This is a genomic window from Microbacterium sp. Leaf179 (assembly GCF_001423785.1).
GTDB lineage: Bacteria > Actinomycetota > Actinomycetes > Actinomycetales > Microbacteriaceae > Microbacterium.
On sequence record NZ_LMPH01000003.1, the window covers coordinates 170,114 to 282,593 of the forward strand.

Sequence of the window (112,480 nt, forward strand, 5' to 3'; positions counted from 1 at the left end):
GATGTCGTACTCCTTGACTCCGAATTCGGCGACGAGTTCCAGCCGACCCTCGGCGAGCCACATGTAGGGCAATGCGTCACCGTAGGCACGATCACGCCACACCGCTCGCGTGAGACGCTCCAGTGCGGGAAGGTGATCGACGTCATCCCACTGCTCGATGCTTTGGAAGCTGATGCTCGCAGCCGACACCTGGTCGACGCCCGAGACATGGATGCGGCGCTCGTCGCCGGTGGCGGTGGTCGTCCACGCGCCCTGCCCGGTGGCGGCCCACCAGCGTCGACCGATCGCCGGCTGGCTGACCACGCCGATCTGCGGTACGCCGTCGACGGTGAGGGCGATCAGCGTCGCCCAGACCGGGATGCCGCGCATGTAGTTGTGGGTGCCGTCGATCGGGTCGATGACCCACCGGCGCGCGGTGTCGCCCGAGGTGCCGAACTCCTCGCCCAGGATGGCGTCGTCGGGCCGCTCGGCATCGAGGATCGCGCGTATCGCGCGCTCGGTGGCGAGGTCGGCTTCGGTGACGTGGGTGCGGTCGGGTTTGGTGTCGATGCGGAGGTCGGCCGCGTCGAAGCGTTCCATGGCGACCGCGTCGGCGGCGTCGGCCAGCCGCAGCGCGAGGGCGAGGTCGTCGGTCAGATCCGTCGAGGTCGCGGAGGGGGCAGCAGTGGAGGACACCGCACCAGGATAACCGGCGCTCCTGGCACGATTTGGTGTCGCCGCGTCATGCCTGGTAACGTAATCCCTCGGTTCGAGACGCCGATTTCGAACTGTGAAGACGCACCTCTAGCTCAATCGGCAGAGCAATTGACTCTTAATCAATGGGTTCTCGGTTCGAGTCCGAGGGGGTGCACCACCTCCGAAATTCCCCTCTCGCCTCACCAGGGCGAGGGGGGATTTTCGCATTTTCGGGGCGATTCTCCGGGTGCCTGTCGGTTGTCCCGCGGCAAGATGGAGGTGCCCGCGCGTGCTCGTCGCGGCGCAGACGGGGGATGCCATGGCCGACGACGAACTGTGGGACGTGACCGACGTGCAGGGCACTCCGACGGGTGGGCTGCACCGCCGGGGGGATGGACCGGTGCCGGAGGGCTCGTTCCACATCGTGGCCTCGGTGTGCGTCGTCGCCCCGAGCGGTCGGGTGCTGATGAGCCGACGCGCCGAGGGGAAGGACTACCCGCTCGCGTGGGAGTTCCCCGCGGGCAGTGCCCTTCGAGGAGAGTCGAGCCGCGGCGGGGCGGTCCGCGAACTCGAGGAGGAGACCGGTATCGCCGTGGCCCCGGATGACCTCGTCCTCGTGGGGCGTGTCGTGGAACCGAGCGCGCTCTTCGACCTCTGGGTCGCGCGGGTAACGAGCGAGGTCACTCCGATCCCAGACCCGGAAGAGGTTCTGGAGGCCGAGTGGGTCACGCTCGACGTCGTGCACGAGCGGTGGAAGGACGGTGTCTTCGCCACGCCGTGGAACATGCGGTTCGATCAGCTCTGGGACGTGCTGGGGGAGCGGGTGCGTGAGGGCGGGGCTGCGGCTGCGGGGGCGTAGGGCTCCGTCGCGCTTCGCTCGGTCAGAATGGCGGCGGGTCTGTCTCGACTTCGTGGCCGCGCGGGGACGTCCACGCCGAGGGGACGGGGGCGTAGAGCTTCGTCGCGCTTCGCTCGGCCATAACCGCGGCGGATCTGTGTCGATCTCGTGGCCGCGCGGGACGTCCGCGCCGAGGGGACGGGGGTGTAGAACTCCGTCGCGCGTCGCTCGGTCAGAACGGCGGCGGGTCTGTCTCGACCTCGTGGCCGCGCGGGGAGGTCCATCGCACATCGCCGGTGTCGGGATCGCGGGAGGGACTCCAGCGCGATTCGTGCCGCAGTCGGTGATGATGTCGACACTCGGGTTCGAGATTGTCAGCGTCCGTCGTGCCGCCCTCAGCCCATGCCGTGAGGTGGTCGATGTCGCAGTCCCGTGCGCTCCGCGCACAGCCGGGGAACACGCACGTCGGTGAGGTGACGCCCAACCACCGGCGCAGCGCGGCCGTGACGCGATACGACGTGCGATCGAGCGCCAACGGAGCCCCGCTGAGCGGGTGCGTGAGCAGACGGGTCCAGCTCGTGGCGCCACCCGCGAGGCGACGGGCGGTGTCGAGGTCGATCGGACCGTACCCGTCGAGAGTCGCCGGTCCGTCGTCGCCGCCGAGGAGCGTCAGCGCGGGAACGGTCACGACGATCGAGGCGCGCGAGAGGGCGGGGCGCGCGTTCTTCACGCGTGGGTGCGCCGTGGCCTGTTCGGGAGTCCGCGGGGTGGTTGTGGAGCTGACCGGCACTGTGGGTGTCGCGGTGGCTGGTGTCGAGCCTGGTCGCGCGCCGTCGACCGTGTCGGCTCCGTCCAGCATGTCGGCCAGCGTGTCGGCGCGCAGCTGCGCCAGTGTCCGCTCTTCGTTGGGGGTCGCGCGCAGGTGTCGGGCGAACCGGTCGACGCGCGCCATCGCCGCGTGGGCACGATCCGCGGGCAGCAGCGCGCTCAGTGTCGCCATGCCATCGAGTTCTGCCGTCACCCAGACGCCGCGGTCGCGAGCGGCTCGTGCGTGTCGCTGCTCGAGGGAGTCGGCGTGGACGCGTTCGCGAAGCGCGCGCGCAGCCACGACGAACTTCGCGGGGGTCAAGGTGCGCGCGCGTTCCGAGGCGCCGTCGTCGAAGGCCGCCCACGTCTCGGGGCTGTCGGGCAGGCTGTCCGCGAGACGAGCGGTCTCGACGGCATGTCGCTCCGAGGTGCGCCCCTCGGCGAAGTCGTTCCAGGTGCGCGGGCAGCGTTCCCGCATGCCCTCTGCCTGCGAGCCGCGGACGCGAACCGTCTGTTCGGAGAGGCGCAGGCGCACGGCGATCTCGGCCACGGCCGCGCGCTGCGCCAGGTCGCGCCGGTCGCGCGCGATGGCCGCGGCCCCACGACGTCGCGGGTCGCTCCCCACGCCGTCGAGCGTGGGGTCGGGGCCGACCCAGGGTTCGGGATCGATGGTCGCGCGGCTCACGAGAAGCGCGATGAGTCGGTACCCCTCGGCGGTGGCCCGGCGCTGCGTCACCGCTGCGACCTCGAGCGCGCGGAGCAGATCGTCGACGTCGGCGTCGCCGTCGACGAGCGGCGGGCTCGCGACCTCGCCATCGTCTGCCCTGGGGGTCGAGACGTCGTGCGCCGACCTGGTCGAGCCGTCGTGCACGGTGGGGGTCGAGCCGTCCTGCGATGCGCTGGTTAAGCCGTCGTGCGCGGTGGGCGCCGGGTCGTCGCCGCCGGGGTCGTCGTCAGAGTCGACGATGGCGGTCGACCTGTCGATCTCCGCCCACGAGAACTCGCCGAGCGGACGCTCGTCGGCATACTCATCGCCGTCGAGAAGCCCCAGCTCTCTTGCCCAGAGCGTGTCCGCTTCGAGCTGCAGATCTCGGGCGCTCGGAGGCGGCACATCGCGCCACCATTCGACGGCCCGGCGGCTGTCGTTCACGGGGGCGGAGAGGCTCATGCCGAGACGGTATCGGCAACCTCCGACATCGGCGGAATGGTCGTCGACGGGCACACTCCGCGATCGATCCGGTGCCGGAGAATGCTCGATTCAGGGCGTCGGCGTACACCTCACGCCTCACCGCGACCACCCGAAACCGCGTCCACCGCCGAAGGCCCGCACCCCCACCCGATCACGCCCCTGGAACGCCCCGGTTACGAAGACCCCTCACACCGACGAAGGGCCCCGCCCCGCGACCCACGCCGCAGACCGAGGCCCCTCACCCCGCCCCGTCAGGCGGCGTCGCCGATCAGCACCGCAGCGCCCTCGTCCGCGGCATCCGCGTGTGCTCCGTCGATGTGGGCCAGCAGGCGGCGTCCGAACAGGATGCACGCGCTCGAGATCACGACCGACACCGCGGCCATGACGTACGGCACTCCGGCGCCGTAAGCGTGCCAGAGCAGCGCGGCCAGCGGGGGAGCCACGGCCCCGCCGAGGAACCGCACGGCCGAGTAGGCCGATGACGCGACCGAGCGCGGAAGGTCGGTGGCCTCCATGACCGCTTCGGTGAGCGCGGTGTTCACCACGCCGAGCACGAGACCTCCGACGACGATGCAGACCACCAGTGCCGTGGCCGACGACACCACGAAGGCGGCGACCAGCAGATCGACGGCCAAGAGCGGCAGGGCGATCAGCAGCACCGTCGTCAGGCGCAGGTGCCGAAGCAGCAGCGGGGCGACCCACACGCTCGTGACGGCGAGCCCCAGGCCCCAGCCGAAGAACGTCAGGCCGATCCCCATCGCCCCGAACCCCAGCGGGAACGGCGAGAAGGCGAGCAGGGTGAAGAAGCCGATGTTGTAGAAGAGCGCGGTCGCCGCGAGGATCGCCAGCGCGGGGCGACCGAGAGCACGGAACGGCGCGCTGAACGCGATCGGCCGCCGCTCGGGCGTCGGTCCGCGCAGCAGCAGGGTGACCGCCACGAACGCGATCGCCATGAGCACGACCACCCCGAAGAACGGTCCGCGCCAGCTCGCCTCGCCCAGGATGCCGCCGAGCAGCGGCCCGATGGCGATGCCGAGGCCGAGTGCCGCCTCGTACAGGATGATGGCCGCCGAGCTGCCGCCGGATGCGGCTCCGACGATGGTGGCCAGCGCCGTGGAGATGAAGAGGGCGTTGCCGAGGCCCCAGCCGGCGCGGAAGCCGATCACGGCATCCACGCTGCCGCTCAGGGCGCACAGCAGCGAGAACACCACGATGAGTCCGAGGCCGACCAGCAGGGTCGCCTTCGCGCCGATGCGGCTCGAGATCCAGCTGGTGACGAGCATCGCGAGTCCCGTGACCACGAGGTAGCTCGTGAAGAGCAGCTCGGTCTCGACGGGGCTCGCCTGCAGGGCGTCGGCGATGGCGGGGAGGATCGGATCGACCAGGCCGATACCCATGAAGGCGACGACGCAGGCGAACGCCACCGCCCACACCTGTGCGGGCTGCTTCCAGACGCTGGGAGTGGTGCCGCTCATCGACCGGCTCCGATCGTCTCGGGCGCGGGGGTGGGCTGCAGGCCCACGCGGGCCGACAGGGCGCCGGCGGCGACGCGCACGGCGTCCCATTCGGCATCCGTCAGATCCGCCACGTGCGGGGCCAGGGCTGCGCGCAGCGACTCGAACCAGCGGGTGAGCGCCTCGATCCCGGCGTCGGTCGCGGCGATCACGCTGACCCGCGAGTCGGCGGGGTCGGCCTGTCGGGCCACGAGCCCCGCGGCGTCCATCTGGTGGACGAGGCGGGTCATGCCGGGCTGGGTCACCCGGCTGAGGGTGGCCAGGTCGCCGAGGCGCTGGGGGCCGTGGTCGCGCAGCAGCGTCAAGGTGCGCCACTGCGCGCCGGGGGCGTCGTTCTGGGTGTCGATGGCCGCGATGCGCGTGAGGGCGTGCACCGCGAGCAGGAGTTTCTGCAGGTCGTCGTCGCGGGTCATACAAAAAGCATACCGCAGGTATATACCGGGGGTATCTAACGCGAGCCGAGGCGCGTCGACAGCTGGTGCGCGTGCGAGAGCAGGATGCGCCCGAGCTCCGCCAGCCGTTCGCCGCCGAAGCGGAACTCCACGCCCGTGAGGCTCAGCGCCCACTGCGGGTCGCCGTCGCGGGTGAACACGGCCGCGCCGATGCCCCAGCTGCCCTCCACGATGAGCCCCGGGTTCACCGCGTAGCCGCGTGCCTTCGTATCGCCGATCCGCGTGCGCAACCGCGCGGGCGAGTGCGAGGCGCCCCACTTCTCGACGAGTTCCGGATGCCGCTCGAGATACGCGTCCACATCCTGGGGTGGAAGGAACGCGAGGATCGCCAGGCCGGCCGACGCGACGCCCAGCGGGAACCGCACGCCCTCCGACAGCACGAACGAACGAATGGGGAAGCTGCCGTCCTCGCGGACGAGGCAGACGGTCTCGTCCCCGCGACGCACCGAGAGGAACGCGCTCTCCTCGGTGCGGACGGCGAGCGAGCGCACGATGTCGCGCGCCGTCGCGGTGATGTCGAAGCGGGATGCCGCGACGCTCCCCATCAGGTACAGCTCCGGCCCCGGAAGCCAGTGCCCGCTGTGCTCGTCACGGTCGACGAGGCCCTCGGCGCGAAGGGCCGTGAGCAGCCGGTGCGTGGTCGGGCGGGTGAGGTCGGCGTCGCGGGCGAGGTCGCCGACTGTCGCGCCGCGTGCGCCCGCCGCCGTCACGAGGCGCAGCAGGTGCGCGGCCCGGGCGATCGCCTGAGCGCCGGGCACCCCGCGCCCGCCCGCGGACGGGGTGGGCGATCCGCCGCGTCGACCCGCGCCGTCGTCGGGGTCGATTCCGGATGCCGTGTCCACGATGTGGACGCTACGCCCCGACCCATCCACATGGCAAGAACCCACTGCCGGTCCCGGCGCTCGCCGGAGCAGCATGGGACGACGCAGACACGAAGGAGTTCGCGTGATCGACAAGACCTGGAGCTCGGCCGCCGAGGCCGTCGCCGACATCCCCGACGGGGCGTCCCTGGCCGTGGGCGGGTTCGGCCTGTCGGGCAACCCCATCGCCCTCATCGAAGCGGTGCTCGCCCAGGGCACCCGCGACCTCTCGGTCGTCTCGAACAACTGCGGCGTCGACGACTGGGGACTCGGCATCCTGTTGGGGGCCGGACGCATCCGCAAGATGACCTCGTCGTACGTCGGCGAGAACAAGGAGTTCGAGCGGCAGTTCCTCTCGGGCGAACTCGAGCTGGAACTCACGCCCCAGGGAACGCTCGCCGAGAAGCTGCGTGCGGGGAGTGCCGGTATCGCCGCCTTCTTCACCCAGACCGGCGTGGGCACGCAGGTGGCCGAGGGGGGTCTGCCCCGCCGCTACGACGGATCCGGGGGCATCGCGGTGGCCTCGCCCCCCAAGGACGTGCGCACGTTCGACGTGAACGGCCAGCCCCGGGAATTCGTGCTCGAAGAAGCGATCACGACCGACTTCGCCCTCGTGCACGCCTGGAAGGGCGACCGCCACGGCAACCTCGTGTTCCGGAAGGCGGCGCGCAGCTTCAACCCCCTCGCGGCGATGGCCGGGCGCACGTGCATCGTGCAGGTCGAGACCCTCGTCGAACCGGGCGAGATCGAGCCCGACGCCGTGCACCTGCCCGGGGTGTTCGTGCACCGCATCGTCGAGGTGGGCGAGGTCGAGAAGCGCATCGAGAAGCGCACGGTGAGCGGGAGCGCCCGATGAGGTCCCGCGTGTGCCTGGCTCGGTCCCGTCGCCGGACGCCGATCGCCTCCGCCCCGTCCGCGTCGACCGAGAAGAGGATCTGACATGCCCCTGACCCGCATCGAGATGGCCGCGCGTGCCGCCCTCGAACTCGCCGACGGCGCCTACGTCAACCTCGGCATCGGCCTGCCCACCCTCGTGCCCAACCACGTGCCCGACGGCGTGACCGTCGTGCTGCAGTCCGAGAACGGCATCCTGGGCGTCGGTCCCTATCCGACCGACGACGCCGTCGACGCCGACCTGATCAACGCCGGCAAAGAGACGGTGACCACCCTCCCGGGAGCCGCGTTCTTCGACTCCGCGCTGAGCTTCGGCATGATCCGCGGGGGGAAGATCGACGCCGCAATCCTCGGGGCGATGCAGGTGTCGGCATCCGGCGACCTCGCGAACTGGATGATCCCGGGCAAGATGGTCAAGGGCCCCGGCGGCGCGATGGACCTCGTGCACGGAGCGGCTCGCGTGATCGTGCTCATGGAACACGTCGCCAAAGACGGAACGCCCAAGATCGTCGACACCTGCTCGCTGCCGCTGACCGGCCGGGGCGTCGTCGACCGCATCATCACCGACCTGGCCGTCATCGACGTGACCGACGAGGGGCTCGTGCTCACCGAGCTCGCCCCCGGTGTCACCATCGAAGAGGTGCAGGATGCCACCGAGCCCGCCCTGATCGTCGCGCCCGGCGTCGCCGCACGGCCCTGACGGCCCCGCTCCACCGTCTCCCCGACCGGAAGGACACCCCATGTCACTCGACACCGCCATGTCACACGACACCGACGTCGTCATCGTCGCCGCCGCCCGCACGCCCCAGGGGCGGCTGAAGGGGCAGCTCGCCCCGCTCACCGCCGTCGAGCTCGGCGCCGCGGCGATCCGCGGGGCGCTCGAACGCGGCGGGATCCCGGCCGCGTCGGTCGACGCGGTGCTCGTGGGCCAGGTGCTGCAGGCCGGGGTCGGGCAGAACGCCGCGCGCCAGGCGGCCCTCGCCGCCGGCATCGGCTGGGACGTGCACGCCGCGACGGTCAACAAGGTGTGTCTGTCGGGCCTCACCGCGATCATCGACGCCGCGCGCATGCTGCGCCTCGGTGACGCCACGGTCGTCGTCGCCGCCGGTATGGAGTCCATGACCCGCGCGCCGCACCTGCTGATGAACTCGCGCGAGGGCTACGCCTACGGCTCGGTCGAGGTGCTCGACCACCTCGCCCACGACGGGCTGACCGACGCGTACGACCACGAGAGCATGGGCGCGTCGACCGAGCGGGCGAACACGCGGTACGAGGTGTCGCGCCAGGATCAGGATGCCGTGGCCGCCCGCTCGCACCAGCGGGCCGCCGCCGCGCAGGCGGCCGGGGTCTTCGACGCCGAGATCGTGCCCGTGACCATCCCGCAGCGCAAGGGAGAGCCGCTCGTCGTGCGCGCCGACGAGGGGATCCGCGCCGACACCACGGTCGACACCCTGGCGAAGCTGCGCCCCGCCTTCGCGGAGGGCGGGTCGATCACGGCCGGCAACGCCTCGCAGATCTCCGACGGCGCCTCGGCCGTGGTCGTCACCACCCGTCGCATCGCGGCCGACCACGGCTGGGACGTTCTCGCCGTGGTGGGCGCCGCCGGCCAGGTCGCCGGCCCCGACAACTCGCTGCACGCCCAGCCCGCACGCGCGATCGCCCGTGCCCTCGACGCGCAGGGGCTGACCGCGGGCGACCTCGACCTCGTCGAGATCAACGAGGCCTTCGGCGCGGTCGTCGCCCGCTCCCAGGCCGAACTCGGCCTGTCCGACGACGTGGTCAACCCGCACGGCGGCGGCATCGCGATCGGTCACCCCATCGGAGTGTCGGGCAACCGCCTCGTGGTGCACGCCGTGCACGAGCTGGTCAAGCGCGGCGGTGGCACGGCGGCCGTGGCGCTCTGCGGCGGCGGCGGCCAGGGCGACGCGCTGATCCTCACCCGCGAGAACGTCGCCGGCTGAAACACGGAACGGATGCCGCGACCTCGAGGCCGCGGCATCCGTTCGCCGTCAGGGGGGTCAGCGCGCGAGGCGCTTCTTCAGCAGCTTCTGCTGCTTCTTCGAAACGGGGGAGTCGCCCGCGATGACCTTGCCGCGGCGTGCGCGACGGGTGTCGACGACCGACCCGATGGCTAGGGCCAGGGTGATGCCCCAGCTGAGCCACGCGAGCGCGACGCGCCACGTGAACGGCTCGTCGTTGCGCAGGGCACGCAAGAGCGTGACGCCGCCGGTGATGGCGCTGAGAAGACCGGTTCCGAAGATGTACTGGCGCATGCGCCCAACCTACCCAGGGTGGGGGAACGCACGCCGCGCCTTGACACGGTGACGCGCCGACGCGTCGATCGACCGAGCTCGGACGCCGCGTCGACCGCGGGAGCGCGCCACGGTCCGTCGACGCTCGTGTCGCATCCCGTCCAGCCCCCTGCGCGTTTCCGCACCGCTGTTAGCCTGAGAGCAATCCCCGAGGAGGACCTGTGACCCAGGCCGAGTTCGTCGTCGTCGCCAATCGTCTGCCCGTCGATCGCACCCCCGACGGCGAGGGATGGCGGCGATCCCCGGGAGGGCTGGTCACCGCCCTCGAGCCCGTCATGCGCAGCGCCGAGGGCGCCTGGGTCGGCTGGGCGGGTCAAGCCGACGTCGAGGTCGAGCCCTTCGAGTTCGACGGCACGCTGCTGGTGCCGGTCACCCTGTCGGCCGCCGACGTGCAGCTGTACTACGAGGGCTTCTCCAACGACACGATCTGGCCGCTCTACCACGACGTGATCTCGCCGCCCACGTACAAGCGCGCCTGGTGGGAGGCCTACGTCCGGGTGAACCAGCGCTTCGCCCGGGCCGCTGCCGACGTCACCGCCGAGAACGGCACCCTGTGGGTGCAGGACTACCAGCTGCAGCTCGTACCCAAGATGGTGCGCGAGCTGCGCCCCGACGTCACGATCGGGTACTTCCACCACATCCCCTTCCCCGCGTACGGCCTGTACTCGCAGCTGCCGTGGCGCAAGCAGGTGCTCGAGGGGCTCCTCGGCGCCGACGTCATCGGCTTCCAGCGCGTGGCCGACGCCGGTAACTTCGCCCGTGCCGTGCGGCGTCAGCTGCGCTACGAGACCAAGGCCAGCGGCATCCTGGTGCCCGACGGCGAGGGCGGCACGCGCGTCGCGCTCGCGAAGGCGTTCCCCATCTCGATCGACGCCGAGTCGTACATCGAGCTCGCGCAGCGCCCCGACATCCAGCAGCGCGCCCGCGAGATCCGCGAGGGTCTCGGCAACCCGCGCAAGATCCTGCTCGGCGTCGACCGCCTCGATTACACCAAGGGCATCCGTCACCGCCTCAAGGCGTGGGGCGAGGTGCTCGAAGACGGTCGCGCCACGGTCGAAGACGCCACCCTCGTGCAGGTCGCGAGTCCCAGCCGGGAGCGCGTCGACGCCTACATGCAGTTGCGCGACGAGATCGAGATGACCGTCGGGCGCATCAACGGCGACTACGACACCACCACGCACACCGCCATCCGCTACCTGCACCAGTCCTACCCGCGCGAAGAGATGGTGGCGCTGTTCCTCGCCGCCGACGTCATGCTCGTCACGGCGCTGCGCGACGGGATGAACCTCGTGGCCAAGGAGTACGTCGCCAGCCGCATCGACAACCGCGGAGTCCTCGTGCTGAGCGAGTTCGCGGGTGCCGCCGACGAGATGGGCAGTGCGCTGAGGATCAACCCGCACGACATCGACGGGCTCAAGGATGCCGTGATCCGCGCGATCGACATGCCCGCGGCCGAGCAGGGACGACGCATGCGCACTCTGCGCAGGCGCGTGCGCGAGCACGACGTCGAGGCCTGGTCGCGCGGCTTCCTCGAAGCACTCTCGGCCTTCCACGACAAGACCAGCGCGACCGCCGCGGTCGAGGTCGAGGCGGGCACCGAGGGCGAGGACGCCCGATGACCGCGCCCGACGCGGCCATCGAGGCCGTCGCCACCACCGAGACCCTGCTCGTCGCCCTCGACTTCGACGGCACACTGTCGCCTCTCGTCGACGAACCGCTCACGGCCCGCATGACCGCGGGGGCGCGCGCGGTGGTCGACGAGCTCGCCGCGCTTCCCCGCACGACAGTGGCCCTCGTCTCGGGCCGGACCCTCGCCGATCTGCGCGTCATCGCGGAGCACGGCGACGACTCGCCGATCTGGTTGGCGGGTTCGCACGGCGCGGAATTCCGGATGCCGGGGGAGCAGGCGACGGTCTCGTCCGACGCGGCGGCCGACACCGCCGACGGGACCCCGGCCGACATCACTGACGAGACCGCGCTGCGCGACCTTCTCACGGCCGAGATCTCGCGCGCCGTCGCCGAGATCCCCGGCGTGCGCATCGAACCGAAGCAGTACGGCCTCGGCGTGCACACCCGCACGGCGGACGCCGGGGGAGCCGAGGCCGCGCGCGCCGCGGCCGATCGACTGGTGCAGGCGCAGGCGCCGACCTGGCGTCGGCGCACGGGCCACGACATCCTCGAGTACTCCTTCCGTCACGAGGGCAAGGACTCCGCGGTGCGGCACCTGCGCGAACGCCTCGGCGCCACCGGCGTGCTGTTCGCCGGAGACGACGTCACCGACGAAGACGCCCTCGCCTCGCTCGAGCCGGGCGACCTGGGGGTGCGCGTGGGCGGGGGAGAAACCGTCGCTGCCTTGACGGTCTCCGACATCGACGGGTTCGTCGAGGTGCTCGAGACGGTGGCGCGGCTGCGCGCCGCGCATACCGGCTGAGAGCGCATCCCGTCGGCGCACATCCGACCGTGACCGGTAATCGAAGGATCGCGCGTCGACGGGCGTGGCAGGGTCGGCACGCGCAATAGACTTCAGCAATGCCCGCACCGCAGAATCCGAACAACGGCGAGTTCGACATCAAGCCCCGCAGTCGCGTCGTCACCGACGGCATCGAAGCCACCACGTCGCGCGGAATGCTCCGCGCGGTCGGCATGGGTGACGAGGACTGGGACAAGCCCCAGATCGGCATCGCGTCGAGCTGGAACGAGATCACGCCCTGCAACCTCAGCCTCGACCGCCTCGCTCAGGGTGCGAAAGAGGGGGTGCACTCCGGCGGCGGATACCCGCTGCAGTTCGGCACCATCTCCGTCTCCGACGGCATCTCGATGGGCCACGAGGGCATGCACTTCTCGCTCGTCTCGCGCGAGGTCATCGCCGACAGCGTCGAGACCGTCATGATGGCCGAGCGCCTCGACGGGTCGGTCCTTCTCGCCGGTTGCGACAAGTCGATCCCGGGAATGCTCATGGCATCCGCCCGTCTCGACCTCTCGAGCGTCTTCCTGTACGCCGGCTCCATCGCCCCCGGCTGGGTCAAGCTCAGCGACGGCACCGAGAAGGACGTCACGATCATCGACTCCTTCGAGGCCGTCGGTGCGTGCCTCGCGGGCAAGATGAGCGAAGCCGACCTCAAGCGCATCGAGTGCGCGATCGCCCCGGGCGAGGGCGCGTGCGGCGGCATGTACACCGCCAACACCATGGCCTCCGTCGCCGAGGCCCTGGGCCTCAGCCTCCCCGGCTCCGCCGCACCGCCGTCGGCCGACCGTCGCCGCGACTACTTCGCCCACCGTTCGGGCGAGGCCGTGGTCAACCTGCTGCGCCAGGGCATCACCACGCGCGACATCCTCACCAAAGAGGCGTTCGAGAACGCCATCGCCCTCGCCATGGCGCTCGGCGGCTCCACCAACGTCGTCCTGCACCTGCTCGCGATCGCCAACGAGGCCGAGGTCGACCTCGACCTGCACGACTTCAACCGCATCGGCGACAAGACGCCGCACGTCGCCGACATGAAGCCGTTCGGCCAGTACGTCATGAACGACGTCGACCGCCACGGCGGCATCCCGGTCATCATGAAGGCCATGCTCGACGAGGGCCTCCTGCACGGCGACGCGCTCACCGTCACGGGCAAGACGCTCGCCGAGAACCTCGCCGACCTCGACCCCGACCCCGTCGACGGCAAGGTCATCCACTCGTTCGACAACCCGATCCACGCCACCGGCGGCATCACGATCCTGCACGGGTCGATGGCGCCCCAGGGTGCGGTCGTGAAGTCGGCCGGCTTCGACGGCAACGTCTTCGAGGGCCCCGCGCGCGTGTTCGAACGCGAGCGCGCCGCCATGGACGCCCTCGAGGCGGGTCAGATCGCCGCCGGCGACGTCGTCGTCATCCGTTACGAGGGCCCCAAGGGCGGCCCCGGTATGCGCGAGATGCTCGCCATCACCGCCGCCATCAAGGGCGCGGGTCTCGGAAAAGATGTACTACTCTTGACGGACGGTCGATTCTCAGGCGGCACAACCGGACTCTGCATCGGCCACATAGCTCCCGAAGCGGTGGACGCAGGTCCTATCGCCTTCGTGCGCGATGGTGATCTGATACGGGTCGATATCGCCGCTCGCACCCTCGACTTGATCGTCGATGAGGCCGAGCTGAGTTCCCGCCGTGAGGGCTGGGAACCGCTCCCCCCGCGCTATACCCGTGGCGTTCTGGCCAAGTACTCCAAGCTCGTGCACTCCGCCGCGGAGGGCGCGGTCACGGGCTGACGGCCGTCCCCTTCTCACCTTCTCTGGTTCTCGAGGTACCACCATGTCCGTCGATTCCACCACGGCCATTCCCCGGCCGCCCGCACGCACCGCACCGGCACCCGTGCTCACGGGTGCGCAGGCGGTCGTCCGATCGCTCGATCTTCTCGGGGTGACCGACGTGTTCGGTCTTCCGGGCGGGGCGATCATGCCCGTCTACGACCCCCTCATGGACGACGAGAACGTCCGCCACATCCTCGTGCGCCACGAGCAGGGCGCCGGCCACGCGGCCGAGGGGTACGCGGCCGCATCGGGGCGCGTCGGCGTGGCGATCGCCACGTCGGGCCCCGGTGCGACCAACCTCGTCACCGCCATCGCCGACGCCTACATGGACTCGGTCCCGCTGGTGTGCATCACCGGTCAGGTGTTCTCGACCCTCATGGGCACCGACGCCTTCCAAGAGGCCGACATCGTCGGCATCACCATGCCGATCACGAAGCACTCCTTCCTGGTCAAGGCCGCCGACGAGATCCCCGCTGCCATCGCCGCGGCCTTCGAGATCGCCTCGACCGGTCGTCCCGGCCCCGTGCTCGTGGACATCACGAAGGACGCGCAGCAGGCCGAGGCGCCCTTCGTCTGGCCGCCCAAGATCGACCTGCCCGGCTACCGCCCGGTGACCAAGGCGCACGGCAAGCAGATCCAGGCCGCGGCGCAGCTGCTGGCCACCGCCAAGAAGCCCGTGCTGTACGTGGGCGGCGGCGCGATCCGTTCGAACGCCTCGGCCGAGCTCAAGGTACTCGCCGAAGCGACCGGCGCCCCCGTGGTGACGACGCTCATGGCGCGCGGCGCGTTCCCCGACTCGCACGACCAGCACCTCGGCATGCCGGGCATGCACGGCACGGTGCCCGCCGTGCTCGCGCTGCAAGAGAGCGACCTCATCGTCTCGCTCGGCGCGCGCTTCGACGACCGCGTCACGGGCAAGGCGGCGCTGTTCGCCCCCCACGCCCAGGTGGTGCACGTCGACATCGACCCCGCCGAGATCTCGAAGATCCGCTTCGCCGACGTGCCGATCGTGGGCGACCTGCGCGAGGTTCTCATCGACCTCGAGGCCGCCTTCCGCGCCGCAGACGCCGAGCAGCCGCACGACTACACCGAGTGGTGGACGTACCTGAACGGACTCCGCGAGGAGTTCCCGCTCGGATACGCCAAGACGACCGACGGTCTGCTGTCGCCGCAGCAAGTGATCCAGCGCATCGGTGAGATGACCGGACCCGAGGGCGTGTACGCCTCGGGCGTCGGACAGCACCAGATGTGGGCCGCGCAGTTCATCAAGTACGAGCGTCCCAACGCGTGGCTCAACTCCGGCGGTGCCGGCACGATGGGCTACGCCGTTCCCGCGGCCATGGGCGCCAAGGTGGCCCAGCCCGAGCGCGCGGTGTGGGCGATCGACGGCGACGGATGCTTCCAGATGACCAACCAGGAGCTCGCGACCTGCGTCATCAACGACATCCCGATCAAGGTCGCGATCATCAACAACTCCTCGCTCGGCATGGTGCGCCAGTGGCAGACGCTGTTCTTCGACGGACGCCACTCCAACACCGACCTCAACACCGGGCACGGCACGCGACGCATCCCCGACTTCGTGAAGCTGGCCGAGGCGTACGGCTGCCTCGGCATCCGGGTCGAGAGCGAAGACGAGATCGACGCCGCCATCCAGCTCGCGCTCGACACGAACGACCGCCCCGTGGTGATCGACTTCGTCGTGAGTGCCGATGCCATGGTGTGGCCGATGGTGCCGCAGGGCGTCAGCAACAGCTACGTCCAGTACGCCCGCGACCACTCGCCCACGTTCAGCGAGCAGGAGGACTGACATGTCGAGGCACGTGCTGAGCCTCCTGGTGGAGGACAAACCGGGTCTGCTGACCCGCGTCGCCGGGCTCTTCGCCCGTCGAGGCTTCAACATCGAATCCCTCGCCGTGGGCGTGACCGAGGTGCCGGGACTGTCCCGCATCACCGTCGTCGTCGACGTCGAGGGGCTGCCGCTCGAGCAGGTGACGAAGCAGCTGAACAAGCTGATCAACGTCATCAAGATCGTCGAGCTCGACCCCGCGGCATCCGTGCAGCGCGAGCACGTGCTCGTGAAGGTGCGCGCCGACAACTCGACGCGCGCCAACGTGCTCGAGGTCGTGAACCTGTTCCGCGCCTCGGTCGTCGACTACGCGTCCGACGCCATCGTGATCGAGATCACCGGCGACAAGGGCAAGGTCGAAGCGTTCCTGAAGGCCATCGAGCCCTTCGGCGTGAAGGAGCTCGCGCAGTCGGGTCTGCTCGCGGTCGGTCGCGGCGGCAAGAGCATCACCGAGCGCGTCCTGCGCGGCTGAGCTTTTTCACTCCCATTCACCAGCGGCCCCGGAGCGGGCCACGATTCAAGGAGAAACATCCTCATGGCAGAGATCTTCTACGACGACGACGCCGACCTCGCGATCATCCAGGGCAAGAAGGTCGCCATCGTCGGCTACGGCTCGCAGGGCCACGCGCACGCGCAGAACCTCCGCGACTCGGGCGTCGAGGTCACCATCGCCCTCAAGGACGGCTCCAAGTCGGCCGCCAAGGCGCAGGAAGACGGCTTCGAGGTCAAGAACGTCGCCGACGCGGCCGAGTGGGCCGACCTCATCATGATCCTGGCGCCCGACCAGCACCAGCGCTCGATCTTCGCGGACTCCATCAAGGACAAGCTGACCGCGGGCAAGACCCTCGCCTTCGCGCACGGCTTCAACATCCGCTTCGGCTACATCGACGCCCCCGAGGGCGTCGACGTCATCCTCGTCGCCCCCAAGGCCCCCGGCCACACCGTGCGTCGCGAGTACGTCGCGGGTCGCGGCATCCCCGACATCATCGCCGTCGAGAGCGACGCCTCGGGCTCGGCCTGGGACACCGCCCTCTCGTACGCGAAGGCCATCGGCGGCACGCGTGCCGGCGTCATCAAGACCACCTTCACCGAAGAGACCGAGACCGACCTGTTCGGCGAGCAGGCCGTGCTCTGCGGTGGCATGAGCCACCTCGTGCAGGCGGGCTTCGAGACCCTCGTCGAGGCCGGCTACCAGCCGCAGATCGCGTACTTCGAGGTGCTGCACGAGCTCAAGCTCATCGTCGACCTCATGTGGGAGGGCGGCATCGCCAAGCAGCGCTGGTCGATCTCCGACACCGCCGAGTACGGCGACTACGTCTCGGGCCCCCGCGTCATCTCGTCCGACGTGAAGAAGAGCATGCAGGGTGTGCTCGCCGACATCCAGTCGGGCGCGTTCGCCGAGCGCTTCATCGCCGACCAGGACAACGGCGCCCCCGAGTTCCTCGAGCTCCGCGAGAAGGAGCAGGGTCACCCGATCGAGGCCACCGGCAAGGAGCTGCGCGGTCTGTTCGCGTGGAAGCAGCAGGACAGCGACTACGTCGAGGGCTCGGCCGCGCGCTGAGTCCGTCCACTCGAACGCCCCGGAACCTTGCGGTTCCGGGGCGTTCGATGTTTCCCGAGGGGGCGACGGTCATCGGATGCCGCGTGCCCGGCCGTCGCTCGAGTTCCCGTCCGGCGGGGCGCGAGCGGCGGGCGGGGGAGCGACGCTACCGTGGACGCGTGAGTACTCCGCGCGATGACGACGCCCTCTCGTGGGGCGGTGACGACGATCCGACGCTCGACGTCGGAGACAAGCGCGCCGCCGAGCATCCGAGCGGTACCGGGCCCGACCCGCTCGTCCCCGAGCCGCGGCCCGAACCCCTCGTGCCCGAGCCGGTCCACCGTCCCGAGGCGGACGCGCCCGCCGCTGACGCCCCCGTGCACGAGACCGCCGCGGACGCGCCGGTCGAACCGGCTCCCGACGACACCGCGGCCGCGCGGAGCGCGGCGCCCCTCGGCAACGCGGGTCTCGTCGGCATCGGCATGGTGGCCGCGACCTTCCTGCTCTTCGCCGTCGGCTGGTTGCTCGCCGGTCGGCAGCTGCAGGGACTCGGGATCCCGATCCCCGAGGTCACCGTCGTCGCGATGACGATCGGTGCCACTCTCGCCCCGATCGTGTGGTTCGTCGCCGTGCTCGTGCTGACGCGCGGGTGGCGCACCTGGCAGCGGTTCCTGCTGCTGATCCTGGGCATCGTCCTGCTCGTTCCCTGGCCCTTCCTGTCGATGGGATCCCTCGCATGAGCGCGCCCGCCCGCACGCGTCACCTGCCCACCGGCCTCGTCGTGACCATCGCCGGTCTCTTCGGCCTCTTCTACGCCTACGTCGTGTGGAGCGCGGTCGCGCTGCTGATCCTCCAGGCCACCGGCCCGCTCGGCCTGAACGGACTCGGGTGGGTCGTCTACATCCTCCCCATCGTGTTCCCCCTGCTCGCGTTCGGCGCCGCGTTCGCGATCGGCCAGCGGCGCAAGGCGGGGGAGTTCGCCATCGTCCTCCTCGCGGGTCTGACGCTGTCGGCCGCGTTCTGGCTGGCCATCGTCGGGTACGGGACGACCTCGTACGGGCTCTACGGCGGGTGAGCTGAGCCGCTGACGTCACCGCGCGATTCGCGGCGTCCGCTGTTGGCGCCCGGTTCCCGGCATCCGGAACTCTCCGTCACACGGTCGGGGGCGTCCTCGGCTCCGCGCTAGGCTGGCAGACGGCCCGCACGCTTCGCGCTTCCGGTTCGCGCCGGACAGGCACAGGGGTGCGCGCCGGTCCCCACGCACCGTTTCGAAGGACGCATCCGTGACGAAGCCCGTCGTGCTCATCGCCGAAGAACTCTCTCCCGCCACGATCGACGCGCTCGGCCCCGACTTCGACGTGCGCAACGTCGATGGGACCGACCGCCCCGCGCTGCTCTCGGCTCTCGCCGATGCGCACGCGGTGCTCGTGCGCTCGGCCACCAAGATCGACGCCGAGGCCCTGGCCGCGGCGCCCTCGCTGAAGGTCGTCGCCCGCGCCGGTGTCGGTCTCGACAACGTCGACATCAAGTCGGCCACCGCGGCCGGCGTCATGGTGGTCAACGCGCCGACGTCGAACATCATCTCGGCCGCCGAACTCACCGTCGGCCACGTCCTGAGCCTCGCGCGCCACATTCCGGCGGCGCACGCCTCGCTCGCGCAGGGCCTGTGGAAGCGCAGCTCGTTCACCGGCACCGAGCTGTTCGAGAAGACCATCGGCATCATCGGTCTGGGTCGCATCGGCGCCCTGATCGCCGCCCGCCTGCAGGGCTTCGACATGCGGGTCATCGCCTACGACCCCTACGTCACCGCCACCCGCGCCCAGCAGCTGGGTGTGCAGCTGGTCTCGCTCGACGAACTGCTCGAGCAGAGCGACTTCGTCACCATCCACATGCCGAAGACGCCCGAGACGACCGGCATGATCGGCGCCGAGCAGCTCCGCCGCATGAAGACGTCGGCCTTCGTCATCAACGTCGCCCGCGGTGGCCTCATCGACGAGAACGCGCTGTACGAGGCCCTCACCACGGGCGAGATCGCCGGTGCCGGACTCGACGTGTTCTCAACCGAACCCCCCGCAGAAGACGGGCCGGCGCGTCGCCTGCTCGACCTGCCGAACGTCGTCGTCACCCCGCACCTCGGTGCGAGCACCGACGAGGCGCAAGAGAAGGCCGGAGTCTCGGTCGCCCGCTCGGTGAAGCTCGCCCTCGAGGGCGACCTGGTGCCGGATGCCGTGAACGTCGCCGGTGGAGCGATCGATCCGTTCGTGCGCCCCGGTATCGCGCTCGTCGAGATGCTCGGTCAGTTCTTCAGCGGCCTGGCCGACAGCGCCCTGACCAGCCTCGACATCGAGGTACGCGGCGAGCTGGCGCAGTACGACGTGAGCGTGTACCGCCTCGCCGCCCTCAAGGGGATCTTCAGCCAGATCGTCAGCGAGACCGTCTCGTACGTCAACGCCCCGCTCTTCGCCGAGCAGCGCGGTGTCGAGGCTCGACTGGTCGTCGAGGCCGAGAGCCCGCTGTACCGCAACATCACCATCCTGCGGGGAACGCTGTCCGACGGCTCGACGCTGACCGTGGCGGGTACTCTCGCCGGCACGCGCATGGTGCCCAAGGTCGTCTCCATCAACGGCTACGACATCGAGGTGCCGATCGAGCAGCACCACCTCGTCATGCGGTACGCCGACCGCCCCGGCATCGTCGCCATCTACGGCCAGAAGCTGGGCGAGGCGGGCATCAACATCGCCGGGCTCCAGGTGGCGCGGCCCGATGCGACCGGCCGCGCCCTCTCGGTGCTCACCGTCGACTCGCCCGTTCCTGACGACATCCTCAGCGCCATGCGCGAGGCCGTGAACGCCGACCTGTTCCGCCAGATCGAGATCGTCGAGGGCTGAGACCCGCACGGCATCGGGGGAGGGGGTCGCGGTTGCGGCCCCCTTCGTCGTGTGTCCGGCCCCCACGGCATCCGTGCTCAGAGGGTGCAGGACGGGGCGCCGGGCGGTCATGTCACGCGGTCTTGGGATGTACCTCACTCGAAGAAGGAAGCCGCGTCGTCGGGATGAACGCCTCGGGGCTGCGGGCGAAGAGAGAGGTGATTTTTTTGCCTCAGGTTCCGATAGCCCTCCTCTCTGCCCAGTGATTTCGGGCTTCTCAGACTGTCCCCCGAACGGCGGACAAGCGATGTGGTGAGAACGTTCCGGCATGAAAAGTCTCAGTTCCCACACCCTCGGCACCGGCATCGCCCCGGAACCGTCCATCTCGCAACGCGTAAGACGGTCGCGGGGTCTCAGATCTGTGGCCGTCGTGGGAGCAATTCTGATGAGCACGCTTGCTCCCACGGCGTCGGCCCATGCGCAGTGGGGAGCTCCTCCCCCTCAGCAGTACTGCTCTTCATCAGTAGGGTGTTACATCAACCCCTCGACGGGTCGCCCGGTTTACACGACTGTTGGTCCGGACCTGTCTGCGAGAGAACGAGCTCTCCTTGGTCAATGTCAATTGCGGCTCGCGGGGAGCGGCTTCGCCGCCGCTGGAGGCATACTGGGGCGCAACTGGCTCGCCATTCTCGGCGCGGCCTCCAACGGCGGAGCCGCGCTGATTGGTCCCTGCAAAGATTTGTGGAATTCGACGTCTCGTTTCAGGAGGGGATGAGAATGAGGAGCTTGATCATGCTCAACGCGATGCTCATCGCGATCGGGGTCGCGTTCATCGCTGTCGGGGTTCTCACCATTCGGGCCGACGCAGTCGTCGGTTATCTTGGAGCAGCCGGTGGTGTCCTGCTTGTCTCAGGTGGCGTCATAGCACTGGTGAAGACTCGAAAGTCATCGCCGAAGCCATGAGCGGCATCCGGACGGCGTGCGATGAGGACGCGTATCCGCCCTAGAGACGTCTTAGGTGGTCGCCGAGACGACGGCCTCGATCAGCTTGTCGAGGTCGGCGCCCTCGAGCGCGGGGCCGGGAACGGCGTTGAGGTCGAGTACGGCGTTGAAGTACAGGCCGTCGCTGACCAGCAGCACCATCTGCAGGGCGGTCTCGTCGCGCGTGTGCGCGCGCAGACTCTCTTCCCAGAGTTCGCGCACGCGGCGGAGAGAGGCGGATGCCGTGTCGTTGCCGTTCTGCGCCAGTCTCGACACCGCGAGGATCGTGACGTCCAGTGCCGAGCCGGTGTTCTGCGAGGAGCGCAGGTGCGCGGACACGACGCCCTCGGTGGAGTTCTCGATCTCGGCGACGTCTTCGCGGGCGAGGTGCTCGAGGCGCTCGACCAGGGCGGCCTCGAGGGCGCTCTTGGAGTTGAAGTGGTAGAGCAGGCCGCCTTTCGACACCCCCGCGGCGCGGGCCGTCGCATCCATGGTCGCCGCGCGTTCACCGTCATCGACCAGGATGCGGGTGAACGCATCGAGGACGGCGTCGCGGGCGAGTGGGGGGCGGCTCATGGCTCCTCGATCGTACTGGCGGATGGGGCTGACACTCTGTTACTATACCGGCTGGACGGTTAAGAAACGGAATCCGGAAATGCTCACCTCGTCGTTGCCCACCCATGAGATCACCGTGACCCGCGCGGGGTGGCGGGGATGGTTCGCGCTGGCGGTGCTCATGCTGCCCGTGCTGCTCGTCTCCGTCGACAACACGGTGCTGAGTTTCGCGCTGCCCGAGATCTCGCTGGCGCTGCAGCCGTCGAGCATCGAGCAGCTGTGGATCATCGACGTCTACCCGCTCGTGCTGGCCGGGCTGCTCGTCACCATGGGCACCCTCGGCGATCGCTTCGGTCGCCGCCGCATGCTCCTCATCGGGGCCATCGGCTTCGCCGCTGTGTCCGCTCTGTCGGCGTTCGCGCCCACCGCGGCCCTGCTGATCACCGGTCGCGCCCTCATGGGCGTCTTCGGTGCCATGCTCATGCCGTCGACGTTGTCGCTGCTGCGCACCATCTTCCGCGACCGCGATCAGCGCCGCATCGCCATCGCCGTCTGGGCCTCCGGCTTCTCGGCCGGTGCCGCTCTGGGCCCCATCGTCGGCGGCTTCCTGCTCGAGCACTTCTCGTGGGGCTCGGTGTTCCTCATGGCCGTACCCGTGCTGGTGCCGCTGCTGATCCTCGCCCCCTTCTTCGTCCCCGAGAGCCGCGACCCCGCCCCGGGTCGTTTCGACCCCCTCAGCGTGCTGCTCTCCCTCGCCACCATGGTGCCGATCGTCTACGGCATCAAGAAGCTGGCCGTCGAGGGACCGATCTCGCTCGCACCCGTGCTCTTCGTCGTCGGCGTCGTTTTCGGCTGGCTCTTCGTCCGTCGACAGCGTCGCCTCCCCTCGCCCATGCTCGACATGACCCTGTTCCGCCAGGGCACCTTCTCGGGCGCCATCCTGGTCAACCTGCTCAGCGTGGTCGGCCTGGTGGGCTTCCTCTACTTCGTGGCTCAGCACCTTCAGCTGGTGGTCGGGCTGTCGCCGATGGTCGCGGGCTTCGCCCTGCTCCCCGGACTCGTGTTGATGATCATCTCGGGTCTGGCCGTCGTGGCCGTGGCGAAGCGTTTCTCGCCCCGCATCGTCGTGCCCGTCGCGCTGTCGTTCTCGGTGGTGGCGTACGTGATGGTCGCGATCTCCACGGCCGACCTCGCCCTGCTGATCATCGCCTTCGCGCTGCTGGGCATCGGCATCGGCGCCGCCGAGACGGTGTCGAACGAGCTCATCCTCTCCAGCGCGCCGTCCGCCAAGGCGGGCGCGGCCAGTGCGGTCTCCGAGACCGCGTACGAGGTGGGTGCCGTGCTCGGCACGGCGGTACTCGGTGGCATCCTCGCCGCCTTCTATCGAGCGCAGCTCGTGCTGCCGGCGGGTCTGCCCGAAGGGGCAGCGCAGGCTGCGCGCGAGACTCTGGCCGGAGCCGTGGCGGTGTCGAACACCCTCTCCGACCCCTCTCTCGCTGAGTCGCTGCGCCTGGCGGCGGCGCACGCCTTCGACTCGGGCGTCGTGATCACCGCGCTCATCGGTGCGGGGCTGATCGTCGTCGCCGCCGTGATCGCTGCCACTACCCTGGGAGGATCCCGCAGCACGTCGAAGAAGTGACGTGCCCCGAGCTCTGAGGAGAGCGATGTCGCGTGTCGTGAAGCTGGCCGTCATTCCCGGTGATGGCATCGGTCCCGAGGTGGTCGCCGAGGCCGTCAAGGTCCTCGACGCCGTCACCGCCGCATCCGACGTCACGTTCGAGAAGACCCCGTTCTCGCTCGGCGCGGGTCGCTACCTCGAGACCGCCGACACGCTCACCGACGACGACCTCGCCGCCATCGCCGCACACGACGCGATCCTGCTCGGCGCGGTCGGGGGAGTGCCCGGCGACCCGCGCCTGAAGAACGCGAACATCGAACGCGGGCTGCTGCTGAAGCTGCGTTTCGCGCTCGACCACTACGTCAACCTGCGTCCGTCGAAGCTGTACCCCGGAGCCTCCGGCCCGCTCGCCGACCCGGGCGAGATCGATTTCGTCGTCGTGCGCGAGGGCACCGAGGGGCCCTACGTGGGCAACGGCGGCTCCATCCGACAGGGCACCCCGCACGAGATCGCGAACGAGACCTCGGTCAACACGGCCTTCGGAATCGAGCGCGTCGTCCGCTACGCCTTCGCCCTCGCCGAACGTCGCCGCCAGACGCTCACCCTCGTGCACAAGACCAACGTGCTCGTGCACGCGGGCGGCATGTGGAAGCGCATCGTCGACGCGGTGGCATCCGAGTTCCCGGGGGTCGCCGTAGACTACCTGCACGTCGACGCGGCAACCATCTTCCTGGTCACGAACCCGGGCCGCTTCGACGTGATCGTCACCGACAACCTCTTCGGAGACATCCTGACCGACCTGGCCGGCGCCGTCACCGGTGGCATCGGCCTCGCCGCATCGGGCAACATCAACCCCGACGGCGCGTTCCCCTCGATGTTCGAGCCCGTCCACGGATCGGCGCCCGACATCGCGGGCACCCAGAAGGCCGATCCCACGGCCGCGATCCTCTCCGTCGCCCTGCTGCTCGACCACCTCGGGCTCACCGACGAATCCGCCCGCATCACCCGCGCGGTCGAGAGCGACATCGCGAGCCGCGCCGGCGCCCGCACCACCGCCCAGATCGGCGACGCCATCGCCGCCGGCGTCCAGGCGTAACCTGGACGGATCGGCCCGCATCGCCTCCGCGCAATCGACAGATTTTGGATCACTGATGACGACCATCGACACCGACCCCGACACCGGACTCGACCCGCTCGAGTTCTCGGTCACCCGTAACCTCGCGGCCAAGAACGCGGCCGATCGCGACGCGATCCTGGCCGCTCCCGGCTTCGGGCAGAGCTTCACCGACCACATGGTCGACATCTGCTGGTCGGTCCGCGGCGGCTGGCACCGCCCGCGCGTCTCGCCGTACGGCCCGATCTCGCTCGACCCGGCCGCGGCCGTCCTGCACTACGGCCAAGAGATCTTCGAGGGCATCAAGGCCTACCGCCACGCCGACGGATCGGTGCACACGTTCCGTCCCGACCAGAACGGTCGCCGTCTGCAGCGCTCCGCGCGGCGCCTGGCGCTGCCCGAGCTGCCCGTGCCGTACTTCCTGCAGTCGCTGCGCGAGCTCATCGCCGTCGACGGCGCCTGGGTGCCCTCCGGCGAAGACCAGAGCCTGTACCTGCGCCCGTTCATGTTCGCGAAAGAGGCGTTCCTGGGCGTGCGTCCCGCGCACAAGGTCGCCTACTACCTCATCGCGAGCCCGGCCGGCGCCTACTTCAAGGGCGGCGTGAAACCGGTCTCGATCTGGCTGAGCGAGGACTACTCGCGCGCCGGCAAGGGCGGCACGGGAGCGGCGAAGACCGGCGGCAACTACGCCGCCAGCCTGCTGCCGCAGTCCGAGGCCTACGAGAACGAGTGCGACCAGGTCGTCTTCCTCGACCAAGACCGCAACGTCGAAGAACTCGGCGGCATGAACGTGGTGTTCGTCTACGAAGACGGCACGATCGTCACCCCGCAGTCCGACTCGATCCTCGAGGGCATCACGCGCGACTCGCTGCTGCAGCTGGCCCGCGACCGCGGTCACCACGTCGTGGGGCGCAACGTCTCGCTCGACGAATGGCGCCAGGGGGTGGCATCCGGAGACATCGTCGAGGTGTTCGCCTGCGGCACCGCCGCCGTCGTCACCCCGATCGGTCTGCTCAAGGGCCGCGACTTCATCGATGAGCAGCCCACGGGCACCCTGGCTCTCGAGCTGCGCCAGGAGCTCACCGACATCCAGTACGGTCGCGCCGAAGACAAGCACGGCTGGCTCTACCGCCTCGATGCCTGAGTCGTGGCGACGGACGGAGGGACTCCCGGGCGACCGGGGGTCCCTTCGTTTTTCATCGAGGGCGGCCGCGCCCGTGCCCGATGAACGCGTTCCCTCCCGAGACACTCCGCGCCGCGGCGTGTGTCGCGAGGATCGGCGTTCATCGCGGGGGAGCGGTCTGCGCGGGCCTGGCCCGTCGTCGCACCGGTGCAGGGCGGGCCAGCGACAGGGCGTGCGTGTCGGGCCGGAGACAGGGCGTGCGCCTGGGGCCGTGCGCCTGGGGCCGGGCCGCTCGTCGGGCCAGCGCCCGGACGGCCGAGACGGGCGTGTCGGAGCCCGCCGATAGGCTGGAGCGGTGAAGATCGCTCGATTCAGCTACCAGGAGTCCATCCGCTACGGCATCGTCGATGACGGTGAACTCGTGGTGCTCGCCGGCGACCCGATGTTCGCCGGGTTCGAGACGACGGGGGAGCGCGTTCCGCTGGGCGAGGTCGCCCTGCTCGCGCCGGTCATCCCGCGCTCGAAGGTCGTCTGCATCGGCAAGAACTACCACGATCACGCGGCCGAGATGGGCGGCGAAGCCCCCGCTGAGCCCCTGATGTTCCTCAAGCCGAACACCTCGGTCATCGGGACGGGCGACGTGATCGTGCGCCCCACGAGCCTGACCTCGCACACCGACTACGAGGGCGAACTCGCCGTCGTCATCGGCCGCATCGCCAAGAACGTCCCCGCCGAGCGCGCGAGCGAGTACATCTTCGGTTACACCGTCGCCAACGACGTCACGGCGCGCGACCTGCAGCGTTCCGACGGGCAGTGGTCGCGGGCGAAGGGCTTCGACACGTTCTGCCCTGTCGGCCCCGTCATCGAGACCGACCTCGATCTCGACGCCGCCGCGATCACGACGCGCGTCAACGGCGAGGTGCGTCAGCAGGGGCCGGTCTCCGACATGATCCACGGCATCGGCGCACTCGTCGCGTACGCCTCGGCGGTGTTCACCCTGCTCCCGGGAGACCTGATCCTCACCGGCACCCCGGCGGGCGTCGGTCCCTTCGACGCCGGCGACACGATCGAGATCGAGGTCAGCGGCATCGGGGTGCTGCGCAACACCGCGCGCGATGCCTGACCTCGCCGCGCCGGCGGGCATCGACCTCGCCGCCGCTCAGCGCCGCACGGTGCGGGTGCTGGCGGCGGGACAGGTGCTCACCGGTGTGGCGTTCGGCGCGACGCTGTCGCTCGGCGCTCTTCTGGCCGCCGACCTCTCGGGGCAAGAGGCGCTGTCAGGTTTCGCCACGGCGGCGGTCACGCTCGGTGCGGCGTTGACGGCGATCCCGCTCGCGCGCCTGGCGGGGCGCCGCGGTCGGCGGGTCGCCCTCACCACGGGGAACGTCGCGGCCCTGATCGGAATCGTCGTCGTCATCGCCGCGGCGGGTCTTCGGCTCTTCCCGCTGCTGCTCGTGGGGATCGCGCTCATCGGTGCCGGCAACGCCGCGACCCTGCAGTCGCGCTTCGCCGCCACCGACCTCTCGAGCACCGCCCGCCGCGGCCGCGACCTGGCGACGGTGGTGTGGGCGACCACCGTCGGCGGGGTCGTGGGGCCCCTGCTCCTCGCGCCGGGGGAGCTGATCGGGGCGAGCGTCGGCATGCCGCGCCTGACCGGCGCCTACCTCTTCTCGTTCGCCGCCCAGGTCTGCGCGTTCGCGCTGTACGTGCTGGTCCTGCGCCCCGACCCGCTGCTGCTCGCTCAACGTCTCGACCGCGAGAAGACGGCATCCGCCTCCGCCCCCGCTCCGCAGGCCGACCGCCCCGGCCTCGCCCGCTTCGCTATGCTGGCCGTCGCCGCCTCGCACGTGACCATGGCATCGGTGATGGCGATGACGCCGGTGCATCTGTCGCACATCGTGGCTCCGGATGCCGTGACCCTCGCCGTCGGTGTCACGATCGCCGCGCACGTGTTCGGCATGTACGGGCTGTCGCCGGTGTTCGGCGCCCTCGCCGATCGATTCGGCCGCATCCGCGTCATCGTGCTCGGGCAGGTGCTGCTGGCGGCTTCGCTCGCCGTCGCCGCCACGATGCCGGATTCGCAGGCGGGGGTGTTGGTCGCGCTCGTGCTGCTGGGGCTGGGCTGGAGCGCGGCAACCGTGTCGGGCGCGGCGCTGCTCACCGAGGCGACCCCGCTCGCGCTCCGTCCGCGTCGACAGGGCCGCAGTGACACCCTCATGACCGCGTGCGCGGCGGTGGGATCGGTGCTCGCCGGCCTGATCCTCGGGGCGGTGGGCTACGACGGCCTGGCGCTCTGGGCTCTGGTCCCGGTGTCGACGGTCTGCCTCGGCGCCGTCCTCCTGCGCCGGACCCGCACCCCCGCGTGAGTCGCCGGAATCCGTCGCTTCGGAGAGCCCCGAAGCGACGATCTCTGGCGACTCCCGCGCGACGCGCGGGAGCGCCGGGGCGCGGTCAGATCGCGTAGACCAGGCCGTCGAACGGGGACAGGTCGGAGGCATTGCGCACGCCGAGGGCGTGCAGGGCGCGGTCGACGTCGAGCTCGTCGTTGAACACGTGGAACGCCACCCGCGCGCGGCCTGCGCGTCCCGACGCCGTGATGCCGTGGGCGGTGAGCTGGGCGAGGGCTTCGCCCGTGGCATCCGGCCACGTCACGATCGCCGAGGGGCGGGCGGGGTGAGCCAGACCGAGACCGTCGCGGAAGCGCGCCGCGAGCCCGGTGGCGTGGGCGTAGATGGCGGTGATGTCGGCGTCGGCGAAGAGAGCGAGAGCGGGAGCTGCACCGACGAACGCCTGCCAGGCGGGTGACACGTCGAAGCGTCGGGCGTCGGATGCCAGCGTGCCGCCGGTGCCGTAGCACGACGACCACGGGTCGTCGCCCGAGTACCAGCCGGCCTGCACCGGACGGATCTCGCGCGCGAACTCGGGATCGATCGTGAGGAACGCCACTCCGCGGGGGCAGCACAGCCACTTGTAGGTGTGGCACACCGTCGCGTCGAACATCGTCGCGTCGATCGGAAGCCACCCCGCGGCCTGAGTGAGGTCGCAGAGGGTGCGGGCGCCCGCGCGTGCCGCGGCGGCGGCGATGCCGGCGGCGTCCGCCACCTCGCCGGTCGCCGACTGCACCAGCGAGAACGCCACGAGCCACGTGTCGGGCGAGACCGCGTCGGCGAGTTCGTGCAGGGGAGCGGTGCGCAGGCGGATGCCGCGGCCCGCGTGGACGAAGGGCGCCACGAGCGACGAGAAGTCGCCCTCGGCGCAGAGCACCTCGGCACCGTCGGGCACCGACGCGGCGATGAGCGAGACCAGCACCGAGGTCTGCGAGCCGATGGCCACGTCGCCGACGGGCGCGCACACCAAGCGGGCGAACGAGGATCGGGCCTGCTCGACGGCCAGCGACGCCGCGACGACGTCGGGACGACCGGATGCCGCGGACTCGAGGTCGGCGCGGACGGCGGCGACCGTCGCTCGCGGCGGAAGGCCGAGGGTGCAGGCGGCGAGGTAGTCGCGGCCACCGGCGAAGTGCGAGGTGAGGCTGCTCATGGGTCCAGGTTCCCGCCGAACGGGTTATTGCACCAGGGCAGGTGTTGCATGAGAAGCATCAAGAATGCTTATGTATGGGGATGAGCGAGACAGACGACGTCCTCGACGCCAACGCCCTCCGCGTCGTCAAGGCGATCGCCGACACGGGGTCGATCACCGCCGCCGCCCGCGCGCTCGGTTACAGCCAGCCCGCCGTGAGCCAGCAGTTGCGTCGGCTCGAGCGGCGCGCCGGGTTGCCGATCGTCGAGCGGGTCGGGCGCGGCATCCGGCTCACCGAGGCCGGCCTGGTGCTCGCGCGGCACGCCGCCACCGTCACCACCGCGCTCGACGCGGCCGCCGGCGACCTCGCCGAGCTGCGGGGCCTCCGCGCGGGGCGCGTGCGCATCGCGGCGTTCCCCTCTGCCTCGTCGACGGTCGTGCCGCGCGTGATCGCCGCGGTCACCGCCCGGCGTCCGGGAGTCTCGATCAGCTTCATCGAGGCCGAGCCGCCCGAAGCCATCTCCGCCGTGCGCGAGAACCGCGCCGACATCGCCCTGACCTACAGCTACCCGGGTGATCGGCGCGAACACCTGGAGTCCGCGGCATCCGGACTCTCGGCGCGGGTGATCGGCGACGACGACACCGTCGTGGTCGTGCCCATCGGGCACCCCGCCGCCGCACACGACCCGATCGATCTGTCGCGGCTCGCGGGGGAGCGCTGGATCGCGGGCTGCCCGCAGTGCCGCGGACACCTGCTCGAGGCCTGCGGGCGGGCCGGATTCACGCCGGACATCGCGTTCGAGACCGACAACTTCATCGCGGTCGAAGCCCTCGTCGCCCAGGGGGTCGGCATGGCGATCCTGCCGCGCATGGCCGTGGTGTCGCTGCCCCTGCTCGCCGGAATCGCCGCTCCCCGTCTGCCGGCCGCCGAGGCGCGCACCCTGCACGTGGTCACCGCGCGGGGAGCGGAGCACGTTCCCGCCGTGGGGGCGGCTCTCGAGGTGATGACCGACGTGCTCGCCGATCACCTCCGTCTCTCGGGAACCGGCACCGCCCGCCGGTAGGATCGAGGCGATGTCTGCCACGCCTGATCCCCGCACCACGACCGCCTCCGGCGCCGACGTTCGCGTCCGCTTCTGCCCGTCTCCGACGGGTCTGCCGCACGTAGGTCTCATCCGCACCGTCCTGTTCAACTGGGCCTACGCCCGGCACAACGGCGGCACACTCGTCTTCCGCATCGAAGACACCGACGCCGCGCGCGACAGCGAGGAGAGCTACCAGCAGCTGCTCGAGGCGCTGCGGTGGATGAACATCGACTGGGACGAGGGCGTCGAGGTGGGCGGCCCCCACGCGCCGTACCGGCAGTCCCAGCGTCACGACATCTACCGTGAGGTGCTCGACAAGCTCATCGCGGCCGGGGCCGTCTACGAGAGCTACTCCACCGCCGACGAGATCGACGCGCGCAACGCGGCCAACGGTCGGGCGAAGCAGCTCGGCTACGACAACTACGACCGCGACCTCACCGACGAGCAGAAGGCCGTCTTCCGCGCCGAGGGGCGCGAGCCCGCGTGGCGCGTGCGCGTGCCCGACGAGGACCTCACCTACGTCGACCTCATCCGCGGCGAGGTGACGTTCCCGGCCGGATCGTTCCCCGACTTCGTGGTCGTCCGCGCCGGCGGCATCCCGCTGTACACGTTCGTGAACCCCGTCGACGACGCCCTCATGGGCATCACCCACGTCATCCGCGGCGAGGACCTCATGCCCTCCACCGCTCGCCAGCTCGCGCTCTACCGCGCGCTGCTCGACGCCGGCGTCACCGACTACGTTCCGCGCTTCGGACACATGCCGCTCGTGCTGGGAGAGACCGGCAACAAGAAGCTCTCCAAGCGCGACCCGCAGGCCGACCTGTTCCTGCAGCGCGAGAAGGGCTTCATCCACGAGGGCCTGCTCAACTACCTGTCGCTGCTCGGATGGTCGCTCGCGAGCGACCGCGACGTGTTCTCGCTCGACGAGATGATCGCCGCGTTCGACATCGCCGACGTCAACCCCAACCCGGCGCGCTTCGACCAGAAGAAGGCCGAGGCGATCAACGGCGACCACATCCGCCTGCTGGATGCCGATGACTTCGCGTCGCGGATCGTCCCCTACCTCGCGGGTGCAGGTCTCGTCGCTGAGCAGCCGAGCGAGGAGCACCGCGCGATCATCGCGTCGGCAGCTCCCCTCGTGCAGGAGCGCGTGCAGCTGCTCGGTGAGGTGCCGGGCATGCTCGGGTTCTTGTTCGTCTCCGACGTGGAGTACGCCGAGGACGCCCTGAAGGGCCTTCCGGCCAACGCGGGCGAGGTGCTGGTCGCCTCGGTCGCCGCCCTCGAGCTCGTGCCCGAGTCCGCCTTCACCACCGAGGCCGTGCAGGCGGCGTTGTCCAGCGCTCTGGTCGACGAGCTGGGGCTCAAGCCCCGCGTCGCCTACGGCCCCCCGCGCGTCGCCCTCACGGGCCGCCGGGTGTCGCCGCCGCTGTTCGAGTCGATGGAACTGCTCGGCAAGGCCGACACCCTCCGCCGCCTCGGCGCCCTGGTGCAGCACCTGGGCTGAGCGGAGCGGCCCGCGCGACGCGCGCGGGCCGGCCCCGTTTTGGCACTCGGGCCGACGTCGCGTAAGCTTGTCCCTCGGCACGAGTTACGGCTCACCGCCTTGGGGTATGGTGTAATTGGCAACACGGCGGTTTCTGGTTCCGTTGTTCTTGGTTCGAGTCCAGGTACCCCAGCAAGACGAAAAGCCCCGGTCATCGCGTATGTTGCGAAGAGTCGGGGCTTTCGCTTTCTTCCCGCCCCGACGTGACGCCGCACTCGCGAAGGGGCACGCCGCATGAACCGAACCACACCGCCACCCCCGCGGCCTCCGTCGGCGCAGCAGCGGCGCCGACGCAGGGAGCAGCTCGCGACGTGGATCACCCTGTCGGTGGTCGTCGTCATCTGCGCGGCCGTCGGCGTCGGCGCGTACGCGATGGCGAACTCCTGGTGGGTCGTCGAGGATCCCGCGCCGTCGGCCGACCAAGAGCTGTCGGACGGACAATCCCGATTCGACCGCGCCGGGACCGACTTCTTCAACCGCCAGCGCGCCGTCGTGATCGATCTGACGACCTCGGCGTCGGCCAGCGACCTGGGGCTCCCCGCCGACGCGGACACCCCGGTAGAGGCCCTCGTGCCGCTCACGGTGACGGTGCGGGCCGACGGGGAGTCCCTGGATTTCTCGGGCGTGACGTGGTTCGCGCTTGCGACGGGCGGCGATCGTCTGTCGGCGGTGAGCGTGCAGCCGGCCTCGAGCACGACGTGGGTCAGCATCCGCGCCGACCTCGAGCAACGGGCGGCGCAGTGGGGATGGTCCGAAGCCGACGTCGCCACCCTCGCGCAACAAGTCGGCGACGCGGCCCGCGCCGAGGGCCAGGCGACCACGGCGAGCCTGCCGCCCGCGCCCCTCGGCAGCATCACGGTCTCGGCCCACGTCGCGGTCGACGCCGACGGGCGACTCTCGTTGCAGTACGTCTTCGCCCGCTGATCGGGCGAGGGTCGCGTGCGGCGCGAGGAACGGCATCCGGTCTCGCGTGGGGGAGATCGGCACTCGTCGGGTCGCGTCATCCAAGAAGCGACGCGCGAGCGGTCGTGACGAGCGAGAATGGTGCCATGGGCCTTTTCGTGCAGCGTCCCGAAGAACCGAGCGAGTGGGCGGGCCTTCCCGGCGAGCCCCAGCGGCCGCGCAGTCGGGCCGAGGTCCTGCCCGACGACGCTCCACTCGACGTCGCGTCGCCCGCTCTGCTCGGGCTCGGTGAGACGTCGATCTCGTCCATCGAGATCCCGGTGACCGCCGTCGACGACAGCACGTCGCCGGAGGAGTAGGGGGCGCGTTCCTCGGGGGTGAGCATGGCTTCGCTACGATCCCCTCAGTGCCCGCGTCGACGGGCCGGAGCCGGAAGCAGGTCACCCGTGAAGCGTTGGTCCCTCGTCGTCGCTGTCGTCGCCCTCCCGCTGCTGGTCGCGGGATGCACTCCCTCCGCGTCGGGCGACACGCCGGTGACGGGCTCGAGCGCGAGTCCCGCGGCGTCCATCGGTTCGCAGGCGCTTCCGCCAACGGTCGTCTCGCCCGGAGAACTCGACACCCGCGATGCGACGGTCGTCGTGGCGACCGCTCTCGTGCTCGCGGTGCCCGACGGCACCGAAGCCGAGTGGAGTGGGACGACGGCCGATCCCACGATCGCCGAGTTCTCGGCCGGCGGAGCGTCGGAGGGCGCCGTCTTCCGCCCGGGGTTCGAGGCGCGCAAGGTGGGCACCACGACCGCGACGCTCACCGGCCCCGACGGCCAGCAGATCGCGTTCACGATCTCGGTCGTCGCTCCCTGACGGGGAAGCACGCGCGAAAACTCCGTCCGGGTACGTGCCTCACCGCGGGGTCCTCAGCGGGTGTTCGTGAGCCGCGCGGCCATTCCCTCGAGCAGAAGGTCGATGCTCATCTGCAGCTGCGTGTCGTCGAAATCGACGAGGTCGGCTCGAGCGAAGCGTCGAAGGGCCGGGAGGTGTGCGCTCTCCGCCTCGTCGAGTGCGAGACGCAGTTCCGGAACCTGCGGGTGCCCCGACGGCTGCTGCGCGATGAGTTGCTCGCGCGCCAGAGCGCCGGCCATGCTGGTGAGCGCCGCCAGACTACGGGCGGCGGTCTCGTCATCGAAACCGGCCTCCGTCATGATGCGCAGGGTGCGATCGACGGGCTCGAGGAGCGCGACGTTGGCAGCCGTGAGGCGCACGTACACGCCGAGACCCTTGGCGGCGAGCACGGCACCGTGCATCGACAGCGCCAGGAGTCGACACGCTTGCCGCCAATCGGCATCCGGGGGAAGAGCAAGGGTGCCGAAGTTCCCGGTGAACGCCTCGAAGGCCACAGCCTGTCGAAGGGCGCCCACGTCGCTGACGTGATGATGCACCGCCGCGCGGTCGACGCCGAGTCGGTCGGCGACGGCCTTGACGGTGATCGTCTCCGCGTCCAGGTCTCGCGCCGCCTCGACGATCCGGGCCGCGGTGAGTCCGGCGCGGGTGCCGCGCCCGCGCCGAGGCCCGTCCGGGGTCGTCTCGTCGTCGGTCACCCGTCCATCCTAGGCGTCGACGATTGTATTCACGTGCGTGAATACATACTCTGAGCATGGTCGTCTCACTGGGGGACGCCGCCTCAACAGAAGGAGAACGCAATGGCCGGGACATCGGGACACGTGACCGCCGACAGCACCATCGGCTCATGGTTGGAGCATCCCGTCGGCGGCCCGCTGATCCGCGGACTCCTTCGGGAGTCCGGAGTGGGCGATGACGCGCTGGGTCCCGTCCGGGGACTCCCGCTGCAGCAGCTCGTGACGATGAGTCAGGGCAAGATGCCGCAATCCGTGGTCGACGATCTGGTCTTGCGCGCGAACGACGGGGTCGTTCCGCCGTCGGGGGACTCGGCGGGATGGGTGGAGAAGATCACGCCGGGTCGATTCGCGGGGAAGACGATCGTCGTCACCGGTGCCGCCGGCGGGATCGGTCGTGCGACGGCCGTGCGCATCGCGCGAGAGGGTGGTCGGGTCGTGGCGGTCGACATCAGCGGCGACCGGCTCGCCGAGACCGCGGCCGCCGCCGAGGGTGCCGAGATGGTCGTCGTCGCGGGAGACATCACGCGGCAGCAGGACATCGACGAGATCGTCGCAGCCGCCGGGGACCGCATCGACGGCCTGGCGAACGTCGCCGGCATCAACGACGACTTCTCGCCTCTGCACGAAACCAGTGACGAGATGTGGGATCGAGTGATCGGCATCAATCTCACCGGGGGCTTCAAGCTGTCACGCGCCGTCATTCCGCTCATGCTCGCAGCGGGGTCCGGAGCGATCGTGAACGTCACTTCCGAGGCGGGGCTCCGAGGCAACGCCTCCGGGAACGCGTACACGGTGTCCAAGCACGGCGTGATCGGTCTGACGCGGAGCGTCGCGTTCATGTACGGGCCGCAGGGGCTGCGCGTCAACGCGGTCGCACCGGGCGGCGTCGCCACCGGCATCCCGATGTCCGCCCACCCCTCTGTGGCGGGATCCGCCCGCCTGGCGCCGTTCCAGCAGGCGATCCCGACGATCGCCACCGCCGAGAAGCTCGCCGCGTCCATCACGTTCCTGCTCAGCGACGACGCGGTGAACATCAACGGGGCGATCCTGCCCTCCGACGGCGGGTGGTCGGTGCAGTAGTCGCCCGTGTCGAGGGGACGGGTGCCCGCGGAGCGCGCAGACCCGCCTCCTCGACATCCGGCTCGGGCGGCCCGCGACGTTCCTCGCGTCGGTACGGACCTGGATGCCGCGGAGTATTGCTGTGTGTTGTTTCGTGTTGTATCGTGTGGGAATCTTCGAAGGAGATCCCGTGTACGCAATGGAGCGCCAGCAGCTCATCGAGCGCGAACTGCGCGAGGTCGGACGCGTCAGCGTCATCGACCTGGCCCGCCGCTTCGACGTGACGACCGAGACCGTGCGTCGCGACCTCGACCGCCTCGAGGGCACCGGATCTCTGCGCCGCGTGCACGGCGGGGCGGTCGGTATCGACCGGGCCAGCACGGCGGAGTCCTCGCTCACCGAGCGGCGTGAGCGCCGCGGTGACGCCAAGCGCGCGATCGCCGCCGAGGCGGCCGGCCTTCTCGGAGCGGACTTCCGCGGGTCGATCTTCCTCGACGGCGGAACGACGCCCGCCGCCGTGGCCGCGATGCTCCCCGCCGCGCTCGACGCCGGCTCCGGGGTCGAGGTCGTCACCCACTCGCTCGAGGCGGCGCACCTGCTCGCGGGCGAGGAGCGTCTCTCGCTCACCACCATCGGCGGACGGGTACGCGGGGTGACCGCCGCGGCCGTCGGTGCGCACACCGTTCGCACCATCGGCCAGCTGCGCCCCGATATCGCCTTCGTCGGCACGAACGGTCTGAGCGCCGGCTTCGGGCTCAGCACGCCCGATCCCGACGAGGCCGCCGTCAAGACCGCCATCATCCAGTCGGCCCGTCGCGTCGTGCTCGTCGCCGACGCGGCCAAGTTCGGAGAGGAACTGCTCGTGCGTTTCGCCCGACTCGACGAGATCGATGTGCTCGTCACCGACGCGGCCCCGCCCGCCTCGCTCGCGGAGGCCCTGGCCGACGCCGACGTCGAGGTGCGTGTCGCATGATCGTCACCCTGACCGCCAACCCCTCGGCCGACCGCGCCGTGGTGCTCTCCGACGCCCTCGCCCCCGGTGAGGTACAGCGCGCGCTGTCGTCCCGCGAAGACGCCGGCGGCAAGGGCGTCAACGTCGCCCGCGTGGTCACGGCGGCCGGAGCCCCCGCGCGCGCCGTCGTCCCCGTCAACGCGCACGACCCGTACCGGATGCTGCTCGAAGACACCGCCATCGCCCTCGACCTGGTCGAGGTCGCGGGGCGTGCCCGAGCCAACCTCACCATCACCGACCCGGCGGGCGAGACCACCAAGCTCAACCTGCCGGGTGCCGAGCTGTCCGGCGCCGAAGCCGAGGCCCTGGTCGCCGGCGTCGTCGCCGCGGCCGAGGGCGCCACGTGGCTCGTGCTCGCCGGATCGCTGCCGCCGGGCGTTCCGGCCTCGTTCTACGCCGATCTCATCACCGCGGTCCGCGTGCGCTGGGGCGCCGCCGCTCCGCGCGTGGCGGTCGACGCCTCGGGGCCGGCCCTGGCCGCGGTGGTCGCCACCGCCCGTCCCGACCTCATCAAGCCCAACCACGAAGAGCTCGCCGAGCTCGTCGGCGAAGACGCCGCCGGCGACGCCGATGTGCTCACCGAAGCGACCCGACGCGCACGCACGCTCGTGCCCGAGCGGGTGGCATCCGCCCTCGTGACCCTCGGGGCCGACGGCGCCCTGCTGTTCACGGCCGACGGCGCGTGGCGCGGTCGCGCCCCCCGAATCCAGGTCGCCAGCACGGTCGGCGCGGGCGACAGCTCGCTCGCCGGCTACCTGCTGGCCGACCTCGAGGGAGCCTCGGCTCCCGACCGTCTCGCGCGGAGCATCTCGTACGGCGCCGCCGCCGCGACCCTGCCGGGGACTCAGGCCCCGACACCGGCCGATCTGCCCGCGGGAACGATCGCCGTCTCCGACTTCTCCACCCACACCGCAACATCCTGACCACGGAGGTCACCAGACAATGTCCGACATCATCACCGCGGAGCTCGTCACCCTCGACGCGCCCCTGGGCACCGACAAGCAGTCGGTGATCCGTGCCCTGGCCGAGCGCGTCGTCGCGCAGGGTCGCGCGACCAGCGCCCAGGAACTCTTCGACGACGCCTGGGCCCGTGAGCAGAAGGACGAGACCGGCCTGCCCGGCGGCATCGGAATTCCGCACGCCCGCAGCGCCTCGGTCACCGAGCCGACCCTCGCGTTCGCGCGTCTGACGCCCGGGGTCGACTTCGGCGCCCCCGACGGCCCCGCCGACATCGTGTTCCTCATCGCCGCGCCCGCCGGTGCCGACGAGGCGCACCTGGCGGTGCTGTCGCAGCTCGCGCGGAGCCTCATGAACAACGACTTCATGTCGGGCCTGCGCGCCGCGCAGACGCCCGCCGACGCCGTGCGCATCATCACGGATGCCGTGACCCCGGCCCCCGCCGCGTCGGCCCCCGCCGCAGCACCTGCCGCCGCGGCAGCCCCCGCCGCCACGCGTGCCGAGACCCGTGCCGCGGGCCGCACGAAGAAGATCGTGGCGGTCACCGCGTGCGCCACCGGCATCGCCCACACCTTCATGGCCGCCGACGCGCTCACCGCCGCCGGCGCCGAGACCGAGGGCGTCGAGCTGATCGTGGAGCCGCAGGGCTCGAGCGGCTACAAGGCCCTGCCGCAGAGCGTCATCGACGACGCCGACGCCGTGATCTTCGCGGTCGACGTCGACGTGCGCGAACCCCAGCGCTTCGCGGGCAAGCCCGTCGTGCGCGCCGGCGTCAAGCGCGGTATCGAGCAGCCGAAGCAGCTCATCGCCGAGGCCCTCGCCGCCAGCGACAACCCGAACGCCGCGCGCGTGCAGGGCGGTGCCGCCGGTGCGGGTGCCGCCGAGGCCCCCATCGCCCAGCAGTCGGTCGGCCGCCGCATCCAGCGGTGGCTGCTGACCGGTGTCAGCTACATGATCCCGTTCGTCGCCGGTGGCGGTCTGCTGATCGCCCTCGGGTTCCTTCTCGGCGGGTACCAGGTCACGCAGAACGCGGCCAACGTCATCATCCAGAACTCGCTGTGGGATCTGCCGACCGAAGGCATCACGTCGTCGTTCGGCCCGCTGGGCCAGTACCTCGGCTCGGTCGCGTTCATGATCGGGTCGACCTCGATGGGCTTCATCGTGGCCGTGCTCGCGGGCTTCATCGCCTACGCGATCGCCGATCGCCCCGGCATCGCCCCGGGCTTCGTCGCCGGTGCCGTCGCCGTGCTCATGAACGCCGGCTTCATCGGCGGCATCATCGGTGGTCTGCTCGCCGGTTTCATCGCCTGGTGGCTCGGTCGCTTCGACGCCCCGCGGTGGCTGCGCGGCCTCATGCCGGTGGTAATCGTGCCCTTCCTCGGCTCGATCTTCGCCTCGGGGCTGATGATCCTCTTCCTCGGACGCCCGATCGCCTCGCTCATGGCCGCCCTCACCGAGGGCCTCACCGGCCTCGCGGGCAGCGGTGCCGGCGCGATCGTGCTGGGCGTGATCCTCGGCCTCATGATGTGCTTCGACCTCGGTGGCCCGGTCAACAAGGTCGCCTACGTCTTCGCCACCACGGGCCTCGCCGCCGCCACCCAGTCCAACACCACGCCGTACCTGATCATGGCCGCGGTCATGGCCGCGGGCATGGTGCCGCCGCTCGCGATGGCGCTGGCATCGACCGTGCTCGCCCGCGGCCGGTTCACGCCGGTCGAGCGTGAGAACGGCGCCGCAGCGTGGCTGCTGGGTGCTTCGTTCATCTCCGAGGGCGCGATTCCGTTCGCCGCCGCCGACCCGCTGCGCGTCATCCCCGCCTCGATGGTGGGCGGTGCGATCACCGGTGGACTCAGCATGATCATCGGCGTGCAGTCGTTCGCCCCGCACGGCGGCGTGTTCGTGTTCTTCGCGATCAACCCCTTCTGGGGTTTCGCGCTCGCAATCGCGTTGGGTACGGTCGTGACGGCGCTGATCGTCGTCGCGCTCAAGCGCATCGGCGCTCAGAAGGACCCGTCCGTCGCCGAGACCGCTCCCGCGGCCACGGTCGCCGCGTAATACCCCCGTCGAATCGAGAGGATTCACCATGGCAGAACGTCAGGCCACCATCGCCAGCGCCTCGGGCCTCCACGCCCGTCCCGCGAAGCTCTTCGTGCAGGCCGTGCAGGAGAAGAAGATCCCCGTCACGATCGCAGCCGAGGGCGGTGCCGACCTCAACGCCGGCAGCATCCTCTCGCTCATGGGCCTGGGTGCCGGTCACGGCACCGTCGTGACCCTGAAGGCCGAGGGCGACGGCGCCGAGCAGGCGCTCGACGAGCTCGTCGCTCTTCTCGAGACCGACCTCGACGCGCAGTAAGCACCGCGCTTCACAACACCGGATGCCACGGGCCCCAGGGCTCGTGGCATCCGGTGTTTCGCGTACGGGTGGCGGGCCGAACTCCTGAGTTTCGCCGGTCGGTGCGGGCTGTCGGACGCCGAAGGGCGCGGGCGCGCGGATTGTACAGGAGTGTGGCCCGGTCCGAGCCTCAGACGTCGAGAGTGTCGCCCGGCTGCAGATCGACGAACGATCCGCCGTTCTGCTCAGCGGCCCAGGTGAGGCGCGCGGCGCCCATCTGCTTGCCCGCCGTCGACAGGGTCATGTCATGGGTGGCGAACACACGGTCGGGCTTGACGTCGAGGACGAAGTCGATGGCGTCGCCGATCTTCAGCCACGGGGCACCGACGGGCGCGGCCAGGAGCTGCACCTTCGAGCGCTTCGGGACGGCGTACGAATCGCCGGGGTAGTACAGCGCGTCGTTGACGAGCACGCCGACGTTGTCGACGTTCGGGATCGACTCGTGGATTACCGCGTGCGTCCCGCCGAAGAACTCCAGGTGGAAGGGGCCCACGTCGAGGCGATCGCCGGGGGACACCGCGATGATGTCGAAGCCCGCAGCCGCGTGCACCACGCCCTCGGGACCGTAGATCGGAACGCCGGGGTGGGCCTTCTGCAGGCGCGTGAGGTGATCGGCCGTCCAGTGGTCGGCGTGTTCGTGGGTGATCACGACGCCGACGAGACCGACGAGGTCTTCGAGCGGCGAGGTGAAGCTCCCGGGGTCGACGACGAGGGTGTGTCCCGACTCGACGAGGACCAGGGCGGCGTGTTCGTGCTTCGTGAGGCGCATGCTCCCAGTGAACTCCGCGACCGCGCGGGCGGCAACCGCTGGCGGGGGAGGCGAAGTCGGGCTATCGGCTCTTCCGCCCGCCGCGTTCTCGCGGTACCGTGGCCGGACACGCCCGGGAATTCGGTGGTTCCGGCCCCGATTTTGCGTGCGCGCAATTCGTGGTGCATACTTGAACGGTTGCGAAGCGGCCCCATCGTATAGCGGCCTAGTACGCTGCCCTCTCACGGCGGTAACGCGGGTTCGAATCCCGCTGGGGTCACCACAGAGAAAAAGGCTCCGACCATGTGGTCGGGGCCTTTTTCGTGTCTCGGTTTCTTGCGCCTCGGTGGCGCGCCCGCGCGGCTCCGGGCCTGAACCCGTCTCAGTCCTCGCTCGCGGCGCGGCGCCGACGCACCAGGCGACGCGTCCCCCAGACCACGGCGAAGACGACTCCCGCGACGGCGATCCACGGCAGCAGGAACCCCAGGCCGATGACGACGCCGTTCAGCGTCGCGACGAGGCCGTTCCAGCCGGCGATGAGCCCGTCGCCGAAGCCGGCGGGGTCGGCGGTGACGGATGCCGCGGGCTCGGTCAGTTGCACGCTCAGCGTCGACATCGCCACCTGCGACTCGACCGACTGCAGCACCTGCCGGTCGCTGTCGAGTTGCGCCTGACGCTCCGCGAGTGCGGACTCCGCGGTGATGAGGTCGGACACCGATGCCGCTTGGGCGAGAAGTTCGGTGAGGCGCGCCACCGAGGCCTCTCCGGCCGACACTCGGGCACGCAGGTCGACGGCTTGCTCGGTCACGTCGGAGCGGGTGACGCTCGTCGCCGTGACCTCGCCGACCTCGCGGAGGCCGTCCATCACCGAGGTGAGGGTGTCGGCGGGTACGCGCACGGTGATCCAGCCCGACGACGTCGGCGACACCGCGGCGGAGCCGTCGATCGGCAGGCCGATCGCGCCTCCGCCCAGCTGCGACGACTCGACGTATCCGCCGACGCTCGTCGCCGTGGCCGAGATCGTGTCGATCGCCGCGGTGAGATCGTCGACCTCCACGGTGCTCGACCCGGTCGCGACGATGTCCCGGGTGCCCGCGTCTCGAGTGCCCGCGTCGAGTGCGACCGAGGAGTCTCCCGCTGCGCCCGACCCCGCGGCCGCCTCCTGCCCCGGGGCTGCGGGCGCACTGTCGGCGCTTCCGGCGTCGAACCGTTCGCCGGCCCACGGGGCGCCCTCTGCCGCGCCGGAGCCGGCCGCCGCCGACCCGCCGGAGCTCTGGGAGGTGGTCAGGGTGGGGCCGACCACGGCCGCGATCACCACGACGACGGCGGCCGCGCCGACCCCCGTCCAGATACCGCGACGGCGTCGGCGCACGCGGTCGCGCTCATGGCCGATGCGCGCGAAGACGGCGTTCTCGATGGCATCCACGCGATCCGCGGGAAGCGAGGGCAGGGTGGGGCTGGTCATGGGGTCTCGGTCTCCATCGCGGTGGCGCGTACCCGGGAGCGGATACGGGAGAGGCGGTTGCGCACGGTGCCGTGGGATACGCCGAGCTCCGCGGCGGCGGCCTCGTAGCCGTACCCCTCCGCGGCGCACAGGCGGAAGACCTCGCGGTCCAGCTCGCTCAGGCGGTCGACGGCCGTGAGGATGGCCGCCACCGTCTGGGCCTCCACGACCTGCGCCTCGACGTCGACCACCGAGGGAATCTCGTCGTCGAGCGCCGCGTGCGATCCGTGGCGCCGACGCGCGCGCAGGCGGTTCTGCGCCTGCAGCCGACACACCGTCGCGAGCCAGGGGAGGAGCGATGCCCCCTCCAACCGCAACGACGGGATCTTCCGCCACGCGACGACGAACGTCTCTTGCACGACGTCCTCCGCGTCGCTCGCGTCGCCCACCAGGCCGAAGGCGATCCAGTACACCGGACGCGCGTACGCGCGGTACAGCTCGCGGTACGCGACCTCCGACCCGCCGGCGGCGCGCGCCACGAGGGCCCTGTCGTCGATGACGTCGTGGGTCATGGCATCCGTCCCGCTCCCGGTCGATTCCCGTGAGCACTCTCTCACTGAGAGGTGTCCGCCCGCGCGTGATCGTCTCGCATCCGGTGGGGACGAGGGGCGGAGCCGCGGTCGGGCACCGGATAGAATCGAGCGTTTCCCCGACGAAAGGCCCCGCCATGGAGCTGCAGCTCGACCCCGTCTTCCAGACGGTCACCCTGGTGGTCCTGGTGCTGATCCTGGTCGCCGACCTGCTCATCATCCTCAAGCGCCCGCACATCCCCGCGGCGAAGGAATCGACGCTGTGGGTCGTGTTCTACGTCACGCTCGCCCTGATCTTCGCGGGTGTGCTGTGGATCGTCGCCGGGGGAGAGGTCGCCGGGCAGTTCGTCGCGGGGTGGCTGACCGAGTACAGCCTGTCGATCGACAACCTCTTCGTGTTCGTGCTGATCATGGGGCAGTTCGCCGTGCCCCGGCGCTATCAGCAGGAGGTGCTGATGGTGGGCATCATCATCGCGCTCATCCTGCGCGGGGCGTTCATCCTCGTGGGCGCCACGATCATCGAGAACTTCAGCCCGATCTTCTACCTCTTCGGCGCCTTCCTGGTCTACACCGCGATCCGGCAGGCGTTCCCCGGCTCCGATCACGACGGCGACTCGCAGAAAGAGAACCTCATCGTGCGGACGCTGCGCCGCGCCCTGCCGATGAGCGACGCGTACGACGGCAAGAAGATCGTCACGCGCGTCGACGGCAAGAAGCTGTTCACCCCGATGATCATCGTCTTCGTCGCGATCGGCGTCACCGATCTGCTGTTCGCGATCGACTCGATCCCGGCGATCTTCGGCATCACCCAGAGCCCGTTCATCGTCTTCACCGCGAACCTCTTCGCGCTGATGGGTCTGCGCCAGCTCTACTTCCTGCTCGGCGACCTGCTCGATCGCCTCAAGTACCTGCACTACGGGATCGCGTTCATCCTGGCATTCATCGGCGTGAAGCTCGTCTTCCACGCGATGCACGTCAACGAGCTGCCCTTCCTCAACAACGGCGAGCCGATCGAATGGGCGCCGGAGATCTCGACGTGGGTGTCGCTCGCCGTGATCATCGTGTCGATGGCGGTCGCCACCGTCGCCAGCCTGATCGCCGCCCGTCGCGAGCCCGCCGCCGTCGGCGCACAGGATGCCGCGGCCGACGTCGCCGACGAGAAGGGCACCCCGACGACGGTGGAGCACCCCGAGCGCGACTGACGTTCCGCCTCGCACGCTCTCCTGGGCACACGCGTCAGCCCCGAGGCGGGCGTGTCCCACTTCGTGCAGGTGAACGCCGGTCTTTCTGCACCAAGTGGGACATCACGCGCGAGGCTGGGGCGGCGCTCTGTGGCGTATTCCACTTTGTGCGGGTGGATGAGTGATTTCCTGCACGAAGTGGGACACGGTGTCGCTCCGGGGCGCTCAGAACGCGCGGAGGTTCGCGTGCAGGCCGCCGTCGACGTACTCCTCGCGCAGAATGCCGCGCCGACGCAGGATCGGGACCAGGTCGTCGAGCACGCGGTGCACGGTGACCGGGTGCAGGTCGCCCCACAGCAGCACGCCGTCGTTGCCCCAGGTGCCGAGCTCTTCGATGCGGTCGGCGAACTCGTCGGCCGTCCCCACGAAGCCGCTGCCGTCGTTCAGTCGTCCGAGGCGTGCGTGGGCGCCCAGCAGTGTGCGCAGCGGCGCGTCGTCGTCGTGCTTCCCGACGAGTCGCCGGATGCTGCCCTCCGACACGTGCTCGCCGAAGATCGACCGGTCCAGTGGGCGGTCCAGATCGAGGGCCGTCAGATCGGTCTCGAGGTCGCTCGACTGCTTGCGGGCGATCGCGATCAGCGCCTCGTCGTCGGGGTGGGCGGATGCCGCGACCAGGCGGTCGGCTTCTTCCGGCGACGACACGAGCACGGGCTGGATGGCGAACAGGATCTTGATGTCGTCGGCCGAGCGCCCCGCGGCTTCCGCTGCGGTGTGGATGCGTCCGCGGTAGGCGCGGATGCTCGCCTCGTCGAGGGGTGCCAGCGCCAGTTGCACGTCGGAGTTGTGCCCGGCGAACGACAGGCCCCGCCCGGAGCCGCCGGGTGACACGATCGCCGGCTCGCCGTCGGTGAAGGGAACGGCGTTCAGCGGACCGTCGAAGCCGAAGTGCTCGCCGCGGTGGCGCGTGGCATGCAGTTTCGTTCCGTCGGCGTAGACGCCGCTGCCCTCGTCCTCGACGAGCGCGCCCTCACCCCAGCTGCGCCAGAGGTCCCGGATGCCGCTGAGCCACTCCTCGGCGCGGTCGTAGGCCGCATCGTGTCCGAGCTGCGGGGCGGGGGAGAAGTGCCGGGCGCTGCCGGTGTCGGTCACCACGTTCAGCCCGAGGCGGTGCCCGCTGAGGTGCTGAAGGGTCGCGAACTGCCGGGCGGCCGTGTACGGCAGGTACGCCGCCGGGTTGACCGTGGGCACGACGCCGAGGTGCCGCGTGGCGGCGAAGAGGTAGGGGGCGAGCAGCAGCGGATCGTGCTTGGGGCCGCCGAATGCGTGGCGCACGCGGAGGTCGATGGTCTCGGCACTGCCCAGCGAGGGGGCGTCTTCGATGATCAGCAGATCGAAACCCGCCTGCTCCAGGGTGCGGGCGGAGTCCTGGTAGAGCCCGGGCTCCGTCCACCGGTGGTTCCACCGCAGGTAGGGGTGGCCCCACCCATGGGGGCCGAAGCCGCGGGCGAGGAACCAGCCGAAGTGCTGCAGACGGCTCACAGCACGACCACCTCTCGCTCGACGTCCGACGAGAGCCCGGCGAGACCGTCGAGCGCCTGAGCGAGGTCGGCGAGCAGGTCGTCGATGTCTTCGATGCCGATCGAGAAGCGCAGCGTGCCCGGGAAGACCCCCGCGCGCTCGCGCTCGGCGACCGTGCGCGCGGCGTGCGAGGTGCTCTGCGGGTGCAGCACGAGCGAGCGCACATCGCCCAGGTGGGTCATGTGCGTGATCACCTCGACCGATTGCACGACGTGGCGGGCCGCTTCGAGACCGCCGCGGAGGGTCACGGTGAACACCGAGCCGCTGCCGCGCCGCAGGTAGCGCGCACCGAGCTCGTGGTGCGGGTGCGATGCCAGGCCCACGTGGTCGACGCGCTCGACCTCGGGGCGCTCCTCCAGCCACCGCGCCACGGCGAGGGCGTTCTGCGACTGCCGCTCGACGCGCAGGCTGAGGGTCTCGATGCCCTGGCCGATCAGGAAGGCGTTGAGCGGCGACGGCGAGGGACCGAACCGCGGGGCGACGCTCTCGCGGATGTAGGCCCCGCGCGCGCGTCCGCCGTGCTTCTCGGCGTAGCTCGCCCCGCCCAGGCGGTCGGTCTGCACGAGGTGGGGGAACCGGTGTCCCGAGGCCGCCGCGTCGAAGCGTCCGTCGTCGACGATGACGCCACCGAGCACGGCCCCCTGACCGGCGAGGAACTTGCTCGCCGAGTGCACGACCACGGCCGCGCCGTGCTCGAGGGGCCGCAGGAGGTACGGGGTGGTGAACGTGCTGTCCACGACGAGGGGGATGCCGTGCTGCCGCCCGATCGTCGAGACCGCGGCGATGTCGAGCACGTCGTTGCGGGCGTTGGAGAGCGTCTCGGCGAAGAAGGCGCGCGTGCGCGGGGTGATGGCATCCCGCCACGCGTCGAGGTCGGAGGCGTCGACGAAGGTCGTCTCGATCCCCAGGCGGGCGAGGTTGTCGAGCAGGAGTCCGCGGGTGCCCTCGTAGATGTGCTCCGACACGACGACGTGATCGCCGGCGCCCGCGAGCGCGAGCAGGGCGACGGTGACGGCGGCCTGTCCGCTCGAGACGAGCACGGCCTGGTCGCCGCCCTCGAGAGAGGCGAGACGCTCCTCGACCGCCTGGACGGTGGGGTTGCCCGTGCGGGTGTAGCCGAAGCCGGCGCCCGTGCCGAAGTGCTCGGCGGACTCGTCGAGATCGGCGAACGTGAAGCCGGCCGTCAGGTAGATCGGGAGCGCGCGCGGCGACGCGGACACGGTCGAGGCGCCCACGTGCACCTGTCGGGTCGAGAATCCCGGTTCTGCGTTCGCGGCCATGCGGCACGCTCCTTCCTGCGGCGTGTCGACAGGCTTTCACGCGGGGCCGGGGAGCGCCCAAACGTGCGGCGCCGTGTTACGTCGTCGACGCCGCGCGTTCTCGCTCCCGCGCCGCCGACGGCCTCGCGATCGACGCCGGCGGCGACGGCTGTGCCGGTGTCGCCGGTGGTATCGTGGCGAGGTGCGGATCGCCGGCCTCCTCCTTAGCGGCCGCGACGAGACCTTGTTCTAGGCCTTTCTCGTCGCGGAGTTCGTCGCGGGCCTCACACCCCTCCCGAGGAGAAACGCAAACCATGAGCAGCGCATCGATCGACGGCATCCGCATTCCGGATCGTCCTCGCACCCTGGCCGAGAAGGTCTGGGACGACCACCTCGTCGTCAAGGGCGAGAACGGCCAGCCCGACCTCATCTACATCGACCTGCACCTCGTGCACGAGGTCACCAGCCCCCAGGCCTTCGACGGCCTGCGCGCCGAGGGCCGGCCGGTGCGCCGGCTCGATCTGACGATCGCGACCGAGGACCACAACACCCCCACCCTCGACATCGACAAGCCGATCGCCGACCTCACCAGCCGCACGCAGATCGAGACGCTGCGTCGCAACGCGGCCGAGTTCGGCGTGCGCCTGCACTCCCTGGGCGACAAGGAGCAGGGCATCGTGCACGTCGTGGGCCCGCAGCTCGGCCTCACCATGCCCGGTGTCACCGTCGTCTGCGGTGACTCTCACACCTCCACCCACGGGGCGTTCGGGGCGATGGCGTTCGGCATCGGCACGAGCGAGGTCGAGCACGTGCTCGCCACGCAGACGCTTCCGCTCAAGCCCTTCAAGACGATGGGCATCACCGTCGAGGGCGACCTGCGCCCGGGCGTCACGGCGAAAGACATCATCCTCGCGATCATCGCCAAGATCGGCGCCAACGGCGGCCAGGGCTACGTGCTCGAGTTCCGCGGCAGCGCGATCCGGTCCCTCTCGATGGAGGGGCGCATGACGATGTGCAACATGTCGATCGAGGCCGGTGCCCGCGCCGGCATGATCGCGCCCGACGAGACGACCTTCGCCTACGTCAAGGACAAGCCGCACGCGCCGCAGGGCGCGGACTGGGACGAGGCTGTCGCGTACTGGCGCACGCTCCCGAGCGACGAGGGTGCGGTGTACGACGCCGAGGTCTTCCTCGACGCCGCCGACCTCGAGCCCTTCGTCACCTGGGGCACGAACCCCGGTCAGGGCGTGTCGCTGTCGGACGTCGTGCCGACCCCCTCCGACATCACCGATCCGAACGAGCGGGCGGCCGCCGAACGGGCACTGCAGTACATGGATCTGGCGGCGGGCACCCCCATGAGGGACATCCCCGTGGATGCCGTGTTCATGGGCTCGTGCACCAACAGCCGCATCGAAGACCTGCGCGCCTTCGCCTCGGTGATCCAGGGCCGCACCAAGGCCGAGAACGTGCGCGTGATGGTCGTGCCGGGCTCCGCGCGCGTGCGCCTCGAGGCCGAGGCCGAGGGCCTCGACAAGGTCTTCATCGACTTCGGCGCCGAGTGGCGCTTCGCCGGGTGCTCGATGTGCCTCGGCATGAACCCCGACCAGCTGGCGCCGGGCGAGCGCTGCGCCTCGACCTCGAACCGCAACTTCGAGGGACGCCAGGGCAAGGGCGGCCGCACGCACCTGGTGTCGCCGCTCGTCGCCGCGGCCACCGCCGTGCGTGGCACGCTCTCGAGCCCCGCCGACCTCGACGCGATCGCGAGCGACGGCACCCTGATCACCGGCGGTGCCGCCCGCACCGATGAGACCGTTTCGACCGGGGCGGAGGCCTGACATGGACAAGTTCACCACGCACACCGGTATCGCTGCGCCCCTGAAGCGCTCGGCCGTCGACACCGACCAGATCATCCCGGCGGTCTACCTCAAGCGCGTCACCAAGACGGGCTTCGAAGACGCCCTGTTCGCCAACTGGCGCCAGGATCCCGAGTTCCTCCTCAACCAGGACGCCTACCGTTCGGCATCCGTACTCGTCGCCGGTCCCGACTTCGGCACCGGCTCGAGCCGCGAACACGCCGTGTGGGCGCTGCGCGACTACGGGTTCAAGGTGGTGCTGAGCCCCAAGTTCGCCGACATCTTCCGCGGCAACTCGGGCAAGCAGGGCCTGGTCACGGGCGTGATCACCGAGAACGAGGTCGAGCGCATCTGGGCCGCCATCGAGGCGCAGCCCGGTATCGAGATGACCGTCGATCTGCAGGCCAAGACCGCCACGGTCGGCGACCTCCAGGTCTCGTTCGAGATCGACGATTACACTAGGTGGCGGCTTCTCGAAGGGCTCGACGACATCGGGCTCACGCTGCGTGACGAAGACAAGATCACGCAGTTCGAGGCGCGCCGCGAGGCATGGCGGCCACGGACCCTCCCGGTCCGCTGAATCCGATCGACCCGATCGGTTCGATTCGCCGCCCCTCGTCCACGAAGTGAGGTCCACCCCCCTATGAGCACACTCGTCACCGATTCCGCAGATCAGAACCCCGGACAGCCCGACTGGGAAGCGGCCGAGACCCTCACGATCCGCGGCGGTCGCCCGCTGCGCGGCACCGTCGAGGTCAAGGGGGCCAAGAACCTCGTCACCAAGGCGATGGTCGCAGCCCTTCTCGGCGGCACCACCAGCACGCTGCGCGACGTGCCCATGATCAGCGACGTGAAGGTCGTGCGTTCGCTCCTCGAGGTGCACGGCGTGACCGTGACCGAGGGCGACGAAGAGGGCACGCTGCACCTCGATCCCTCGGGCGCGGTCGCCGCGCACTTCGAAGAGATCGACGCGCACGCGGGCGCCTCGCGCATCCCGATCCTGTTCTGCGGACCGCTGCTGCACCTTCTCGGCGAGGCGCTCATTCCCGACCTCGGTGGATGCCGCATCGGCGACCGTCCGATCAACTTCCACATGGACGCGCTCCGCGCCTTCGGTGCGGTCGTCGACAAGAGCTACGAGGGCATCCGCATCACGGCCCCGAACGGCCTGCACGGAGCGAACATCACGCTGCCGTACCCGAGCGTCGGGGCGACCGAGCAGGTGCTGCTCACCGCGGTCCGCGCCAAGGGCGTGACGGAGCTGCGCAACGCCGCCATCGAGCCCGAGATCATGGATCTCATCGCGGTGCTGCAGAAGATGGGCGCGATCATCTCGTACGAGCCCAACCGCGTCATCTTCATCGAGGGCGTCGACAAGCTCGACGGCTACGACCACCGCGCGATCTTCGACCGCAACGAAGCCGCGTCCTGGGCGTGTGCGGCGCTGGCGACCGACGGCGAGATCTTCGCCAAGGGCGCCCGCCAGCAGGACATGCTGACCTTCCTCAACGTCTTCCGCAAGGCCGGCGGATGGTTCGACGTCCGCGAGGACGGCATCCTGTTCCGTCGTGGCGAATCGCTCAAGCCCGTCATGGTCGAGACCGACGTGCACCCGGGCTTCATGACCGACTGGCAGCAGCCGCTCATCGTGGCGCTCACCCAGGCGTCGGGAACCTCCACCGTGCACGAGACCGTCTACGAGAACCGACTCGGTTTCACCGAGGCCCTCAACAAGATGGGCGCCGACATCGTCGTGCACCCCAAGGGGCTGTCGAGCGCCGACCGGCGCGTCCCGCGTCGCGATCTCGAGCAGGCGGCCGTCATCAACGGCCCGACGCCCCTGCACGGGGCCGACGTCGAGGTTCCCGACCTGCGCGGCGGCTACAGCTACGTCATCGCCGCGCTGGCGGCCGAGGGCGAGTCGACGGTGCGCAACATCGGCATCATCCGCCGCGGCTACGAGAAGTTCCTCGAGAAGCTCACCGCTCTCGACGCCGACTTCCGCGTCGTGGGGTGACGGGCGTGGCCGCTTCCTCCGAGAAGAGCCGCCCGAGCGCCTTCTGGCCGCTCGCGGCGATCATCGTCCCGATCACGGGTCTGTTCGCGCGGATCGAGATCCGCGGGGCCGAGAACCTCCCTCGTGAGGGTGCGTACGTGATCGCTCCCAACCACAACTCCGAGTTCGATCCCGTGATCGTCGCGGTCGCCGTCTGGCGGCTGGGTCGGGCTCCGCGGTTCCTGGCCAAAGAGAGCCTCTTCAAGGTCCCCGTGCTGGGCGCCGCGCTGAAGGCCACGGGCATGGTGCCCGTGCCCCGCGCGTCGACCAGCGCGAACCAGTCGATGAAGGCCGCCGAGCAGATCGCGCGCGACGGCCGCGGCGTCATCGTGTACGCCGAGGGCACGCTCACGCGCGACCCCGACCTGTGGCCGATGCGAGGCAAGACCGGCGCGGTGCGCCTGGCCCTCGCCGCCGACCTGCCGCTCATCCCGATGGCGCAGTGGGGCGTGCAGCAGATCCTGCCCCGCTACGGCAAGCTGCGCTTCCCGCGGCGTTCGCACGTCATCGTGGAGTTCGGTCCGGCCATGGACATGAGCGAGTACCGGGCAACCCCGACGCACCCGGCGACGCTCACCCGCGCGACCGACGCGATGATGAATCGGATCACGGCCCTGCTCTCCGGCATCCGGGGTCTTCCCGCCCCCGCCGAGCGGTGGAACCCGTCGCAGCACGGGCAGAACGAGACGGGGCGCCTTGAGCCGTAGGAATGCGCCACCCCTCTCCGGCCCCAAGGTCGCCGTCGTCGGCGCCGGGAGCTGGGGGACCACCTTCGGCAAGATCCTGGCCGACGGGGGAGCCTCGGTGGTCATGTGGGCCCGACGCGCCGAGCTCGCGGCCGAGATCACCGAATCGAAGCGCAACAGCCGCTATCTCGCCGGGATCAACCTGCCGCGCACCATGACGGCGACCACCGACCTCGCCGAGGCGCTCACCGGCGCCGAGCAGATCTATCTCTCGGTTCCCAGCCAATCGCTGCGCGAGAACCTCGCCGCCATCAAGCCGCTCGTGCAGCACACCGACGTGCCCATCGTCTCTCTCATGAAGGGCGTCGAGAAGACGACCGGGCTGCGCATGAGCCAGGTCATCGCACAGGTGCTCGAGTGCGACCCGGCGCGGATCGCGGTGGCATCCGGCCCGAACCTCGCCCTCGAGATCGCGCGCGAGCAACCGACCGCGGCGGTCATCAGCTCGCTCAGCCCCGAGACCGCCGAAGCGGTGGCCCGTCGTGCGCGCAACCGGTACTTCCGCTCCTTCGTCAACACCGACGTCATCGGCACCGAGTTCGGCGGAGTGCTGAAGAACCTCATCGCCGTCGCCATCGGCATCGTCGACGGCGTCGGCTACGGCGAGAACACGAAGGCGTCGATCATCACGCGCGGTCTCGTCGAGATGACCGACTTCGCGGTCGCCCAGGGCGCGCAACCCGAGACACTCCAGGGGCTCGCGGGGCTCGGCGATCTGATCGCGACGTGCCAGTCGCCGCTCAGCCGGAACAACACCGCGGGGCGCCTGCTCGGTCAGGGATACGGCTACAAAGAGGTGGTCGCGCAGATGCAGCAGACCGCCGAGGGGCTGGCCTCCGTCGCCCCGGTGCTGCAGCTGGCGAAGCAGGTCGGTGTCGACATGCCCATCGTGCAGCAGGTGAAGATGGTGCTCGACGGCACCATGGACCCGCGCGACATCGCGCCGCACCTCACGACAGACGACGATCAGCCGCAGGGCGAGAGGACGCAGAATGACCAAACCGGTGGTGGTGGTGCTCTTCGGCGGGCGCTCCAGCGAGCATTCGATCAGTTCCGCCACGGCGGGCGGGGTTCTGCGGTCGATCGACCGTGAGCGCTTCGAGGTGATCCCCGTCGGGATCACCCGCGACGGCGCCTTCGTGCTCGAAGACGACGATCCCGACAAGTTCGCCCTGCGCCCCGAGGCCCTGCCCCAGGTGGTCGACAACGGCACCCGCGTACGGATGCCCGACTCGACGCTCTCGCGGGAGTGGACGGTGACGGATGCCGATGGCATCCGCTCCCTCGGCGACGTCGATGTGGTGCTGCCCATCCTCCACGGCCGCTTCGGCGAAGACGGAACGGTGCAGGGCCTTCTCGAGATGCTCGGCATCCCCTACGCCGGCGCCGGGGTGCTCATGTCGGCGATCGGGATGAACAAGAACGTCACCAAGCGCGTGCTGCGCTCGGCGAACGTCCCGGTCGTGCCGTGGGTAGCGGTCACGCGCGCCGACCTCGCCCGCGACCGGGCGCTGTGGGAGCGCCGCATGCGGGCCCTCGACCTTCCGGTGTTCGTGAAGCCGAACCAGGCCGGCTCGAGCGTCGGCGTCACGAAGGTGTCGCGCTGGGAAGACCTCGATGCGGCGCTCGAGACCGCGTTCGCCGAAGACGTCCTCGCGCTCGTCGAGCAGACCATCGTCGGGCGTGAGCTCGAGTGCGGCGTGCTGCCCGGGCGAGACGGGGGAGCGGTGCGCGTGAGCGTCGCCGGAGAGATCGTGGTCACGGGGCGCGAGTTCTACGACTTCGAGGCCAAGTACCTCGATGCCCCCGGCGTCGATCTCGTGTGCCCCGCGGAGCTCGGCGACGGCGAGCTCGCCGAGATGCAGCGCATCGCCGCCCAGGCCTTCGAGGCCATCGGCGGGCAGGGCCTCGCGCGCGTCGACTTCTTCTACACCGGTACCGAGTTCTACGTGAACGAGGTGAACACGATGCCGGGCTTCACCCCGATCTCGATGTTCCCCACCTGCTGGATCGCCTCGGGCCTGACCTATCCCGACCTCATCAGCGACCTTCTCGACGCTGCGCTCGAGCGGGTCTGACGCGCGTCGACGGGCGCCGGCCGGAGCGTCGCCGACAGGGGCGCCGCGGGCGGCGTGCGGTCGCGCCGGTCAGGGCGTCGGGGTCGGCGACGGCGTCGCGTCCGAGACCGAGGTGCACACCGAACCGGTGGCGGGCAGGTACTGGCGGATGAGCGGGCCCAGCGCCTGGGCGACGTCGCCACTGCTCGCGATGTCGTAGTCGAGGAAGACCTGAACGGCGGGCTGACGCCCGAACGTCGTCAGGGTGTACCGGTTCTGGTCGGCCTGCGACTCGTCGACGATCCAGTCCACGCCGTCGAACGAGCGGCACGGCAGTGTCGAGGGGCCGGGGGCTTCGAGGCCGCAGGTCATGAGGATCGCGGCCGGGTCGCCCCAGGCGCCGGTCGCCTGCGCGTCGGTCCAGCGGCGGTCCTGCCCCGAGATCGAGGCCGGCAGACGCGAGACGACCTCGGCGCACGCGGCGTCGTTGGCGAGCTTCGCGGGCTGCATCGGCACGGTCGTGCTGCACGCCGCCAGCCCCGGGAGCAGGGCGACGGCGGCGAGGAGCGCGAGGGTCCGAGTTGAGCGGGGCACCCCTCCAGGCTAATAGCGTGGAGGGGTGACCGACGCCGAGACCACCCGTGAGACCACCGTGGGAGAGCTGTCCGAGGGGCAGATCCTGCGGGGCATCCTCGACCGCCTTCCGCCCTCGACGGCGCCGGTGGGTCCGGGCGACGACGCGGCCGTGCTCGTGGTGCCCGATGGGCGCGTGGTCGCGACGACCGACACCCTGGTGCACGGCCCCGACTTCCGGATGGCGTGGTCGTCGCCCTTCGACTTGGGGTTCAAGTCGGCGGCCGTGAACCTCGCCGACGTGGCCGCGATGGGGGCACGACCGATCGCCCTGCTCGTCGCCCTGGCGATGCCCGAGTCGACGCCGGTCTCGTTCGTGCGCGGATTCGCCGACGGGCTCGCGGCCGCGTGCGCGGAACTCGCCCCCGGCTGCGCGGTCGAGGGCGGCGACCTCACGGTCTCGGACACGCTGACCATCGCGGTGACCGCGCTCGGCAGCCTCGACGGTCGGGAGCCGGTGCGCCGATCGGGCGCGCGGGCGGGCGACGGTGTCTACGTCATCGGCGAACTCGGGCTCGCGGCGAGAGGCCTCGAGGTGCTGTTCGGACGGTTCACCGACGCCCAGGGCGCGCCGCTGCCCGTCACCGACGACACGCGCGCCGCGCTCAGCGCCGTCGACGCCCTCGCCCTGTCGCGACAGCTCGCTCCGCGCCCGCCCCTCGCCGAGGCTCTGCGTGCGGCCGACGCGGGGGCGACGGCGATGATGGACGTGTCGGACGGCCTCGCTCTCGACGCCACCCGCTTGGCCGACGCCTCCGGCGTGACGGTGGCCTTCGACTCCGCCACCCTGGGCGAGAACCCGGCCCTCGCTCTCGCGGGCGGGGAGGACCACGGCTTCCTCGTCACCTTCGCCCCGGATGCCGAGCCGCTCGGTCATCGCGTGGGAACCGTCGTGCCGCGCGGCGCCGACGCCGTCACGGTGGACGGCCGCGCGTGGACGGGGCGCACCGGCTGGGATCCCTACCGCGATTGGGACGCGGGTCGCGGCTGATCACCGCCGCCGTCCGGGGCCCGTCGGCCGTGTCGTCGTCGGTGCGGGCCGGCGACTCCCCGCACCAGCCCGGGAGCGCCGGCGTCAGAGCGTCGGTCGGCCCCACCACATGGTCGTGTCGCCGTAGGCGCGGTCGCGCTCGGCCTCGAGGCCGGCGGCCGCCCAGTCGGGCGCGGTCGAGCGCGTGGCCCGCTCGACGATGACCGTGGCATCCGCGCTCAGACGGGGCGCCAAAGCGACCAGTGCCCGGGTCAGCTCGTCGTCGCCGAGGTCGTAGGGCGGGTCGAGGAAGACGAGGTCCCACTCGGCGGTGGATGCCGACAGGAACGTCGTCACATTCGCGCGGTGCACCCGCGCGGGGGCGGTCACCCCGGCCGAGCGCAGGCGGTCCGCGTTCGTGCGGATCAACGCGGCCGCGGGGGCCGACAGCTCCACGAGATCCGCGGAGGCGGCTCCGCGGCTGAGGCTCTCGAGCCCGAGGGCCCCGGAGCCGGCGTACAGGTCGGCGACACGGGCGTCGTCGAGCAGCCCCGCCGACTCCAGCGCGCCGAACAGCGACTCTCGAACGCGGTCGCTGGTGGGGCGGGTGCCCTTCGGGGGGACGTCGAGGACGGTGCCGCCGGCGCGGCCGGAGATGATGCGCGTCACGGTCTCAGCCTAGGCTCCGGCGCGGCCGGTCACCGCGCGCGCGTGCACAGGCCGATGCGGCCGGACGACGGTGTCGGCGGCTCTCCCTAGACTCGGAGCATGCCCGCTCTCACGCTCGCCTCCCGTCTCGACGGTGTCATCGGCGGCAAGACGGCGGCCGCGTTCGATCGCGCGTTCGGCATGAAGACCGTGGGCGAACTCCTCGAGCACTACCCGCGTCGCTACGCCCGACGCGGCGAGCTCACGCCGATCGCGACGCTGCCGCTCGGTGAGCCCGTGACCATCGTGGCCGAGGTCGTGAGCGCGAGCGAGCGGCGTATGCAGAACCGCCGCGGGTCCCTGCTCGAGGTCGTGATCAGCGACGGCGACGGGCGCATGTCGCTGACCTTCTTCAATCAGCCCTGGCGCCTGAAAGAGCTCACCCCGGGTCGCCGGGGCATCTTCTCGGGCAAGGTCGGCGAGTACCGGCGGCAGACACAGCTCACCAACCCCGACTACGAGCTGTTCGACGACATCGCCGAAGCCCGGGCCGAAGCCGAGGTCACCGCCAAGCGCCCCATCCCGATCTACCCGGCCACCAGCTCGGTCCCCAGCCCCCTCGTGCAGAAGACCATCTCGCTCGTGCTCGACGCCGTGGGCGACATCGACGATCCGCTGCCCGACGACCTGCGGGCGCGCCGAGGGCTCGTCGACGCCCGCACGGCGCTCGAACACATCCACCGGCCCGAAGACGACGACGACATCGCTCCGGCCGTGGCGACGCTGCGCATGCACGAGGCCTTCGTGCTGCAGACCGCCCTGCTGCAGCAGCGGCAGTTCGTGCGGGCCCTGTCGGCCACGAAGCGTCCCGCCGCCGCGGGCGGGCTGCTCGAGCGATTCGACGCGATCCTGCCGTTCGAGCTCACCCCCGACCAGCAGAGCGTGGGGGCCCGGATCGCCGCCGACATGATCGGCGACTGGCCGATGAACCGGCTCGTGCAGGGCGAGGTGGGGTCGGGCAAGACGCTCGTCGCCCTGCGCGCGATGCTGCAGGTCGCCGAGTCGGGCGGGCAGTCGGCACTCATCGCCCCCACCGAAGTGCTCGCCGCTCAGCACCTGCGCTCCATCGCCCGCATGCTGGGCCCCGAGCTCGCGCCCGAGCTCATGCCGACCCTGCTCACCGGCCAGCTGCCCGCCGCCGAGCGCCGCAAGGCCGCGCTCCGGGTGGCCTCGGGGCAGGCCCGCATCGTCGTGGGCACCCACGCGCTGCTCAGCGCCCGCACGACCTTCGCCGAGCTGGGCTTCGTCGTCGTCGACGAACAGCATCGCTTCGGTGTCGAGCAGCGCGAGGCACTGCGCTCCAAGGGCGAATCGCCGCACACGCTCGTACTCACCGCGACGCCGATCCCGCGCACCGTCGCCATGACGGTGTTCGGCGATCTCGATGTCTCGACCATCCGCACCATGCCGGCCGGGCGTGCCGGCATCCAATCGTTCGTGGCTCCGCTGGCCGAGAAGCCCGGGTGGTTCGCGCGGGTGTGGGACCGGGTGGCCGAAGAGGTGCGTCTCGGACGCCAGGCGTTCGTCGTGTGCGCGGCCATCGATGCCGAACAACTCGCCGCCGACGAGAAGACCGACGAACCCGCCGACGCCCCGGCCGCGGCGGCCGCCGCCGAGAGCGGCCGCACCCGGTGGGGCGTCGTGCAGGTCGAAGAGATGCTGTCGCGCATGCCGTCGTTCGCGGACATCCGCGTGCAGATCCTGCACGGCAAGCTGCCGGCCGACGAGAAGGACGCGGTGATGCAGGCCTTCGCGCGCGGCGACATCGACGTCCTCGTGGCCACGACGGTGATCGAGGTGGGCGTCGACGTGCCGAACGCCTCCACCATGGTGATCCTCGAGGCCGATCGCTTCGGGGTGTCGCAACTCCACCAGCTCCGCGGACGCGTGGGACGCGGCGGGGTGCCGGGCCTGTGTCTGCTGGTCACCGAGGCGTCTCCGGGTTCGTCGTCGCGATCGCGTGTCGAGGCCGTGGCGAGCACGCTCGACGGCTTCGCGCTGGCCGAGGTCGATCTCGAGCTGCGGGGCGAGGGCGATGTGCTCGGCGGGGCGCAGTCGGGCGTGCGCTCGTCGCTGCGACTGCTGCGCGTGGTGACCGATGCCGATCTCATCACCGAAGCCCGCGCCGAGGGGGAGCGGCTGCTGGCCGACGATCCGACGCTGGAGCGGCATCCCGGTTTGGCGGCCGCGCTCGAGCGCCGCGTCGGCGTGGAGGAGCGGGCGGCGCTCGCGAAGTCGTGACGGCGCGGGCCGGGTGCGGGGCGTCGTCGGTAGGCTGACGGCATGAACCCCCGGATCGCCGTCGTCCCCGGCTCGTTCGACCCGCCGACCCTCGGTCACCTCGATGTGATCCGCCGCGCGGCGGGGCTGTTCGATCAGCTCCACGTGCTGGTCGTGCACAATCCGGGCAAAGAGGCGATGCTGCCCCTCGCGCAGCGGCAGTCGCTGCTGGAGCAGTCGATCTCGGAGGCCGGGATCGAGGGCGACGTCATCGTGGCGGCCTGGAGCATGGGGCTCCTGGTCGACTACGCCACCGAGGTCGGCGCCCGAGTTCTCGTGAAGGGCATCCGTTCGCAGGTGGACGTGGCCTACGAGACCCCGATGGCGATCGTCAACCGCGACCTCGCCCACGTCGAGACGGTGTTCCTGCTGCCCGATCCCTCGCACGCGCTCGTGTCGAGCTCCCTCGTGCGACAGGTCGCGGGGCTCGGCGGCGACGTGTCGCCGTACGTCCCCCCGGCCGTCGCCCGTTTCCTCGACACCGGGGCACGCGGGCTCTGACCGCGGGTCCCACCGGTCCGCGGCGGGTCGCGACGCGGCATCCGGCCCGTGTTCAGGGGCGCGCGGGTAGCATGGACGACCGTGAGAACCCGCCGACCCGGTCCCTTCCAACTCCCCGTACGTGACATCGAGCACCACGCGGGAGAGATGCGCGAGCACAGCCTCGACATCCCCGCGCCCGAGAAGTGGGGTGAAGGACTCGTCTCGATCCCCGAGGCCGAGCCCCTCGAGATCGAGGTGCGTCTGGAGTCGGTGCACGAGGGCATCCTCGTGTCCGGCACCGTCGACACCACCGCCACCGGCGTGTGCGGCCGATGCCTCATCGACATCGAGGAGCCTGTCGAAGTCGAGTTCCAGGAACTTTTCACGTATCCTGGGAACGAAGCGAGTGACTTCGACGTTCAAGACGACCACGTGGATCTTGAAAATCTGGTCCGGGACACGATTGTCCTGTCGCTTCCGTTCCAGCCGGTGTGTCAGCCGGACTGCCCCGGGCTCGACCCGAATACGGGCGAGAGGCTGACGGAAAGCACCGGCGACACGGAGCAGACGTCCGTTGATCCTCGATGGGCTGCGCTCCAGCAGTACACCCCAGACGACGGCGATGCGCTCCGCGCCGCCCCCAAGACAGAGAAGAGCTAGCCATGGCAGGTAACCCCCCGAAGCGGAAAGTCTCCCGCTCGAACACCCGCTCGCGCCGCGCGCAGTGGAAGGCCGAACCCACCCCGCTGGTGAAGACCATCGAGAACGGCAAGGTCGTCTACAGCCGCCCCCACCAGGCCAAGGTCGTCACCGACTCGCAGGGCACCGAACTCTTCATGGAGTACAAGGGCCGTAAGGTCGCCGACGTCTGATCGTCGCCCGCGACGAGACACTGTGACGCGAAACACCGTCGAGCGCCAGGCGCTCACCGAGAAGCTCGGGGTCGACATCGACCCCGAGCTTCTTTCGCTTGCCCTGACCCACCGCTCGTTCGCCTACGAGAACGGCGCCATCCCGCACAACGAACGTCTCGAGTTCCTCGGCGACTCGGTGCTGGGCCAAGCCGTGACCGTGCGGCTGTTCACCCGGCATCCGGATCTCGACGAGGGAAGCCTCGCCAAACGGCGCGCGAGCGTCGTGTCGACCGTGGCCCTCGCCGAGGTGGCGCGCACCATCGGCCTCGGCGATCACGTGCGGCTCGGCCGGGGCGAGATCCTGACCGGCGGTCGTGACAAGGATTCGATCCTCGCCGACACGATGGAAGCCGTGATCGGGGCGACGTTCCTCTCGGCGGGACCGGACGCGGCCACCGACATGGTGCTGCGCCTGGTCGAACCGCTCTTCGCCGACCCTGAGCGGTACGGCGCGGCGATGGACCCGAAGACCAGCCTGCAAGAGATCGCTGCGCGGCTGGGGCTTCCGGCTCCCGTCTACGGCGTCGAGGCGACCGGGCCCGACCACGATCGCCGCTTCACGGCCACCGTGACCGTCGGCGAGGTCGTGACCACGGGTGCCGGGTCGAGCAAGAAGCAGGCGGAGATGGCCGCCGCCCTCACCGCCTGGCGCGAACTCGACGCGCGTGCCTGAACTCCCCGAGGTCGAGGTCGTCCGCGCGGGACTCGAACCCGCGGTCACCGGCGCCGTCATCGCGTCGGTCGACGTGCGCGACGAGCGCGCCCTCACCCGCCACTCCGGGGGAGCCGCGCACTTCGAAGCCGAGCTCACAGGTCGCCGCATCTCGTCGGCGGTGCGCCGGGGCAAATTCCTGTGGATGCCGGTCTCCGACACCGAGGCCATCGTCACCCACCTGGGCATGAGCGGTCAGATGCTGCTTCGTGTTCCCGGGGCACCCGAGGAGCGCCACGAGCGCATCCGCATCGAGCTCGAGCACCCTGCGCACGGGCCGTTGTCGGTGGTCTTCGCCGATCAGCGCACGTTCGGGTCGCTCGCGGTCGACACCCTCGTGGACACCGCCGACGGCGCCGCGGCGGGGCGTGGATCCGACCTCGCCCGGGTGCCGACGCAGGTGGCCCACATCGCCCGCGATCCGCTCGACCCCGCCTTCCGCGCCGATCGCTTCCGCGCGCGTCTGGCGCGCACCGCGTCGGGCATCAAGCGCGTGCTGCTGGATCAGACCGTGGCCAGCGGCATCGGCAACATCTACGCCGACGAGTCGCTGTGGGCCGCGCGCATCCACCCCGAGACCGCGGCGTCGGCTCTGTCGACCCGTGCCGTGAACCGTCTGCTGGCCGAGGTGCAGGCCGTGCTCGAGAAGGCCCTCGCCGAGGGCGGCACGAGCTTCGACGCGCAGTACGTCAACGTGAACGGGCAGGCCGGGTACTTCGCGCATTCGCTCAACGCCTACGGCCGCACCGGGCAACCGTGCCCGCGATGCGGGCGCCCGATCGTGCGCGTGTCGTTCATGAACCGCTCGAGCCACTTCTGTCCGCACTGCCAGCGCGTGCGGTGAGCGACCCGCCGGCGCCCGGTTCCCGCGCGCCGCGGTTCGCGGGACGCGCGGGAACCTCTCCCGGTCGGGCGGACGTCAGTCGAGCACCTTCTTCCACACGCCCTCGTAAGCGACCGGAACGAACCCGATGCGCTCGTTGATCGAGAGCATCGGGCGGTTCTCTTCGGCGTTGTACGTCATCACCCGTGGAGAGTCGGGGGCGACCTCGCGCCAGGCCTGCAGGGCGGCGCACTTCACCAGCATCCCCAGGCGGTGGCCGCGGTGGGGCGCCGTGACAAGGGTGTCCTCCTGATGCGACATCGCCGAGCGGTCCTTGCCGATGACGAGTTCGGTGAACGCCGCCAGCTCCCCGGAGTCCACGTGCTGCGCGGCGGTGATGAGCATGTGGCGACCCGCGTCGAGGTAAGTCGCCTCGAAGCGGCGGACGCGCGCGGCATCCCACACCTCCTCGTCGAACTCGAGGTCGGCCGAGGGGGCGTCGGTGACCATGCGGGACTTCATCGCGGCGAAGGACTCGACGAACTCGTCCGGGGTCGGGAGCGCCCACTGCACGACGCGATAGCCGCGGGCCGCGCGCTCGGCCTCGTCGAGCAGGTCCCGCACCCGCGGTGCGGCGCCGGCGAGGTCGAGGCTGCTGACGCGCATGACCTGCTCGAGGGTGCTCCCCGAGGCCTGGAAGAAGCGCGCCGCGTGGTCGCGAGGGACGGACCCGAATCCGGTCGGTGCGGCCAGCCGCGGTCCGTCGGTCTCGGGATGCTCGGCCCAGGCCTGCAGCACGGTGCGGTGATGCTCGCGCGCGGTGCGCTCGATCAGGGCGAAGGCGGCGCGACCGATGCCGCGGTTCCAGGCGGAGCGTCGGAGCTCCACGAGCCAGAACCCGGTGCGCGCCCCCTCTTCCTGCGGCAGGTCGAGTGAGGCACGGCCCACGACCTCGCCGTCGAGCACGGTCAACCAGCAGTAACGCACCTGAGAGGGGTCGGGCTGGTACGACGGCAGCAGCTCGTCGGCGGGCATGGAGTTGTCGTCGTGTCCGGAGATCTCGGCGTAGACGAGGTTTCGCAACCGGGCCATCTCGCGGAAGTCGGCGGCATCGGGGGCATCGATCGAGGTCGGCACGTGCAGGGGGCGCAGCTCGAGGCCGGCGGGGAGGGAAGTCATGTCGTGTGTGTCTTTCTTGTGGGGGAGAGGGGGGCGGGCAGTGCCGCCCCCGAGGGGACGGCACTGCCGGGTCAGGCCGGCGGACGCTGCAGCGCGGCGGCGCGATACCAGTCGCGTTCGCGCTGGGTGCGCTGGGCGTCGCGCTGCCGTGCCCGGTGGACGGCGGCGGCGCGCCGCTCGATCGCGTGGATCCGGGCGGCGTGACGGGTCAGCAGCCAGAGGCCGAGACGCAGGGTCAGTCGGTCGAGGCGGCCGACCGGGTGGTCGGTGACGGGAATGGTGAGAGGGGCGGGCGCGGCCGAGACAGAGTGCGGCGCGCGCGTGGGCAGAGTGCTCATGCGGAGGCTCCGAGAAGAGGAGAGCGGAAAGAGTCGCGCGAGCAGAGCTCGCACGGGAAGGATCCAGAGGATCGGGTGCACGGCATCCGAGGGATGCGGCACGGGAAGCGGAGACGGACGGCGTCTCGACGCGAGGTGACAACCCCGTGGGGCGGGTCAACCCTGGCGGGAGGGCATTCCGACGGCGGTGGTCACTCCGGTGCACGGTGCGGAGAGCACGGGAACGGCGATGAAGCCGGTGGCGGTGAAGCCGGTGAGAGTGCGAATCATGGGAGGACCTCCTTTCGTCGTCGGTTGCGACCACCGACGCTAGCGAGGTGTGCGCGCGAATGTCAAGCGTTCGTCCAGATTGGCGTGCCCGCCGGGCGCGTCGCGACGACGGTGCACGGCTTGGCGCCGCGGAATCCCGCGGAATCTCGGGTACCGTGAGGCCGTACTCGATCGCGGGAAGGCGGGGTGACATGCACCTCAAGAGCGTGACGCTCAAGGGCTTCAAGTCCTTCGCCTCGTCCACGACCTTCGCCCTCGAACCCGGCGTCACCTGCATCGTCGGGCCGAACGGATCGGGGAAATCCAACGTCGTCGACGCGCTCGCCTGGGTGATGGGCGAGCAGGGAGCGAAGACGCTCCGCGGCGGCAAGATGGAAGACGTCATCTTCGCCGGAACGTCCACGCGTGGACCCCTCGGGCGCGCCGAGGTGCACCTGACGATCGACAACAGCGACGGCGCCCTGCCCATCGACTACAGCGAAGTGACGATCAGCCGCACGCTGTTCCGCACCGGCGCGAGCGAATACGCCATCAACGGACAGACGTGCCGCCTTCTCGACGTGCAGGAGCTGCTGAGCGACTCGGGCCTGGGCCGCGAGATGCACGTCATCATCGGCCAGGGCCGCCTCGACACCGTTCTGCAGGCGACGGCCGAGGATCGGCGCGGGTTCATCGAAGAGGCGGCGGGGATCCTCAAGCACCGCCGTCGCAAAGAGAAGACCGCGCGCAAGCTCGAGGCCATGGAGACCAACCTCACCCGTCTCAGCGACCTCGCGGGGGAGCTGCGACGCCAACTGAAGCCGCTCGGCAAGCAGGCCGAGGTCGCACGCGAGGCCGCGACGATCGCGGCGGTCGTGCGCGATGCGAAAGCCCGGCTGTACGCTGACGAACTGGTGCGCCTGCGCGGGCAGCTCGCCGACGCCGCCCGCGCCGAGAGCGAGCGGCACACCGAACGCCTGGGCTTGCAGGAGCAGGCCGATGGGCTGCGTCAGCGGGTGGAGCGGCTCGAGAACGACCAGCGTTCCGAGGCGGTCGACCGTGCGCGCAGCGTCGCCTTCGCGCTCGAGCAGGTGCAGGAGCGTCTGCGCGGGCTCTACAGCCTGGCCGGTCAGCGTCTGACGCTGCTCGCTGACGACGACGCCGACGGCGCGGGGTTCGCCCCCACGGTGACGCAGACCATGATCGACGACGTTCGCGCCGAGATCGACGACATCGCGGCCGGTCTCGGAGACGCGCACGACGCCGCCGCGGATGCCGCACGGGCCGTGGCGCGGGCGCGCGCCGAGCTCGACGCCCTCGACACCGAGATCTCCGCGCAGAGCGCGCTGGTGTCCGAGCACGACATGCGCCTCACCACCCTGCGCGGAGCCGCGGATGCCGCCCACTCGGCCCTCACCGCGGTGCGCGCGGGCGTGGAGCGTCAGCAGCGTGCGCTCGAGGCCGCGCTCGCCCGGCGCGCCGAAGCGGAAGAGGCGCGGGCGGCGCTCGATCCCGACGTCGTGCCCGAAGCGTCCACCGTCGAACACGCCACGGCGTACGAGCGCGCCCAGCGCGACGCGAACGACGCCGAGACGCAGGTGGCGGCGCTGCGGGAACGCCTGCACGCGGCCGAGCGCGAACGCGACGCGCTGTCGGCGCAGACGGCCGCGCTCGGACGTGCACTGGACGTGCGCAACGCCGCGGCCGAACTGATCGCGGCCGGCGGCACCGGCATCCGGGGGCTCGTCGGAGACGACGTGCGGGTGACGGCCGGCTTCGAGGCGGCGATCGCCGCCGCCCTCGGCACCCTCGCGGAGGGTCTGCTCGTCGATGACATCGACGCGGCGTTCGCCGCTGCCCGGACGGCCGCCGAGTCGGATCTGGGGCTCGTCGAGATCGCGATCGCCGATGCCGCCGTCTCGGACGCCTCGCCGACGGTGGAGGGCGGGGTGCCCGCCGCACAGGTCGTCACGGCCTCGTCGGGGGTGAGCGCCATCCTGTCGCGGGTGGTCGTCGTGGACGACCTGGCGACCGCCCGGAGGGCTCTGCCCTCGCTCGCCGACGACATCACCCTGGTGACCCGCGCCGGAGAGGTGCTGACCGCGCGCACCCTGCGCGCCGGTTCGGGAGCGGGCGGTTCGCGCCTCGAGCTCGCGGCCGAACGCGCCGCCGCGAGCGAGCGACTCGACGAGATCGTCGTGATCGCCGATTCGCTGCGCGAGGCGCTCGGCGACGAGCAGCGTCACCAGAGCGAGGCGCGTCAACGCACCAAGGACGCGCTGTCGACCCTGCGCGCGCACGACGCCGCGCTGGCGGCGCACGCCGAGAAGGTGAACCGCGTGACGGTGCGGCATGAGGCCGCCGTGGCGGAGTGCGAACGTCTGGCGGCCGGACTCGCGCAGACCGAGGCCGCCGTCGCCGAGGCAGAGGCCACCGCCCGCGTCGCCGAGGAGGCGCTGCGCCGTGCCCAGGAGACGCCCCGCCCCATCCTCGACGTGTCGGCGCGCGACGGATTCCTCGCCGAGGTCGAGGCGGCGCGCGAGGGGGAGATGCGGGCGCGACTCGACATCGAGACGCTCCGCGAGCGGGTGCGCGCGGGCGAGGCCCGCATCGTGCAGCTCGAGCAGCAGCGGGAGCGAGAGCGCGCGGCGGCCGACGAGGCGGCGCGACGCACGGTCATCCGTCGCGCGCAGCGCGAGATCGCCGCCGAGGTCGCCGGGCACCTCCCGGCGGTGCTCGACTCCGTGGATCGATCGGTGAGCGAGGCGCGCGTCGAGCTCGCCGCCGCGGAGTCGGCCCGAACGGCCGTGACCGAGCAGCTGAGCCGAGCGCGCGCGGAGGAGAGCGGGGTGCGCGAGCGCCTGGCGCGTCTCACCGAGAGCGTCCACGGTCTCGAGCTGCAGATGCACGAGCAGAAGCTGCACATCACCAGCCTTCTCGAACGCGTGCACTCGGAGCTCGCGCTCGACGAGAGCATTCTCATTTCGGAATACGGTCCCGACCAGGTCGTTCCCGGCGAGGGCGACGGTGACGGCGTGGCCTTCGACCGCGCGGCTCAGAAGAAGCGCCTGCAGGAAGCCGAACGCAAGCTCGGCCAGCTGGGACGGGTGAACCCCCTCGCCCTCGAGGAGTTCGCGGCCCTCGAGCAGCGGCACGCGTTCCTGACCGAGCAGCTCGCCGACCTGCAGCAGACGCGCGCCGACCTGCAGACGATCATCGCCGAGCTCGACGACCGCATGCAGACGATCTTCGTCGCGGCCTTCGAGGACACGCGGGTCGCCTTCACCGAGATCTTCCCCATCCTGTTCCCGGGCGGGGCGGGGAGCATCTCGCTGACCGACCCCGACAATCCGCTCACCACCGGCATCGAGGTGTCGGTGCGCCCGGTCGGCAAGAAGATCGAGCGGCTGTCGCTGCTGTCGGGCGGGGAGCGGTCGCTGGCGGCCGTGGCGTTCCTGACCTCGATCTTCACCGCGCGACCCAGCCCCTTCTACATCCTCGACGAGGTCGAGGCGGCGCTCGACGACGCCAACCTCGGCCGCCTGCTGGGGGTGTTCGAGAAGCTCCGCGCGAGCAGCCAGCTCATCGTCATCACCCACCAGAAGCGCACGATGGAGATCGCGGACGCCCTCTACGGGGTCTCGATGCGTCAGGACGGCGTGTCGGCCGTGGTCGGACAGCGCGTGGGCGATCGCGCCGCGGCGCGGGGCGAAGCCGCCCCCGTAAGCTGAAGCAATGGCTGAGAACTCCTGGTCGCTGGGTCGCGCGCTGCGCGGACTCTTCGTCAAACCCACGATCGACGAGACGACGTGGGACGACCTCGAGACGGCGCTGTTGACCGCCGACTTCGGCCCCGACGTGACCGAGCGCCTCATCGACGAACTGCGCGAGAAGGTCGAGCGCTTCCGCACGACCGATCCGCGCGATCTGCAGCGCATGCTGCGCGAGACGCTCGAGGAGCACTTCGCGAAGTTCGACACCACCCTGCGACTCACCGAGCGGCCGGCCGTGGTGCTCGTGGTCGGGGTGAACGGCGTGGGCAAGACGACCACGATCGGCAAGTTCGCGAAGTTCCTGCAGCGCTACGGCCGGACGGTCGTGGTGGGTGCCGCCGACACGTTCCGCGCGGCAGCCGTCGACCAGCTCGCCACCTGGGCCGAGCGCGGCGGCGCGACGATCGTGCGCCCGCAGCACGATGGCCAGGACCCGGCATCCGTCGCCTTCCAGACCGTCGCCCACGCGAAAGAGACCGGCACCGAGATCGTGCTCATCGACACCGCGGGGCGCCTGCACACCAAGGGCGGGCTCATGGACGAGCTCGGCAAGATCAAGCGCGTCGTCGAGAAGCAGGCGCCCATCAGCGAGGTCCTCCTGGTGCTGGATGCCACGACCGGCCAGAACGGACTGATGCAGGCGCAGGCCTTCCTCGACAGTGCCGGGGTCACCGGCCTCGTGCTCACGAAGCTCGACGGGTCGGCGAAGGGCGGCTTCGTGCTCGCCGTGCAGGAACTCACCGGCATCCCCGTCAAGCTGCTCGGCCAGGGCGAGGGCATCAACGACCTGACCGGTTTCACCCCGCACGTGTTCGCGGCCTCGCTCGTCGACTGACCGCGGGACCCTTATCGCAGTCCGCGCCCCAGGCGGGTCGCCTTCCCGAAGTCGGGGCTGACTGCTTACATGGACTCATGGCCATCGAGCACGATTTCTTCGGACTCCTCGAGTCGGGTCCCGACGGTTCGATCTTCTGGTCGGAGAACGTGGAGTTCGGCGATCAGAGCGTCACGGTCGACCTGACCGCCCCCGACCAGGACGACGTCTCGGTCGACGCGCTCGATGTCGCGGCCTCGCTCATCTCCACGCTCGAGGCGATCGACCTCGTGGCGCGCAATGCCATGGTGAACGAGCTCGACACCCGCACGAGCGAGGTGACGGAGTACATCCTGCAGCAGCAGGCCACCCTGGGTGACGAGCTCGAGGACTTCCTCACCGACGTGACCGGTGACACGCACATCGACGTCATCAAGGCGCTGCAGCTGATGAGCATGACGATCCTCGCCGACGAGCACGGGGGAGCCGACCCCTTCGCGGTGCTCGAGTACGCCCTCGACCCCGACGCCACCGACGATGCCCTGCTGGTGAACCTGGGCTCCGACGGTCAGGTGCAGTCGGTCACCAGCGCCGACTGAGGACCGACCCCGAGACCGTCGGGGCTCGCGAAGCGGGTGGATGCCGGCGCGGACGTGCGAGAACGACGGATGCCTCCGTGCGCGCGGGAGCGGACGAGTCGCTCCCGCCGACGAACCGCGTCAGACGGCCTGCGCGAAACCGGCGTCGGCGGCGGCGATGTCCTTCGCGAGGTGGGCGAGGTGCGGCGGGATCTCGCGGCCCATCGACACCATCGACTGCGCCCACAGGCGCCCCGCGCGGTACGACGAGCGCACCAGGGGCCCGGCGAGCACGCCCAGGAAGCCGATGCGCTCGGCCTCGAGCTTGAACTCCACGAACTCGGCGGGCTTCACCCAGCGCTGCACGGGAAGGTGCCGGGGCGTGGGGCGCAGGTACTGCGTGATGGTGATGATGTCGGTGCCGGCCGTGCGCAGGTCTTCGAGCGCCTGCACGACCTCCGCGGGCTCCTCGCCCATCCCGAGGATGAGGTTCGACTTGGTGATGAGGCCGGCCTCGCGCGCGGCGGTCAGCACGCCGAGCGAGCGCTCGTACCGGAACGCGGGACGGATGCGCTTGAAGATGCGGGGCACCGTCTCGACGTTGTGCGCGAACACCTCGGGCCGCGACGAGAAGACCTCGTCGAGGTGCGAGATGTTGCCCGAGAAGTCGGTGGCCAGGATCTCGACACCCGTGCCCGGGTTCTCGGCGTGGATGCGTCGCACGGTCTCGGCGTGCAGCCACGCGCCCTCGTCGGGCAGGTCGTCGCGGGCGACGCCCGTGACGGTGGCGTAGCGCAGCTGCATCCGCGTCACGCTCTCGGCGACACGGCGCGGTTCGTCGGTGTCGTAGTCGGCGGGCTTGCCCGTGTCGATCTGGCAGAAGTCGCAGCGCCGCGTGCACTGCGATCCGCCGATGAGGAAGGTCGCCTCGCGGTCCTCCCAGCACTCGAAGATGTTGGGGCAGCCGGCCTCCTGACACACCGTGTGCAGTTCCTCGGTCTTCACGAGGTTCTGAAGCGCCGTGTACTCGGGCCCCATCCGGGCCTTGGTCTTGATCCACTCGGGCTTGCGCTCGATCGGGGTCTCGGCGTTGCGCACTTCGAGACGCAGGAGCTTGCGTCCGTTCGGAGCGGTGGATGCCGGGGCCCCGGCCGTCCCGGTTCCGCAGGCGCTCACGCGGCCACCGCCGCGTACTCGGCGCGGAACGCGCGCTCGATCGCCGGCGCGAGATCGGCGGGGGAAACATCGCGGCCGATCACCTCGCTCACGGTCGTGACCCCGGCATCCGAGATCCCGCACGGGACGATGCGCCGGAAGCCGGCGAGGGAGTTGTCGCAGTTGACGGCGAAGCCGTGCATGGTCGCACCTCTTTCGACGCGGACTCCGATCGCCGCGACCTTGTCGACGCCGAGGGGGCGTCGGACCCAGACGCCGCTGCGTCCCTCGATGCGGAAGCCGTCGACCCCGTGCTCGGTGAGAGCCGAGATGAGCAGTGCTTCCAGTCGCCGCACGTGGGCGACCACGTCGATCGGCTCGGGCAGACGCACGATGGGGTAGCCCACCAGTTGGCCCGGTCCGTGCCAGGTGATCTTTCCCCCGCGATCGACGTCGACGACCGGGGTGCCGTCGTCGGGCCGCTCGTGGGCCTCGGTGCGCTTTCCGGCCGTGTAGACGGCCTCGTGCTCGAGGAGCAGCAGGGTGTCGGGCCGGGTGCCGGCGACCACGTCCGCGTGGATCGCCCGCTGGTGGGCCCAGCCGTCGAGATAGGGCACGTAGTGCGGGGAGAGCCCCGCGTGGTGGATGTCGATCATCGACCGCTCCCAATGTTGGATTGCGTCCAAGAATACATGCGACGAGCCGCCTAGGCTGAAGCGGTGACCCCCGAGCCCCGCAGCGGACGCCCCCGCGCCTCGTCGCGAGAGGTGCTGGCCGAAGCCGCGTGCGAGCTGTTCCTCGAGCGCGGCTACGACGCCACCTCGGTGTCCGACATCACCCGCCGGGTCGGCGTCAGTCGTTCCAGCTTCTTCAACTACTTCGCCGCGAAGAGCGACGTGCTGTGGTCGGGGTTCGATGAGCGGGTGGATGCCGCCCAGCGGCACCTGCGCACGGGGTCGGCGATCGATGAGACCCTGATCCGCATCGGAGAGGGGTTCGCTCCCGACGCCCTCGCCCTGGCGATCACGAACGCCGACGCCATGGGCATCGCCACCGAGCTCGACCGCGATCGCGCCATCCGACAGTTCCGGCTGCAGCGGGATCTCGCGGCGCGATTCGTGCGGGACGGGATGCCGGAGCTCTCGGCCGAGGTGCGCGGGGGAGCCCTCTCGGCGGCGGTTCTGGCTGCTGTCTGGGCGTGGGCGGACCGCACCGCAACCGGGCCGGCGCTCCGTGACACGCTCACGGCGGCCCTCGCTCTCGCCTGAGCCCGGCGGCGCCGGGGCCACGGGCCACGGGCCACGCGGGTCGACAGCGCCTTTCGCGCCACCCGCGTAAACTCGTCTCATCATGGCGACTTTCGGCACCCTCTCCGACCGGCTCACAGAGACCTTCCGCAACCTCCGGAAGAAGGGCCAGCTCACACCCGCCGACGTCGACGGGACCGTGCGCGAGATCCGCCGGGCCCTGCTCGACGCCGACGTGGCCCTGCCCGTGGTCAAGGAGTTCACGGCGGCGGTGCGCGAACGCGCCCTCGGCGACGAGGTCAACCGTGCGCTGAACCCCGCGCAGCAGGTCGTGCAGATCGTGAACGACGAGCTCGTCGGCATCCTGGGCGGTCAGCAGCGACGGCTGCAGTTCGCGAAGAACCCCCCGACCGTCATCATGCTCGCGGGCCTCCAGGGCTCCGGTAAGACGACCTTCGCCGGCAAGCTCGCCAAGATGCTCGAGAAAGACGGGCACACCCCGCTGCTGGTCGCCTGCGACCTCCAGCGTCCCAACGCCGTCAACCAGCTGCAGGTCGTCGCCGAGCGCGCCGGTGCCGCCATCTACGCCCCCGAGCCGGGCAATGGCGTCGGCGACCCCGTGAAGGTCGCCCGCGACGGCGTCGCCTACGCCACCCGCCAGCAGCACGACATCGTCATCATCGACACCGCCGGCCGCCTGGGCGTTGATGCCGAGCTGATGAGGCAGGCCGCCGACATCCGCACGGCGACCCAGCCCGACGAGGTGCTCTTCGTCATCGACGCCATGATCGGCCAGGATGCCGTCAACACGGCCAAGGCGTTCCAGGACGGCGTCGACTTCACCGGCGTCGTGCTGTCGAAGCTCGACGGCGACGCCCGCGGTGGTGCGGCCCTGTCGGTGGCCTCCATCACGGGTCGGCCGATCATCTTCGCGTCGACGGGTGAGGGCCTCGACGACGTCGAGCCGTTCCACCCCGACCGCATGGCGTCGCGCATCCTCGACCTCGGTGACATCCTCACCCTGATCGAGCAGGCGCAGTCCGCGTTCGACGAGGCCGAGGCGATGGCGGTCGCCGAGAAGCTCGCGACCGAGACGTTCACGCTCGAAGACTTCCTGCAGCAGATGCAGCAGATGAAGAAGATGGGCTCCATGAAGAAGATGCTCGGGATGCTCCCGGGCATGGGCAACATGAAGCAACAGCTCGAGGATTTCGACGAGCGCGAGATCGATCGCACCGAGGCCATCATCCGCTCGATGACGCTCGGCGAGCGTCGCAACCCCAAGATCCTCAACGGCTCGCGTCGCCTGCGCATCGCGCGCGGTTCGGGCATGACGGTGACCGACGTCAACCAGCTCGTGCAGCGCTTCGACCAGGCCGCCAAGATGATGAAGACCGTCGCCCGGGGCGGTGTGCCCAACATCCCCGGTATGGGTCCCGTCGGCGGAAAGCCCGGCGCCTCATCGAAGCGCGGTAAGCAGCAGAAGGCGAAGGGTTCGCGCTCGGGCAACCCCGCCAAGCGCGCGGCCGAGAACGCCGGGGTCGCCGAGGCGACCGCTCCGACCGGTTCGGGCTTCGGCCTGGGCGGCCAGGCCGCGCCGAGCGAGGCCGACCTCGCCGAGCTGCAGAAGATGCTCGGTCGCGGTTGACGCCGTGACAAGAGCTGCTCGGTCGCGGCTGACCCCGCGACGAAAGCTGCTCGGTCGCGGCTGACGCCGCGCCCAGGGCGTCGGGTCAGGGCAGCACGTCGGCGTCTTGCAGTGCCGACATGACCGTCTGCTCGATCGCGCGCTGACCCCGCGGCGTCGGGTGCACGTCGTCGGGCTGCATCCATTCGGGGTGCCCGACGAGCGGCTGCCCGACGTCGAGGAACGTGCCCCCGGCGTCGTCGACGGCGTCTCTCAGGGCCTGCGAGGTGACGGCGGTGTCGTCGGGGACGTCGGCCTCGTCGTTCCAGATGGTGCTGAGCCCGACGATGCGCGCGTCGGGCGCCGCCTCGCGCAGCAGCTCGACGGTGTCGGCGGTATCGTCGCGGATCTCGTCGCCGTCCTCCCAGAAGTCGTTGCTCGAGGATTCCACGACGATCAGCTGCGGTTGCAGGGCGGCGACGGCGGGCGCGAGCCCCGAGAAGGGCACCCCGCAGTCGCCCGTGACGACGAAGCCCGCTCCCGCGCAGGCGAGGTTGGTGAGGTTCAGGTGCGCGCGCGTGCCGAGCAGCACCGGCCACGCCTGCTCCGGTTCCAGCCCGAACCCCGACATGAGGGAGTCGCCCACCGTCACCACGCGCAGGGGCGCGGGCGTCGACGAGGGGATCGCTGTGGGGGAGGGGCGCAGCACCGGATCGGCGAACGTCGGCTCGGGCCGAGCGGTCGACGTCTCGGCGGCGCAGGCGGTGAGGAGCACGCCCAGGCCCACGGCGATCGCCGTCGTGACCACCAGAGAACGCCCGCGCATCATGGAGCGATCCTAGGAGGGCGACCCTATGAAGGGGCGCCGAGCCCGCTCACACCCGCAGCGAGGCGAGGTGCTCGCGCAGGGTGGGTCCCGCGCGGAACTCGCGGATCAGGTGGTGCACGACCTCGCGCAGATCGCCGTCGGCGGCCTCGGCCACCGCGACCTGGCGAGCGGAGCTGCCGCCGGTGGCAAGGATCGTCTCGAGCCCGGCGAACTCGCGCGCGCAGTGCAGCTCGGCGGCGACCCCGGCGAGCTCCTGCATCGTCGAACGCAGGTGGTCGACCACCGGCAGCTGCGTGCCGTCGCGATCGACGATGACCCGCGCGTCCAAGCCATAGCGGGCTGCGCGCCACTTGTTCTCGCGGGCGTACCAGGGCGGGATGCCGGGAAGCTCGCGGCCCTCGTCGATCAGGCGCGAGAAGTGCTCCACGAGCGTCTGCGCGAGGGCGGCGACCGCGGCGAGCTCGGGCAGGGTCGACATCCCGTCGCACGCGCGGATCTCGACGGTGCCCCACTTGGGCGCCGGACGGATGTCCCAGCGCACCTCGCTGGCATCCGCCATGACCCCGGTGCGCACCATGTCGTCAAGGTAGCGCTCGAAGTCGTCCCAGGTCTCGAGCTGCCAGGGCAGACCCGCGGTGGGCAGCTGCTGGAACACGAGGGCGCGGTTCGAGGCGTACCCCGTGCGCTCGCCCGCCCAGAACGGGCTGGATGCCGAGAGGGCCTGCAGGTGCGGGAGGTAGACGGTGAGGGCGTTGACGATCGGCAGGACCTTCTCGACGTCGTCGACGCCGATGTGCACGTGCACGCCCCAGATCATCATGTTGCGGCCCCACCACTGCGTGCGCTCGATGAGCGAGTGGTAGCGCGTCTTGTCGCTGACCTGCTGGTCGAACCACTGCGCGAAGGGGTGGCTTCCGGCGCACAGCAGCTCGACGCCGAGCGGCTCGGTCTCTTCGCGCAGAGCGCCGATGGCGTCGGCGATGTCGTCGACGGCTCCGGCGACGGTGTCGCCCACGCCGCTGGTGACCTCGACGGTGTTCGTGAGCAGCTCACCCGTGACGGTGAAGCGCTCGAGCGCGGTGCGGTCCTCGAGGCGTTCGAGGATCTCGGGGGCACGGGGGACCAGGTCGCCCGTCTCGCGGTCGGCGAGCATGAGCTCCCACTCCAGCCCCACGGACGAGCGCGTCGATGCAGCGAACGGCAGCCTCATGCGGCTCAGTCTCGCATGCGGCATGCGGTGGATCGCGCCGGTGGAAACGCCGTGTTACGCCGACTCCGGCGCGTCGCGGCGTGTCATTCGACGTCGCTGTCGCGGGTGGGGCGACGGATCTGGCAGAATAGAGGGTCGGACCCACCACTCGACCCTCTATCCAGTGTCGGTCCGCCCTTTTGAGCTTCCGCCGGGTGTGCACCCCACGCTCCAGGCGTTCGGTTCGTTCGTTTTCCATCATCAGGAGTCATCGTGGCTGTCAAGATCCGTCTCAAGCGCCTCGGAAAGATCCGCGCGCCCTACTACCGCATCGTCGTCGCCGACTCGCGCACCAAGCGCGACGGTCGTGTCATCGAAGAGATCGGCAAGTACCACCCGACCGAGGAGCCCTCGTTCATCGAGGTCGACTCGGAGCGCGCGCAGTACTGGCTGTCGGTCGGCGCCCAGCCCACCGAGCAGGTCGCCGCCATCCTCAAGCTCACGGGCGACTGGGGCAAGTTCAAGGGCGACGCCAACGCCGTGTCCACCGTCAAGGTGCGCGAGCCCAAGGCGCCCTTCCAGCCCGACGCCGCCAAGAAGTCGGTCGTCAAGCCCAAGGCCGAGAAGAAGGCTGCCGAGGCCCCCGCCGAGGCGTCCGCCGACGCCGCCGAGACCTCGGCCGAGTAATTCCCGTGCTGTCTGCCGCGCTCGAACACGTCGTCAAGGGGATCGTCGATCACCCGGACGCCGTGACCATCCGTTCCAGCACCTCGCCCCGCGGCGATGTGCTGGAGGTTCACGTTCACCCCGATGACCGGGGTCGCGTGATCGGGCGCGGCGGACGCACCGCCAAAGCACTGCGCACCGTCGTGTCCGCCCTCGCCGACGGGCGTCGCGTTCGCGTCGACGTCGCCGACGACTGATGGCGGCCGACGACACCGCGGGCTCCCAGCCCGCCAAGACCCAGCTCCGCGTCGGGCGCCTGGTCAAGGCCCACGGCCTGAAAGGCGCCTTCAAGCTGGAGCTCTACACCGACGACCCCGACGGGCGCTTCGTCCCGGGCAGCACCTTCACTCTGCAGGTGCCCGAGTCGTCGCCGTGGCACGGCCGCGAACTGACCGTTCGCGAGTTCCGGTGGATGAACTCGCACCCCGTCGCCTTCTTCGAGGGTGTCGACGACCGCAACGCCGCCGAGGCGCTGGTCAAGGCCATCCTGTGGATCGACCAGGACTCCGAGACCGCCCCCACCGAAGACGACGCCTGGTACGACCACCAGCTGGTCGGTCTCGACGTGGTGCGTGACGGCGACATCATCGGTCGCGTGGTGCGGGTCGAACACTTCCCCGCGCAGGACCTGCTCATCGTCCGCCTGAGCGGCGACGAGCGCGAGGTCCTCGTTCCGTTCGTGAGCGCGATCGTTCCCGAGGTCGACATCGCCGCCGGTCGCGTGGTCGTCACGCCCCCGGCCGGTCTCTTCGAAGAGCTTCCGTCGGTCGAGGGCGACGAGCCCGAGCCCGACTCCGCCGACCTCGAGGCGCACGTCGACGAGACGCCCGACGCCGACGAGGCCACCGACGCGCGCGAGGACTGACGTGCGCATCGACATCGTGTCGATCTTCCCGACGATCTTCGACGCGCTCGAGGTGTCGCTGCTGGGCAAGGCCCGTCAGAGCGGCCTGCTCGACGTGCGCGTGCACGATCTGCGCGACTACACGCACGACCGTCATCGCACGGTCGACGACACGCCCTACGGGGGCGGCGCCGGCATGGTCATGAAGCCCGAACCCTGGGGCGAGGCGCTCGACGACGTCACCCGCGATGCGCCCGAGCGGCCCGTGATCGTCTTCCCGTCGCCCGCCGGCGAGCGGTTCTCGCAGGCCACCGCGCGCGAGCTGTCGACCGCCCCGCACCTCGTCTTCGGATGCGGTCGCTACGAGGGCATCGACGAGCGCGTCTTCGACTACGCCGCCGAACTCGGCGAGGTGCGTCTCATCAGCCTGGGCGACTACGTGCTCAACGGGGGAGAGGTCGCTGTGATGGCGATGGTCGAGGCCATCGGCCGCCTCGTGCCCGGCGTCGTCGGCAACCCCGAGAGCCTCGTCGAGGAGTCCCACGAAGACGGGCTGCTCGAGTATCCGTCGTTCACCAAGCCCGCGGTGTGGCGCGAGCGCGAGGTGCCCCCGGTGCTGCTCAGCGGCAATCACGGTGCGGTGGGCTCGTGGCGACGCGAGCAGCAGCTCGAGCGCACGCGACAGCGCCGGCCCGACCTGCTCGCCGACTGACCCCGCCGCCCCGGGTGTCCGCCTCGCGGCCTGGGGCGGAGGGGGAGTCCGCATCGGGTGCGCCCCGCGCTCGGCACCGGCCTGCCCTGTGAATGACGGATGCCGCGACCCCGAGGCCGCGGCATCCGTCGATCGCGTGTCAGTCGACGCCGAGGAACGAACGGTCCGTGAGCACGATCGGGCCGTCGGCGGTGATCGCGACCGTGTGCTCGGAGTGCGACCCGCGCGAGCCGTCGGCGCTGCGCAGCGTCCAGCCGTCGGGGTCGGTGACCAGCTCGTCGGTCGTGTGCAGGAACCACGGCTCGAGCGCCACGACGAGGCCCGCACGCAGCGGGTAGCCGCGTCCTGCCTTGCCGTCGTTGGCGACGTGCGGATCGCCGTGCATCGTGCGTCCGACGCCGTGACCGCCGAAGTCGGTGTTGATGCTCAGGCCCTCGGCGTGGGCGACCGCGGCGATGGCCGCCGAGATGTCGCCGATCTTGTGGCCGACGGTCGCGGCGTCGATCGCGGCGGCCAGAGCGCGCTCCGAGGTGTCGATGAGCGCCAGGTCCTCCTCGCGGGCCGTGCCGACCACGAACGACACGGCCGAGTCGGCGACCCAGCCGTCGACCGACGCCGCGAAGTCCAGCGAGACGAGGTCGCCGTCGCGCAGGACGTAGTCGTGGGGGAGGCCGTGCAGCACGGCGTCGTTGATCGAGGTGCACAGCACCTTGCCGAACGGGCTCGCGCCGAACGAGGGGTGGTAGTCGATGTAGCAGGACTCGGCACCGGCGGCGCGGATCATGTCGTGGGCGCGGCGATCCAGGTGCAGCAGGTTCGTGCCCACCTTGGTCTCGTCGCGCAGGGTCGCGAGCACCTCCGCGACGAAGCGGCCCGCCGGGCGCATGGCTTCGATCTCGGCCGGGGTGCGAAGTTCGATCATGGTGTTCCTCTCGTGGAACATCCATTCTCCCCGACGCGGCGCCCTCGCGCCGAGACGGGCAGAGGGTTCTCATAGGCAGCGCACATTCCCGCGCCGTAGCATCGGTCCATGGCGCTGCGCAGACTCTTCCTCGGCTGGTTGTTCCCGGCCGCCTTCGTCCTGCCGCTCTGGCTGTTCGTCGGATGGATCGTCTTCTCGGGCGGAAGCGGGTGGGCTCTGCTGTGGCTGTTCGTCGCCCTGCCGGCCGTCTTCGTCTCGCAGGTGCTGCTGTCACTGCTCATCCGCGGACGGGCGAGCGTGCGCGAGTCGCGCGCGGTGTCGTGGCGCGATGTGGCGGGCCTGGGGCTGTGGCACGTGGTGATCGTCGCGCTGGGCTTCTTCGACTCGCGCGTGTTCTTCCCGCTGCTGGTGCTGTCGGTCGTCGGTGCGCTGCTGCTGTTCTGGTCGTCGCTGGCGCAGTTGTGGAACGAAGCGCGGGGGGCGGTCACCGTGCTGCACGCCACCGACGGCACGGCCTACATCCCGCCTGCGCAGGAACGCCCGGCGACCCAGCCCGCGGGCGACGTGATCGTCGTCTCCGAAACGCGCCGTCCCGACTGAGTCGGTTTTGCCGCGCTCGGTGTCCGTGGCAGAATAGGCGTTTGTGCCCTGACCGGCTCTGCCTCAGGGGAGTCCGCCGCATCCGCGGCTTCGGGCACGCCTCACCTTTTCCCCTTTTATCGTGCGATCGACCTGTGGCGGTCGCAGGAAGTGAAGATCATGCAGATCCTCGACTCCGTCGACGCAGCCTCGCTGCGGTCCGACATCCCCGTCTTCGCCCCCGGCGACACCGTCAAGGTGCACGTCAACATCACCGAAGGCACGCGCTCGCGTGTCCAGGTCTTCCAGGGCGTCGTCATCGGCCGCTCGGGCGATGGCGTCCGCGAGACGTTCTGCGTCCGCAAGGTCAGCTTCCAGGTCGGCGTGGAGCGCACGTTCCCCGTCCACAGCCCGGTGATCGACCACATCGAGGTCGTCACCCGCGGTGACGTCCGTCGCGCCAAGCTCTACTACCTGCGCAGCCTCCGTGGCAAGAAGGCCAAGATCAAGGAGAAGCGCGACCGCTGAGTCCGCTCCCCTCGAACGCCCCGTGGATTTCACCCACGGGGCGTTCGGCGTTTTCGCGGCGGCGTCGGTCATCCGTCGGGGCCCCGATGTGCGACCCTTGTCCGTGCGGTTCTCCGGTGTGCGGCGGACCCGGTGAAGGAACACATGAACGACCAGACCGCCTCGACCCCGGATGCCGTGGCATCCCGTTCCGACGGTCGGCGTCGTCGCGGGTGGGGACTGTTCTTCCGCGACCTCGTGGTCATCGTGCTCATCGCGCTGGTCGTGTCGTTCCTGGTCAAGACGTTCGTGGTTCGGTCGTTCTACATCCCGTCGGCGTCGATGGAGAACACGCTGATGATCAACGACCGGATTCTGGTCGATGAGCTGACCCCCCGTTTCGGCGAGTACTCGCGCGGCGACGTCGTCGTGTTCCGCGACCCGGGCGGATGGCTCGACACCACACCGGCCGCTCCGCGGTCGCCGCTCGTCGAGGGCGTCGACTGGGCGCTCTCGCTGTTCGGCCTGTCGGCGCCCGACAGCGACGACCACCTGATCAAGCGCGTGATCGGCACCGCCGGCGACCACGTCGTCTGCTGCAACGCGCTCGGGCAGACCACCGTCAACGGCGTGCCGCTCGACGAGAGCTACGTGCGCCTCGCGCCCGGCGCCACGGCTCCCGAGCCGGTTCCCTACGACATCACGGTGCCCGAGGGCTCGCTCTGGGTGCTCGGCGACAACCGCAACAGTTCGCGCGACTCGCGCTTCAACCAGGATCAGCCCGGGCTGGGCTTCGTTCCCGTCGACAACGTCGTCGGGCGCGCCTTCCTCAAGACGTGGCCGCTCGACCGGTTCGGCCTCGTCGACTTCCACCACGAGGTGTTCGCGGGGGTCCCCGCGCCGGGATCGCCGTGATCGAGCCCACCCTCACGCTCGAGCGTCGCCTGCTCAAGGAGCACGCGATCGTCATCGCCTGCGACGAAGTGGGTCGCGGGGCGCTGGCGGGACCGGTGGCGGTCGGCGCGGCGGTGGTCGACCCGGCCCGTTCACGCAAGCGCGTGCCGATGGGGCTGCGCGACTCCAAGCTCGTACCCGAGGCCCGTCGCCCCGAGGTCGCCGCGCGGGCGGCGGCGTTCGTGCAGCACAGCGCCGTCGGGTGGGCGAGCTCCGTCGAGGTCGATGAGATCGGCATCATCCGTGCCCTCGGGCTCGCGGCGGTCCGGGCGATCGCCGACCTGCGCGCCCACGGCGTCGTGCCCGAAGAAGCGCTCGTGATCCTCGACGGCAACCACGACTACATCACCCCGGCGGGCGAGTCGGGGCTGACGGTGCGCCCGATCATCAAGGCCGACCGCGACTGCGCGAGTGCGGCCGCGGCATCCGTCATCGCCAAGGTCGCCCGGGACACGCTGATGGTCGGTCTGCACGACGACCTGCCCGCCTACGGGTGGGCGCGCAACAAGGGGTACGCGAGCCTCGATCACCGCGACGCCATCGCCGTGCACGGCATGAGCGAGCACCACCGGCATTCGTGGGCGATCGCCGCGGCGCCCACGCTGTTCTGACGACGCCGATCCGACGACGCCGAGGGACGCGCCCGGGAGCGTGCCCGCGTGCGGCTCGGCGCCCGACGCCCGCCTAGGATGGGAGAACCATGGATGACGACGTCTTCGAGGACTACGACCGCGAACTCGAACTGGCCCTTTACCGCGAGTACCGCGATGTCGTGCGCCAGTTCACCTACGTGATCGAGACCGAGCGACGGTTCTACCTGGCCAACGACGTCAATGTCGTGCGCCGCGACACCGAGCACGACTTCTACTTCGAGATCTCGATGACCGACGTGTGGGTGTGGGACATCTACCGCGCCGACCGGTTCGTGAAGTCGGTGCGGGTGCTGACCTTCAAGGACGTCAACGTCGAAGAGCTCTCGCGCCACGACTTCCAGCTGCCCGACGAGCTGTCGCTCGACAACTGACGCTCCTCCACAGCGGCCCGATCTCTCGGGCTCTCCACCGATGACGGTTTCGACGCCGCGGACGGGGTGAGCCGGATGCCACGCTCTCGGGCATGGCAGCGAAAGACGACCTCGGCCGAGCCGGGGAAGAACGCGCCGTCGCCTTCTTGACGGGTGACGGTTACCGGATACTGGCGCGGAACTGGCGGTGCGCACAGGGCGAGCTCGACATCGTCGCCGAGCACGGGCGCACTCTCGTCGTGGTCGAGGTGAAGACCCGCCGGAGCGAGGACTTCGGTCACCCGTTCGAGGCGATCGACGCGCGCAAGGCGGCTCGCCTGTGGCGGTTGGCCATGGCGTGGATCGCCGCTCACCCCGACGCAGCACGCGGCCGCCATCTGCGCATCGACGCGATCGCCCTCGTGGGGGATGATCCGGCGACGGCCCGCCTCGAGCACCTCGAGGACGCCCTGTGAGCGTGGCACGCACGTGGGCGGTGGCACTGACGGGCTTGCGCGGAGACCCCGTCGAGGTCGAGGCCGACGTGTCGTCGCAGACGCCGGAGTTCGCCATCATCGGACTCCCCGACAAGTCCCTCGGCGAAGCAGGGCGCCGGGTGCGCAACGCCTGCGCCAATCGTGGTCTCGACCTGCCGAAACGGCGGATCACCGTGAACCTCTCGCCGGCGAGTCTTCCCAAACGCGGGTCGGGGTTCGACGTGGCCATCGCCGTGGCCGCACTGGCGACGACCACGCGCATGGATGCCGCCCGCGTCGCCGCCACCGTGCACATCGGCGAGCTGGGACTCGACGGGCGGCTGCGCCCGGTGCCGGGCATTCTGCCCGCGGTGGTCGCTGCCCGCCGCGCGGGGCACGCACGGGTCGTGGTCCCCGCGGCCAATGCGGCCGAGGCCGCCCTCGTCGAGGGGGTCGAGGTGTTCGCCGCCACCTGCCTGGCCGAGGTCGTGCGCTGGCACGGAGGGGCGACCGACGCCGTGGAGCTGGACCCCGTCGCGGCTCCGGCGGTCGACGAGTCCTCCGATGAGAGCCACGAACTCGCCGACGTCGTCGGGCAGGCCGATGCCGTCGACGCGCTCGTCGTGGCGGCGGCCGGCGGCCACCACATGCTGATGAGCGGGCCCCCGGGCGCGGGCAAGACCATGCTGGCGCGTCGGCTCCCCGGCATCCTGCCCCCGCTCGACGACGACGCCGCGCTGTCGGTGGCGTCGGTGCGCTCCCTGTCGGGCGAGACGGTGACCCGGTTGTCGCGGACACCGCCGTTCGAGAGCCCTCACCACGGCGCGACGGCCGCCGCCCTGATCGGGGGAGGGTCGGGCGTGGTCCGCCCGGGCGCCATCGCCCGCGCCAGCGACGGGGTGCTGTTCCTCGACGAGGGTGGTGAGTTCCCGGCGGCGGTTCTCGACGCCCTGCGCCAACCGCTCGAGAGCGGCGTCATCCAGGTGCACCGATCGGGGGTGGCCGCCACCTATCCCGCGCGTTTCCAACTCGTGGTCGCGACGAACCCCTGCCCGTGCGGTCAGTACGGGGTGGCCGGGGGAAGGTGCGAGTGCGCCCCGCAGGCGATCCGGCGGTATACGCGTCGACTGTCGGGTCCCCTCCTCGACCGGATCGACATCGACCTGCGCCTCCAGCGCGTATCGGCCGCGCGACGCGAGAGCGACACGCGGACGGTGACCACCGCGCAGGCGCGCGAGACCGTCGCGCGCGCGCGAGAACATGCGGCGGTCCGGTGGGCCGCAACCCCGTGGCGTCGAAACGCCGACGTGCCGGGGACCTGGTTGCGCGGCCCCGCGGCCCCGTCGCCCGCCGTGCTGAGTCCGCTCGACGCGGCACTGCGGCGTGGGGCGCTGACCCTGCGCGGCTACGACCGGCTGCTGCGGGTGGCGTGGACCGTCGCCGACATCGCCGGTCATGAGCGGTTGCAGCCCGACGACGTGGGTCGAGCGCTGTACCTGCGGCGGGGGATGAGCGCGTGAACCTCCCCGATCTCGAGGCACCGGCCGCGCGCCGCGCCCTCCGCGGGCTCCGGCGCGCCGAGGGCGACGACGGCTCGGCCTACGCCCGCGCGATCTGGAGCGTTCTGCTCGAGCCCGGCGACGGGGTGGCCGGGGCCCTGATCGCGGCGCACGGGCCGGTCGACGCGCTCCGTCTCGTCTCGCGCGGAGAGGGGGCGGAACTCGCGGACGCGCGCGCACGGTGGCTGCCGCGCCTGCAGCCCGGGTCGATCACCGCCGCGCTGGAGTCGGCCCGTCGGGCGGCGGTCGACCTCGTCGTGCCGGGCGACGAAGACTGGCCGGTGAAGCTCGACGACCTCGGTGCCCATGCCCCGGTGGCTCTGTGGCGGCGGGGCCGATCTGCGGCTCCCGTCGGGCCCGTCGTCGCCCTTGTCGGGGCGCGCGCCTCGACGGCCTACGGCGAGGGGATCGCTGCCGACCTCGCCGCCGAGCTCGCTGCGGACGGCGTCACGGTGGTGTCGGGAGCGGCGTACGGAATCGACGGCGCGGCCCACCGCGCCGCGTTGAGCACCGCGGGAACGACGAGCGCCTTCCTCGCCGGAGGCGTCGACCGTTCGTATCCGCGCGGGCACGAAGCCCTGCTGACGACGATCGCCGCGTCGGGTGGGGTGTGGAGCGAGACACCGTGCGGAGCCGCACCGACGAAATGGAGGTTTCTCGCGAGGAACAGGCTGATCGCGGGGTTCGCCGATGCCGTGGTCATCGTCGAGGCCGGGTGGCGCAGCGGCTCGCTCAACACGGCTGCACATGCGGCGACGCTCGGTCGCGCCCTGGGGGCGGTACCCGGGCCGGTGACGAGTGCGGCCTCGGCCGGCTGTCACCGTGTCCTGCGCGAGTACGACGGCGTGTGCGTGACCTCGGCGGCCGATGTGCGCGAGATGCTCGGCGCCGCGGGAACGGGCACCTCGCTCGACGACGGGCGTACCGACGAGACCACCCGGGTGATGGACGCACTCTCGGCGCGGTCGGCGCGACCGACCGACGAGGTCGCGCGGCGGAGTGGACTGGCGCCCGCGCAGGCCGTCGTGCTGTTGGGTTTCGCCGAACTCGAGGGGCGGGTGGTGCGCGACGATGTGGGGGACTGGCTCCTGCGGCACGGCACGCGATGAGAGCGCCGGTGACGGGGTTCCCGATGCCCCTCGCGCGGCCCCACGCGGACGCCGCGGCTCGTCTGCCGCCGGTTCCCCGCCTCGCGCGGACGTTCTCCGCCGGTCCGTCGCCGCGCGCGGACGGCCGCTCTGGCCGACCTCACCGGGGCGACCGGCGATCCGGAGGTCGCGGCACTCGGCGTCGAGGACCTCCGCGAGCGGCAGTCTCCCTATGCGCGGATCGCGGCGGGGGATGCCGCGCCGAGCCGTCGGCGCAGCCACGCGCTGGTTCTGCCGAGCAGGTAGAGCAGCGCCCCGATCGCGGTGACGAAAAAGCCGATCGGGAGGTTGGTGGTGTAGGCCAGAGCGATCGAGCACCACACGGTGACCAGGGCGAACAAGACCGACAGGGCAATCGCGATGACGGGTCGACGGGTCATCGAGCGTGCGCCGGCGGGCGGCCCCACCAGGAGTGCGAACATGAGCAGCGCCCCGACGATGGGCACGCTCGTGGTGGTGGCGACCGCAAGCAGAAGACCGAAGACGATGGTCATCGCCCGGGGGTTGACGCCGCGCGCCATCGCCATGTCCGGGAGGGTGGATGCCAGCAGCAGCGGCCGGTACAAGACCGCGACCGCCACCACGCACAGTGCCCCCAGGATCGCCATCGGCACCAGCTCCGACATCGACACACCGAGGATCTGCCCGAACAGCAGGGCGAAGATCTCGGCGGAGTACTGACTCGAGCGGCTGACGAACAAGACGCCGAGGCCGAGCATCGTGACCAGCGCGAGCGCGGTGATCGCGTCGTTGCGGGCACGACGCTCCATGATCGAGATCGTCAGAGCGCCGCCGACGGCGAAGACGCCGAGGCCGACGAGCGGGTCGATCCCCAGGAGCACGGCGCCGGCCGCACCGGCGAACGCGCCATGCGGTACGGCGTGGGCAAGGAAGGCGTTGCCGCGGATCACGACGAAGAAGCCGACGATCCCGGCGATGACGGCGACGATCGTGCCGGCGATCCAGGCGTTGGTCATGAACGGGGCGAACATCACGGCACCGCCGCTTCTGACGCAGTGCCGGGGGCCGGTACGGTGGCGGACGGCCGGCGATGGCGGGTGCGACGCAGCGCCACCGCAAGGCGGGTGCCGAGATAGAGCAGGAAGACGAGGGTGACGATGCAGAAGCTGGCCGGCCAGCTGCCGCGGGGTCCGGCCCAGTAGTAGCTCTCGTACGAGATGAAGCATCCCACCCAGGTCACGGCCACGCCCAGCACGGCGGACAGGGCCACGGCCAGTCCGAAGCGCCGGGTCATCAGCAGCGCGGAACTGGCGGGCCCGATGAGCAGCGCGGTCGACAGAATCGCGCCGATGGTGAGCGAGGACAGCTCCACGGCGAGGGCGAGTGCGATCAGGAAGACGATGCCGGCGAGTCGGACCGGCACCCCACGCGCGACGGCGAGGTCGTGATCCACCGATTCGACCAGCAGCCATCGGTAGACCGCTCCGATCAGCAGCAGGGCGATGATGCCGAGGACGATGACGGCCGGGATCAGGTTGTGGTTGAGGACGAACAGGGAGCCGAACAGCACAGAGATCGCGGCGTTGCTGGTATGGCCGAGGGTGGTGTCCCAGAACAGGAACAGCGCGGTCAGGCCCATGCCGAAGCCGAACACCACACCGGTGGCGATGTCGCGGCCTTGGATGCGACGGATGCCGATGGCTTCCATGAGCAGGGCGGCGATGATGCCGGCGCCGACGAATCCCCAGAGCTGGCTGATGCCGATCAGGAAGGCGCCCGAGCCTCCGACGGCTCCGAGATCGGCGAGCGCGTGCCCGGCGAACGACTGCCCACGCATGACGGTGAACACCCCCACGATGCCGGTGACGATGGCGACGACCCCGCCGACGATGAGTGCGGCCTGCACGGTGGGGCTGGCGAAGAAGTCGGCCAGGCTCGCCCCGTCCGCACTCACGCGCCGCTCCTCGGCAGCGGGGCGTGGTGGACTTCGTCGGGTAGCGGCCGGGTGTCGTCGGCGAGCACCATGATGCGCCCCTCCGCGCGGATGACCCGGATCGGGCGTCCGTACAGTTTCGTGAGGACGTCCTCGCGGACGACCTCGTCCGGCGCGCCGGTCACGGCCCGGCCGCCGGCCAGATAGACGAGGCGGTCCATCACCGGCAGGAGCAGGTTCATGTCGTGGGCGGTCATCACGATCGCCAGGGGCGTGTTCCGGCGCAGCCGGTCGAGGAGCTCGACGATGTCCTGTGCGCTGGCGGGGTCGAGGTTCGCCAGAGGTTCGTCGAGCAGAAGCAGGGCGGGATCGCTGATGAGCGCATGAGCGAGCAGGACGCGCTGCTGCTGACCGCCGGAGAGCTCGCCGATGCGCTGCTGGGCGAAGGCGTTCGCCCCCACGGCGTCGAGGATGTCGTCGACGCGCCGGCGGAACGCCGTGCCGCGCACCGGCAGCCCGAGATGCCCGCCGTCGATGCCCAGGGCAACCACGTCCCAGGCCCGCAGCGGGGCGTCGGGATCGAGGGCCACCTTCTGTGGCAGGTACCCGATGCCGCCGCGGCCCCCGCGACGGGGTCGTCGCACCTCGCCGCTGCTGGGCTTCAGCACGCCGAGGAGGACGCGCAACAGCGTGGTCTTGCCGGCGCCATTGGCGCCGATCAGGCCGACGAACTCATGGGGGGCCACGGTGAGGTCGACCTCGTCGAGAACCTGGTGGCCCGAGAAGGAGGCGGTGATGCGCCGGGCGGAGAGAACTCCGCTCGGCGCATCGCGGTGGTCAGTCATCTAGCCCAGCGACTCCGTCGAGGTGCCGTTGGCGACCGCGTTCTGCAGTGCCGTGAGTTCTGCCTCCATCCACTGCTGGTACGTGTAGTTCAGCGGCATCGTCTCGTAGACGCCGACCACGGGGATGCCGTTCTGCTTGGCGAGGTCGAGGTAGTGGGTCGTGATGTCATCGGTGACCTGCTGGTTGTACAAGAACACCTTGATCTGCTTGCCCGTGAACAGCGCATCCTGCGCCGCGGAGTCCTGCGGCGACGGGTCGGTGTCGTTCATGATCGCCGCCTGCAGTGACCACGGCGTCTTGATCGTCACCCCGGCGGCCTGCGCGGTGTAGCCGGACAGGGCCGAAGGTTCCATCGCCGGCGAGTTGGTCCCGCCCGCCTCGAGCATGTAGTCCGCGACCGGCTCGGTGACAGCGACCGGCGTGCCCCCGTACTGCTTCTGGAAGGACGCGAGCCCATCCGTCCACGTCTTCAGCGATTCGTTGAACGTGTCGAGATTCGCCTTGAAATCGCTCTCATGCGACGGGTCGAGCGCCGCGAGGTCCTTCTCGATCTGCTGCGCGACCGCCGGCATCGTGGCGGGGTTGTACCACAGGTGCGGGTTCTCCGTGTCGTCCGGAACACCGAGCACCTCCTGAGCGTCGATGACCTTTCGGTCAGCGTTCGGGGATGCGCTGGCGAGATCGGTCATGAAGTCGTCGTAGCCGAGGCCGTTCTGGATGAGGATCTGCGCAGTGCTGAGCTCTTTCGCGACACTCGGGTCGGCCTCGAACGTGTGCGGGTCGGTGTTCGGATCGCTGAGGATGGCGTCAACGCTCACATAGTCGCCGCCGATCTGCGATGCGACGTCCGCGTACTCGTTCTCTGCGGCGACGATCACGATCTTGCCGCCGCTCGGGGTGCTGGACGATCCTGGGCTCGAAGCCTGTGAGCAGCCGGCCAAGGCAACCGCGACAGTCGCGGCGGCGATGGCAGCGACCACGGTTCTGGTCATGCGCATCGATTTCCATCCATTCCAGGGACCCGGTCCCATTCAGTGGTCGTATTGAGAGTGATTCTCAATACCGGTCTAGCGTATTGCATTCGATCGTCGCGATCGACCAAAAATGAGAACGATTATACGTATCGACAAGCCGGAAGGAGCAGTGATGGTTGCCGCCCGTCTGCCGCCGGTCCGCTGCCCATCCACCGGTGGCTATCTGCTCGACATGATCGTGGTCGGACTGCGCGTCGTGTCGGGCTCCGCCGTGCGTGGCGGGCAGGGTGGAGCCGTGCGTGTGTCGGAAGCCGTCGAGGGGTATCTCACCCACCTCTCCGACGTGCGTCGGCTCTCGTCGGCGACGGTGCGCGCGTATCGGGCCGACCTGGCCGACCTCACGGGAGCGACCGGCGATCCGGAGGTCGCGGCGCTCGGCATCGAGGACCTCCGCGAGTGGCAGTGGGAGGCGTCCAGATCAGGGCTGTCGAAAGCCACTGCTGCGCGACGGACGTCGGCGGTGCGGGGATTCCTCGCCTGGGCGAAGGACGCGGGGCTGATCGACGGCGACCCCGCCCAACGCCTCGTCGCCCCCAAACGCGGTCGCACGCTGCCGGCCGTCGCCACCGCCCAAGCACTCGAGGGCGTCCTCTCGACGGCGGCCGAGAACGCGCGCGAGGGCGATCCGCTCGCGCTGCGCGACCACGCCCTGCTCGAGATGCTCTACGGCTCCGGCGCCCGTGTGTCGGAGATCTGCGGTCTCGACCTCGACGACATCGACCACGAGCGTCGTACCCTGCGTCTGCGCGGGAAGGGCGACAAGGATCGCATCGTGCCCTACGGGGTTCCCGCTGGCGTCTCCCTCGACGCCTATCTGATCCGTGCGCGCCCGGTCCTCACCGCACGGGGTGAGGGGGGCGCGGGGCGCGCGGTGTTCCTCGGCGCGCGAGGCCGGCGCCTGGGACCACGGACCGTGCACTCGCTCGTCTCGCGCACCGTGGCCCCCGTCGTCGGGGCCGAGACCTTGGGACCCCACGCGCTGCGCCACTCCGCCGCAACGCACCTGCTCGACGGAGGGGCCGATCTGCGCGCGGTGCAGGAGATCCTCGGGCACGCCAGCCTCGGGACCACGCAGATCTACACCCACGTCTCGGGGGAACGGCTGCGGGAGGCGTACAAGCTCGCGCATCCGCGGGCCTGAGCACCCGCGGGCCTGAGCATTCGCGGGCCTGAGCACCCGCGGGCCGGAGCCGCCGAGGGCTTGGCGTCGGGGCGTCTGCATCCGCGCGCCGGGCATCCGAGCGCCGGAGCATCAGCGCACCCGAGGAGCTATGGGGCCGAGGCGCGGACCGAGCGAGCTCGAGCGTGCACGGGCTCGATCCTGCGCGGGCCCGAGCACGCCCGACTCCGCGTCACGGCCCGAAACCTCGCCCCGATGCACGTCCTGCGCGGCCAGCCGCTGGCGCTCGCCCCGTCGGCGGACGTAGCGTGAGCCGGGTGAATCGCCGATCCGTCTCCGCCGCGGCGGGTGCCGTCGTGCTCGTCCTCTCTCTCGCCGGGTGCGCGCTGCAGCCGACCCCCGTCGAGACGCGCCTCCCCCCGGGAGCGGTCGTCACCTCCGCGCCTCCGACCGCTGCCGCGCCCTCGCCGACGGTCGTCACCCTGCCCCCGACCACGGCGCCGACGGTCGCACCCGCGCCCGATCCCTCGACGCCGGCGTCGGACCCCGATGCCCTCTCGTGCGGCGACGGAGGCTCGCAGAACGTCTCGGGCGCCGAACAGACGGTCCGCGTCGTCGGCACCTGCGCCGAGCTCACCGTCTCGGGGACCGCGCTGACGGTGGATGCCGCGGGCGCGACGATCCGATCCCTGCGCGTCTCGGGCGATCGCGTCCGGGTGTCGACGTCGGCGATCGATGCGCTCGTCGTGCAGGGCAACGACGCGGCGATCTCGTCGAGCGGCGCCATCGGCAGCGTCGACCTCAGCGGCGACCGCACGACCGTCGACGCCGGCGGTGCCGTCTCGTCGGTCACGGTGCGCGGACAGGACAACATCGTCCGCGCCGGCGGGGGAGTCGGCCAGACCACCATCGAGGGGCGCGGCAACCAGATCGGCTGATGCCCGGCCGCTCGACCGTGAGCAGGTGACGTCGCGGAACCGCGCCGCCCGGCCCCGTCGTCAGCAGCAGGGCAGCAGAACCGCCCGAGGAACCCCGCCCAGCAGCCGCAGCGGATTGATGTACTCGCCGTCCAGCCGCACGCCGAAGTGCAGCGTGTGCGGCCGGGTGTGACCTTCGGGGGCGACGGTGCCCACGACGGCTCCGCGGGCGATGCGGTCACCGGCGACCAGGCCGGTCGCCACGGGCTCGAGGGTCGTGACCAGACCGTCTCCGTGGTCGATGGTGACGACGAGGCGTCCGGCCACCGCTCCGGCGAAGGCGATGCGACCGTCGGCGGGGGAGCGCACCGGCTCGGGGGCTGCGAGGTCGATTCCGCGGTGGCCCGGACCGTAGCGGTGGGCGGGGGCTTCGAAGGGGCGGAGGAGCTGCACCGTCTGCACCGGCCACACCCACCCCCGATCGGCGAGCGGATCGCCGCCGACCGTCGGGTTCGCCGCGAGCAGCAGGGCGAGGATCATCGCGAACCGGAGCGCGCGCAGGACGAGGAACCGGGATCGCATGGCCGAAGTCTCCCGCCCCGTTCCGTGCCCTCGAGGGCGAATCGGGCGTGACGGTGACGGTCCCTCTCCTGCACGCGGTGGGGAGGAGGCGTCCTGTATGCTGGAGGACGCATCTCGCTTGTCGGGATGACTCCGCGTGCCCTCAGCGCAGCGCGCCGCCCCTCGGGGCAGCGCATCGCGCGGCATCCACACCCCATGGTCCTCCGCTCCGGCGGATGGCGGGTGTGCGCCGGGCACCAGGCTCGTCGGACGCATCGTCCGACGCGAACAACCACAACCACGGCGCGAAAGCGCCCAGAAACAGGAGTACGACCATGGCCGTCGTCACCATCCGCCAGCTGCTCGACAGCGGCGTTCACTTCGGACACCAGACCCGCCGGTGGAACCCGAAGGTCAAGCGCTTCATCCTGACCGAGCGCTCCGGCATCCACATCATCGACCTGCAGCAGTCGCTCGGGTACATCGACAAGGCGTACGAGTTCGTCAAAGAGACTGTCGCGCACGGCGGCACCATCCTCTTCGTCGGCACCAAGAAGCAGGCGCAGGAAGTCCTCGCCGAGCAGGCGACGCGCGTGGGCCAGCCCTACGTCAACCAGCGCTGGCTCGGTGGCCTCCTCACCAACTTCCAGACGGTGTCGAAGCGCCTCGCCCGTATGAAGGAGCTCGAAGAGCTCGACTACGAGAACCCGGCCGAGAGCGGCTTCACCAAGAAGGAGCTGCTGCTCAAGAAGCGCGAGCTCGACAAGCTGCACAAGTCGCTCGGTGGTATCCGCAACCTGCAGAAGACCCCCTCGGCCATCTGGGTGGTCGACGCCAAGCGCGAGCACCTCGCGGTCGACGAGGCCAAGAAGCTCGGTATCCCCGTCATCGGCATCCTCGACACGAACGCCGACCCCGACGAGTTCCAGTACCCGATCCCCGGTAACGACGACGCGATCCGCTCGGTGAGCCTTCTCACGCGCATCATCGCCGACGCCGCCGCCGAGGGCCTGATCCAGCGCCACCAGCCCGCCGGAGAGGCCGAGGCCGAGGCCGCCGAGCCGCTCGCCGAGTGGGAGCGCGAGCTGCTCACCTCGGGCACGTCCGACGAGGCTGCGGCCGAGACCGACGCCGAGACGACCGAGGCCGCCACCGAGTCGGCTGACGACGCCGAGGGCGCCGAGGCTCACGACGAGGCCGTCGCCGACGCGTCGGGCGAGACCGCGACCGAGGTCGCCGACGCCGAGGCCACCGACAGCAAGTAAGCCGCGCGACCCCCGGTCACCCTCGGGTGGCCGGGGCGTCACCCGCACAGGCTACGATCCGGCGGGGTCGTGACCGCCCCCTCTTCGCGAGGGTGGTGACACGGCCCCGCCGGGCTCACATCTAGAACGCAAACGACAAGGAGACCGCCACACCATGGCAAACTTCACGATCGCCGACATCAAGGCGCTGCGCGAGCAGCTCGGCACGGGCATGGTCGACACCAAGAAGGCGCTCGAAGAGGCTGACGGCGACGTCGAGAAGGCCGTCGAGATCCTGCGCCTCAAGGGTGCCAAGGGCAACGCCAAGCGCGCCGACCGTTCGACCAGCGAGGGCCTCGTCGCCGCGCGCGAGGTCAACGGCACCGTCACGCTGCTCGAGCTCGCCTGCGAGACCGACTTCGTCGCCAAGAACGAGCGCTTCATCGCTCTGGCCGACAAGGTCGTCGACGCGGCATCCGCCGCCGGCGCCGACTCGGTCGAGGCCGCCCTGGCCGCCGACGCCGACGGCAAGACCGTCGAGCAGCTCATCTCGGACGAGGCGGCGATCATCGGCGAGAAGGTCGAGCTCCGTCGCGTGCGCACCCTCTCGGGCGACAAGTTCGAGGTCTACCTGCACAAGACCAGCAAGGACCTGCCCCCGCAGGTCGGCGTGGTCCTGGCCTACACGGGTGACGACGCCGAGACCGCTCGCTCCATCGCGCAGCACATCTCGTTCGCCAACCCCTCGTACCTCACGCGCGACGCCGTGCCCGAGGCCGACGTCGAGAAGGAGCGCGAGATCGTCACCGAGATCTCCCGCAACGAGGGCAAGCCCGAGGCGGCCCTTCCGAAGATCGTCGAGGGCCGTGTCAACGCGTTCTTCAAGCAGGTCTCGCTGCTCGACCAGGACTACGCGAAGGACAACAAGCTGTCCGTCGCCAAGGTCGCGTCCGACGCCGGTCTCACCCTGACCGACTTCGCCCGCTTCAAGGTCGGCGCGTAATCCACGCATGACGAGGCCCGGGATGCCATGGCATCCCGGGCCTTTTCCCTGCCCGGGGGTCGTTTCGGTCGACGCGGGCGGGGAGCTAGTTTGTTCAAGACGAGAGGACACCACACGTGATCGATGAAGCCACCAAGCGCCGCCGTGTACTGCTGAAGCTGTCGGGGGAGGCATTCGGCGGGGGCCAACTGGGTGTGAATCCCGACGTCGTGAGCCAGATCGCCCGCGAGATCGCCGAGGCGGTCGACCGGGTCGAGATCGCGATCGTGGTCGGCGGTGGCAACTTCTTCCGCGGGGCCGAGCTGAGCCAGCGCGGCATGGACCGCGGGCGCGCCGACTACATGGGCATGCTGGGCACCGTGATGAACGCGCTCGCCCTGCAGGACTTCCTCGAGCAGGCGGGAGCGGCCACCCGCGTGCAGTCCGCCATCTCGATGACGCAGGTCGCCGAGCCCTACATTCCGCGTCGCGCCGTGCGTCACCTCGAGAAGGGTCGCGTGGTCATCTTCGGCGCGGGAGCGGGGCTGCCGTACTTCTCCACCGACACCGTCGCCGCCCAGCGTGCGCTCGAGATCGGCGCCGTCGAGGTGCTGGTCGCCAAGAACGGCGTCGACGGCGTCTACACCGCCGACCCGCGCACCGACGCCGACGCCGTCAAGCTCGATCACCTCACCTACCGCGACGCTCTGCAGAAGGGCCTGAAGGTCGTCGACTCGACGGCGTTCAGCCTGTGCATGGACAACGGCATCGACATGCGCGTGTTCGGCATGGAGCCGGCCGGCAACGTCACCCGTGCGCTGCTCGGCGAGACGATGGGCACCCTGGTCACCACATGACGCGCCGTGCGGGCCCGGGGAGCCGGGTCCGCACGCGGCTAGACTGAGAAGTCAGTCCCAACGAATGGAGTCACCGTGATCGCCGATGTCCTCGCCGATGCCGGAGCGCGCATGGATCGTGCCGTGGAGGCCGCCAAGGAGGACTTCGCGACCGTCCGTACCGGACGCGCGAACCCCCAGATGTTCCAGAAGGTGCTGGTCGACTACTACGGCTCGCCCACCCCTCTCGGTCAGCTCGCCTCGCTGAACAACCCCGAGGCCCGCACGCTCGTGGTGAACCCCTACGACAAGTCGGCGCTGAAGGCGATCGAGCAGGCCATCCGCGACATGCCGAACCTCGGGGTCAACCCGACGAACGACGGCACGATCGTGCGCATCACCATGCCGGAGCTCACCCAGGACCGCCGCAAGGAATACGTCAAGATCGTGCGCGGCAAGGGCGAAGACGCCAAGGTGCAGGTGCGCAACCTCCGCCGCAAGGCCAAGGACGACCTCGACGCGCTGAAGAGCGATGTGGGCGAAGACGAGCTCGTCCGCGCCGAGAAGGACCTCGATGGCCTCACGCGCACGCACGTCGACAAGATCGACGAAGCTCTCAAGCGCAAAGAGGCCGAACTCCTCGAGGTCTGAGTCATGACCGACCTGCCCGAGACCGGCGACACCGATCCGGTCGATCCGACCGATGCCCGCCGGTCCGATCCGGTGCGCCGTTCGCCGATCACGGGCGAGGGCGTGACCGCCATCGAGTCGCAGCTGCGGGCGATGCGCACCGACGCCGAACAGCACATCGCGCACGCCCGCGCGGAGTTCGACCAGGCCAACGAGCGTCTCAAGCAGCGCACGGGCCGCGACCTCATCGTCGCCACCCTCATCGGCGTGGGCATCGGCGTGATCGTGATCGCGTCGCTGGTCTTCGTCAAGTGGCTCTTCGTGCTGTTCGCCGCGGCGGCCATGGTGCTGGGCGTGCTCGAGTTCTCGCGCGCGCTCCAGGTGGCCGGGCGGCGCGTCGACGTCGTACCCCAGCTCGTCATGGGCTTCCTGCTCGTGCTCAGCGGGTTCTTCCTCGGCGCGTGGGTGCACTGGGTCGCCACGCTGGTCGCGGTCGTGGTGGTCATCGTGTGGCGCCTCACCGCGCAGCTGTTCTCGGGCGACGGTCGCGCGCCCATCGAGGTGATCGGCGACGTTCTCGTCGGCGGCTTCGTGCAGCTCTACGTCCCCTTCCTCACCAGCGTCGCGCTGATCCTGCTCGCGCAGCCGCGCGGCGAGTGGTGGGTGCTGGCGTTCCTCATCCTGGCCGTCGCCGCCGACACCGGCGCATACGTGTCGGGCTTGACGTTCGGGCGGGGCGGGCGGCATCCGATGGCCCCCCGCATCAGCCCGAAGAAGACCTGGGAGGGCTTCGCCGGGGCCTGCGTCGCCGCCCTCGTCGCCGGGGCGCTGCTGGCCGTCTTCATGCTGCAGGTGCCGTGGTGGGCGGGTCTCATCTTCGGCGCCGTCGTGCTGGCGACGGCGACGGTCGGCGACCTGGGTGAGTCGATGCTCAAGCGCGACCTCGGCATCAAGGACATGAGCTCGTGGATCCCCGGCCACGGGGGAGTGCTCGACCGCCTCGACTCGATCCTGCCGTCGGCCACCGCCGCGCTGGTGATGTTCTACCTGCTAGCCCCGCTGGGAGTGTCATGACCGAGACCCCGATCCACGATCGAGTGAGCGCGACGCCGTTCCCCGAGGCCTCCGGGCGCTCCAAGGGCTACGAGAAGCGGGCCGTCGACGCCTTCCTCGCGCAAGCGCGCGAGGCGTTCGAAGCGGATGCCGACGGAGCGCTGCGCTCGTCGGAGATCCGCGCCGCCGCCTTCCCTCTCGTGCGCGGCGGCTACGCGGTCGCCGCCGTCGACGCGGCGCTCGGACGCGTCGAGGACGCCTTCGCCGCCCGCGAGCGGGAGTTCGCGCTGTCGCGCCTGGGCGCGCGGGCGTGGGTCGCCGAGACCCGCGACACGGCCCAGGTCGTGCTCGATCGTCTGGGCCGCCCGCGCGGCGAACGCTTCGATCGTGTCGGCCTGCTCCGTTACGGCTACCGGGTCGACGAGGTCGACGTCGTCGCCGACCGAGTCGCGGGGTATCTGGCGGCGGGCCACCCCGTCACGCCCGAGCAGGTGCGCGCCGTCGCCTTCCGCATGCAGCGCGGCGGATACCGCGAGGCGCAGGTCGACGCCGTGCTCGATGCCGTCGTCGAGGTCATGCTCGCCGTCGGATGACCCGTTCACGTGGCACGCGCCCGCGGGCGTCGGTAGACTCGAGCACACTGTGACTGCCGGTTCAGACCTCTCGCGTGCCTCCTCGTCCCGCGCCGCCCGCCGGGGCGTGGGTTCCGTCGACGTCGTGCCGCCCGCGCTTCCGCGTCGTTCGGCGCCGCGCTGGTCTCGCCGACGCGGAGTGGTCGGTGTCTTCGCCTCGTGCGCCGCGGTACTTTTCGCCGCCGCGTACGTCGGTCCGATGGGTGCGGCGCTGACGCCGGCTCAGGCGGACGAACCCCGCACGGTCACGCTGTACGCCGAGGGTCTCGGAGATACGCAGGCCGTATCGACCTCGGGCGAGAAGCAGGCTCCCGTGCTCGATCGCTCGAGCTACAACGTCTACGTGAAGCCGAAGCCGACCCCGACACCCACCCCCACGCCGTCGAGCGGGTCGGGATCGTCGGCGGGCGACGCCGGACCGCTGTTCTACTCCGGCGGCGGTGCCCCGGGCGAGTGGATGGCGGCGGCGGGCATCTCCGACGCAGACATGGGCTACGTCGACTACATCGTCAGCCGTGAGAGCGGCTGGAACCCGAACGCGACCAACCGCTCCTCGGGCGCGTGCGGTCTCGTGCAGGCGCTGCCGTGCAGCAAGGTGCCCGGAAACGGCTACGACCCGGTCGACAACCTGCGCTGGGCCACCGGGTACGCCACGGGCCGGTACGGCAGCTGGGCCGGGGCCTACGCGTTCTGGACCAGCAACCACTGGTGGTGAGCGGCGCCCATGCCCCGCTCCCGTAAACGTCGTCCGGAACCCGGCCGCGGCGAGGATTCCCTCGACCGCCTGATCGCCGGGTGGAAGCGCACCGAGGTCAAGCGCGGGATCGACTGGACCGTGCAGCCCATCTCGGCACCGCAAGCGCTGAAGGACTACGTCTGCCCCGGCTGCGGTCGCGCGGTCGTGGCCGGAACCGCCCACCTCGTCGTCTGGCGGGCCGACGGCGTGCTCGGCGACGCCGCCGACCTCGCCGCCCGACGCCATTGGCACACGCACTGTTGGAGGATCGCCTGATGGAGATACGCGGACCCGTTCTGCTCCCCGCCCGTCGCGAGGACATCGAGCTGCGGACGGTCGACGAGCTCACCCTCGTCGGCGAACTCGCTCTTCCGCTGGAGCGGGAACCCGTCGCGACGCTGGTCACCCTGCATCCGCTGCCGACGGCGGGCGGATTCATGGACTCGCACATCCTGCGCAAGGCCGCGGGGCGTCTGCCGGCCCTGGCCGACCTGGCGGTGCTGCGCTTCAACACGCGCGGCACCACGTCACCCCGCGGAACGAGCGAGGGCACTTTCGACGGGGGAGCGAGCGAGGTGTTCGACGTCGCCGCGGCCGTGGACTTCGCGCGCGAGCGGGGTCTTCCCCGACCGTGGTTGGTCGGGTGGTCGTTCGGCACCGAGCTGGCGCTGAAGTACGGTCGCGATCACGACGTCGAGGGCGTCATCCTGCTCTCGCCGCCGCTGCATCGTGCGACGGCCGACGAGGTCGCCGCGTGGGCCGGCGACGCGCGGCGCATGGTCGTGCTGGTTCCCGAATTCGACGACTACCTGCGACCGGATGAGGCGCGGGAGCGCTTCGCGTCCGTTCCGGATGCCACCCTGATCGCCGTCGAGGGCGGGAAGCACCTGTGGGTGGGCGAGACCCAGACCCGTCGGGTGCTCACCGAGATCGTCGCCGCCGTGAACCCCGACGCGCTGCCGCTCCCCGTGGAGTGGGATGGCGACCTCGACGGCTGACGGTGATGTCCTACGTGAGGCGAACGGCTCGGCCGGTCTCGCGGGGTGACGGAGCCTCGATCACCGCTCGTTCTGCCGCGGGATGATCACCTCGCGGTAGATGATGAGGATGCTCGCGGCCACGGGGATGGCGATGAGGGCGCCGAGCAGGTTGAGCAGCGCACCGCCGGCGAGGGCCGAGATCACGACGACGGCACCGGGTACCGACACGGCGCGGTTCATGATGCGCGGCGAGATGACATACGCCTCGATCTGCATGTAGACGAGGTAGTAGACCAGCGCGATGAGCGCCGTCGTGGGAGATCCGAGCCCGGGCAGGAGGCACGTCAGCACGATGATCGTCGACCCGGTGAGCGTACCCACGAGCGGGATCAACGAGAAGAAGAAGGCGATCACGGCGAGCACGGCCGGGAAGGGCGCGTTGATGATCGACAGGAAGATCGCGCTCAGCACGCCGTTGATCACGCCCAGGCTCACCTGACCCATGACGTAGTAGCCGACGGAATCGGTGATCTTCTCGGCCAGCTCGATGAACCGCGCGCGCTTCGACGCGGGGACCAACTGGTAGACCGCCGACTTGAGCGACGGGGTGGATGCCGTGAAGTAGATCGTCAGGATGAGCACGATGAACGCGCCGCCGAGGCCGGCCGCCACCGCACCGCCGATCGTGAGGAGGCTGTTGCCCACCATCGTCGAGATGGACCCCACGTCGAGCGTGGTGACCCACTGCTGCACACCGGCCCACACCTCGTCGAGGCGCAACCAGGGGAGGGTCTGCTCGACCCAGGTCTGCACCTGCGTGACGATCTCGTTCCACCGGGTCGGCTGCAGGAGCTGCTCGATCTGCACCACGAGCTGGGTGATCTGCCCGACGATGATCGGCACGACCATCACGATGATGCCGGCGAAGATCCCCAGCACCCCGAGGATCGTCACGAGGACCGCCGCCCACCGGGGGAGACCGCGCTTCTCGAGGAACGAGACGACGGGATCGAGGCCCAGCGAGAGGAAGAGGGCCGTTCCCACGTACAGCAGGATCGTGGACAGGTTCTCGACGCTGCCGATCAGCAGCAGCCCGACGCCGACGCCGAGCGTCGCCAGCAGCGCCACCTGGAAAGGATTGTGGATCTTCATGACGACGACTCCCGCCTCGGACGGGTGCGACGGCGCCCGTTGTCGTCAGGATACTGACGCCGCGCCCTCGAACGTGCGCGACGGGCCTCGCCGCGAACTTTCAGGCGTCCTCGGCTAGTCTGAAACGTCGATTCTTCGGTGGTGCCAGGGCCGCCGGTGGGGATGGTGTGAAGAGTGAGATTTGTCTGGGCCGTGGTGGCGTTCGTCATCGCCGCCGCCATGATCGGTGCGGGCATCGCTCAGCGGACCGTATTCCAGGGTCCGTCCGAGACCACCGCGGCCGTGCAGACCGAGGGCACCACGCCCTACACGCTCATCGACGGGTCGGTTCTCACCAGCACCCCGGGCGCGCAGACGCTGCGCGTCGCGGGTGACGGAGCCGTGTTCGTGTCGTACGGGCGCACCTCCGACATGCAGGCGTGGCTGTCGGACACGCGGTACACCTCGGTGGTCCCCGGCGGCGAGGGCAGCCTCCAGACGTCGGTCGTCGAGCCCACCGCGACCGCGACGGGCGAGGTCGCCGGGCGCAGCCCGGTCGATTCCGACCTGTGGCTCGACGAGTTCGAACAGACCGGTTCGCTGTCGACGACTCTGCAGCTTCCCGCCGACATGAGCGTCCTGGTGGCTTCGGACGGCACCGCTCCCGCCCCCTCCGACATCAGCGTGACGTGGCCGATCGACGACAGCACACCCTGGGCGGGCCCGCTGATCGTGGGCGGCGGCATCGCTCTTCTCGCCGGTCTCGTGCTGTACCTCCTCGGCATCCGGCACGTGCGTCGTTCGCGACGCCCGCGCCGCAAGGGCCTCCCGCTGCCCGTGACCGAGCCCATCTCCATCGGCGAGTCCCGGACCGCGGGCACGGGTGTCGTGAGCGAGTCGCCGGCCCGTCGGGGTCGGGTACGCGGAGCACTCGGCGGCGGACGACGCGCCCTCATCGCGGTCCCCGCGCTCGGCGTCTCGCTCACCCTGCTCGCCGGCTGCTCCGCCGATGCGTGGCCGCAGTTGGCCGCCACCGAGACGCCCAGTGCGTCCCCGACCGTCATCGTGCCCGAGGGCCAGTTCCCGCCGGCCGTCACCGAGGCGCAGGCGACGCGCATCGTCTCGCGCGTGTCGACCGCGGTGACGCAGGCCGACGCGTCCCTCGACAAGACCGCCGCCGCGACCCGCCTGACGGGACCGGCGCTCGCGGAGCGCGAGACCAACTACACGCTGCGGGCGGCGATCACCGACCGTCCGGCCCTCCCCGCCATCCCGGCCGAACCGGTGCAGATCATCCTGCCGCAGACCACCGGCGCGTGGCCGCGCACGCTCATGACGGTCGTGGAGTCCGCTGACGCGGCGACTCCGACCACGACGATCATGATGATGACGCAAGAGACGCCCTGGGCCGAGTACAAGGCCGCGTACGTCGGAAACCTCGAGGCCTCGACCAACCTGCCCGAGCTGGCCGCCCCGTACGTGGGCGCCACGCAGGTTCCCCCGGACTCGTCGTTCCTGGTCATGGAGCCGCAGAAGGTCGCGGAGGCCTACTCCGACATCATCAACAACGGGCAGAACAGTGCCTCGTACGGCCTCTTCGACACGGCGAACGACCTGCTGCTGACCGCCATCCAGGACAACAAGACCAAGCGCACCGACGAGCTGAATCAGACGGGTCAAGGCACGGCCGAGATCAGCTTCGCCGCCTCGGCCGGTCCCGCCTCGCCGATCGCTCTGGCCACCCTCGACACCGGCGCGATCGTCGCGGTCAACGTGTACGAGAGCGACACGGCCAAGCCCACGAACGCCGACGCCGTGATCAAGCTCGACAACAACCCGGCGGTGAAGGCGCTGACCGGCGTCGACCAGTCGGCGACGGGCTTCACCACCACCTACTCCGACCAGGTCTTCTTCTACGTCCCCAGCCAAGGCTCGGACGACCAGATCCGCCTGCTCGGCTATCGATCCAGCCTCCTCGAAGCGAAGGTGTCCCCGTGAGCACTCCCGCCCCCGGTTCCGTCATGCGCGGTGCCGTCGACCTGTCGTCGCTGCGCAACCGCCCGCAGCCGCCCGCCGCCGGTGAGGCCGCCTCGGCCGCCCCGGCCGCCCCGCCGTCGGGGGCGCTGCCCCTCGTCTTCGACGTCACCGACGCCAGCTTCGGCGAGGTGCTCGAGCTGTCGCGGACCGTTCCGGTCGTCATCGACCTGTGGGCGGAGTGGTGCGGTCCCTGCAAGCAGCTGAGCCCCGTGCTCGAGAAGGTCGTGACCGAGCTCGCGGGCCGTCTCGTGCTCGCCAAGGTCGACGTCGACGCCAACCCGCAGCTCGCCCAGGGCTTCCGCGCGCAGTCGATCCCGATGGTGCTGGCGCTCGTCGCCGGCCAGCCCGTGCCGTTGTTCACGGGCGCCGTCCCCGAGGAGCAGGTGCGCGAGGTGTTCGCCCAGCTGCTGCAGCTCGCGGCTCAGCACGGCGTCACAGGCACGATCCCCGTCGACGGCGCCGCCGATGCGGTCGCCGAGCCCGAAGAGCCGGTTCTGCCCCCGCTGCACGCCGAGGCGTTCGCCGCGATCGAAGAGGGCGACTACGCCCGGGCGATCACCGCCTACGAGCAGGCGCTGGTCGAAGACCCCCGTGACGCCGATGCCCGCGCCGGACTCGGACAGGTGCGCCTGCTCGCCCGCGTGCAGGATGCCGACCTCCAGGCCGCCCGTGCGGCCGCGGCCGCGGCTCCCACCGATTTCGACGCGCAGTTCCTGGTCGCGGACCTCGACCTCGTGGGCGGCCACGTCGACGACGCCTTCGCGCGTCTGCTCGATCTGTTCGCCGAGCTTCCGGCCGACGATCGCGCGCCCGTTCGCGAACGCATCCTCGAGCTGTTCGGTCTCGTCGGCGACGACGACGCCCGCGTCATCCGCGCGCGTACCCGTCTGGCATCCCTGCTCTTCTGAGCCAACGACGAAGGCCCCGCCCGATCGAGGGTGGGGCCTTCGTCGTTCGCCGAGGTCAGCTCCCGGCGCGGTGGTGCAGCCACAGCACGCCCAGGGGCGGGAGCGTGACGACGGCGCTGCCGCGGGAATCGGTCGTCACCGCACCGAAGTTGCCCCGACCCGAGCCGCCGAACGCCTCGGCATCGCTGTTGAGGATCTCGGTCCACGTTCCCGCTTCGGGCAGGTCGATGGGGAAGTCCCCGAGCGGGACGCCCGAGAAGTTGCACAGCACGGCGATGGTGTTGCCGTGGTGGTCGCGGCGCGCGAACGCCAGCACGTTGGGGTTCCACGCGGGAGCGCCCAGACGCGAGAACGCGGCACCGTCGTGGTCGCGCGACCACAGGGCGGCCTGGTCGCGGTACACGCGGTTGAGCTCGGCGACGAAGGCGTGCAACTGCGCGTGCGACGGCTGGTCGAGCATCCACCAGTCGAGGCCGCGCGACTCCGACCACTCCGACATCTGGCCGAATTCCTGGCCCATGAAGAGCAGCTGCTTGCCCGGGTGGCCCCACATGTAGGCGAGGAACGCGCGCATGTTGGCGAGTTTCTGCCAGTGGTCGCCCGGCATGCGGCCGAAGAGGCTCCCCTTGCCGTGCACGACCTCGTCGTGGCTGATGGGGAGCACGAAGTTCTCGCTGAACGAGTAGACGAACGAGAACGACAGCTCGCCCTCGTGGTGCGAGCGGTACATGGGATCGCGCCCGATGTACTGCAGCGAGTCGTTCATCCAGCCCATGTTCCACTTGAACCCGAAACCGAGTCCGGCGTGCGAGGTGGGGGCGGTGACCCCGGGGAAACTGGTCGACTCCTCGGCGATGATCGCGATGCCCGGGTAGCGCTTGTACGAGGTCGCGTTGACCTCCTGCAGGAACCGGATGGCCTCGAGGTTCTCGCGCCCGCCGAACTGGTTGGGCGCCCACTCGCCGTCGTTGCGGGAGTAATCGAGGTAGAGCATGGATGCCACGGCATCCACGCGCAGACCGTCGACGTGGAACTCCTCGAACCAGTACAGCGCGTTCGCGACGAGGAAGTTGCGCACCTCGTTGCGGCCGTAGTCGAAGATGAGCGTGCCCCAGTCCTTGTGCTCGCCGCGCCGGGGGTCGGGGTGCTCGTACAGGGGCTCGCCGTCGAAGCGCGCGAGCGCGAACTCGTCTTTGGGGAAGTGGCCGGGGACCCAATCCATGATCACGCCGATGCCGGCCTGGTGCAGCCGGTCGATGAGGTAGCGCAGGTCGTCGGGGTCTCCGAAGCGGCTCGTCGGAGCGTAGTAGCCCGAGACCTGGTAGCCCCAGGAACCGCCGAACGGGTGCTCGGCGAGCGGGAGGAACTCGACGTGCGTGAAGCCCTGGGCCCCGACGTAGTCGATGATCTCGTCGGCGGCGTCACGGTACGACAGCCCGGGTTTCCACGACGCGAGGTGCAGCTCGTAGATCGACATCGGGCGGTCCAGCGGAGCGGTCGTCGAGCGTTCCTCGATCCACGCGTCATCCGACCAGGCGTACTCGGACTCGGTGACGACCGAGGCCGTGGCCGGGGGGACCTCGGCCAGGCGGGCCATCGGGTCGGCCTTCTGGATCCAGGCACCGCCGCGGGTGAGGATCTCGAACTTGTAGCGGGTGCCCGCGCCGATGCCGGGCACGAAGAGCTCCCAGACGCCGCTGCCGCCCATCGAGCGCATCGCGCTGCCCGTGCCGTCCCAGCCGTTGAAGTCGCCGATCACGCGCAGGGCGCGGGCGTCGGGCGCCCACACCGTGAAGGCCGTACCGGCGGAGCCGTCCATCTCGCGGACGTGGGCGCCCAGGACCCGCCAGAGTTCTTCGTGACGCCCCTCGGAGATGAGGTGCAGGTCGAGCTCGCCGATCGAGGGAGCGTGCCGATAGCCGTCGTCGGTGGCGTTCTCGACCCCGTCGTCGTAGGTCGTGCGCAGCGTGTACCGGCCGGGGTTCTCGGCGAGAGCGACTTCCCACACGCCGCCGTGCACGTGCTCGAGGGTGACGCTGTCACCGGTGGCGAGATCGGCAGCCACCTCGCGCGCGAGAGGGCGCCGCGCGCGCAGGACCCAGCCGTCGGCGCCCTCGTGCACGCCGAGCACGCTGTGCGGGTCGTGGTGCGCGCCGTTCGCCACGGCATCCAGGATCTCGGGAGGAAGAGTGGTCATCGGTTCTCCTTGACGTGCAGGATGTGCACGGGCTCGGTGAAGGCGTCGAGACGCACGAAGTTGTGGTCGGCCCAGGTCCAGACCTGTCCCGTCACGAGATCTTCGACGTCGTACGACGTTCCCGGTTCGACACCCCAGACGGTGGTGTCGAGGTGGACGGTGCTCTCGCGGGTCGAGTGCGGATCGACGTTGGCGATCACGATGATCGTGTCGCTCTCGCCGGTGGGTGACAGGGCCGCATCGAGGTGCTTCGAGTAGACGAGGATCGCGTCGTCGTCGCTCCAGTGCACGCTGAGGTTGCGCAGCTGGCCGAGGGCGGGGTGCGCGCGTCGAGCCTCGTTGAGCATGCGCAGGTACGGGGCCAGCGAGTCGCCCGCCGCCTCGGCACCGGCCCAGTCGCGGAACTTGTACTCGAACTTCTCGTTGTCGATGTTCTCTTCGGCACCGGGACGCGCGACGTTCTCGTACAGCTCGTACCCGGCGTACACGCCGTACGTGGGGGCCGCGGTGGCGGCGATCGCGGCGCGGATCTTGTACGCCGGTCGGCCGCCGAACTGCAGGTACTCGGTGAGGATGTCGGGAGTGTTCACGAAGAGGTTGGGACGGAGGAAGTCGTCGGTCTCGTGCGCGAGGCCCGAGAGGAACTCCTCGAGTTCTTCCTTCGTGTTGCGCCACGTGAAGTAGGTGTAGCTCTGCTGGAACCCGGCCATCGCGAGCCCCTGCAGGGGAGCGGGGCGCGTGAACGCCTCGGCGAGGAAGACCGCGTCGGGCTCTTCGGCGCTGACGGTGGCGATGAGCCACTCCCAGAACTGCAACGGCTTGGTGTGCGGGTTGTCGACGCGGAAGATCTTCACGCCCTGGGCGATCCAGTGGCGCACGATCCGCAGCACCTCGGCGCGGATGCCGTCGGGGTCGTTGTCGAAGTTGACGGGGTAGATGTCCTGGTACTTCTTCGGCGGGTTCTCGGCGAAGGCGATGGAGCCGTCGGGCAGCGTCGTGAACCACTCGGGGTGCTCGGTGACCCACGGGTGGTCGGGAGAGGCCTGGAGGGCGAGGTCGAGGGCCACCTCGATGTCGTTCTCGCGCGCCGCGGCGACGAAGGCGCGGAAGTCGTCGAGGGTGCCGAGGTCGGGGTGCACGCTGTCGTGCCCGCCCGCGGCCCCGCCGATGGCCCACGGCGAACCGGGGTCGCCCGGCTGGGTGACGAGGGTGTTGTTCGGGCCCTTGCGGTTGGTCTGACCGATCGGATGAATCGGCGGCAGGTACAGCACGTCGAAGCCCATCGCGGCGACGGCGGGGAGGCGCTCGGCGGCGGTGCGGAAGGTTCCGCTGACGACGCTGCCGTCCTCGGCGCGCGTGGCGCCCTCGGAGCGGGGGAAGAACTCGTACCACGAGCCGACACCGGCGCGGGTGCGTTCGACGAGCAGTTCGGCGTCGCGCCCGACCGAGACCAGACCCATCAGGGGCCGGGCGTGGAACAACGCGGCGATCGCGGGGTCGCGGACGATGTCGAGGGCGACGTCGTCGTGCGTGTCGGGGTCGCGGAGTGCCCGCGCGGCGTCGTACAGCACGTCTTTGTCGCTGCCGGGGCGCTTCTTCTCGCCTCGGGCGCGGTCGAAGAGCTGAGCGCCCATCTCGCGCATGACGGCGACGTCGACGCCCGCGGCGATCTTCAGGTCTGCCGCGTGCTCCCAGGTGGCGAAGTCGTCGGCGTAGGACTCGAACCGGAACCGCCAGACACCCTGCTCGAGGGGGACCACGAGCGCCGACCAGCGGTCGAACCCGTCGTTCAGTGGGCTGAGACGGTGCAGTGATTCGTCGCCCGAGGGCGAGAACAGGCGCACGTGCACGCCGATCAGATCGTGTCCCTCGCGGAAGGCGGTCACCGTGAAGGGCACGGCTTCGCCGACGAAGGCCGACGGTCGGAACCGCCCGCCGGGAACACTCGGATGCGGAAGGGCCAGGGGGATGCGTGGGGTGACCACGTTCCGTGACGTCGGTGTCGGCTTGACCGGCCGCACGGGGATCGAGGCGGCACTGCGCCAGGGCAGCTCGGGCGTGAGAGTCGTCGTGTCAGCCACGGTCCGAACCTACCGCGGGGCGACGACGTGCCCTCACCTTTCTCGCGCCCTTGACAGCGCGCGTCGCTTACTCGACGCGGAACAAACGCGTCGATGCGCCCGCCAGCGAGACCGTCTCGCCGGGGGCGAAACGCTCCCCGCCGGGGGTCGGCGCCTCGTCGGCACTGGACCACAGCGAGACGTAGGCCGTGCCGGCATCGTCGTCGAGAGCGGGCAACACGATGTCGGCCGGCGCCTCGGTCCCGTGCACGACCAGCAGGACCTGGTTGAGGTCTTCGTGCTCAGGCGTCGAGGTCGCGAGGTATTGCAGCGTGCGATGCGCGGGGTCGTTGAAGGCGTCGCTCGACATCGTGCGCCCCTTCTCGTCGAACCACTGCATCACCGAGGCCGAGGGGATGCGCTCCCCGAGTCGGGCGAACCGCCGAGGACGCAGGGCCGGGTTGTCGCGGCGGATCTGCAGCAGACGCTGCGTGTGCGCGAACAGATCGCGCTGCCAGGGCGCGAGATCCCACGACAGCCAGGTGAGGGCCGAGTCGTGGCAGTAGGCGTTGTTGTTGCCCCGCTGGGTGCGTCCCATCTCGTCGCCCGCGGTGATCATCGGGATGCCGGCCGAGACGAGCAGCGTGCCCATCAGGTTGCGCATGGCCTTGCGACGGGTGGCGAGGACGCGTTCGTCATCGGTGCGCCCTTCGGCGCCGTGGTTGAAGGAGCGGTTGGTGTCGGCGCCGTCGCGGTTCTGCTCGCCGTTGCCCAGGTTGTGCTTGACGTCGTACGAGACGAGGTCGCGCAGCGTGAAGCCGTCGTGCGCCGTCACGAAGTTGATGCTCGCGAGCGGTCCGCGCTCCTCCGAGAAGGTGTTCGAGGACCCCGCCAGGCGTGTGGCGAAGCCGCCGATCCCCACGGGGGCGGTGTCGGCGCGGCGGGCGTAGTCGATGTCGCTCAGCCAGAAGTTGCGCACCCGGTCGCGGTAGCGGTCGTTCCACTCCTGCCAGCCGTCGCCGAAGTTCCCCGTCTGCCACCCGCCCATGCCGACGTCCCACGGCTCGGCGATGAGCTTCACGTCGGCGAGTTCGGCGTCGTCGCGGATGGCCTGGAGCAGCGGATGCTCCGGCGTGAACGAGTGCCGCTCGTCGCGGCCCAGCGTGACGGCGAGGTCGAAGCGGAACCCGTCGATCTGCACGTCGTTGGCCCAGTAACGCAGCGAATCGAGGACCAGCCGCGCGGCGGCGTCGGTCGAGGTGTCGACCGCGTTGCCGCACCCGGTCTCGTCGATGTAGGCGCCGTCGTCGGTCTGGCGGTAGTACGACCGGTTGTCGATGCCCCGCAAGCTCGTGCGGGGGCCGCCGATGCCCTCTTCGGCGGTGTGGTTGTAGACCACGTCGAGGATGACCTCGAGGCCGGCCTCGTGGAGCAGCTTCACCATGCCCTTGAACTCGCGCAGCACCGCCTCGGGACCGTCGGCGCGGCTGGCCGCGGTGGCGTAGGCGGCGTGCGGGGTGAAGAAGTTGAGGCTGTTGTAGCCCCAGTAGTTCGTCAGCCCCAGCTGCAGCAGACGCGGCTCGGTCGCGAAGGCGTGGATCGGCAGCAGCTCGACGCTGGTGATGCCGAGCGACAGGAAGTGATCGATCATGGCGGGGTGCGCGAGACCGGCGTAGGTGCCGTGCAGCGCCGGCGGAATGAAGGGATGCCGCTTGGTCAGCCCCTTCACGTGGCCCTCGTAGATCACGGTCTTGTCCAGCGGCACGCGCGGTTTCGTCGACGTGCCCCAATCGAAGCCGCCCTCGACCACGACCGCGCGCCAGTCGCCGAAGTTGCCCGAGACGAGCCCCCGCGCGTACGGCTCGACCAGGAGCGTCTGCGGATTGAAGGTGTTGCCGGGGCCGAGCGGACCGCCCACGCGGATGGCGTAGCGGGCTCCGGGCCGCAGCAGAGCGGAGGTCGCCTCGAACACCCCGTCGCCGAGGGGGACCATCGTCACCGTCTCGGTCGCCCAGTCGAGGTCGACGTCGTCGAACACGAGCATCTGCATCGCGTCGGCGTGACCCGACCACACCCGGAGGGTGCCGCCATCGGGGCCGAGCCTCACTCCGAGATCGTCGAAGGCGCTGCCGAGCAGGCCGGGGCGGGCGGGAAGGACAGTCTCGGGTCGGACCATGCGTCTTAGGGTAGTGAACGGCGGCAGGCGTCGTCGGAAGGACAGCACGATGCAGGTCTACCTCGATCACGCAGCGACCACGCCGTTGCGCGCAGAAGCGCGCGATGCGTGGCTCGCCGCACACGATGTGCTGGGCAATCCGTCGTCGATCCACGGGGCCGGCCAGGCGGCGCGTCGCCTGCTCGAAGACGCCCGCGACCAGCTCGCCCTCGTACTGGGGTGCCAGCCCATCGAGATCGTCTTCACCGGCAGCGGCACCGAGGCGGCCAATCTCGCCCTGAAGGGGCTGTGGTGGTCCCGCCCGACCGGGGTCGACGCCCTCGTGCTGCCCGACGGCGAGCATCACGCCACGCTCGACGTCGTGAGCTGGCTCGCCACCCAGGGCGCACTCGTACGCCCGGTCGGCCTCGACGCCCTCGGTCGGATCGACGCCGACGCGTTCGCCGCGGCGCTCCCGGGGGCCGCCGTCGCCACCGCACTCGTGGCCAACAACGAAGTCGGGACGGTGCAGAATCCGGCGGCTCTCGCGGAGCTGGCGTCCGGAGCCGGGATTCCCCTGCACCTCGACGCCGTCTCGGCGCTCGGTCAGATCGCGGTCGACTTCGCGGCCTGGCGGGGTGCCGGGACCGCGACCGGGGGACTGGCGGCGATGTCGGTCTCGGCGCACAAGGTCGGCGGCCCCGTCGGGGTGGGGGCCTCGGTGGTGTCGCGGCACGCGACGCTGACGGCCCTCGTGCACGGGGGTGGGCAGCAGCGGGGGCTCCGCGCCGGAACGCAGGACGTCGCGGGAGCCGCCGCCTTCGCCGCCGCGGCCACCGCCGCCGAGGCCGAGCGCGAGGGCGAGAACGTGCGGCTCCGAGCACTGCGCGACCGCCTGGTCGACGGCATCCTGAGCTCCGTTCCCGCGGCGCGCCTGCTGGGCGATCCGACGGATCGGCTCGCCGGCAACGCGCACGTGCTGTTCCCGGATGCCGCGGGCGAGACGCTGCTGTTCCTGCTCGACATGGCGGGGATCGCCGTGTCGACGGGGTCGGCGTGCCAGGCCGGTGTCGCCGAGCCCTCGCACGTCGTCCTCGCTCTCGGACTCGACGACCGCGCCGCCCGCTCGGTGCTGCGGTTCAGCCTGGGACGCACCTCGACGTCGGCGGACGTCGAGGCGGTGCTCGCCCGTCTTCCCGACGCGTACGCCCGGGCCGTGGCATCCGGCGCTCGCTCAGCCCCGCGTTCGTAGACTGGACCCATGCGAATTCTGGCGGCGATGAGCGGTGGCGTCGACTCCGCGGTGGCCGCGGCCCGCGCGGTGGAGGCGGGCCACGACGTGGTGGGCGTGCACCTGGCGCTGTCGCGCGCGGGCGGAACGCTGCGCGCCGGCAGTCGCGGATGCTGCACGATCGAAGACGCGATGGACGCCCGCCGCGCCGCCGACAAACTCGGCATGCCCTTCTACGTCTGGGATTTCTCGGAGCGTTTCCGCGACGACGTCATCGACGACTTCGTGTCGGAGTACCGCGCGGGGCGCACCCCCAACCCGTGCATGCGGTGCAACGAGAAGATCAAGTTCGCAGCCCTGCTGGAACGCGCCCTCGAGCTCGGCTTCGACGCCGTGTGCACCGGGCACTACGCCACGCTCATCGACACGCCCGACGGGCGGGAGCTGCACCGTGCGTCCGACAACGCCAAGGATCAGTCGTACGTGCTCGGCGTGCTGACGGCGGAGCAGTTGGCCCACACCTACTTCCCGCTGGGGTCGACCCCGTCGAAGGCCCTGGTGCGCGCCGAGGCAGCCGAGCGCGGACTGACCGTGGCCCAGAAGCCCGACAGCCACGACATCTGCTTCATCCCCGACGGCGACACGCGCGGCTGGCTCGCCGACAAGGTCGGAGCCGAGCGCGGCGAGATCCTCGACCGCTCCGGCGCCGTCGTCGGCACGCACGAGGGGGCGCACGCCTTCACCGTCGGTCAGCGACGGGGCCTGTCGCTCGGCGTTCCCGCCTCCGACGGCAAGCCGCGCTTCGTGCTCGAGGTGCGCCCGATCAACAACACCGTCGTGGTGGGGCCGAAAGAGGCCCTCGCGTGCGCCGAGATCGCGGGGGAGCGCTTCACCTGGGCCGGCCGCGCGCCCGCCGACGACCGCTTCGATTGCCACGTGCAGATCCGCGCGCACGCCGACCCGGTGCCCGCTTGCGCTTCTCTGGTGGACGGTGTGCTGACGGTACGGCCCGATGCGCCCTTCGACGGCGTCGCCCCGGGCCAGACGGCTGTGCTTTACGACGGCACGCGCGTGATGGGCCAGTTCACGATCGACCGGACGGTGTCGGCGGTACCGGTCGACGCCTGACCTTCTCGCGCGGGCGCGGGGGTCCGCCGGCGGTGACGAGCGGAGGGCGTGGGTTCGGGGGAGGGCGGATGCCGTGGCATCGGTCCTCCGTTGGTCCCCGGCACTCCGCTCATCACGGCAGTGAGGCAACCCCGGCGGCGATGTCGGAACCCCTCCCTAAGCTGGAGGACGTGACCGAGCACGACCAGCTTCCCGACCTTTCTCTCGACGACGCGCGCGTCGAGGCGGCCGACCTGACGCAGCGCATCGTCGACGCGCGCGAGGCGTACTACGGCCGGGACGCCGAGCTCGTCGACGACGCCACCTACGACGGATGGATGCAAAGGCTCGAGGCCATCGAGCGACTGCACCCCGAGCTGCAGGGGCAGGACAGCCCCACGCAGTCGGTGGGCGCCGCCGAGGCCACCGACCTCGCGACCATCGAGCACGCCGAGCGCATGCTGAGCCTCGACAACGTCTTCTCTCCCGACGAGCTGCGCGACTGGGCGGTGAAGACCGAGGCGGCGGCGGGTCGAGCGGTGCACTGGCTCAGCGAGCTCAAGATCGACGGCCTCGCCCTCAACCTCCGCTATGAGCACGGCGTTCTCACCTCGGCGGCCACCCGGGGTGACGGGCGCGTCGGTGAGATCGTGACCGACAACGCGCTCCGTCTCGCCGGCGTTCCGCGACAGCTGTCCGGCGAGGGGCATCCCGCCCTTGTCGAGGTGCGCGGCGAGGTGTTCATCCCCGTCGCGAAGTTCGAGAACCTCAACAGACTGCAGGGCGAGTACCGAGAGCGCGCGGTGGCCGAGTCCCGCGAGCGCGCCGCCGGTCGACGCGGCACCCGGGCCTTCGACGAAGAGAAGGCCGAGCAGGCGGCCGCGCGACGGTTCCCCGCCTTCGCCAATCCGCGCAACGCGGCCAGCGGCGGACTGCGCCAGCAGATCGAGAAGAAGACCGGCCTCGAACTCGAGGCCGGCCTCGCCCGCATCGACTCCCTCTCTCTGTACGTCCACGGTCTCGGCGCGTGGCCCGATCCGCCGGTCGCCGCCCAGAGCGAGATCTACGAGCTGTTGGCGTCGTGGGGACTCCCCACGTCGCCGTACAGCCGGGTCGAATCGTCGATCGACGGCGTTCTGTCGTTCGTCGCGCACTACGGCGCGCACCGCCACGACGTGGAGCACGAGATCGACGGCGTCGTGGTCAAGGTCGACGAGCTGGCGCTGCACGACGAGCTCGGCGCCACGAGCCGCGCTCCGCGCTGGGCCATCGCCTACAAGTACCCGCCGGAGCAGGTCAACACGAAGCTCATCGACATCGTCGTCTCGGTCGGGCGTACCGGGCGGGCCACGCCCTTCGCCGTGATGGAGCCGGCGAAGGTCGCCGGCAGCGTGGTGCGGCAGGCCACTCTCCACAACCAAGACGTGGTCAAGGTCAAGGGCGTGCTCATCGGCGACACCGTCGTGCTGCGCAAGGCGGGCGACGTCATCCCCGAGGTCCTCGGCCCGGTGGTCGAACTGCGCGAAGGCACGGAACGCGCGTTCGTCATGCCCGCCGACTGTCCCGAGTGCGGCACCCCGCTGCGCCCCGCGAAAGAGGGCGACATCGACCTGCGGTGTCCGAACGCCCGCTCCTGCCCCGCGCAGGTGCGGGGGCGTGTCGAGCACATCGGCTCCCGCGGCGCGCTCGACATCGAGGCGCTCGGCGAAGTGACCGCCGCGGCGCTCACCCAGCCCGAGGTCCCCGACCGCCCACCCCTCGACACCGAGGCGGGGTTGTTCGATCTCACGATCGAGCAGCTCGTTCCCATCGAGGTCGTCGTGCGCGACTCCGAGACGGGCGAGCGCAAGGTCGACCCCGACACCGGAGACCTCGTGCGTCGCGCGCCGTTCCAGAAGCTCGGCCCGGCCACGTATCCGCCGGGGACCGAGGACCTCGATCCCGCCGAGCGCCGACGCCGCGGCATCCGCAAGGATCACCGCGAGGTGCGTCCGTCGGAGCAGGCGCTGAAACTGGTGGCCGAACTCGAGAAGGCCAAGACCAAAGACCTGTACCGTCTGCTCGTCTCGCTGAACATCCGCCACGTCGGACCGGTGGCCGCCCGCGCGCTCGCGCAGTGGTTCGGATCGCTGGATGCCGTCCGTGCGGCCTCGCGAGAAGAGCTCGCCGCCGTCGAGGGCGTCGGGGGCATCATCGCCGACGCGGTCATCGACTGGTTCGAGGTCGACTGGCACCGCGAGATCGTCGAGCGATGGACGGCCGCGGGCGTGCGCTTCGCCATCCCCGGCCACCCGGGGCCGGGCGCCGCAGCAGCCGCCGGTGGTGTGCTCGCGGGGCTCACGGTCGTGGCGACCGGGTCTCTCGAGGGGTACTCCCGAGAGGGGGCGCAGGAGGCCATCCTCGCCGCCGGAGGCAAGGCCGCGTCGAGCGTGTCGAAGAAGACGAACTTCGTGGCGGCCGGCCCGGGAGCCGGGTCGAAGCTGGCGAAGGCCGAAGAGCTCGGTCTGCGCATCCTCGACGCCGCACAGTTCCGCCTGCTGGTCGAGCAAGGGCCCGCGGCTCTTGACGGCGAGGACGGCGGCAACGCGGATGCGATCGCCGACGCGACCGCTGACGTCACCGCAGACGGCGGCGCGAGGGCTGTCGGCGACGTAGACGAAGCGACCTCTGAGACGCCGACCTCCGACATGCCGACCTCGGACGACTGAGCAGCCCCGGCCCCCCGCAGACGCCCCCGGAGCGCAGACACCGCAGGCCGTTCGCGTGCGTGCGCGTCCGTGGGGTCGCGACGACGGCCTGACCGCACCTACCGTGGGAGATGCCCGAGGTCCGCGCCGCGGCGAGGCGGCGGCCCCGGATCGGCCCCTCCCTCCCGCACGGAGGGGCGGAGCCGACACCGGCCTCGCCCCTCAGCGCGCGTATCGCGACGTCAGCCGGCGCAGACCGCCGCGGCGTCGGTGAAGCTCTGCTGCAGCGTCTGCACCTGCTCGCCCAAGCCGTCGACGCCGCTCGGGTCGGCGACGACGCCCTCGAGGAAGGCGACGTAGTCGTTCAGCGCACCGCTCGCCTGGGCGGCGGCGGGGGCGACCTCGGTGTTCGTGATCGACGAGAAGGCGTCGTCGACGTTCGTCGCGAGGCTCTTGAAACTCGTCATCGCGGCCTCGGGGT

General features: G+C 70.6%; 109 protein-coding genes and 3 tRNA genes (2 of these 112 cut by a window edge). 79 read left to right on the forward strand and 33 right to left on the reverse strand.

What is annotated here, in order from left to right:
- A protein-coding gene (locus tag ASF96_RS12285; protein ID WP_055939734.1) for an inositol monophosphatase family protein crosses the window boundary here: on the reverse strand, positions 1–675 show its 5' portion. Its footprint begins 147 nt before the window's first position; only the first 675 of its 822 coding nucleotides appear in the window; it begins with the start codon at positions 673–675; its stop codon lies beyond the left edge, outside the window.
- Between the two features lie 102 nt (positions 676–777).
- Here ASF96_RS12285 and ASF96_RS12290 point away from each other — a divergent pair.
- Positions 778–853, forward strand: a tRNA-Lys gene (locus tag ASF96_RS12290).
- A 111-nt stretch (positions 854–964) separates the two neighbouring features.
- A complete protein-coding gene (locus ASF96_RS12295; protein WP_055939736.1) occupies positions 965–1,534 on the forward strand; it encodes an NUDIX hydrolase in 570 nt (189 codons plus the stop codon).
- A 211-nt stretch (positions 1,535–1,745) separates the two neighbouring features.
- Here the strand turns inward: ASF96_RS12295 and ASF96_RS12300 are convergent, their stop codons facing one another.
- The 4 genes from ASF96_RS12300 to ASF96_RS12315 form a co-directional block, all read right to left on the reverse strand.
- On the reverse strand, positions 1,746–3,488 hold the full coding sequence (locus ASF96_RS12300; RefSeq protein ID WP_082509672.1) for an HNH endonuclease signature motif containing protein: 1,743 nt from the start codon (positions 3,486–3,488) through the stop codon (positions 1,746–1,748).
- 272 nt (positions 3,489–3,760) lie between these two features.
- Positions 3,761–4,984, reverse strand: coding sequence for an MFS transporter (locus tag ASF96_RS12305; protein WP_055939740.1), 1,224 nt, complete (start codon positions 4,982–4,984; stop codon positions 3,761–3,763).
- Positions 4,981–5,436, reverse strand: a complete 456-nt coding sequence (locus tag ASF96_RS12310; protein WP_055939742.1) for a MarR family winged helix-turn-helix transcriptional regulator — start codon at positions 5,434–5,436, stop codon at positions 4,981–4,983. The genes ASF96_RS12305 and ASF96_RS12310 overlap by 4 nt, the downstream gene beginning before the upstream one ends.
- Positions 5,437–5,471: 35 nt before the next feature.
- Entirely contained in the window at positions 5,472–6,233 is a 762-nt protein-coding gene (locus ASF96_RS12315; RefSeq protein WP_055940026.1) for an IclR family transcriptional regulator, read from the reverse strand.
- A gap of 187 nt (positions 6,234–6,420) precedes the next feature.
- Between ASF96_RS12315 and ASF96_RS12320 the strand changes: the two genes are divergently transcribed.
- The 3 genes from ASF96_RS12320 to ASF96_RS12330 all read left to right on the forward strand — a co-directional run bounded on the left by ASF96_RS12320 (position 6,421) and on the right by ASF96_RS12330 (position 9,190).
- The gene (locus tag ASF96_RS12320; RefSeq protein ID WP_055939744.1) at positions 6,421–7,191 is read left to right on the forward strand and encodes a CoA transferase subunit A; all 771 of its coding nucleotides are present in this window, start codon (positions 6,421–6,423) and stop codon (positions 7,189–7,191) included.
- Positions 7,192–7,275: 84 nt separating this feature from the next.
- Positions 7,276–7,929, forward strand: coding sequence for a 3-oxoacid CoA-transferase subunit B (locus ASF96_RS12325; RefSeq protein ID WP_192013239.1), 654 nt, complete (start codon positions 7,276–7,278; stop codon positions 7,927–7,929).
- A 58-nt stretch (positions 7,930–7,987) separates the two neighbouring features.
- Complete coding sequence (locus ASF96_RS12330) at positions 7,988–9,190, forward strand: acetyl-CoA C-acetyltransferase (RefSeq protein ID WP_055940030.1); 1,203 nt, start codon at positions 7,988–7,990, stop codon at positions 9,188–9,190.
- A 57-nt stretch (positions 9,191–9,247) separates the two neighbouring features.
- Here ASF96_RS12330 and ASF96_RS12335 read toward each other — a convergent pair whose 3' ends face one another.
- Entirely contained in the window at positions 9,248–9,502 is a 255-nt protein-coding gene (locus ASF96_RS12335; protein WP_055939745.1) for a hypothetical protein, read from the reverse strand.
- A 200-nt stretch (positions 9,503–9,702) separates the two neighbouring features.
- Here ASF96_RS12335 and ASF96_RS12340 point away from each other — a divergent pair, with 200 nt between their 5' ends.
- The 10 genes from ASF96_RS12340 (at position 9,703) to ASF96_RS17015 (ending at position 21,047) form a co-directional block, all read left to right on the forward strand.
- Entirely contained in the window at positions 9,703–11,160 is a 1,458-nt protein-coding gene (locus tag ASF96_RS12340) for an alpha,alpha-trehalose-phosphate synthase (UDP-forming) (RefSeq protein WP_055939747.1), read from the forward strand.
- Positions 11,157–11,972: a trehalose-phosphatase gene (gene otsB, locus ASF96_RS12345; protein ID WP_055939749.1), complete on the forward strand. Its 816-nt coding sequence runs from the start codon at positions 11,157–11,159 to the stop codon at positions 11,970–11,972. The genes ASF96_RS12340 and otsB overlap by 4 nt, the downstream gene beginning before the upstream one ends.
- A 98-nt stretch (positions 11,973–12,070) precedes the next feature.
- Positions 12,071–13,789 carry a dihydroxy-acid dehydratase gene (gene ilvD / locus ASF96_RS12350; RefSeq protein WP_055836440.1) on the forward strand — a complete coding sequence of 573 codons (1,719 nt, stop codon included), beginning with the start codon at positions 12,071–12,073 and terminating at the stop codon, positions 13,787–13,789.
- Positions 13,790–13,832: 43 nt separating this feature from the next.
- Positions 13,833–15,638: an acetolactate synthase large subunit gene (locus ASF96_RS12355; protein WP_055939751.1), complete on the forward strand. Its 1,806-nt coding sequence runs from the start codon at positions 13,833–13,835 to the stop codon at positions 15,636–15,638.
- A 1-nt stretch (position 15,639) separates the two neighbouring features.
- Positions 15,640–16,149, forward strand: a complete 510-nt coding sequence (ilvN, locus tag ASF96_RS12360; protein ID WP_055836445.1) for an acetolactate synthase small subunit — start codon at positions 15,640–15,642, stop codon at positions 16,147–16,149.
- A gap of 63 nt (positions 16,150–16,212) precedes the next feature.
- A complete protein-coding gene (ilvC, locus tag ASF96_RS12365; protein WP_055836447.1) occupies positions 16,213–17,238 on the forward strand; it encodes a ketol-acid reductoisomerase in 1,026 nt (341 codons plus the stop codon).
- Between the two features lie 158 nt (positions 17,239–17,396).
- Positions 17,397–17,957, forward strand: a complete 561-nt coding sequence (locus tag ASF96_RS12370; protein WP_055939753.1) for a hypothetical protein — start codon at positions 17,397–17,399, stop codon at positions 17,955–17,957.
- Positions 17,954–18,292 (forward strand): hypothetical protein, encoded by a 339-nt coding sequence (locus tag ASF96_RS12375; protein WP_055939755.1) that lies wholly within the window; start codon positions 17,954–17,956, stop codon positions 18,290–18,292. Before ASF96_RS12370 ends, ASF96_RS12375 begins: the two co-directional genes overlap by 4 nt.
- Positions 18,293–18,500: 208 nt before the next feature.
- Positions 18,501–20,105, forward strand: a complete 1,605-nt coding sequence (gene serA, locus ASF96_RS12380; RefSeq protein ID WP_055939757.1) for a phosphoglycerate dehydrogenase — start codon at positions 18,501–18,503, stop codon at positions 20,103–20,105.
- 720 nt (positions 20,106–20,825) lie between these two features.
- Positions 20,826–21,047, forward strand: a complete 222-nt coding sequence (locus ASF96_RS17015) for a hypothetical protein (protein ID WP_156458856.1) — start codon at positions 20,826–20,828, stop codon at positions 21,045–21,047.
- Between the two features lie 51 nt (positions 21,048–21,098).
- Here ASF96_RS17015 and ASF96_RS12385 read toward each other — a convergent pair whose 3' ends face one another.
- A complete protein-coding gene (locus ASF96_RS12385) occupies positions 21,099–21,641 on the reverse strand; it encodes a TetR/AcrR family transcriptional regulator (RefSeq protein ID WP_055939758.1) in 543 nt (180 codons plus the stop codon).
- A gap of 79 nt (positions 21,642–21,720) precedes the next feature.
- Here ASF96_RS12385 and ASF96_RS12390 point away from each other — a divergent pair, with 79 nt between their 5' ends.
- From ASF96_RS12390 to ASF96_RS12410, 5 genes are all read left to right on the forward strand, one after another.
- Positions 21,721–23,259, forward strand: a complete 1,539-nt coding sequence (locus tag ASF96_RS12390) for an MFS transporter (RefSeq protein WP_055939760.1) — start codon at positions 21,721–21,723, stop codon at positions 23,257–23,259.
- Positions 23,260–23,284: 25 nt separating this feature from the next.
- Positions 23,285–24,334 (forward strand): 3-isopropylmalate dehydrogenase, encoded by a 1,050-nt coding sequence (locus tag ASF96_RS12395; RefSeq protein WP_055939763.1) that lies wholly within the window; start codon positions 23,285–23,287, stop codon positions 24,332–24,334.
- A gap of 55 nt (positions 24,335–24,389) precedes the next feature.
- A complete protein-coding gene (locus ASF96_RS12400) occupies positions 24,390–25,496 on the forward strand; it encodes a branched-chain amino acid aminotransferase (RefSeq protein ID WP_055939765.1) in 1,107 nt (368 codons plus the stop codon).
- Positions 25,497–25,830: 334 nt separating this feature from the next.
- The gene (locus ASF96_RS12405; protein ID WP_055836472.1) at positions 25,831–26,598 is read left to right on the forward strand and encodes a fumarylacetoacetate hydrolase family protein; all 768 of its coding nucleotides are present in this window, start codon (positions 25,831–25,833) and stop codon (positions 26,596–26,598) included.
- Entirely contained in the window at positions 26,591–27,841 is a 1,251-nt protein-coding gene (locus ASF96_RS12410) for an MFS transporter (protein ID WP_055939767.1), read from the forward strand. Before ASF96_RS12405 ends, ASF96_RS12410 begins: the two co-directional genes overlap by 8 nt.
- A gap of 85 nt (positions 27,842–27,926) precedes the next feature.
- On the opposite strand, the gene ASF96_RS12415 is transcribed toward ASF96_RS12410, so the two are convergent.
- Positions 27,927–29,015 carry an aminotransferase class V-fold PLP-dependent enzyme gene (locus ASF96_RS12415; protein WP_055939769.1) on the reverse strand — a complete coding sequence of 363 codons (1,089 nt, stop codon included), beginning with the start codon at positions 29,013–29,015 and terminating at the stop codon, positions 27,927–27,929.
- An 80-nt stretch (positions 29,016–29,095) separates the two neighbouring features.
- On the opposite strand from ASF96_RS12415, the gene ASF96_RS12420 reads away from it, so the two are divergent.
- The 6 genes from ASF96_RS12420 to ASF96_RS12445 all read left to right on the forward strand — a co-directional run bounded on the left by ASF96_RS12420 (position 29,096) and on the right by ASF96_RS12445 (position 33,385).
- A complete protein-coding gene (locus ASF96_RS12420; RefSeq protein WP_055836480.1) occupies positions 29,096–30,058 on the forward strand; it encodes a LysR family transcriptional regulator in 963 nt (320 codons plus the stop codon).
- A 10-nt stretch (positions 30,059–30,068) separates the two neighbouring features.
- Complete coding sequence (gene gltX, locus ASF96_RS12425) at positions 30,069–31,583, forward strand: glutamate--tRNA ligase (RefSeq protein ID WP_055939771.1); 1,515 nt, start codon at positions 30,069–30,071, stop codon at positions 31,581–31,583.
- Between the two features lie 100 nt (positions 31,584–31,683).
- Positions 31,684–31,755: transfer RNA gene (locus ASF96_RS12430), tRNA-Gln, on the forward strand.
- 101 nt (positions 31,756–31,856) lie between these two features.
- The gene (locus ASF96_RS12435; protein ID WP_156458857.1) at positions 31,857–32,546 is read left to right on the forward strand and encodes a hypothetical protein; all 690 of its coding nucleotides are present in this window, start codon (positions 31,857–31,859) and stop codon (positions 32,544–32,546) included.
- Between the two features lie 125 nt (positions 32,547–32,671).
- Positions 32,672–32,884 carry a hypothetical protein gene (locus ASF96_RS12440; RefSeq protein WP_055836492.1) on the forward strand — a complete coding sequence of 71 codons (213 nt, stop codon included), beginning with the start codon at positions 32,672–32,674 and terminating at the stop codon, positions 32,882–32,884.
- Between the two features lie 87 nt (positions 32,885–32,971).
- The gene (locus ASF96_RS12445) at positions 32,972–33,385 is read left to right on the forward strand and encodes a hypothetical protein (RefSeq protein ID WP_055836494.1); all 414 of its coding nucleotides are present in this window, start codon (positions 32,972–32,974) and stop codon (positions 33,383–33,385) included.
- A gap of 53 nt (positions 33,386–33,438) precedes the next feature.
- Here the strand turns inward: ASF96_RS12445 and ASF96_RS12450 are convergent, their stop codons facing one another.
- Complete coding sequence (locus ASF96_RS12450) at positions 33,439–34,119, reverse strand: TetR/AcrR family transcriptional regulator C-terminal domain-containing protein (RefSeq protein WP_055939775.1); 681 nt, start codon at positions 34,117–34,119, stop codon at positions 33,439–33,441.
- Positions 34,120–34,221: 102 nt separating this feature from the next.
- Here ASF96_RS12450 and ASF96_RS12455 point away from each other — a divergent pair, with 102 nt between their 5' ends.
- From ASF96_RS12455 to ASF96_RS12475, 5 genes are all read left to right on the forward strand, one after another.
- The gene (locus tag ASF96_RS12455; protein ID WP_055939777.1) at positions 34,222–35,238 is read left to right on the forward strand and encodes an SDR family NAD(P)-dependent oxidoreductase; all 1,017 of its coding nucleotides are present in this window, start codon (positions 34,222–34,224) and stop codon (positions 35,236–35,238) included.
- Positions 35,239–35,407: 169 nt separating this feature from the next.
- Complete coding sequence (locus ASF96_RS12460) at positions 35,408–36,190, forward strand: DeoR/GlpR family DNA-binding transcription regulator (protein WP_055940032.1); 783 nt, start codon at positions 35,408–35,410, stop codon at positions 36,188–36,190.
- Positions 36,187–37,152, forward strand: coding sequence for a 1-phosphofructokinase family hexose kinase (locus ASF96_RS12465; RefSeq protein ID WP_055939778.1), 966 nt, complete (start codon positions 36,187–36,189; stop codon positions 37,150–37,152). The genes ASF96_RS12460 and ASF96_RS12465 overlap by 4 nt, the downstream gene beginning before the upstream one ends.
- A gap of 19 nt (positions 37,153–37,171) precedes the next feature.
- Entirely contained in the window at positions 37,172–39,241 is a 2,070-nt protein-coding gene (locus ASF96_RS12470) for a PTS fructose transporter subunit IIABC (RefSeq protein ID WP_055836512.1), read from the forward strand.
- 28 nt (positions 39,242–39,269) lie between these two features.
- A complete protein-coding gene (locus ASF96_RS12475) occupies positions 39,270–39,539 on the forward strand; it encodes an HPr family phosphocarrier protein (RefSeq protein WP_055836516.1) in 270 nt (89 codons plus the stop codon).
- A 169-nt stretch (positions 39,540–39,708) separates the two neighbouring features.
- Here the strand turns inward: ASF96_RS12475 and ASF96_RS12480 are convergent, their stop codons facing one another.
- The gene (locus ASF96_RS12480; protein ID WP_055939780.1) at positions 39,709–40,347 is read right to left on the reverse strand and encodes an MBL fold metallo-hydrolase; all 639 of its coding nucleotides are present in this window, start codon (positions 40,345–40,347) and stop codon (positions 39,709–39,711) included.
- A gap of 186 nt (positions 40,348–40,533) precedes the next feature.
- Between ASF96_RS12480 and ASF96_RS12485 the strand changes: the two genes are divergently transcribed.
- Positions 40,534–40,609, forward strand: a tRNA-Glu gene (locus ASF96_RS12485).
- Positions 40,610–40,708: 99 nt separating this feature from the next.
- On the opposite strand, the gene ASF96_RS12490 is transcribed toward ASF96_RS12485, so the two are convergent.
- Together ASF96_RS12490 and ASF96_RS12495 are read right to left on the reverse strand one after the other, a co-directional pair.
- Entirely contained in the window at positions 40,709–41,791 is a 1,083-nt protein-coding gene (locus ASF96_RS12490; protein WP_055939781.1) for a DUF4349 domain-containing protein, read from the reverse strand.
- Positions 41,788–42,342, reverse strand: coding sequence for an RNA polymerase sigma factor (locus ASF96_RS12495; RefSeq protein ID WP_055939783.1), 555 nt, complete (start codon positions 42,340–42,342; stop codon positions 41,788–41,790). Before ASF96_RS12495 ends, ASF96_RS12490 begins: the two co-directional genes overlap by 4 nt.
- Positions 42,343–42,497: 155 nt before the next feature.
- Here ASF96_RS12495 and ASF96_RS12500 point away from each other — a divergent pair, with 155 nt between their 5' ends.
- On the forward strand, positions 42,498–43,562 hold the full coding sequence (locus ASF96_RS12500; RefSeq protein WP_055939785.1) for a TerC family protein: 1,065 nt from the start codon (positions 42,498–42,500) through the stop codon (positions 43,560–43,562).
- 204 nt (positions 43,563–43,766) lie between these two features.
- Here ASF96_RS12500 and ASF96_RS12505 read toward each other — a convergent pair whose 3' ends face one another.
- Together ASF96_RS12505 and ASF96_RS12510 are read right to left on the reverse strand one after the other, a co-directional pair.
- Entirely contained in the window at positions 43,767–45,080 is a 1,314-nt protein-coding gene (locus ASF96_RS12505; RefSeq protein ID WP_055939787.1) for an LLM class flavin-dependent oxidoreductase, read from the reverse strand.
- Positions 45,077–46,399, reverse strand: coding sequence for an O-acetylhomoserine aminocarboxypropyltransferase/cysteine synthase family protein (locus ASF96_RS12510; RefSeq protein WP_055939789.1), 1,323 nt, complete (start codon positions 46,397–46,399; stop codon positions 45,077–45,079). The genes ASF96_RS12505 and ASF96_RS12510 overlap by 4 nt, the downstream gene beginning before the upstream one ends.
- A gap of 293 nt (positions 46,400–46,692) precedes the next feature.
- On the opposite strand from ASF96_RS12510, the gene leuC reads away from it, so the two are divergent.
- The 6 genes from leuC to ASF96_RS12540 all read left to right on the forward strand — a co-directional run bounded on the left by leuC (position 46,693) and on the right by ASF96_RS12540 (position 53,111).
- Complete coding sequence (leuC, locus tag ASF96_RS12515; protein ID WP_055939791.1) at positions 46,693–48,213, forward strand: 3-isopropylmalate dehydratase large subunit; 1,521 nt, start codon at positions 46,693–46,695, stop codon at positions 48,211–48,213.
- Between the two features lies 1 nt (position 48,214).
- Entirely contained in the window at positions 48,215–48,811 is a 597-nt protein-coding gene (gene leuD / locus ASF96_RS12520; RefSeq protein WP_055939793.1) for a 3-isopropylmalate dehydratase small subunit, read from the forward strand.
- Positions 48,812–48,874: 63 nt separating this feature from the next.
- Positions 48,875–50,248, forward strand: a complete 1,374-nt coding sequence (gene murA / locus ASF96_RS12525; protein ID WP_055836587.1) for a UDP-N-acetylglucosamine 1-carboxyvinyltransferase — start codon at positions 48,875–48,877, stop codon at positions 50,246–50,248.
- Positions 50,249–50,253: 5 nt separating this feature from the next.
- Positions 50,254–50,994 carry a lysophospholipid acyltransferase family protein gene (locus ASF96_RS12530; RefSeq protein ID WP_082509674.1) on the forward strand — a complete coding sequence of 247 codons (741 nt, stop codon included), beginning with the start codon at positions 50,254–50,256 and terminating at the stop codon, positions 50,992–50,994.
- On the forward strand, positions 50,984–52,126 hold the full coding sequence (locus ASF96_RS12535; protein WP_055939797.1) for an NAD(P)H-dependent glycerol-3-phosphate dehydrogenase: 1,143 nt from the start codon (positions 50,984–50,986) through the stop codon (positions 52,124–52,126). Before ASF96_RS12530 ends, ASF96_RS12535 begins: the two co-directional genes overlap by 11 nt.
- Positions 52,026–53,111, forward strand: a complete 1,086-nt coding sequence (locus tag ASF96_RS12540) for a D-alanine--D-alanine ligase family protein (protein WP_055939800.1) — start codon at positions 52,026–52,028, stop codon at positions 53,109–53,111. Before ASF96_RS12535 ends, ASF96_RS12540 begins: the two co-directional genes overlap by 101 nt.
- Positions 53,112–53,180: 69 nt before the next feature.
- Here the strand turns inward: ASF96_RS12540 and ASF96_RS12545 are convergent, their stop codons facing one another.
- Positions 53,181–53,684: a DUF3515 family protein gene (locus ASF96_RS12545; RefSeq protein WP_055939802.1), complete on the reverse strand. Its 504-nt coding sequence runs from the start codon at positions 53,682–53,684 to the stop codon at positions 53,181–53,183.
- Between the two features lie 25 nt (positions 53,685–53,709).
- Here ASF96_RS12545 and thiL point away from each other — a divergent pair, with 25 nt between their 5' ends.
- Positions 53,710–54,714: a thiamine-phosphate kinase gene (thiL, locus tag ASF96_RS12550; protein ID WP_055939804.1), complete on the forward strand. Its 1,005-nt coding sequence runs from the start codon at positions 53,710–53,712 to the stop codon at positions 54,712–54,714.
- Positions 54,715–54,798: 84 nt separating this feature from the next.
- Here thiL and rsmD read toward each other — a convergent pair whose 3' ends face one another.
- Entirely contained in the window at positions 54,799–55,362 is a 564-nt protein-coding gene (gene rsmD, locus ASF96_RS12555; protein ID WP_055939806.1) for a 16S rRNA (guanine(966)-N(2))-methyltransferase RsmD, read from the reverse strand.
- Positions 55,363–55,461: 99 nt separating this feature from the next.
- Between rsmD and ASF96_RS12560 the strand changes: the two genes are divergently transcribed.
- The 6 genes from ASF96_RS12560 to mutM all read left to right on the forward strand — a co-directional run bounded on the left by ASF96_RS12560 (position 55,462) and on the right by mutM (position 60,634).
- Positions 55,462–57,642, forward strand: a complete 2,181-nt coding sequence (locus ASF96_RS12560) for an ATP-dependent DNA helicase RecG (protein WP_055836609.1) — start codon at positions 55,462–55,464, stop codon at positions 57,640–57,642.
- Between the two features lie 42 nt (positions 57,643–57,684).
- On the forward strand, positions 57,685–58,182 hold the full coding sequence (gene coaD, locus ASF96_RS12565; protein WP_055836612.1) for a pantetheine-phosphate adenylyltransferase: 498 nt from the start codon (positions 57,685–57,687) through the stop codon (positions 58,180–58,182).
- Positions 58,183–58,329: 147 nt separating this feature from the next.
- Complete coding sequence (locus tag ASF96_RS12570) at positions 58,330–58,824, forward strand: YceD family protein (protein ID WP_055836614.1); 495 nt, start codon at positions 58,330–58,332, stop codon at positions 58,822–58,824.
- Positions 58,825–58,826: 2 nt separating this feature from the next.
- A complete protein-coding gene (gene rpmF / locus ASF96_RS12575; protein WP_055836618.1) occupies positions 58,827–59,036 on the forward strand; it encodes a 50S ribosomal protein L32 in 210 nt (69 codons plus the stop codon).
- A gap of 22 nt (positions 59,037–59,058) precedes the next feature.
- Positions 59,059–59,751, forward strand: a complete 693-nt coding sequence (gene rnc / locus ASF96_RS12580) for a ribonuclease III (RefSeq protein ID WP_055939808.1) — start codon at positions 59,059–59,061, stop codon at positions 59,749–59,751.
- On the forward strand, positions 59,744–60,634 hold the full coding sequence (mutM, locus tag ASF96_RS12585; RefSeq protein ID WP_055939810.1) for a bifunctional DNA-formamidopyrimidine glycosylase/DNA-(apurinic or apyrimidinic site) lyase: 891 nt from the start codon (positions 59,744–59,746) through the stop codon (positions 60,632–60,634). The genes rnc and mutM overlap by 8 nt, the downstream gene beginning before the upstream one ends.
- A 75-nt stretch (positions 60,635–60,709) precedes the next feature.
- Here the strand turns inward: mutM and ASF96_RS12590 are convergent, their stop codons facing one another.
- Complete coding sequence (locus ASF96_RS12590; RefSeq protein ID WP_055939812.1) at positions 60,710–61,792, reverse strand: GNAT family N-acetyltransferase; 1,083 nt, start codon at positions 61,790–61,792, stop codon at positions 60,710–60,712.
- Positions 61,793–61,863: 71 nt separating this feature from the next.
- Positions 61,864–62,130, reverse strand: coding sequence for a hypothetical protein (locus tag ASF96_RS12595; protein WP_156458858.1), 267 nt, complete (start codon positions 62,128–62,130; stop codon positions 61,864–61,866).
- Between the two features lie 461 nt (positions 62,131–62,591).
- Between ASF96_RS12595 and smc the strand changes: the two genes are divergently transcribed.
- From smc to ASF96_RS12610, 3 genes are all read left to right on the forward strand, one after another.
- Positions 62,592–66,110: a chromosome segregation protein SMC gene (smc, locus tag ASF96_RS12600; RefSeq protein ID WP_055939817.1), complete on the forward strand. Its 3,519-nt coding sequence runs from the start codon at positions 62,592–62,594 to the stop codon at positions 66,108–66,110.
- A gap of 4 nt (positions 66,111–66,114) precedes the next feature.
- The gene (gene ftsY, locus ASF96_RS12605) at positions 66,115–66,987 is read left to right on the forward strand and encodes a signal recognition particle-docking protein FtsY (protein ID WP_055939819.1); all 873 of its coding nucleotides are present in this window, start codon (positions 66,115–66,117) and stop codon (positions 66,985–66,987) included.
- Between the two features lie 77 nt (positions 66,988–67,064).
- The gene (locus ASF96_RS12610; RefSeq protein ID WP_055939821.1) at positions 67,065–67,565 is read left to right on the forward strand and encodes a DUF2004 domain-containing protein; all 501 of its coding nucleotides are present in this window, start codon (positions 67,065–67,067) and stop codon (positions 67,563–67,565) included.
- 120 nt (positions 67,566–67,685) lie between these two features.
- Here the strand turns inward: ASF96_RS12610 and lipA are convergent, their stop codons facing one another.
- Both lipA and lipB read right to left on the reverse strand, forming a co-directional pair.
- Positions 67,686–68,720 (reverse strand): lipoyl synthase, encoded by a 1,035-nt coding sequence (gene lipA / locus ASF96_RS12615; protein WP_200934103.1) that lies wholly within the window; start codon positions 68,718–68,720, stop codon positions 67,686–67,688.
- The gene (gene lipB, locus ASF96_RS12620; RefSeq protein WP_055836639.1) at positions 68,717–69,355 is read right to left on the reverse strand and encodes a lipoyl(octanoyl) transferase LipB; all 639 of its coding nucleotides are present in this window, start codon (positions 69,353–69,355) and stop codon (positions 68,717–68,719) included. The genes lipA and lipB overlap by 4 nt, the downstream gene beginning before the upstream one ends.
- A 63-nt stretch (positions 69,356–69,418) precedes the next feature.
- On the opposite strand from lipB, the gene ASF96_RS12625 reads away from it, so the two are divergent.
- The gene (locus tag ASF96_RS12625) at positions 69,419–69,967 is read left to right on the forward strand and encodes a TetR/AcrR family transcriptional regulator (protein WP_055939823.1); all 549 of its coding nucleotides are present in this window, start codon (positions 69,419–69,421) and stop codon (positions 69,965–69,967) included.
- An 82-nt stretch (positions 69,968–70,049) separates the two neighbouring features.
- Entirely contained in the window at positions 70,050–71,594 is a 1,545-nt protein-coding gene (gene ffh / locus ASF96_RS12630; RefSeq protein ID WP_055939825.1) for a signal recognition particle protein, read from the forward strand.
- 85 nt (positions 71,595–71,679) lie between these two features.
- Here the strand turns inward: ffh and ASF96_RS12635 are convergent, their stop codons facing one another.
- The gene (locus ASF96_RS12635) at positions 71,680–72,402 is read right to left on the reverse strand and encodes an SGNH/GDSL hydrolase family protein (protein ID WP_055939827.1); all 723 of its coding nucleotides are present in this window, start codon (positions 72,400–72,402) and stop codon (positions 71,680–71,682) included.
- Between the two features lie 46 nt (positions 72,403–72,448).
- Positions 72,449–73,612, reverse strand: a complete 1,164-nt coding sequence (locus ASF96_RS12640) for a glutamate--cysteine ligase (RefSeq protein WP_055939829.1) — start codon at positions 73,610–73,612, stop codon at positions 72,449–72,451.
- A 252-nt stretch (positions 73,613–73,864) separates the two neighbouring features.
- On the opposite strand from ASF96_RS12640, the gene rpsP reads away from it, so the two are divergent.
- The 4 genes from rpsP to trmD are packed head-to-tail and all read left to right on the forward strand — an operon-like array spanning position 73,865 to position 75,873.
- The gene (gene rpsP / locus ASF96_RS12645) at positions 73,865–74,278 is read left to right on the forward strand and encodes a 30S ribosomal protein S16 (RefSeq protein WP_055836651.1); all 414 of its coding nucleotides are present in this window, start codon (positions 73,865–73,867) and stop codon (positions 74,276–74,278) included.
- A 5-nt stretch (positions 74,279–74,283) separates the two neighbouring features.
- Entirely contained in the window at positions 74,284–74,514 is a 231-nt protein-coding gene (locus ASF96_RS12650; RefSeq protein WP_055939831.1) for an RNA-binding protein, read from the forward strand.
- Positions 74,514–75,182 (forward strand): ribosome maturation factor RimM, encoded by a 669-nt coding sequence (gene rimM / locus ASF96_RS12655; protein WP_055939833.1) that lies wholly within the window; start codon positions 74,514–74,516, stop codon positions 75,180–75,182. The genes ASF96_RS12650 and rimM overlap by 1 nt, the downstream gene beginning before the upstream one ends.
- Position 75,183: 1 nt before the next feature.
- Positions 75,184–75,873, forward strand: a complete 690-nt coding sequence (gene trmD, locus ASF96_RS12660; RefSeq protein WP_055836661.1) for a tRNA (guanosine(37)-N1)-methyltransferase TrmD — start codon at positions 75,184–75,186, stop codon at positions 75,871–75,873.
- Positions 75,874–76,012: 139 nt separating this feature from the next.
- On the opposite strand, the gene map is transcribed toward trmD, so the two are convergent.
- Complete coding sequence (map, locus tag ASF96_RS12665) at positions 76,013–76,795, reverse strand: type I methionyl aminopeptidase (protein ID WP_055836664.1); 783 nt, start codon at positions 76,793–76,795, stop codon at positions 76,013–76,015.
- 108 nt (positions 76,796–76,903) lie between these two features.
- On the opposite strand from map, the gene ASF96_RS12670 reads away from it, so the two are divergent.
- The 8 genes from ASF96_RS12670 to dprA all read left to right on the forward strand — a co-directional run bounded on the left by ASF96_RS12670 (position 76,904) and on the right by dprA (position 82,982).
- Positions 76,904–77,395, forward strand: a complete 492-nt coding sequence (locus ASF96_RS12670) for a hypothetical protein (RefSeq protein ID WP_055939834.1) — start codon at positions 76,904–76,906, stop codon at positions 77,393–77,395.
- A 159-nt stretch (positions 77,396–77,554) separates the two neighbouring features.
- Entirely contained in the window at positions 77,555–77,902 is a 348-nt protein-coding gene (gene rplS / locus ASF96_RS12675) for a 50S ribosomal protein L19 (protein WP_055837868.1), read from the forward strand.
- A gap of 144 nt (positions 77,903–78,046) precedes the next feature.
- Positions 78,047–78,796, forward strand: a complete 750-nt coding sequence (gene lepB / locus ASF96_RS12680; protein WP_055939836.1) for a signal peptidase I — start codon at positions 78,047–78,049, stop codon at positions 78,794–78,796.
- Entirely contained in the window at positions 78,787–79,446 is a 660-nt protein-coding gene (locus ASF96_RS12685) for a ribonuclease HII (RefSeq protein ID WP_055837870.1), read from the forward strand. The genes lepB and ASF96_RS12685 overlap by 10 nt, the downstream gene beginning before the upstream one ends.
- 89 nt (positions 79,447–79,535) lie before the next feature.
- A complete protein-coding gene (locus tag ASF96_RS12690) occupies positions 79,536–79,859 on the forward strand; it encodes a DUF2469 family protein (protein WP_055836674.1) in 324 nt (107 codons plus the stop codon).
- A 92-nt stretch (positions 79,860–79,951) separates the two neighbouring features.
- On the forward strand, positions 79,952–80,314 hold the full coding sequence (locus ASF96_RS12695) for a YraN family protein (RefSeq protein ID WP_055836677.1): 363 nt from the start codon (positions 79,952–79,954) through the stop codon (positions 80,312–80,314).
- Positions 80,311–81,834, forward strand: coding sequence for a YifB family Mg chelatase-like AAA ATPase (locus ASF96_RS12700; protein WP_055939838.1), 1,524 nt, complete (start codon positions 80,311–80,313; stop codon positions 81,832–81,834). Before ASF96_RS12695 ends, ASF96_RS12700 begins: the two co-directional genes overlap by 4 nt.
- Positions 81,831–82,982 carry a DNA-processing protein DprA gene (gene dprA / locus ASF96_RS12705; protein WP_055939840.1) on the forward strand — a complete coding sequence of 384 codons (1,152 nt, stop codon included), beginning with the start codon at positions 81,831–81,833 and terminating at the stop codon, positions 82,980–82,982. Before ASF96_RS12700 ends, dprA begins: the two co-directional genes overlap by 4 nt.
- A 209-nt stretch (positions 82,983–83,191) precedes the next feature.
- Here the strand turns inward: dprA and ASF96_RS12710 are convergent, their stop codons facing one another.
- From ASF96_RS12710 to ASF96_RS12725, 4 genes are read right to left on the reverse strand one after another with little or no spacing between them, the layout of a single operon-like run.
- A complete protein-coding gene (locus ASF96_RS12710; RefSeq protein ID WP_055939841.1) occupies positions 83,192–84,013 on the reverse strand; it encodes a metal ABC transporter permease in 822 nt (273 codons plus the stop codon).
- The gene (locus tag ASF96_RS12715) at positions 84,013–84,936 is read right to left on the reverse strand and encodes a metal ABC transporter permease (RefSeq protein WP_082509636.1); all 924 of its coding nucleotides are present in this window, start codon (positions 84,934–84,936) and stop codon (positions 84,013–84,015) included. Before ASF96_RS12715 ends, ASF96_RS12710 begins: the two co-directional genes overlap by 1 nt.
- Positions 84,933–85,760, reverse strand: coding sequence for a metal ABC transporter ATP-binding protein (locus ASF96_RS12720; RefSeq protein ID WP_055939844.1), 828 nt, complete (start codon positions 85,758–85,760; stop codon positions 84,933–84,935). The genes ASF96_RS12715 and ASF96_RS12720 overlap by 4 nt, the downstream gene beginning before the upstream one ends.
- On the reverse strand, positions 85,761–86,753 hold the full coding sequence (locus ASF96_RS12725; protein ID WP_082509676.1) for a metal ABC transporter solute-binding protein, Zn/Mn family: 993 nt from the start codon (positions 86,751–86,753) through the stop codon (positions 85,761–85,763). It lies immediately after the preceding gene.
- 277 nt (positions 86,754–87,030) lie between these two features.
- Here ASF96_RS12725 and ASF96_RS12730 point away from each other — a divergent pair, with 277 nt between their 5' ends.
- Together ASF96_RS12730 and ASF96_RS12735 are read left to right on the forward strand one after the other, a co-directional pair.
- Positions 87,031–87,936 carry a tyrosine recombinase XerC gene (locus tag ASF96_RS12730; protein WP_055940036.1) on the forward strand — a complete coding sequence of 302 codons (906 nt, stop codon included), beginning with the start codon at positions 87,031–87,033 and terminating at the stop codon, positions 87,934–87,936.
- 296 nt (positions 87,937–88,232) lie between these two features.
- Complete coding sequence (locus ASF96_RS12735) at positions 88,233–88,853, forward strand: DUF3060 domain-containing protein (RefSeq protein WP_055939848.1); 621 nt, start codon at positions 88,233–88,235, stop codon at positions 88,851–88,853.
- 60 nt (positions 88,854–88,913) lie between these two features.
- On the opposite strand, the gene ASF96_RS12740 is transcribed toward ASF96_RS12735, so the two are convergent.
- Entirely contained in the window at positions 88,914–89,414 is a 501-nt protein-coding gene (locus tag ASF96_RS12740) for a murein hydrolase activator EnvC family protein (protein WP_055939849.1), read from the reverse strand.
- 314 nt (positions 89,415–89,728) lie between these two features.
- On the opposite strand from ASF96_RS12740, the gene rpsB reads away from it, so the two are divergent.
- The 9 genes from rpsB to ASF96_RS12785 all read left to right on the forward strand — a co-directional run bounded on the left by rpsB (position 89,729) and on the right by ASF96_RS12785 (position 96,504).
- On the forward strand, positions 89,729–90,658 hold the full coding sequence (gene rpsB, locus ASF96_RS12745; RefSeq protein WP_055939851.1) for a 30S ribosomal protein S2: 930 nt from the start codon (positions 89,729–89,731) through the stop codon (positions 90,656–90,658).
- Positions 90,659–90,812: 154 nt separating this feature from the next.
- Positions 90,813–91,640 (forward strand): translation elongation factor Ts, encoded by an 828-nt coding sequence (gene tsf, locus ASF96_RS12750; RefSeq protein WP_055836699.1) that lies wholly within the window; start codon positions 90,813–90,815, stop codon positions 91,638–91,640.
- A 116-nt stretch (positions 91,641–91,756) separates the two neighbouring features.
- A complete protein-coding gene (pyrH, locus tag ASF96_RS12755; RefSeq protein ID WP_055939853.1) occupies positions 91,757–92,476 on the forward strand; it encodes a UMP kinase in 720 nt (239 codons plus the stop codon).
- 75 nt (positions 92,477–92,551) lie between these two features.
- Positions 92,552–93,106, forward strand: a complete 555-nt coding sequence (gene frr / locus ASF96_RS12760; RefSeq protein WP_055836704.1) for a ribosome recycling factor — start codon at positions 92,552–92,554, stop codon at positions 93,104–93,106.
- A 3-nt stretch (positions 93,107–93,109) separates the two neighbouring features.
- Positions 93,110–94,159 (forward strand): phosphatidate cytidylyltransferase, encoded by a 1,050-nt coding sequence (locus ASF96_RS12765; protein WP_055939855.1) that lies wholly within the window; start codon positions 93,110–93,112, stop codon positions 94,157–94,159.
- A complete protein-coding gene (locus tag ASF96_RS12770) occupies positions 94,156–94,731 on the forward strand; it encodes a DivIVA domain-containing protein (protein ID WP_055939857.1) in 576 nt (191 codons plus the stop codon). Before ASF96_RS12765 ends, ASF96_RS12770 begins: the two co-directional genes overlap by 4 nt.
- Before the next feature lie 49 nt (positions 94,732–94,780).
- Positions 94,781–95,485 carry a transglycosylase SLT domain-containing protein gene (locus tag ASF96_RS12775; RefSeq protein ID WP_235560605.1) on the forward strand — a complete coding sequence of 235 codons (705 nt, stop codon included), beginning with the start codon at positions 94,781–94,783 and terminating at the stop codon, positions 95,483–95,485.
- A gap of 9 nt (positions 95,486–95,494) precedes the next feature.
- Positions 95,495–95,782 carry a hypothetical protein gene (locus tag ASF96_RS12780; protein WP_055836713.1) on the forward strand — a complete coding sequence of 96 codons (288 nt, stop codon included), beginning with the start codon at positions 95,495–95,497 and terminating at the stop codon, positions 95,780–95,782.
- Positions 95,782–96,504, forward strand: coding sequence for an alpha/beta hydrolase (locus ASF96_RS12785; RefSeq protein WP_055836718.1), 723 nt, complete (start codon positions 95,782–95,784; stop codon positions 96,502–96,504). Before ASF96_RS12780 ends, ASF96_RS12785 begins: the two co-directional genes overlap by 1 nt.
- 60 nt (positions 96,505–96,564) lie before the next feature.
- Here ASF96_RS12785 and ASF96_RS12790 read toward each other — a convergent pair whose 3' ends face one another.
- Positions 96,565–97,638 carry an AI-2E family transporter gene (locus ASF96_RS12790; protein WP_055939859.1) on the reverse strand — a complete coding sequence of 358 codons (1,074 nt, stop codon included), beginning with the start codon at positions 97,636–97,638 and terminating at the stop codon, positions 96,565–96,567.
- A gap of 174 nt (positions 97,639–97,812) precedes the next feature.
- On the opposite strand from ASF96_RS12790, the gene ASF96_RS12795 reads away from it, so the two are divergent.
- Together ASF96_RS12795 and ASF96_RS12800 are read left to right on the forward strand one after the other, a co-directional pair.
- Complete coding sequence (locus ASF96_RS12795; RefSeq protein ID WP_055939861.1) at positions 97,813–99,615, forward strand: hypothetical protein; 1,803 nt, start codon at positions 97,813–97,815, stop codon at positions 99,613–99,615.
- On the forward strand, positions 99,612–100,562 hold the full coding sequence (locus tag ASF96_RS12800; RefSeq protein ID WP_055939863.1) for a tetratricopeptide repeat protein: 951 nt from the start codon (positions 99,612–99,614) through the stop codon (positions 100,560–100,562). The genes ASF96_RS12795 and ASF96_RS12800 overlap by 4 nt, the downstream gene beginning before the upstream one ends.
- A 55-nt stretch (positions 100,563–100,617) precedes the next feature.
- On the opposite strand, the gene glgB is transcribed toward ASF96_RS12800, so the two are convergent.
- From glgB to glgX, 3 genes are all read right to left on the reverse strand, one after another.
- Positions 100,618–102,759: a 1,4-alpha-glucan branching protein GlgB gene (glgB, locus tag ASF96_RS12805; protein ID WP_055939864.1), complete on the reverse strand. Its 2,142-nt coding sequence runs from the start codon at positions 102,757–102,759 to the stop codon at positions 100,618–100,620.
- The gene (locus tag ASF96_RS12810) at positions 102,756–104,840 is read right to left on the reverse strand and encodes an alpha-1,4-glucan--maltose-1-phosphate maltosyltransferase (RefSeq protein WP_235560606.1); all 2,085 of its coding nucleotides are present in this window, start codon (positions 104,838–104,840) and stop codon (positions 102,756–102,758) included. Before ASF96_RS12810 ends, glgB begins: the two co-directional genes overlap by 4 nt.
- 67 nt (positions 104,841–104,907) lie before the next feature.
- Positions 104,908–106,995, reverse strand: coding sequence for a glycogen debranching protein GlgX (gene glgX, locus ASF96_RS12815; RefSeq protein WP_055939866.1), 2,088 nt, complete (start codon positions 106,993–106,995; stop codon positions 104,908–104,910).
- Positions 106,996–107,044: 49 nt separating this feature from the next.
- Between glgX and ASF96_RS12820 the strand changes: the two genes are divergently transcribed.
- The 3 genes from ASF96_RS12820 to ligA all read left to right on the forward strand — a co-directional run bounded on the left by ASF96_RS12820 (position 107,045) and on the right by ligA (position 112,020).
- Positions 107,045–108,226: a cysteine desulfurase family protein gene (locus ASF96_RS12820; protein ID WP_055939868.1), complete on the forward strand. Its 1,182-nt coding sequence runs from the start codon at positions 107,045–107,047 to the stop codon at positions 108,224–108,226.
- A 9-nt stretch (positions 108,227–108,235) separates the two neighbouring features.
- Positions 108,236–109,333 carry a tRNA 2-thiouridine(34) synthase MnmA gene (mnmA, locus tag ASF96_RS12825; protein WP_082509644.1) on the forward strand — a complete coding sequence of 366 codons (1,098 nt, stop codon included), beginning with the start codon at positions 108,236–108,238 and terminating at the stop codon, positions 109,331–109,333.
- A gap of 140 nt (positions 109,334–109,473) precedes the next feature.
- The gene (gene ligA / locus ASF96_RS12830) at positions 109,474–112,020 is read left to right on the forward strand and encodes an NAD-dependent DNA ligase LigA (RefSeq protein WP_235560607.1); all 2,547 of its coding nucleotides are present in this window, start codon (positions 109,474–109,476) and stop codon (positions 112,018–112,020) included.
- A gap of 221 nt (positions 112,021–112,241) precedes the next feature.
- Here the strand turns inward: ligA and ASF96_RS12835 are convergent, their stop codons facing one another.
- Positions 112,242–112,480: the 3' portion of a hypothetical protein gene (locus ASF96_RS12835; RefSeq protein ID WP_055836747.1), read on the reverse strand. The gene runs 175 nt beyond the window's last position; the window shows 239 of its 414 coding nt (coding positions 176–414); its start codon lies off the right edge, out of view; it ends in the stop codon at positions 112,242–112,244.

Excerpts from the sequence above, each read along its gene's own strand:
- ASF96_RS12400 (WP_055939765.1), top strand. The coding sequence starts at position 24,390 with ATGACGACCATCGACACCGACCCCGACACCGGACTCGACCCGCTCGAG.
- otsB (WP_055939749.1), top strand. The coding sequence starts at position 11,157 with ATGACCGCGCCCGACGCGGCCATCGAGGCCGTCGCCACCACCGAGACC.
- ASF96_RS12510 (WP_055939789.1), bottom strand. The coding sequence starts at position 46,399 with ATGGCCGCGAACGCAGAACCGGGATTCTCGACCCGACAGGTGCACGTG.
- ligA (WP_235560607.1), top strand. The coding sequence starts at position 109,474 with ATGTCGGAACCCCTCCCTAAGCTGGAGGACGTGACCGAGCACGACCAG.
- ASF96_RS12570 (WP_055836614.1), top strand. The coding sequence starts at position 58,330 with ATGCGCGAGCACAGCCTCGACATCCCCGCGCCCGAGAAGTGGGGTGAA.
- rpmF (WP_055836618.1), top strand. The coding sequence starts at position 58,827 with ATGGCAGGTAACCCCCCGAAGCGGAAAGTCTCCCGCTCGAACACCCGC.
- ASF96_RS12395 (WP_055939763.1), top strand. The coding sequence starts at position 23,285 with ATGTCGCGTGTCGTGAAGCTGGCCGTCATTCCCGGTGATGGCATCGGT.
- ASF96_RS12635 (WP_055939827.1), bottom strand. The coding sequence starts at position 72,402 with ATGATGCGCGGGCGTTCTCTGGTGGTCACGACGGCGATCGCCGTGGGC.
- tsf (WP_055836699.1), top strand. The coding sequence starts at position 90,813 with ATGGCAAACTTCACGATCGCCGACATCAAGGCGCTGCGCGAGCAGCTC.
- coaD (WP_055836612.1), top strand. The coding sequence starts at position 57,685 with ATGAACCCCCGGATCGCCGTCGTCCCCGGCTCGTTCGACCCGCCGACC.
- gltX (WP_055939771.1), top strand. The coding sequence starts at position 30,069 with ATGTCTGCCACGCCTGATCCCCGCACCACGACCGCCTCCGGCGCCGAC.
- lipB (WP_055836639.1), bottom strand. The coding sequence starts at position 69,355 with ATGATCGACATCCACCACGCGGGGCTCTCCCCGCACTACGTGCCCTAT.
- ftsY (WP_055939819.1), top strand. The coding sequence starts at position 66,115 with ATGGCTGAGAACTCCTGGTCGCTGGGTCGCGCGCTGCGCGGACTCTTC.
- ASF96_RS12390 (WP_055939760.1), top strand. The coding sequence starts at position 21,721 with ATGCTCACCTCGTCGTTGCCCACCCATGAGATCACCGTGACCCGCGCG.
- ilvD (WP_055836440.1), top strand. The coding sequence starts at position 12,071 with ATGCCCGCACCGCAGAATCCGAACAACGGCGAGTTCGACATCAAGCCC.
- ASF96_RS12725 (WP_082509676.1), bottom strand. The coding sequence starts at position 86,753 with ATGACCAGAACCGTGGTCGCTGCCATCGCCGCCGCGACTGTCGCGGTT.
- ASF96_RS12495 (WP_055939783.1), bottom strand. The coding sequence starts at position 42,342 with ATGACCCACGACGTCATCGACGACAGGGCCCTCGTGGCGCGCGCCGCC.
- leuD (WP_055939793.1), top strand. The coding sequence starts at position 48,215 with ATGGACAAGTTCACCACGCACACCGGTATCGCTGCGCCCCTGAAGCGC.
- ASF96_RS12415 (WP_055939769.1), bottom strand. The coding sequence starts at position 29,015 with ATGAGCAGCCTCACCTCGCACTTCGCCGGTGGCCGCGACTACCTCGCC.
- ASF96_RS12640 (WP_055939829.1), bottom strand. The coding sequence starts at position 73,612 with ATGAGGCTGCCGTTCGCTGCATCGACGCGCTCGTCCGTGGGGCTGGAG.
- ASF96_RS12560 (WP_055836609.1), top strand. The coding sequence starts at position 55,462 with ATGCCCGCTCTCACGCTCGCCTCCCGTCTCGACGGTGTCATCGGCGGC.
- ASF96_RS12595 (WP_156458858.1), bottom strand. The coding sequence starts at position 62,130 with ATGAGCACTCTGCCCACGCGCGCGCCGCACTCTGTCTCGGCCGCGCCC.
- ASF96_RS12540 (WP_055939800.1), top strand. The coding sequence starts at position 52,026 with ATGACCAAACCGGTGGTGGTGGTGCTCTTCGGCGGGCGCTCCAGCGAG.
- ASF96_RS12330 (WP_055940030.1), top strand. The coding sequence starts at position 7,988 with ATGTCACACGACACCGACGTCGTCATCGTCGCCGCCGCCCGCACGCCC.
- ASF96_RS12385 (WP_055939758.1), bottom strand. The coding sequence starts at position 21,641 with ATGAGCCGCCCCCCACTCGCCCGCGACGCCGTCCTCGATGCGTTCACC.
- ASF96_RS12490 (WP_055939781.1), bottom strand. The coding sequence starts at position 41,791 with ATGACCAGCCCCACCCTGCCCTCGCTTCCCGCGGATCGCGTGGATGCC.
- ASF96_RS12440 (WP_055836492.1), top strand. The coding sequence starts at position 32,672 with ATGGGCCTTTTCGTGCAGCGTCCCGAAGAACCGAGCGAGTGGGCGGGC.
- ASF96_RS12325 (WP_192013239.1), top strand. The coding sequence starts at position 7,276 with ATGCCCCTGACCCGCATCGAGATGGCCGCGCGTGCCGCCCTCGAACTC.
- ASF96_RS12435 (WP_156458857.1), top strand. The coding sequence starts at position 31,857 with ATGAACCGAACCACACCGCCACCCCCGCGGCCTCCGTCGGCGCAGCAG.
- ASF96_RS12420 (WP_055836480.1), top strand. The coding sequence starts at position 29,096 with ATGAGCGAGACAGACGACGTCCTCGACGCCAACGCCCTCCGCGTCGTC.
- ASF96_RS12720 (WP_055939844.1), bottom strand. The coding sequence starts at position 85,760 with ATGACTGACCACCGCGATGCGCCGAGCGGAGTTCTCTCCGCCCGGCGC.
- rimM (WP_055939833.1), top strand. The coding sequence starts at position 74,514 with ATGGCGGCCGACGACACCGCGGGCTCCCAGCCCGCCAAGACCCAGCTC.
- ASF96_RS12375 (WP_055939755.1), top strand. The coding sequence starts at position 17,954 with ATGAGCGCGCCCGCCCGCACGCGTCACCTGCCCACCGGCCTCGTCGTG.
- ASF96_RS12710 (WP_055939841.1), bottom strand. The coding sequence starts at position 84,013 with ATGTTCGCCCCGTTCATGACCAACGCCTGGATCGCCGGCACGATCGTC.
- ilvN (WP_055836445.1), top strand. The coding sequence starts at position 15,640 with ATGTCGAGGCACGTGCTGAGCCTCCTGGTGGAGGACAAACCGGGTCTG.
- ASF96_RS12310 (WP_055939742.1), bottom strand. The coding sequence starts at position 5,436 with ATGACCCGCGACGACGACCTGCAGAAACTCCTGCTCGCGGTGCACGCC.
- ASF96_RS12770 (WP_055939857.1), top strand. The coding sequence starts at position 94,156 with ATGACCGAGACCCCGATCCACGATCGAGTGAGCGCGACGCCGTTCCCC.
- ASF96_RS12690 (WP_055836674.1), top strand. The coding sequence starts at position 79,536 with ATGGATGACGACGTCTTCGAGGACTACGACCGCGAACTCGAACTGGCC.
- ASF96_RS12590 (WP_055939812.1), bottom strand. The coding sequence starts at position 61,792 with ATGACTTCCCTCCCCGCCGGCCTCGAGCTGCGCCCCCTGCACGTGCCG.
- ASF96_RS12455 (WP_055939777.1), top strand. The coding sequence starts at position 34,222 with ATGGCCGGGACATCGGGACACGTGACCGCCGACAGCACCATCGGCTCA.
- ASF96_RS12500 (WP_055939785.1), top strand. The coding sequence starts at position 42,498 with ATGGAGCTGCAGCTCGACCCCGTCTTCCAGACGGTCACCCTGGTGGTC.
- ASF96_RS12740 (WP_055939849.1), bottom strand. The coding sequence starts at position 89,414 with ATGCGATCCCGGTTCCTCGTCCTGCGCGCGCTCCGGTTCGCGATGATC.
- ASF96_RS12355 (WP_055939751.1), top strand. The coding sequence starts at position 13,833 with ATGTCCGTCGATTCCACCACGGCCATTCCCCGGCCGCCCGCACGCACC.
- lepB (WP_055939836.1), top strand. The coding sequence starts at position 78,047 with ATGAACGACCAGACCGCCTCGACCCCGGATGCCGTGGCATCCCGTTCC.
- ASF96_RS12780 (WP_055836713.1), top strand. The coding sequence starts at position 95,495 with ATGCCCCGCTCCCGTAAACGTCGTCCGGAACCCGGCCGCGGCGAGGAT.
- leuC (WP_055939791.1), top strand. The coding sequence starts at position 46,693 with ATGAGCAGCGCATCGATCGACGGCATCCGCATTCCGGATCGTCCTCGC.
- ASF96_RS12670 (WP_055939834.1), top strand. The coding sequence starts at position 76,904 with ATGGCGCTGCGCAGACTCTTCCTCGGCTGGTTGTTCCCGGCCGCCTTC.
- rpsB (WP_055939851.1), top strand. The coding sequence starts at position 89,729 with ATGGCCGTCGTCACCATCCGCCAGCTGCTCGACAGCGGCGTTCACTTC.
- ASF96_RS12695 (WP_055836677.1), top strand. The coding sequence starts at position 79,952 with ATGGCAGCGAAAGACGACCTCGGCCGAGCCGGGGAAGAACGCGCCGTC.
- ASF96_RS12410 (WP_055939767.1), top strand. The coding sequence starts at position 26,591 with ATGCCTGACCTCGCCGCGCCGGCGGGCATCGACCTCGCCGCCGCTCAG.
- ASF96_RS12475 (WP_055836516.1), top strand. The coding sequence starts at position 39,270 with ATGGCAGAACGTCAGGCCACCATCGCCAGCGCCTCGGGCCTCCACGCC.
- murA (WP_055836587.1), top strand. The coding sequence starts at position 48,875 with ATGAGCACACTCGTCACCGATTCCGCAGATCAGAACCCCGGACAGCCC.
- ASF96_RS12300 (WP_082509672.1), bottom strand. The coding sequence starts at position 3,488 with ATGAGCCTCTCCGCCCCCGTGAACGACAGCCGCCGGGCCGTCGAATGG.
- ASF96_RS12335 (WP_055939745.1), bottom strand. The coding sequence starts at position 9,502 with ATGCGCCAGTACATCTTCGGAACCGGTCTTCTCAGCGCCATCACCGGC.
- ASF96_RS12820 (WP_055939868.1), top strand. The coding sequence starts at position 107,045 with ATGCAGGTCTACCTCGATCACGCAGCGACCACGCCGTTGCGCGCAGAA.
- glgB (WP_055939864.1), bottom strand. The coding sequence starts at position 102,759 with ATGACCACTCTTCCTCCCGAGATCCTGGATGCCGTGGCGAACGGCGCG.
- smc (WP_055939817.1), top strand. The coding sequence starts at position 62,592 with ATGCACCTCAAGAGCGTGACGCTCAAGGGCTTCAAGTCCTTCGCCTCG.
- ASF96_RS12790 (WP_055939859.1), bottom strand. The coding sequence starts at position 97,638 with ATGAAGATCCACAATCCTTTCCAGGTGGCGCTGCTGGCGACGCTCGGC.
- ASF96_RS12785 (WP_055836718.1), top strand. The coding sequence starts at position 95,782 with ATGGAGATACGCGGACCCGTTCTGCTCCCCGCCCGTCGCGAGGACATC.
- mnmA (WP_082509644.1), top strand. The coding sequence starts at position 108,236 with ATGCGAATTCTGGCGGCGATGAGCGGTGGCGTCGACTCCGCGGTGGCC.
- rplS (WP_055837868.1), top strand. The coding sequence starts at position 77,555 with ATGCAGATCCTCGACTCCGTCGACGCAGCCTCGCTGCGGTCCGACATC.
- ASF96_RS12480 (WP_055939780.1), bottom strand. The coding sequence starts at position 40,347 with ATGCGCCTCACGAAGCACGAACACGCCGCCCTGGTCCTCGTCGAGTCG.
- glgX (WP_055939866.1), bottom strand. The coding sequence starts at position 106,995 with ATGGTCCGACCCGAGACTGTCCTTCCCGCCCGCCCCGGCCTGCTCGGC.
- ilvC (WP_055836447.1), top strand. The coding sequence starts at position 16,213 with ATGGCAGAGATCTTCTACGACGACGACGCCGACCTCGCGATCATCCAG.
- map (WP_055836664.1), bottom strand. The coding sequence starts at position 76,795 with ATGATCGAACTTCGCACCCCGGCCGAGATCGAAGCCATGCGCCCGGCG.
- ASF96_RS12765 (WP_055939855.1), top strand. The coding sequence starts at position 93,110 with ATGACCGACCTGCCCGAGACCGGCGACACCGATCCGGTCGATCCGACC.
- ASF96_RS12470 (WP_055836512.1), top strand. The coding sequence starts at position 37,172 with ATGTCCGACATCATCACCGCGGAGCTCGTCACCCTCGACGCGCCCCTG.
- ASF96_RS12610 (WP_055939821.1), top strand. The coding sequence starts at position 67,065 with ATGGCCATCGAGCACGATTTCTTCGGACTCCTCGAGTCGGGTCCCGAC.
- ASF96_RS12465 (WP_055939778.1), top strand. The coding sequence starts at position 36,187 with ATGATCGTCACCCTGACCGCCAACCCCTCGGCCGACCGCGCCGTGGTG.
- ffh (WP_055939825.1), top strand. The coding sequence starts at position 70,050 with ATGGCGACTTTCGGCACCCTCTCCGACCGGCTCACAGAGACCTTCCGC.
- ASF96_RS12305 (WP_055939740.1), bottom strand. The coding sequence starts at position 4,984 with ATGAGCGGCACCACTCCCAGCGTCTGGAAGCAGCCCGCACAGGTGTGG.